108 protein-coding genes and 1 riboswitch (2 of these 109 running past the window's edge) are annotated in these 111651 nt (G+C 70.6%); of the genes, 35 read left to right on the top strand and 73 right to left on the bottom strand.

Annotated features, from left to right (window positions below; translation table 11 throughout):
• From AB0M70_RS25490 to AB0M70_RS25480, 3 genes are all read left to right on the top strand, one after another.
• Nucleotides 1-161: the 3' portion of a TetR/AcrR family transcriptional regulator gene (locus AB0M70_RS25490; RefSeq protein WP_365823070.1), read on the top strand. The gene continues 439 nt to the left of window position 1, outside the view; the window shows 161 of its 600 coding nt (coding positions 440-600); the start codon falls outside the window, past its left edge; its stop codon occupies nucleotides 159-161.
• A 173-nt stretch (nucleotides 162-334) separates the two neighbouring features.
• Nucleotides 335-1357 carry an endonuclease/exonuclease/phosphatase family protein gene (locus tag AB0M70_RS25485; protein ID WP_365823068.1) on the top strand — a complete coding sequence of 341 codons (1023 nt, stop codon included), beginning with the start codon at nucleotides 335-337 and terminating at the stop codon, nucleotides 1355-1357.
• A gap of 106 nt (nucleotides 1358-1463) precedes the next feature.
• Complete coding sequence (locus tag AB0M70_RS25480; protein ID WP_365823066.1) at nucleotides 1464-2711, top strand: MFS transporter; 1248 nt, start codon at nucleotides 1464-1466, stop codon at nucleotides 2709-2711.
• Nucleotides 2712-2823: 112 nt separating this feature from the next.
• On the opposite strand, the gene AB0M70_RS25475 is transcribed toward AB0M70_RS25480, so the two are convergent.
• The 3 genes from AB0M70_RS25475 to AB0M70_RS25465 form a co-directional block, all read right to left on the bottom strand.
• Nucleotides 2824-4581 carry an NAD+ synthase gene (locus AB0M70_RS25475; protein ID WP_365823064.1) on the bottom strand — a complete coding sequence of 586 codons (1758 nt, stop codon included), beginning with the start codon at nucleotides 4579-4581 and terminating at the stop codon, nucleotides 2824-2826.
• 170 nt (nucleotides 4582-4751) lie between these two features.
• Nucleotides 4752-6425, bottom strand: a complete 1674-nt coding sequence (locus tag AB0M70_RS25470) for a multicopper oxidase family protein (protein ID WP_365823062.1) — start codon at nucleotides 6423-6425, stop codon at nucleotides 4752-4754.
• A gap of 138 nt (nucleotides 6426-6563) precedes the next feature.
• The gene (locus tag AB0M70_RS25465; RefSeq protein ID WP_365823060.1) at nucleotides 6564-7094 is read right to left on the bottom strand and encodes a hypothetical protein; all 531 of its coding nucleotides are present in this window, start codon (nucleotides 7092-7094) and stop codon (nucleotides 6564-6566) included.
• Between the two features lie 178 nt (nucleotides 7095-7272).
• Between AB0M70_RS25465 and AB0M70_RS25460 the strand changes: the two genes are divergently transcribed.
• A complete protein-coding gene (locus AB0M70_RS25460; protein ID WP_365823197.1) occupies nucleotides 7273-7959 on the top strand; it encodes a DUF998 domain-containing protein in 687 nt (228 codons plus the stop codon).
• Nucleotides 7956-8759 (top strand): alpha/beta hydrolase, encoded by an 804-nt coding sequence (locus AB0M70_RS25455; RefSeq protein WP_365823058.1) that lies wholly within the window; start codon nucleotides 7956-7958, stop codon nucleotides 8757-8759. Before AB0M70_RS25460 ends, AB0M70_RS25455 begins: the two co-directional genes overlap by 4 nt.
• A gap of 1684 nt (nucleotides 8760-10443) precedes the next feature.
• On the opposite strand, the gene AB0M70_RS25450 is transcribed toward AB0M70_RS25455, so the two are convergent.
• The 4 genes from AB0M70_RS25450 to AB0M70_RS25435 all read right to left on the bottom strand — a co-directional run bounded on the left by AB0M70_RS25450 (nucleotide 10444) and on the right by AB0M70_RS25435 (nucleotide 15120).
• A complete protein-coding gene (locus tag AB0M70_RS25450; protein WP_365823056.1) occupies nucleotides 10444-11499 on the bottom strand; it encodes a LacI family DNA-binding transcriptional regulator in 1056 nt (351 codons plus the stop codon).
• A 147-nt stretch (nucleotides 11500-11646) separates the two neighbouring features.
• A complete protein-coding gene (locus tag AB0M70_RS25445) occupies nucleotides 11647-13284 on the bottom strand; it encodes an extracellular solute-binding protein (protein ID WP_365823054.1) in 1638 nt (545 codons plus the stop codon).
• Nucleotides 13285-13342: 58 nt separating this feature from the next.
• A complete protein-coding gene (locus AB0M70_RS25440; RefSeq protein WP_365823195.1) occupies nucleotides 13343-14206 on the bottom strand; it encodes a carbohydrate ABC transporter permease in 864 nt (287 codons plus the stop codon).
• A gap of 59 nt (nucleotides 14207-14265) precedes the next feature.
• Nucleotides 14266-15120: an ABC transporter permease subunit gene (locus tag AB0M70_RS25435; protein WP_135336256.1), complete on the bottom strand. Its 855-nt coding sequence runs from the start codon at nucleotides 15118-15120 to the stop codon at nucleotides 14266-14268.
• Between the two features lie 347 nt (nucleotides 15121-15467).
• Between AB0M70_RS25435 and AB0M70_RS25430 the strand changes: the two genes are divergently transcribed.
• Entirely contained in the window at nucleotides 15468-16439 is a 972-nt protein-coding gene (locus AB0M70_RS25430) for a hydroxyacid dehydrogenase (RefSeq protein WP_365823193.1), read from the top strand.
• 161 nt (nucleotides 16440-16600) lie between these two features.
• Here AB0M70_RS25430 and AB0M70_RS25425 read toward each other — a convergent pair whose 3' ends face one another.
• Nucleotides 16601-17224 carry a DUF305 domain-containing protein gene (locus AB0M70_RS25425; RefSeq protein WP_365823052.1) on the bottom strand — a complete coding sequence of 208 codons (624 nt, stop codon included), beginning with the start codon at nucleotides 17222-17224 and terminating at the stop codon, nucleotides 16601-16603.
• Entirely contained in the window at nucleotides 17221-17886 is a 666-nt protein-coding gene (locus AB0M70_RS25420; protein WP_365823050.1) for a DUF3105 domain-containing protein, read from the bottom strand. Before AB0M70_RS25420 ends, AB0M70_RS25425 begins: the two co-directional genes overlap by 4 nt.
• Before the next feature lie 306 nt (nucleotides 17887-18192).
• Between AB0M70_RS25420 and AB0M70_RS25415 the strand changes: the two genes are divergently transcribed.
• Both AB0M70_RS25415 and AB0M70_RS25410 read left to right on the top strand, forming a co-directional pair.
• The gene (locus AB0M70_RS25415; RefSeq protein ID WP_160504710.1) at nucleotides 18193-19554 is read left to right on the top strand and encodes a glutamine synthetase family protein; all 1362 of its coding nucleotides are present in this window, start codon (nucleotides 18193-18195) and stop codon (nucleotides 19552-19554) included.
• 701 nt (nucleotides 19555-20255) lie between these two features.
• Nucleotides 20256-20723 (top strand): hypothetical protein, encoded by a 468-nt coding sequence (locus AB0M70_RS25410; RefSeq protein WP_365823048.1) that lies wholly within the window; start codon nucleotides 20256-20258, stop codon nucleotides 20721-20723.
• Between the two features lie 65 nt (nucleotides 20724-20788).
• Here the strand turns inward: AB0M70_RS25410 and AB0M70_RS25405 are convergent, their stop codons facing one another.
• The 22 genes from AB0M70_RS25405 to AB0M70_RS25300 all read right to left on the bottom strand — a co-directional run bounded on the left by AB0M70_RS25405 (nucleotide 20789) and on the right by AB0M70_RS25300 (nucleotide 35057).
• Nucleotides 20789-22027, bottom strand: coding sequence for a site-specific integrase (locus tag AB0M70_RS25405; RefSeq protein ID WP_365823046.1), 1239 nt, complete (start codon nucleotides 22025-22027; stop codon nucleotides 20789-20791).
• A gap of 81 nt (nucleotides 22028-22108) precedes the next feature.
• The gene (locus AB0M70_RS25400; protein WP_365823044.1) at nucleotides 22109-22369 is read right to left on the bottom strand and encodes a helix-turn-helix domain-containing protein; all 261 of its coding nucleotides are present in this window, start codon (nucleotides 22367-22369) and stop codon (nucleotides 22109-22111) included.
• Between the two features lie 241 nt (nucleotides 22370-22610).
• Nucleotides 22611-24005 carry a phage/plasmid primase, P4 family gene (locus tag AB0M70_RS25395; protein WP_365823042.1) on the bottom strand — a complete coding sequence of 465 codons (1395 nt, stop codon included), beginning with the start codon at nucleotides 24003-24005 and terminating at the stop codon, nucleotides 22611-22613.
• 40 nt (nucleotides 24006-24045) lie between these two features.
• A complete protein-coding gene (locus AB0M70_RS25390; RefSeq protein WP_365823040.1) occupies nucleotides 24046-24960 on the bottom strand; it encodes a DNA primase in 915 nt (304 codons plus the stop codon).
• An 88-nt stretch (nucleotides 24961-25048) separates the two neighbouring features.
• Entirely contained in the window at nucleotides 25049-25540 is a 492-nt protein-coding gene (locus tag AB0M70_RS25385; protein WP_365823038.1) for a single-stranded DNA-binding protein, read from the bottom strand.
• A gap of 3 nt (nucleotides 25541-25543) precedes the next feature.
• The gene (locus AB0M70_RS25380; protein WP_365823036.1) at nucleotides 25544-25951 is read right to left on the bottom strand and encodes a hypothetical protein; all 408 of its coding nucleotides are present in this window, start codon (nucleotides 25949-25951) and stop codon (nucleotides 25544-25546) included.
• Between the two features lie 14 nt (nucleotides 25952-25965).
• On the bottom strand, nucleotides 25966-26166 hold the full coding sequence (locus AB0M70_RS25375) for a hypothetical protein (RefSeq protein WP_365823034.1): 201 nt from the start codon (nucleotides 26164-26166) through the stop codon (nucleotides 25966-25968).
• A complete protein-coding gene (locus AB0M70_RS25370) occupies nucleotides 26163-26510 on the bottom strand; it encodes a hypothetical protein (protein WP_365823031.1) in 348 nt (115 codons plus the stop codon). Before AB0M70_RS25370 ends, AB0M70_RS25375 begins: the two co-directional genes overlap by 4 nt.
• On the bottom strand, nucleotides 26507-26797 hold the full coding sequence (locus tag AB0M70_RS25365; protein ID WP_365823029.1) for a hypothetical protein: 291 nt from the start codon (nucleotides 26795-26797) through the stop codon (nucleotides 26507-26509). Before AB0M70_RS25365 ends, AB0M70_RS25370 begins: the two co-directional genes overlap by 4 nt.
• Nucleotides 26794-26997 carry a hypothetical protein gene (locus AB0M70_RS25360; RefSeq protein WP_365823027.1) on the bottom strand — a complete coding sequence of 68 codons (204 nt, stop codon included), beginning with the start codon at nucleotides 26995-26997 and terminating at the stop codon, nucleotides 26794-26796. The genes AB0M70_RS25365 and AB0M70_RS25360 overlap by 4 nt, the downstream gene beginning before the upstream one ends.
• 14 nt (nucleotides 26998-27011) lie before the next feature.
• Nucleotides 27012-27200 (bottom strand): hypothetical protein, encoded by a 189-nt coding sequence (locus AB0M70_RS25355; RefSeq protein WP_365823025.1) that lies wholly within the window; start codon nucleotides 27198-27200, stop codon nucleotides 27012-27014.
• On the bottom strand, nucleotides 27191-27328 hold the full coding sequence (locus AB0M70_RS25350; RefSeq protein ID WP_365823023.1) for a hypothetical protein: 138 nt from the start codon (nucleotides 27326-27328) through the stop codon (nucleotides 27191-27193). The genes AB0M70_RS25355 and AB0M70_RS25350 overlap by 10 nt, the downstream gene beginning before the upstream one ends.
• Nucleotides 27328-27579: a hypothetical protein gene (locus AB0M70_RS25345; RefSeq protein ID WP_365823021.1), complete on the bottom strand. Its 252-nt coding sequence runs from the start codon at nucleotides 27577-27579 to the stop codon at nucleotides 27328-27330. Before AB0M70_RS25345 ends, AB0M70_RS25350 begins: the two co-directional genes overlap by 1 nt.
• A 141-nt stretch (nucleotides 27580-27720) precedes the next feature.
• On the bottom strand, nucleotides 27721-29991 hold the full coding sequence (locus tag AB0M70_RS25340; protein ID WP_365823019.1) for a cell division protein FtsK: 2271 nt from the start codon (nucleotides 29989-29991) through the stop codon (nucleotides 27721-27723).
• A 154-nt stretch (nucleotides 29992-30145) separates the two neighbouring features.
• Nucleotides 30146-30481: a hypothetical protein gene (locus tag AB0M70_RS25335; protein WP_365823017.1), complete on the bottom strand. Its 336-nt coding sequence runs from the start codon at nucleotides 30479-30481 to the stop codon at nucleotides 30146-30148.
• Nucleotides 30478-31590: a DNA cytosine methyltransferase gene (locus tag AB0M70_RS25330; protein WP_365823015.1), complete on the bottom strand. Its 1113-nt coding sequence runs from the start codon at nucleotides 31588-31590 to the stop codon at nucleotides 30478-30480. The genes AB0M70_RS25335 and AB0M70_RS25330 overlap by 4 nt, the downstream gene beginning before the upstream one ends.
• On the bottom strand, nucleotides 31587-32564 hold the full coding sequence (locus AB0M70_RS25325) for a DUF2637 domain-containing protein (protein WP_365823013.1): 978 nt from the start codon (nucleotides 32562-32564) through the stop codon (nucleotides 31587-31589). The genes AB0M70_RS25330 and AB0M70_RS25325 overlap by 4 nt, the downstream gene beginning before the upstream one ends.
• Nucleotides 32561-33160: a hypothetical protein gene (locus tag AB0M70_RS25320; RefSeq protein WP_365823011.1), complete on the bottom strand. Its 600-nt coding sequence runs from the start codon at nucleotides 33158-33160 to the stop codon at nucleotides 32561-32563. The genes AB0M70_RS25325 and AB0M70_RS25320 overlap by 4 nt, the downstream gene beginning before the upstream one ends.
• Nucleotides 33157-33450 (bottom strand): hypothetical protein, encoded by a 294-nt coding sequence (locus AB0M70_RS25315; RefSeq protein ID WP_365823009.1) that lies wholly within the window; start codon nucleotides 33448-33450, stop codon nucleotides 33157-33159. The genes AB0M70_RS25320 and AB0M70_RS25315 overlap by 4 nt, the downstream gene beginning before the upstream one ends.
• Before the next feature lie 89 nt (nucleotides 33451-33539).
• Nucleotides 33540-33989, bottom strand: coding sequence for a transcriptional regulator (locus AB0M70_RS25310; RefSeq protein WP_365823007.1), 450 nt, complete (start codon nucleotides 33987-33989; stop codon nucleotides 33540-33542).
• A gap of 39 nt (nucleotides 33990-34028) precedes the next feature.
• A complete protein-coding gene (locus AB0M70_RS25305; protein ID WP_365823005.1) occupies nucleotides 34029-34802 on the bottom strand; it encodes a DUF4097 family beta strand repeat-containing protein in 774 nt (257 codons plus the stop codon).
• Nucleotides 34803-34889: 87 nt separating this feature from the next.
• Nucleotides 34890-35057 (bottom strand): pRL2-8, encoded by a 168-nt coding sequence (locus AB0M70_RS25300; protein ID WP_365823003.1) that lies wholly within the window; start codon nucleotides 35055-35057, stop codon nucleotides 34890-34892.
• Between the two features lie 551 nt (nucleotides 35058-35608).
• On the opposite strand from AB0M70_RS25300, the gene AB0M70_RS25295 reads away from it, so the two are divergent.
• Nucleotides 35609-36001: a winged helix-turn-helix domain-containing protein gene (locus AB0M70_RS25295; protein ID WP_365823001.1), complete on the top strand. Its 393-nt coding sequence runs from the start codon at nucleotides 35609-35611 to the stop codon at nucleotides 35999-36001.
• A gap of 216 nt (nucleotides 36002-36217) precedes the next feature.
• Here AB0M70_RS25295 and AB0M70_RS25290 read toward each other — a convergent pair whose 3' ends face one another.
• From AB0M70_RS25290 to AB0M70_RS25275, 4 genes are all read right to left on the bottom strand, one after another.
• A complete protein-coding gene (locus AB0M70_RS25290) occupies nucleotides 36218-36781 on the bottom strand; it encodes a flavoprotein (protein ID WP_365822999.1) in 564 nt (187 codons plus the stop codon).
• Complete coding sequence (locus AB0M70_RS25285; protein WP_365822997.1) at nucleotides 36778-38013, bottom strand: helix-turn-helix domain-containing protein; 1236 nt, start codon at nucleotides 38011-38013, stop codon at nucleotides 36778-36780. The genes AB0M70_RS25290 and AB0M70_RS25285 overlap by 4 nt, the downstream gene beginning before the upstream one ends.
• Before the next feature lie 215 nt (nucleotides 38014-38228).
• Entirely contained in the window at nucleotides 38229-38906 is a 678-nt protein-coding gene (locus AB0M70_RS25280) for a hypothetical protein (protein WP_365822995.1), read from the bottom strand.
• A complete protein-coding gene (locus tag AB0M70_RS25275; protein ID WP_365822993.1) occupies nucleotides 38903-39325 on the bottom strand; it encodes a RusA family crossover junction endodeoxyribonuclease in 423 nt (140 codons plus the stop codon). Before AB0M70_RS25275 ends, AB0M70_RS25280 begins: the two co-directional genes overlap by 4 nt.
• 295 nt (nucleotides 39326-39620) lie before the next feature.
• On the opposite strand from AB0M70_RS25275, the gene AB0M70_RS25270 reads away from it, so the two are divergent.
• On the top strand, nucleotides 39621-39722 hold the full coding sequence (locus AB0M70_RS25270; RefSeq protein WP_361045806.1) for a glutamine synthetase: 102 nt from the start codon (nucleotides 39621-39623) through the stop codon (nucleotides 39720-39722).
• 94 nt (nucleotides 39723-39816) lie between these two features.
• Here AB0M70_RS25270 and AB0M70_RS25265 read toward each other — a convergent pair whose 3' ends face one another.
• From AB0M70_RS25265 to AB0M70_RS25255, 3 genes are read right to left on the bottom strand one after another with little or no spacing between them, the layout of a single operon-like run.
• The gene (locus AB0M70_RS25265; protein WP_365822991.1) at nucleotides 39817-40251 is read right to left on the bottom strand and encodes a VOC family protein; all 435 of its coding nucleotides are present in this window, start codon (nucleotides 40249-40251) and stop codon (nucleotides 39817-39819) included.
• A gap of 54 nt (nucleotides 40252-40305) precedes the next feature.
• Entirely contained in the window at nucleotides 40306-40737 is a 432-nt protein-coding gene (locus AB0M70_RS25260; RefSeq protein ID WP_365822989.1) for a VOC family protein, read from the bottom strand.
• Nucleotides 40738-40756: 19 nt separating this feature from the next.
• Nucleotides 40757-41269 (bottom strand): pyridoxamine 5'-phosphate oxidase family protein, encoded by a 513-nt coding sequence (locus AB0M70_RS25255; protein ID WP_365822987.1) that lies wholly within the window; start codon nucleotides 41267-41269, stop codon nucleotides 40757-40759.
• A 118-nt stretch (nucleotides 41270-41387) separates the two neighbouring features.
• Here AB0M70_RS25255 and AB0M70_RS25250 point away from each other — a divergent pair, with 118 nt between their 5' ends.
• A complete protein-coding gene (locus tag AB0M70_RS25250) occupies nucleotides 41388-44399 on the top strand; it encodes a bifunctional [glutamine synthetase] adenylyltransferase/[glutamine synthetase]-adenylyl-L-tyrosine phosphorylase (RefSeq protein ID WP_365822985.1) in 3012 nt (1003 codons plus the stop codon).
• Nucleotides 44400-44408: 9 nt separating this feature from the next.
• Here the strand turns inward: AB0M70_RS25250 and AB0M70_RS25245 are convergent, their stop codons facing one another.
• The 3 genes from AB0M70_RS25245 to AB0M70_RS25235 form a co-directional block, all read right to left on the bottom strand.
• Nucleotides 44409-45302, bottom strand: a complete 894-nt coding sequence (locus AB0M70_RS25245; protein WP_365822983.1) for a phosphatase PAP2 family protein — start codon at nucleotides 45300-45302, stop codon at nucleotides 44409-44411.
• A 75-nt stretch (nucleotides 45303-45377) separates the two neighbouring features.
• Nucleotides 45378-46412, bottom strand: a complete 1035-nt coding sequence (locus tag AB0M70_RS25240) for a LacI family DNA-binding transcriptional regulator (protein ID WP_365822981.1) — start codon at nucleotides 46410-46412, stop codon at nucleotides 45378-45380.
• Nucleotides 46413-46437: 25 nt separating this feature from the next.
• Complete coding sequence (locus AB0M70_RS25235; RefSeq protein ID WP_365822979.1) at nucleotides 46438-48087, bottom strand: glycoside hydrolase family 13 protein; 1650 nt, start codon at nucleotides 48085-48087, stop codon at nucleotides 46438-46440.
• A gap of 428 nt (nucleotides 48088-48515) precedes the next feature.
• Between AB0M70_RS25235 and AB0M70_RS25230 the strand changes: the two genes are divergently transcribed.
• From AB0M70_RS25230 to AB0M70_RS25210, 5 genes are all read left to right on the top strand, one after another.
• Nucleotides 48516-50141 (top strand): fused response regulator/phosphatase, encoded by a 1626-nt coding sequence (locus AB0M70_RS25230; RefSeq protein WP_365822977.1) that lies wholly within the window; start codon nucleotides 48516-48518, stop codon nucleotides 50139-50141.
• Between the two features lie 50 nt (nucleotides 50142-50191).
• Complete coding sequence (locus AB0M70_RS25225) at nucleotides 50192-51118, top strand: metal-dependent hydrolase (protein WP_365822975.1); 927 nt, start codon at nucleotides 50192-50194, stop codon at nucleotides 51116-51118.
• Nucleotide 51119: 1 nt separating this feature from the next.
• A complete protein-coding gene (locus AB0M70_RS25220; RefSeq protein ID WP_365822973.1) occupies nucleotides 51120-52190 on the top strand; it encodes a PDR/VanB family oxidoreductase in 1071 nt (356 codons plus the stop codon).
• Between the two features lie 77 nt (nucleotides 52191-52267).
• A complete protein-coding gene (locus tag AB0M70_RS25215; protein WP_365822971.1) occupies nucleotides 52268-52972 on the top strand; it encodes a TetR/AcrR family transcriptional regulator in 705 nt (234 codons plus the stop codon).
• The gene (locus AB0M70_RS25210) at nucleotides 52969-53487 is read left to right on the top strand and encodes an N-acetyltransferase (RefSeq protein WP_365822969.1); all 519 of its coding nucleotides are present in this window, start codon (nucleotides 52969-52971) and stop codon (nucleotides 53485-53487) included. Before AB0M70_RS25215 ends, AB0M70_RS25210 begins: the two co-directional genes overlap by 4 nt.
• A 15-nt stretch (nucleotides 53488-53502) precedes the next feature.
• Here the strand turns inward: AB0M70_RS25210 and AB0M70_RS25205 are convergent, their stop codons facing one another.
• The 3 genes from AB0M70_RS25205 to AB0M70_RS25195 are packed head-to-tail and all read right to left on the bottom strand — an operon-like array spanning nucleotide 53503 to nucleotide 59082.
• On the bottom strand, nucleotides 53503-55410 hold the full coding sequence (locus tag AB0M70_RS25205; protein ID WP_365822967.1) for a hypothetical protein: 1908 nt from the start codon (nucleotides 55408-55410) through the stop codon (nucleotides 53503-53505).
• A gap of 30 nt (nucleotides 55411-55440) precedes the next feature.
• On the bottom strand, nucleotides 55441-55932 hold the full coding sequence (locus tag AB0M70_RS25200; RefSeq protein WP_365822965.1) for a tetratricopeptide repeat protein: 492 nt from the start codon (nucleotides 55930-55932) through the stop codon (nucleotides 55441-55443).
• A 24-nt stretch (nucleotides 55933-55956) separates the two neighbouring features.
• Entirely contained in the window at nucleotides 55957-59082 is a 3126-nt protein-coding gene (locus AB0M70_RS25195) for an alpha-N-acetylglucosaminidase (RefSeq protein WP_365822963.1), read from the bottom strand.
• 177 nt (nucleotides 59083-59259) lie between these two features.
• On the opposite strand from AB0M70_RS25195, the gene AB0M70_RS25190 reads away from it, so the two are divergent.
• Nucleotides 59260-59700 carry a hypothetical protein gene (locus tag AB0M70_RS25190; protein ID WP_365823191.1) on the top strand — a complete coding sequence of 147 codons (441 nt, stop codon included), beginning with the start codon at nucleotides 59260-59262 and terminating at the stop codon, nucleotides 59698-59700.
• Between the two features lie 71 nt (nucleotides 59701-59771).
• On the opposite strand, the gene AB0M70_RS25185 is transcribed toward AB0M70_RS25190, so the two are convergent.
• Genes AB0M70_RS25185 through AB0M70_RS25175 form a run of 3 tightly spaced genes read right to left on the bottom strand, consistent with a single transcriptional unit; the run spans nucleotide 59772 to nucleotide 63239 of the window.
• A complete protein-coding gene (locus tag AB0M70_RS25185) occupies nucleotides 59772-61277 on the bottom strand; it encodes a DUF1996 domain-containing protein (RefSeq protein WP_365822961.1) in 1506 nt (501 codons plus the stop codon).
• A gap of 55 nt (nucleotides 61278-61332) precedes the next feature.
• Nucleotides 61333-61983 carry a response regulator transcription factor gene (locus tag AB0M70_RS25180; protein ID WP_365822959.1) on the bottom strand — a complete coding sequence of 217 codons (651 nt, stop codon included), beginning with the start codon at nucleotides 61981-61983 and terminating at the stop codon, nucleotides 61333-61335.
• Nucleotides 61968-63239, bottom strand: a complete 1272-nt coding sequence (locus AB0M70_RS25175) for a sensor domain-containing protein (RefSeq protein WP_365822957.1) — start codon at nucleotides 63237-63239, stop codon at nucleotides 61968-61970. Before AB0M70_RS25175 ends, AB0M70_RS25180 begins: the two co-directional genes overlap by 16 nt.
• A 231-nt stretch (nucleotides 63240-63470) precedes the next feature.
• On the opposite strand from AB0M70_RS25175, the gene AB0M70_RS25170 reads away from it, so the two are divergent.
• Nucleotides 63471-65654, top strand: a complete 2184-nt coding sequence (locus AB0M70_RS25170) for an MMPL family transporter (RefSeq protein WP_365822955.1) — start codon at nucleotides 63471-63473, stop codon at nucleotides 65652-65654.
• A 127-nt stretch (nucleotides 65655-65781) separates the two neighbouring features.
• On the opposite strand, the gene AB0M70_RS25165 is transcribed toward AB0M70_RS25170, so the two are convergent.
• The 6 genes from AB0M70_RS25165 to AB0M70_RS25140 form a co-directional block, all read right to left on the bottom strand.
• Nucleotides 65782-66777, bottom strand: a complete 996-nt coding sequence (locus tag AB0M70_RS25165; RefSeq protein WP_365822953.1) for an NAD-dependent epimerase/dehydratase family protein — start codon at nucleotides 66775-66777, stop codon at nucleotides 65782-65784.
• Between the two features lie 84 nt (nucleotides 66778-66861).
• Complete coding sequence (locus tag AB0M70_RS25160) at nucleotides 66862-67458, bottom strand: winged helix-turn-helix domain-containing protein (protein ID WP_365822951.1); 597 nt, start codon at nucleotides 67456-67458, stop codon at nucleotides 66862-66864.
• Between the two features lie 88 nt (nucleotides 67459-67546).
• Nucleotides 67547-67669: a hypothetical protein gene (locus tag AB0M70_RS25155; RefSeq protein ID WP_365822949.1), complete on the bottom strand. Its 123-nt coding sequence runs from the start codon at nucleotides 67667-67669 to the stop codon at nucleotides 67547-67549.
• A 118-nt stretch (nucleotides 67670-67787) separates the two neighbouring features.
• The gene (gene glnII, locus AB0M70_RS25150) at nucleotides 67788-68807 is read right to left on the bottom strand and encodes a glutamine synthetase (protein ID WP_365822947.1); all 1020 of its coding nucleotides are present in this window, start codon (nucleotides 68805-68807) and stop codon (nucleotides 67788-67790) included.
• A gap of 167 nt (nucleotides 68808-68974) precedes the next feature.
• On the bottom strand, nucleotides 68975-69445 hold the full coding sequence (locus AB0M70_RS25145; RefSeq protein ID WP_365822945.1) for a hypothetical protein: 471 nt from the start codon (nucleotides 69443-69445) through the stop codon (nucleotides 68975-68977).
• Nucleotides 69446-69555: 110 nt separating this feature from the next.
• Complete coding sequence (locus AB0M70_RS25140) at nucleotides 69556-69924, bottom strand: arsenate reductase family protein (protein ID WP_365822943.1); 369 nt, start codon at nucleotides 69922-69924, stop codon at nucleotides 69556-69558.
• A gap of 142 nt (nucleotides 69925-70066) precedes the next feature.
• Here AB0M70_RS25140 and AB0M70_RS25135 point away from each other — a divergent pair, with 142 nt between their 5' ends.
• The 3 genes from AB0M70_RS25135 to AB0M70_RS25125 all read left to right on the top strand — a co-directional run bounded on the left by AB0M70_RS25135 (nucleotide 70067) and on the right by AB0M70_RS25125 (nucleotide 72883).
• On the top strand, nucleotides 70067-70372 hold the full coding sequence (locus AB0M70_RS25135; RefSeq protein ID WP_365822941.1) for a hypothetical protein: 306 nt from the start codon (nucleotides 70067-70069) through the stop codon (nucleotides 70370-70372).
• 72 nt (nucleotides 70373-70444) lie between these two features.
• A complete protein-coding gene (locus tag AB0M70_RS25130; RefSeq protein WP_365822939.1) occupies nucleotides 70445-71365 on the top strand; it encodes an alpha/beta fold hydrolase in 921 nt (306 codons plus the stop codon).
• Nucleotides 71366-71503: 138 nt separating this feature from the next.
• Nucleotides 71504-72883, top strand: coding sequence for a DUF2252 domain-containing protein (locus AB0M70_RS25125; RefSeq protein WP_365822937.1), 1380 nt, complete (start codon nucleotides 71504-71506; stop codon nucleotides 72881-72883).
• Here the strand turns inward: AB0M70_RS25125 and AB0M70_RS25120 are convergent.
• The gene (locus tag AB0M70_RS25120) at nucleotides 72880-74022 is read right to left on the bottom strand and encodes a haloacid dehalogenase-like hydrolase (RefSeq protein WP_365822935.1); all 1143 of its coding nucleotides are present in this window, start codon (nucleotides 74020-74022) and stop codon (nucleotides 72880-72882) included. The two genes, AB0M70_RS25125 and AB0M70_RS25120, sit on opposite strands and share 4 nt — an antisense overlap.
• 210 nt (nucleotides 74023-74232) lie before the next feature.
• Between AB0M70_RS25120 and AB0M70_RS25115 the strand changes: the two genes are divergently transcribed.
• From AB0M70_RS25115 to AB0M70_RS25095, 5 genes are all read left to right on the top strand, one after another.
• Nucleotides 74233-75099, top strand: a complete 867-nt coding sequence (locus AB0M70_RS25115) for a helix-turn-helix domain-containing protein (RefSeq protein ID WP_365822933.1) — start codon at nucleotides 74233-74235, stop codon at nucleotides 75097-75099.
• Nucleotides 75100-75104: 5 nt separating this feature from the next.
• Nucleotides 75105-75569, top strand: coding sequence for a VOC family protein (locus AB0M70_RS25110; protein WP_365822931.1), 465 nt, complete (start codon nucleotides 75105-75107; stop codon nucleotides 75567-75569).
• 7 nt (nucleotides 75570-75576) lie between these two features.
• Nucleotides 75577-75763: riboswitch (cobalamin riboswitch) on the top strand.
• Between the two features lie 140 nt (nucleotides 75764-75903).
• Nucleotides 75904-76908, top strand: coding sequence for an ABC transporter substrate-binding protein (locus AB0M70_RS25105; protein ID WP_365822929.1), 1005 nt, complete (start codon nucleotides 75904-75906; stop codon nucleotides 76906-76908).
• The gene (locus tag AB0M70_RS25100) at nucleotides 76905-77945 is read left to right on the top strand and encodes an iron chelate uptake ABC transporter family permease subunit (RefSeq protein ID WP_365822927.1); all 1041 of its coding nucleotides are present in this window, start codon (nucleotides 76905-76907) and stop codon (nucleotides 77943-77945) included. The genes AB0M70_RS25105 and AB0M70_RS25100 overlap by 4 nt, the downstream gene beginning before the upstream one ends.
• On the top strand, nucleotides 77942-78724 hold the full coding sequence (locus AB0M70_RS25095; RefSeq protein ID WP_365822925.1) for an ABC transporter ATP-binding protein: 783 nt from the start codon (nucleotides 77942-77944) through the stop codon (nucleotides 78722-78724). Before AB0M70_RS25100 ends, AB0M70_RS25095 begins: the two co-directional genes overlap by 4 nt.
• Before the next feature lie 17 nt (nucleotides 78725-78741).
• Here the strand turns inward: AB0M70_RS25095 and AB0M70_RS25090 are convergent, their stop codons facing one another.
• From AB0M70_RS25090 to glnA, 3 genes are all read right to left on the bottom strand, one after another.
• Nucleotides 78742-79899: a hypothetical protein gene (locus AB0M70_RS25090; RefSeq protein ID WP_365822923.1), complete on the bottom strand. Its 1158-nt coding sequence runs from the start codon at nucleotides 79897-79899 to the stop codon at nucleotides 78742-78744.
• 208 nt (nucleotides 79900-80107) lie between these two features.
• Nucleotides 80108-80875: an alpha/beta fold hydrolase gene (locus AB0M70_RS25085; protein WP_365822921.1), complete on the bottom strand. Its 768-nt coding sequence runs from the start codon at nucleotides 80873-80875 to the stop codon at nucleotides 80108-80110.
• 153 nt (nucleotides 80876-81028) lie between these two features.
• Nucleotides 81029-82438 carry a type I glutamate--ammonia ligase gene (gene glnA / locus AB0M70_RS25080; protein WP_365822919.1) on the bottom strand — a complete coding sequence of 470 codons (1410 nt, stop codon included), beginning with the start codon at nucleotides 82436-82438 and terminating at the stop codon, nucleotides 81029-81031.
• Nucleotides 82439-82656: 218 nt separating this feature from the next.
• On the opposite strand from glnA, the gene AB0M70_RS25075 reads away from it, so the two are divergent.
• The gene (locus AB0M70_RS25075) at nucleotides 82657-83124 is read left to right on the top strand and encodes an RDD family protein (protein ID WP_365822917.1); all 468 of its coding nucleotides are present in this window, start codon (nucleotides 82657-82659) and stop codon (nucleotides 83122-83124) included.
• Nucleotides 83125-83221: 97 nt separating this feature from the next.
• On the opposite strand, the gene AB0M70_RS25070 is transcribed toward AB0M70_RS25075, so the two are convergent.
• The 4 genes from AB0M70_RS25070 to lipB form a co-directional block, all read right to left on the bottom strand.
• A complete protein-coding gene (locus AB0M70_RS25070) occupies nucleotides 83222-83923 on the bottom strand; it encodes a DUF4191 domain-containing protein (protein WP_363208336.1) in 702 nt (233 codons plus the stop codon).
• A gap of 30 nt (nucleotides 83924-83953) precedes the next feature.
• Nucleotides 83954-84157: a hypothetical protein gene (locus tag AB0M70_RS25065; RefSeq protein WP_363208335.1), complete on the bottom strand. Its 204-nt coding sequence runs from the start codon at nucleotides 84155-84157 to the stop codon at nucleotides 83954-83956.
• 258 nt (nucleotides 84158-84415) lie between these two features.
• Nucleotides 84416-85381, bottom strand: a complete 966-nt coding sequence (locus tag AB0M70_RS25060) for a lipoyl synthase (RefSeq protein ID WP_365822915.1) — start codon at nucleotides 85379-85381, stop codon at nucleotides 84416-84418.
• Between the two features lie 136 nt (nucleotides 85382-85517).
• The gene (gene lipB / locus AB0M70_RS25055) at nucleotides 85518-86366 is read right to left on the bottom strand and encodes a lipoyl(octanoyl) transferase LipB (protein ID WP_365822913.1); all 849 of its coding nucleotides are present in this window, start codon (nucleotides 86364-86366) and stop codon (nucleotides 85518-85520) included.
• Nucleotides 86367-86586: 220 nt separating this feature from the next.
• Between lipB and AB0M70_RS25050 the strand changes: the two genes are divergently transcribed.
• Nucleotides 86587-88032 carry a regulator gene (locus tag AB0M70_RS25050; protein ID WP_365822911.1) on the top strand — a complete coding sequence of 482 codons (1446 nt, stop codon included), beginning with the start codon at nucleotides 86587-86589 and terminating at the stop codon, nucleotides 88030-88032.
• Between the two features lie 86 nt (nucleotides 88033-88118).
• Here AB0M70_RS25050 and AB0M70_RS25045 read toward each other — a convergent pair whose 3' ends face one another.
• The 3 genes from AB0M70_RS25045 to AB0M70_RS25035 all read right to left on the bottom strand — a co-directional run bounded on the left by AB0M70_RS25045 (nucleotide 88119) and on the right by AB0M70_RS25035 (nucleotide 92990).
• Complete coding sequence (locus AB0M70_RS25045; RefSeq protein ID WP_365822909.1) at nucleotides 88119-90263, bottom strand: family 20 glycosylhydrolase; 2145 nt, start codon at nucleotides 90261-90263, stop codon at nucleotides 88119-88121.
• A gap of 243 nt (nucleotides 90264-90506) precedes the next feature.
• A complete protein-coding gene (locus AB0M70_RS25040; RefSeq protein ID WP_365822907.1) occupies nucleotides 90507-91847 on the bottom strand; it encodes an NAD(P)/FAD-dependent oxidoreductase in 1341 nt (446 codons plus the stop codon).
• Nucleotides 91848-92054: 207 nt separating this feature from the next.
• A complete protein-coding gene (locus AB0M70_RS25035; RefSeq protein WP_365822905.1) occupies nucleotides 92055-92990 on the bottom strand; it encodes a TIGR01777 family oxidoreductase in 936 nt (311 codons plus the stop codon).
• 62 nt (nucleotides 92991-93052) lie between these two features.
• Here AB0M70_RS25035 and AB0M70_RS25030 point away from each other — a divergent pair, with 62 nt between their 5' ends.
• On the top strand, nucleotides 93053-93541 hold the full coding sequence (locus AB0M70_RS25030; RefSeq protein WP_365822903.1) for a GNAT family N-acetyltransferase: 489 nt from the start codon (nucleotides 93053-93055) through the stop codon (nucleotides 93539-93541).
• Nucleotides 93542-93635: 94 nt separating this feature from the next.
• The gene (locus AB0M70_RS25025) at nucleotides 93636-94781 is read left to right on the top strand and encodes a PP2C family protein-serine/threonine phosphatase (RefSeq protein ID WP_365822901.1); all 1146 of its coding nucleotides are present in this window, start codon (nucleotides 93636-93638) and stop codon (nucleotides 94779-94781) included.
• Here the strand turns inward: AB0M70_RS25025 and AB0M70_RS25020 are convergent.
• Entirely contained in the window at nucleotides 94778-95443 is a 666-nt protein-coding gene (locus tag AB0M70_RS25020) for a TetR family transcriptional regulator (RefSeq protein WP_365822899.1), read from the bottom strand. The two genes, AB0M70_RS25025 and AB0M70_RS25020, sit on opposite strands and share 4 nt — an antisense overlap.
• Before the next feature lie 159 nt (nucleotides 95444-95602).
• Here AB0M70_RS25020 and AB0M70_RS25015 point away from each other — a divergent pair, with 159 nt between their 5' ends.
• Together AB0M70_RS25015 and AB0M70_RS25010 are read left to right on the top strand one after the other, a co-directional pair.
• Nucleotides 95603-96388: an SDR family NAD(P)-dependent oxidoreductase gene (locus tag AB0M70_RS25015; RefSeq protein ID WP_365822897.1), complete on the top strand. Its 786-nt coding sequence runs from the start codon at nucleotides 95603-95605 to the stop codon at nucleotides 96386-96388.
• Between the two features lie 104 nt (nucleotides 96389-96492).
• The gene (locus tag AB0M70_RS25010) at nucleotides 96493-97359 is read left to right on the top strand and encodes a peptidoglycan recognition protein (protein WP_365822895.1); all 867 of its coding nucleotides are present in this window, start codon (nucleotides 96493-96495) and stop codon (nucleotides 97357-97359) included.
• Between the two features lie 41 nt (nucleotides 97360-97400).
• Here the strand turns inward: AB0M70_RS25010 and AB0M70_RS25005 are convergent, their stop codons facing one another.
• Entirely contained in the window at nucleotides 97401-97925 is a 525-nt protein-coding gene (locus AB0M70_RS25005) for a DUF4240 domain-containing protein (protein ID WP_365823189.1), read from the bottom strand.
• Between the two features lie 133 nt (nucleotides 97926-98058).
• On the opposite strand from AB0M70_RS25005, the gene AB0M70_RS25000 reads away from it, so the two are divergent.
• Entirely contained in the window at nucleotides 98059-99030 is a 972-nt protein-coding gene (locus AB0M70_RS25000; protein WP_365822893.1) for an SDR family oxidoreductase, read from the top strand.
• A 37-nt stretch (nucleotides 99031-99067) separates the two neighbouring features.
• Nucleotides 99068-100039, top strand: coding sequence for a YafY family protein (locus tag AB0M70_RS24995; RefSeq protein ID WP_365822891.1), 972 nt, complete (start codon nucleotides 99068-99070; stop codon nucleotides 100037-100039).
• A 65-nt stretch (nucleotides 100040-100104) separates the two neighbouring features.
• Here AB0M70_RS24995 and aceE read toward each other — a convergent pair whose 3' ends face one another.
• The 6 genes from aceE to AB0M70_RS24965 form a co-directional block, all read right to left on the bottom strand.
• On the bottom strand, nucleotides 100105-102801 hold the full coding sequence (gene aceE, locus AB0M70_RS24990; RefSeq protein ID WP_365822889.1) for a pyruvate dehydrogenase (acetyl-transferring), homodimeric type: 2697 nt from the start codon (nucleotides 102799-102801) through the stop codon (nucleotides 100105-100107).
• A 289-nt stretch (nucleotides 102802-103090) separates the two neighbouring features.
• Entirely contained in the window at nucleotides 103091-103714 is a 624-nt protein-coding gene (locus AB0M70_RS24985) for a GntR family transcriptional regulator (protein WP_365822887.1), read from the bottom strand.
• A 150-nt stretch (nucleotides 103715-103864) separates the two neighbouring features.
• Nucleotides 103865-105640 (bottom strand): 2-oxoglutarate dehydrogenase, E2 component, dihydrolipoamide succinyltransferase, encoded by a 1776-nt coding sequence (sucB, locus tag AB0M70_RS24980; RefSeq protein ID WP_365822885.1) that lies wholly within the window; start codon nucleotides 105638-105640, stop codon nucleotides 103865-103867.
• A gap of 61 nt (nucleotides 105641-105701) precedes the next feature.
• The gene (gene lpdA / locus AB0M70_RS24975; RefSeq protein ID WP_365822883.1) at nucleotides 105702-107090 is read right to left on the bottom strand and encodes a dihydrolipoyl dehydrogenase; all 1389 of its coding nucleotides are present in this window, start codon (nucleotides 107088-107090) and stop codon (nucleotides 105702-105704) included.
• 302 nt (nucleotides 107091-107392) lie between these two features.
• Complete coding sequence (locus AB0M70_RS24970; protein WP_365822881.1) at nucleotides 107393-108925, bottom strand: leucyl aminopeptidase; 1533 nt, start codon at nucleotides 108923-108925, stop codon at nucleotides 107393-107395.
• Between the two features lie 168 nt (nucleotides 108926-109093).
• A complete protein-coding gene (locus tag AB0M70_RS24965; protein WP_365822879.1) occupies nucleotides 109094-109876 on the bottom strand; it encodes an adenosylcobinamide-GDP ribazoletransferase in 783 nt (260 codons plus the stop codon).
• A 589-nt stretch (nucleotides 109877-110465) separates the two neighbouring features.
• Between AB0M70_RS24965 and AB0M70_RS24960 the strand changes: the two genes are divergently transcribed.
• Nucleotides 110466-111227, top strand: a complete 762-nt coding sequence (locus AB0M70_RS24960) for a hypothetical protein (RefSeq protein WP_365822877.1) — start codon at nucleotides 110466-110468, stop codon at nucleotides 111225-111227.
• Here AB0M70_RS24960 and AB0M70_RS24955 read toward each other — a convergent pair.
• Nucleotides 111170-111651: the 3' portion of a hypothetical protein gene (locus tag AB0M70_RS24955; RefSeq protein ID WP_365822875.1), read on the bottom strand. It continues 238 nt past the right edge of the window; 482 of the gene's 720 nt are visible here — the last part of the coding sequence; the start codon falls outside the window, past its right edge — the gene reads right to left on this strand; it ends in the stop codon at nucleotides 111170-111172. The two genes, AB0M70_RS24960 and AB0M70_RS24955, sit on opposite strands and share 58 nt — an antisense overlap.

Raw genomic sequence — 111651 nt, 5'->3', positions numbered from 1 at the left:
ACGGCGAACTGCCCGCCGACGTCGACATCGTCCTCGCCAACGATCTCTTCGTCGGCCCCATGCTCGTACGCACCGTCCTGCGTTCCGACGCGCCGCTGGAGGAGGACCTCGCCGAGCGGATCGTGGACACCGTGCTCGCGGGACTGCGGCCCACGGGGTGAATGTGCGCGTTTCGTCACAGCGGCCCGTTGTGCGGTGAGATGCGGAACCCGCCGCGCCGCGCCGCTCGTCCTCGTCCCGTACGGCCGTCACGGACGGCGGGGAGGACACCCGATCATCGCCTAGGGTTTCAGGGGCGAGGACGGTTGCACGGCACCAGTGAGGCGACGAGCGTATGGCGCAGGCGTATGTGACGGAGACAGGCAGCGGCGGCTCGGAACCCGGCCGCCAGGGGTCTCGGTTCCGGCGCCTGGCCGACGGCTGGCGCGGCGACCGGGGCATCTGGCGGCGCGGGCTCGTCACGGCCGGGATCGCGGTGCTGCTCGCCCTGGTGATGCTCTTCCACGCACAGATCCCGAACGGCGTCGGCAACCTCGGCAGCCTCATCGAGACGTTCCTGCCCTGGCTCGGCGTCCTGATCCCGGTGCTGCTCGTCGTCGGCTTCGTGCGCAGGTCCGCCACCGCGCTGATCGCGGTGCTGCTGCCCTCGGTCATCTGGGTCAGCTCCTTCGGCGGCCTGGTCAGCGACAAGTCCGGCGCCGGCGGCGATCTGACGGTCGCCACCCACAACGTGAACGCGGAGAACGCCGACCCCTCGGGCACCGCCCGTGACGTCGCCGCTTCCGGCGCCGACGTCGTGGCCTTGGAGGAGCTCACGGCGAACGCCGTCCCGACGTACGAGAAGGCGCTGGCCGGCACGTACAAGTACCACTCGGTGCAGGGCACGGTCGGCCTGTGGAGCAAGTACCCCCTGACCGGCACCAAGCCCGTCGACATCAAGCTGGGCTGGACGCGCGCCATGCGCACGACGGTCAACAGCCCCAAGGGCGAGGTCGCCGTCTACGTCGCCCACCTGCCGTCGGTGCGGGTCAAGCTGGACGCGGGCTTCACCGCCAACCAGCGTGACGACAGCGCGGACGCGCTCGGCGAGGCGATCGCCGACGAGCAGGTCTCCAAGGTCGTGCTGCTCGGCGACCTGAACGGCACGATGAACGACCGCGCCCTGAACGCGGTCACCTCCCAGATGCGCTCCACGCAGGGCGCGGCGGGTGACGGCTTCGGCTTCAGCTGGCCCGCGTCGTTCCCGATGGCGCGGATCGACCAGATCATGGTGAAGGGCGTCGAGCCGCTGTCGTCGTGGACGCTGCCGGAGACGGGCAGCGACCACCTGCCGATCGCGGCGCGGCTAGATCTCTAGCCTCACCTCTGCTCACCTTGCGGAATACTGAGCCCGAGCGACTTTGTTCCGTACGTAAACTTACGGAACACCCGTCCCCCTCATGCGCTCCCCCGGAAGGTTCTTCATGCCCCTGGCCCTGCTCGCCCTAGCCGTGGGCGCCTTCGGCATCGGCACGACCGAGTTCGTGATGATGGGCCTGCTGCCCAACGTCGCGGACGACCTGCACATATCCATCCCCACCGCAGGACACCTGGTCTCCGCGTACGCCCTCGGTGTCGTCATCGGCGCCCCGCTGCTCGCCGCGGTCACCGCGCGCATGCCGCGCCGCCGGGTCCTCATCGGCCTGATGGTGCTCTTCGTCACGGGCAACGCGCTCTCCGCCGCCGCCCCCGACTACCACTGGCTGATGGCCGCCCGCTTCCTCAGCGGCCTGCCGCACGGCGCGTTCTTCGGCGTCGGCGCGGTGGTCGCCACCGGCCTGGTGGCCCCCGAGCGCAAGGCGCGCTCCGTCTCGCTCATGTTCCTCGGCCTGACCGTCGCCAACATCGTGGGCGTACCCGTCGCCACGGCGATGGGCCAGCAGCTCGGCTGGCGCGCGACGTTCCTCGCGGTCAGCGCGATCGGCCTCGCCGCCATCGCCGCGCTCGCCCTCCTCGTCCCCGCCGACCACGGCCACGGCGAGAGCGGCGGGCTGCGCGGGGAGATCCGGGCGCTCGGCAGCGTTCCGGTGTGGCTCGCGCTCGGCACGACCGTGGCGGGCTTCGGGGCGCTGTTCTCCGCGTACAGCTACGTGACGCCGATGCTCACCGACGCCGCGGGCTACGCCGAATCCAGCGTTACGTTGCTCCTGGCGCTGTTCGGTGTCGGCGCTACGGCGGGCAACCTGCTCGGCGGCCGGCTCGCCGACCACTCCCTGCGGGGCACGCTCTTCGGCGGCCTCACGGCGCTCGTCGTGGTCCTCGCCCTGTTCCCCGTCCTGATGGGGACGGCGTGGAGCGCGGCGCTCGCGGTCACGCTGCTCGGCATGGCGGCGTTCACGACGGGCTCGCCCCTGCAGCTGATGGTGATGGAGAAGGCGTCGGCGGCCCCGTCCCTGGCCTCCTCCGCCAACCAGGCCGCGTTCAACCTCGCCAACGCGGGAGGTGCCTGGGTCGGCGGCCTCGCACTGGCCGCGGGCTTCGGCGTGACGTCACCGGCCGTGGTGGGCGCGGGCCTCGCGGTCCTCGGCCTCGCGGTGGCGGGCGTGGCGTACGTGGTGGACCTGCGGTCGCCCGGGTCTGTGCCTGTGCCTGGGTCTGCGTCTGTGCCGGCGGCGGGTGGTGAGCGGCTGGTGGCTTCGGGCGAGCCGCGGCGGGAGAGGGCCAGCCGCTAGGGCCGGTCCCTCAGTTCCCGGGTGACGGGCGGCGGGCGACCGGCGGGCGGGCGGCTGAACTGCCGCTTCGCGGCGGAATCTTCCCCGCTCGCCGCCCACCCGCCCGGCGCCGTCAGGCGGACTTCTCCCGCCAGCGATTGGTGATCGGAAGGCGGCGGTCCTTGCCGAAGCCCTTCGCGGAGATCTTCGTGCCCGGCGGGTACTGCCGCCGCTTGTACTCGGCGGTGTCCACCATCCGCAGCGTCTTCACGACCAGCTCCCGGTCATAACCGGCGGCGACGATCGTGTCCGCGCCCAGGTCCCGGTCGACGTACATCTCCAGGATCGCGTCGAGCACGGGGTAGTCCGGCAGCGAGTCCGTGTCCACCTGGTCGGGACGCAGCTCCGCGCTCGGCGGCTTGGTGATGGAGTTCTCCGGGATCGGTGGCGTCTGGCCACGGTCGAGCGCCGCGCGGTTGCGCCACTCGGCGAGCCGGAAGATCAGGGACTTGTAGACGTCCTTGATCGGCCCGTACGCCCCGACCGAGTCGCCGTAGAGCGTCGAATACCCCACCGCCAGCTCGGACTTGTTGCCCGGGGCGAGGACGATGTGGCCCTCCTGGTTGGAGAGGGCCATCAGCATCGTGCCGCGCAGCCGCGACTGGAGGTTCTCCTCGGCGAGTCCGGTGAGACCCAGCGACCCCATGTAGGCGTCGAACATCGGGGCGATCGGCACGGTGCGGAAGTTCAGCCCCGTACGGTGGGCCAGGTCCTCCGCGTCACTGATGGAGTGCTCCGACGAGTAGCGGGAGGGCATGGCGACGCCGTACACGTTCTGCGCGCCGAGCGCGTCGCAGGCGATCGCTGCGGTGAGGGCGGAGTCGATGCCTCCGGAGAGCCCGATCAGGACGCTGCTGAAACCGTTCTTCGCGGTGTACGCACGCAGCCCGACGACCAGCGCCGAGTACACCTCTTCCTCGTCGTCGAGCCGCTCGGCGTACCCACCCGTGAGTTCCGGCTCGTACGCGGGCAGGGGCTCCTGCGAGACGGTGACGTGCTCGATGCGCAGGCCGTCGTCGACGATGCCCGACGGCGGCTCGGGAGCGGCGGCCGGAAGATCGAGATCGAGGACGACACACCCCTCGGCGAACTGCGGGGCACGCGCGATGACTTCGCCGTCCCGGTCCACGACGACCGAGTCACCGTCGAAGACGATGTCGTCCTGGCCGCCGATCATGGCGAGGTAGGCGGTCGTGCAGCCGGCCTCCTGCGCACGCTTGCGCACGAGCTCAAGGCGTACGTCGTCCTTGTTCTGCTCGTACGGCGACGCGTTGATCGACAGCAGCAGCCCCGCGCCCGCGGTACGCGTGGCGGGGACACGGCCGCCGTCCTGCCAGAGGTCCTCGCAGATGGCGAGCGCGACGTCCACGCCGTGCACGCGCAGGATCGGCAGGGTCTCGCCCGGCACGAAGTAGCGGAACTCGTCGAAGACGCCGTAGTTCGGCAGGTGGTGCTTGGAGTACGTCAGGATGGCCTCGCCGCGGTGCAGTACGGCGGCGGCGTCACGCGGGGCGCCCGCCGGCTGGCCGTACTTCGGCTTGGCCTCCTCGGTGCGGTCGAGATACCCGACGACGACCGGCAGCTCGCCGTACCCCTCGTCGTTCAGCCGCGCGGCGAGCGCGCGCAACGCCTCCCGGGAGGCGTCGACGAAGGACGACCGCAGGGCGAGGTCCTCGACGGGATAGCCGGTCAGCGCCATCTCGGGGAACGCGACGAGGTGCGCTCCCTGCTCGGCGGAGTGCCGGGTCCAATGGACGATCGCCTCGACGTTCCCGGCGAGATCGCCGACGGTCGAGTCGATCTGATTCAGGGCGAGGCGTAGTTGAGGCACAAGGGCCAGTGTAATCGTCAGAGCGACGCGATGCCTTGCGGGGCGGGGTGGGGCGTCGATCGTCGGCTGGGGGAGTCGAGAGCGCGGAAGCCGGTGGTCGCCCGTCGGGAGAGCCGACGGCCGTCAGCCAGGGGAGCTGACGGCCGTCAGCCGGCGGGGGCTGAGGAGCGTCAGCTTCGGTAGCCGAGGACTGTCATCATTCCTGCCTCCGAGTGGTAGACGTTGTGGCAGTGGATCATCCACAGGCCCGGGTTGTCGGCCTCGAAGTCCACCGTCAGGGTGCCGTTCGGCAAGATGACCGCGGTGTCCTTGCGAGGGCCGTTCGGCGTGTTGGCCAGGGTGAACGTGTGGCCGTGCAGATGGATCGGGTGCCACATCGTCGTCGAGTTGGCGAAGACCAGGCGGACCCGTTCGCCCGCGCGGACCGGGTGGCGGCGGTCGGGGGAGTAGGGGGTCTTGTCGAAGGCCCAGTCGTACTTCGCCATTCCGCCGGTCAGCCGCAGCCTGATCGTGCGGTCCGGCTCGCGGGACGGGAGAGCCACCGAGCGTGCCGCCCGGAGCTTGTCCGCCGTCAGGAGGCGGCCCTTCAGTTCCTTGGGGCGTGTCGAGGGGGCAGGTGTCCGGCCGCCGCCCGTGCGCAGGACCGCGAGCGCCGCCGCCTTCTTGCCCTCGGCCGCCGCGGTCAGCGGGAAGACCCCGTCCTCGGCGGTGACCAGGACGTCATAGCGCTCGCCCATGCCGAGCAGCAGCGCGTCCGTCTTCGCGTGCTCCACCGGGAAGCCGTCCGTGTGCGTCACGGTCATCTCGTGGCCGCCGAGCGCCACCCGGAAGGCCGTGTCCCCGCCCGCGTTGATGATGCGCAGGCGGATGCGGTCGCCGGGGCGGGCCTTGAAGGAGGACGGGGCGTCCGGCGTACGGCCGTTGATCAAGTAGTGCGGGTAGGCGACGTCGCCCGCGTCGCCGCCCAGCAGGTCGCTCTTGGCGCCCATCATCATGCGGGGAGGCGGAGCCGGCGTAGAGGCGCCCGGCGAAGGGGCACTCGGCGAAGCGGCACTCGGCGTTGCGGCCGTGCGCAGCGCCATGCCGGACATGGCGTGGCCGCCGTGGTCCATGCCGCCCCCGCCGGAGCCGCCTTCCATGTCGTGGTCGCCCATGCCCTTGCTGAGCTCGGCGAGGACCGCGTCCGGGGTGGAGCCGTCCACCCCGTCGACCCAGTCGTCCAGGACGACGACCCACTCCCTGTCGTACCGCAACGGCTCCTTGGGGTCCTCGACGATCAGTGGTGCGTACAGACCGCGGTCCTGCTGGGTGCCCGAGTGGGGGTGGAACCAGTACGTTCCCGGGTGTGGCACCGCGAAGCGGTAGGTGAACTCCGCGCCGGGCTTGACGGCCTTCTGGGTCAGGCCCGGGACGCCGTCCATGTCGTTGCGCAGCGCCAGGCCGTGCCAGTGCAGGGATGTGGCCTCGGGGAGGTGGTTGGCGAGCGTGAGGGCGAGGGTGTCGCCCGCGGTGACGCGGACTTCCTTGCCGGGGAGCCGGTCGCCGTACGCCCAGGTCTTGACCGTGCGGCCGCCGAGGTCGAGCTTGGCCGCCGTCGCCGTCAGCTTCACCTCATGGACCGGGCCGCCGCCGGTCCGCTTCTTCTCCGCGGCGGCGACTTCCTTGCCCGCGGGGTCGACATAGCCCTCGGAGTAGCCCTCGGGCTCGGACCCGCCGCCGTGTCCGGCGTGGCCGGACCCGGACCCGGAGCCGGAGCAGGCAGTCAGGAGTCCCGAACCGGCGACGGCCGTCGCGGCGCCGAGCAGGGCGCGGCGCGAAGGGGTGCGCGGGAATTGAGTGCGCATGGCTGAGTACACCTCGTCGTGATGGTGGTGCGTGCAGATGGCCGCATCTGCTGCTTCTGATACACCGCTCGACGCCCGGAGGTTCCCATGCACGGACGCACCAGGACGCGGGCAGCGCGAAGCAGCCGGTGCGTCGGCCTAAATGCGCAGCACCGAGAGGTGGGAGAGGAGTATGCGGGGCGGCGGCGGATTGGGCCGCAGTCCGTCGAGCAGCCGGGCGAGCGGACGTGCGGGGACGGCGAAGCCGCCGGGCCGCAGCAGGCCCGCCTTGAGCAGCAGTACGAGGGTAAGTGCGGCAAGCACGGCGAGGCAGACGGACAGCGGGTCCATCCCGTCCACCCCGTCCACCCCGGCCATCCCGGCGGGGGCACCCACGGCTGTCGCCGCGCGCACGGGGCCGGTGACTTCGGCGCGACCCGGTGGCGCTGCGTCGCTCGCGCTCATTCCGTGCTGCGCGGCGGCTTGTTCGGGCCCGCTCGGGTGGTGACTTGGTGGCTGGCTCGGGTGGTTCGGAGAGTGGTCCGTCGCGGCGCTCGTGGAGTGGCCCGTCGTAGGGCTCGACGCGTGGGCTGTCGGGTGGCCCAGCGTATGCATCGTGACGATGCCGAAGAGCAGGGCGGCGAGCAGCAGGAGGTGCCTGCCGTTCCCTGGTCTCCTCGTGACCGCCATGGGCGGAACCTTACCCCCGCCGGGTATGGACGACATGCGGCCCCCCTGCTTGCCGCCGATCATGACGTCATGACGATTACGGACAAAGTGGGGCATGAAACGGTGTTCGTGGACGGCGGGTACGCGCGTGTCGTCACCCACTAGCGCCGTCCGCCGCCCCGCCGTACCGGCCACGCCGATGGAGTCCCGCCGCGCCCGCCCCCACGCTCGCGCCCTCACCGCCGCGGCCCTCCTGGCGCTCGGCGCGCTCGCCTACAGCACCTGGCTCCTCGAAGCGTTCCTCGGCACGGGACTGTCACCACTGACCTCGTACGTCAGTGAACTCGGGGCCCGGGACCAGCCGTACGGCATGCTCTTCCGCACGACCGACCTGACCGCCGGGCTGCTGGTCCTCGCGGGCGCGGTGGGCGCGCTGCTGTGGCTGCCGCGGCGGGGGAGCGGGGTCGTGGGGTGGGCGGGGCTCGCCCTGTTCGGGGCGGCCACCGCGGTCGACTCGCGGCTCCCGCTGAGCTGCGCGCCGACCGCCGACGCGCTCTGCGGGGCGAGGGAGCGGGCGGGGCTCGTGCCCGCGGCGCACTCGGCGCACGTGGTGAGCAGCAGTGTCGCGGTGACGGGGGCGCTGGTGGGGATGGTGGCGCTGACGTTCGCGGCGCGCAGGTACGGGCTCCTGCCCTCCCTCGCGGGCGGCTTCGGCCTCGTCCTCGTGGGCCTCGAACTCGCCGCCACCGTCTGGACCTTGGCCGCCATCGCCGCCTTCGACGCGGGGTACGGCACGTGGGCGCTGGGGGCGGGGCAGCGGCTTCAGGTGCTGCTGATCGCGGTCTGGCTGGGGTTCCTCGCGCGTGCGGTGGTGCGGCGCGGGTGAGTTTCGTACGGATCGGGGGAGTGCCGCATCACGTGCGGGTGGCGGGGAGCGGGCCGGTGTGTGTGCTGAGTGCGGGGCTCGGGCTCGCGTGGTTCGACTGGGACGCGGTGGTGGAGCGCCTCGCTCCGTGGCGGACCGTCGTCCGCTTCGACCGGCCGGGGGCGGGGCTGAGCGGCCACGCGCGCGTGGCGCCCACGCTGATGGGCGAGGCCGAGCGGATCGCGGGGGTCCTGGACGCGGTGGGCCTCGCCGGCCCGGCCACCGTGGTCGGACACTCCCTGGCGGGCTTCCACTGCGAGGCGTTCGCGCGCCTCTTCCCGGAGCGTACGGCGGGCCTGGTCCTCGTCGACTCCAGCGTCGAGGAACGGCCTCGGGTGCGGGTTCCCCGTGGGGTGCGGGTGGGGGCGGCGCGGGTGGGTGGGGCGGTACTTGCGGGGGTGGGGTTGCCGTGGGCGGTGGGGCCCGCGTTGCGGAGGGTGGCGGTGCGGGGGGATGGGCCCGTGAGGCGGGTCTACGGGGTGAGTCGGGTGTGGCGGGGGGCGTTGCTGGAGTACGCGACGTACGGTGACGCGGCGCTTGAACTCGCCGCGCTGCGGCGGGCTTTCCCCCTGCGGGGTGGGCTTCCGGTGACGGTTCTCGCTGCGTACGGGGGTGGGGGCGGGGTGGGGTGGCTCGCTCGGCAGCGGGGCCTTGCCGGCTTGCTCGGCGGGGCGTTCCGTGTGGCGGAGCCTTCGGGGCACTTGGTGATGCGGGATGTTCCGGGGGCGGTGGCAGGGGCGGTACTGGCCCCTGGGCCTTGACCCACCCCCAAACCGCCACCGCGCGCCGAACCCCCCTCCACCCACCCACCCGCTCACCCGGCAGCAACCGGTTCCCCCGTCCGGGGCGGGTCGCATTTAGGGCGCGCGCCGCCGGCGCCCCCGGTTCGCCGCTGCGCGGCTATTCCCCCGCCCACCCACCCGCTCACCCGGCAGCGACCGGTGCCCCCGCCCGGGGCGGGTCGCCCCTAGGCCGCGCACCGCCGGTGCCCCCGGTCCGCCGCTGCGCGGCTTTTCCCCCACCCACCCACCCGCTCACCCGGCAGCGGACGGTTCCCCGTCGGGGTGGCTGCGTCGTGGGCGCGCGCCCCGTCCCGGGCCTGGTTCGCCGCTGCGCGGCAAATCTCTCCCACCCACCCGGTTGCCCGGCAGCGGCGGGTCCCCCGTCCGGGGATTGGTTGTCTCTCGGGCGCGCCGTCTGTGGTCCCGGTTCGCCGGGGCGCGGCTCTCTCCGCCCACCCGATCACCGGCGGGCTTTCCCCGTCGGGGGTGGCTGCGTCCTGTGTGCGCGCCGTCCGTGGCCTGGTTCTGCGCGGCTGATCTTTCCCACCCACCTGCCCAATTGCCCGGCAGCGGACGGTTCCCTCGTCCGGGGATTGGTTGTCTCTTGGGCGCGCGCCGTCTGTGGTCCGGGTTCGCCGCTGCGCGGCGTGTCCCGCCTACCCGCTCACGCGGCAGCGGGCGGTTCCCCCGTCGGGGGGGCTGTGTCTTGGGCGCGCGCTCCGTCCGTGGCCTGGTTCACCGTTGCGCGGCAGATCTTTCCCACCCATCCGATTGCCCGGCAGTGGCGGGTCCCTCGTCCGGGGATTGGTTGTCTCTCGGGCGGGCGCCGTCTGTGGTCCGGGTTCGCCGCTGCGCGGCGTTTCCCGCCTACCCGCTCACGCGGCAGCGGGCGGTTCCCCCGTCGGGGGGCTGTGTCTTGGGCGCGCGCTCCGTCCGTGGCCTGGTTCGCCGCTGCGCGGCTGATCTTTCCCACCCACCTGCCCGGTTGCCCGGCAGTGGCGGGTCCTTCGTCCGGGGATTGGTTGTCTCTCGGGCGGGCGCCGTCTGTAGTTCTGGTTCGCCGTTGCGCGGCGTTTTCCCACCCCGCAGCGGAGATGTCCCATCTATCCCGGGGTGGCTGCTGCGTTGTGGATGTGCGTGCCTCGTCCATGGTCTCGGTTCGCCGTTGCGCGGCGGGGCTTTCATGCCCGCCCAGCTGAGCACCCGGCGGCGGGCGTCCCGCGTGCCGTTTCTGGCCTGGTGCGCCGTTGCGCGGCAATTTTTTCCCACCCACCCGATTTGCCGATTGCCCGGCAGCGGGCGTCTCCTCCGGGTTGTTCGCGTTGTGGGCGCGTGCCGTCTGTTGTCTTGGTTGGCCGCTGAGCTGCGCGTTTCACCGGCTCAGCCGGGTCACTCGCGGTGCCTTGGGTTTTTTCTCTTGGCGTCTTCATGCCGGGTGATCGGGTGGGTGGGTGGGAAAATATTGCCGCGGAGCGGGGGCTGACGTGCGCGCTGGGCAGCGCGCGGCACCCACCCCCCCCGACTCGACCCGGGGTAATCGGGCGGGTGGGCGGGAGGCACCCGCCGCGGAGCGGCGGTTCAGGACATACCCCGGGCAGCAGGCAGCAGGCAGCAGGCAACAAGCAGCAGCCGCAGCCCCCAGGAGGTCCCAGCCCCCGCCCCCCTACACCCCACCCCCCCAAACTCCCCGCACACTCTCCCGAATCACGATATGCGTCCCCAGCAGATGGCGTTCCTGGCCCGTTCGGGGGGAGCCCGACAGGGCCTGGCGGACTGCCGTGCGGCCCATTTCCTCCGCGGGGATGTGCACGGTCGTCAGGCCGGGAGTGATGTCCGCCGCCACCGGATCGTCGTTGTAGCCGACCACCGAGATGTCCTCCGGCACCCGCAGCCCATGCTCCCGCAGGGCGATCACCGTGGCCGCCGCCACCCTGTCGTCGCCCGCGAACACCGCCGTGAAGTCCGGCCGTCTGTCCGCCTTCTCGAGGAGGTCCTTGATCGCCTCGTACCCGTGGTTCTGACCGAAGCCGATGCCGTGCAGGATCGCCTCCTCGCGCGGCACCCCATGGTCCGCCAGCGCGCGCAGGTAGCCCGCGACGCGGTCCTCGCCCGTGGTGTGGCCGGGCTGGTAGCCGATCAGGGCTATCTTGCGGTGCCCTGCACCCAGCAGATGGCTCGTGATGGCGTACGCGCCCGCCTCGTTGTCGTACTCGACGACCAGCGCGGGAACATCCGGCGCCGGCGCCGGACGCCCGCACAGGACGAGGCGGGAGCCCGCCGCCGCGAGGGCCTCCGCGTACCGCGCCATCCGCTCGCGGTACTCGTCGTCCTCGATGACCCCGCCCACGAGCACCACCGCCTCCGCGGCCTGCTCGCGCATCATCTGCACCAGGGCCAGCTCGCGGGCCGGATCGCTGTTCGTCGATGAGATGAGGGTGAGCCGGCCCCGTTGGGCCGCCTCCATCTCCACGCCCTGCGCCACATGCGCGTAGAAGGAGCTCACCACGTCGAACATCAGCACCGCGATCGTCTTGCGCCCTGCGCCCGCCAACGCGCGCGCGTGCGCGTTGGCGACGTAGTCGAGGTCCTTGACGGCCCGCAGCACCTTCCCCCGAGACGCCGTCGACGTCGGGTAGTTGCCCGCGAGAACCCGCGAGACGGTCGCGACCGAGACGCCCGCCCGCGCCGCCACGTCACGGATGGTGACCCGCTCACCCACTGTGTCTCCTCAAGTCCTCAAGTAGCAGTGTCCGAGACGGGGTTGCCCGCGATGGCCGCCGTACCCGCCGTACCCGCGATACCTGCGTCGCCGCGTTGTCCCACCACAGCCCGTCCCGAACATCCATCATCCCGTCCCCGCGCCGGATCAGTGCGCGGCTTCGTACTCCTTCGCGAACTCCTCGCGTGCCTTCTCGCCGCCCTGGGTCTGCCACTTCTTGTAGACGGCGTCCCAGTCGGACAGCTTCTTGCGGCCCGAGACGATCGCCGTCACGCCGTCCTCGATGACCTGCTGCATGGAAGCGCCCTGCCGGTTGTACGTGTCCGACATCAGGCCCCAGTGGTCGTCGCGGACGAGGTGCGGCACGACCGCCTTCTCCCAGGTGTGCAGCCGCTTGGTCAGGTCGGCGAAACCGGGGAAGTACAGCGGCTGCGGCGCGTCCATGAGGTAGGCGAACGGGAGGTTCGTGCGGTTCTCGACCAGGCCGAGCGACGTGGGGATCGGGTCGCCCTTCTTGTCGTACTCGAAGTGCGTGCCCTCGACTCCGGAGTGCATCAGCTCGTACTCCTTGGAGCCGAACGGCGACGCCAGCCAGTCGAGCACCCGCAGCATCAGCTTGACGCGGTCCTTGGAGGCCTTCTTGATGACGGTGTAGCCGAAACAGCCGCGGTTCTGCTGGTAGACGGGCGTCGCGCCGTCCACCACGTACGGCACGGCGGCGTCCAGCGTGAACTCGTCCTTGATGCCCTGCGCGTTGGAGATGACCGCACCCCAGCCGTCCGTCATGGAGCGGACCGTGCCGTTGTAGAACTGCGTCTTCAGGTCGACCTGCGAGATCGAGGTGGCGTCGGAGTTGTACGAGCCCGCCTTGCGCATCTTCGACATGTACTCGAGCGCGGCCCTGAACTCGTCGGTCCCGTACATGTCGGTGACCTTGCCGTTCTTGATCTGCCACTGGTTCGGCGCCCCGTGCCACATCGCGTGGTAGAGGTAGCCGAAGAAGCCGACCGACGAGGCGCCGAGCGCGGACTTCTTGTTCCGCGACGCCTCGCGCGCCATCGCCTGGAAGTCGGTCGCCGCCATGCCCGGCTTGTAGCCCGCCTCGGCGAAGGCTTCCTTGTTGATGAACATCGCGCCCTGCACCTTGGCGCGCTCGATCGGGAGGCCGTAGATCCGACCGGACACGCGGCCCATGCCTTCCCACGCGTACGTGGGGATGTTGGCGAGGTTCGGGTAGTCCTTCACCGCGTCTCCGGAGAGGTGCTCCGAGAGGTCCGCGCACCGCGACTTCACGAACTGCGACTCGCGCGGCAGGACGTACCCGCCACCGAAGTTGATCATGTCGGGCAGGTCGTCGCCGGACATCAGGGTGGACATCTTGGAGCGGAAGTCCGCGTCCGGCACGACCGAGAACTCGACCTCCACGCCGAGGGCCTCGTTCATCGCCTGCCAGAACTTGTTCGATCCGACCGGCTTCGGCGGGGTGCCGTAGGTGATGGTCATGACCTTGATCTTCTGCTTGCCGTTGCCCGGCTTCTCGGCCGTCGCGGCGACCAGCTTCTGCGGGTACTGCGTGAAGCCGGGCTGCACGCCCTCGGCCGTGGGCGCGAGGTCGGGCGTCGGGCCCTTGGCGGGCGTGTACGTCGGCCAGGGCGCCGCCTTCTTGTCGGCGTTGCTGACCGAACCACCGCCGCCCGAGCCGGTCGAGCAGGCGGTGAGCAGGGAGGGAGCCGCGACCGCGGCCCCGCCGACGGCTATGGAGCGCAGCAGCGTACGGCGCGACATCGAAGAACTTGCGGAACCGGACACAGTGACGACCTTTCGAAGGTACGGGGAAGTTGGCTCAGCTCTTGATGGCGCCCGTGAGCACGCCCTTGGTGAAGTACTTCTGCAGGAAGGGGTAGACGATCAGGATCGGCACGGTGGCGATCACCAGGACGGCCATCTGCATCGTCTGCGGGGCCGAGACGTTCGAGGCGTCGCTCAGGCCGGTGTCCGCGATCTGCGATCCGCCCATGACGTACGTACGCAGGACCTGCTGGAGCGGCCAGTGGTCGGACTCCAGGTAGATCGAGGCATGGAACCAGGCGTTCCAGTAGCTCACCGCGTAGAAGAGGCCCACCACCGCGAGGGCCGCCTTGGAGAGCGGAAGGACGACCCGCCACAGGATCTGCCAGTCGTTCGCGCCGTCGAGCCGCGCCGCCTCGTACAGCTCCTCGGGCACGCCCTGGAAGAAGCCGCGCAGCACGACCAGGTTGAAGACGTTGATGAGGACGGGGACGATCAGGGCGCTGTAGCTCTCCAGCATCCCCATGCCCTTGACCAGCAGGAACGCAGGGATCATGCCGGGCGGGAAGAGGAAGGTGAAGAGAATGATCAGGAGGATCGGCTTGCCGCCGTACACCTTGGGGCGGCTCAGCGCGTACGCGAGGAACGTGGTGCACGCGAGCGAGGCGAGGGTGCCGATGATCGTGATGCCGGCGCTGACGCCGAGCGCCTTGGTGACGATGCCGCCCTCGAAGACCTGCTCGTAGGCGCGCAGGGTCGGGTGCGTGGGCCACAGGACCCAGCCGCCGTTGGCGATGACTTCGCGGTTCGAGGCGAACGACGTCGAGATGATCACGAGGAACGGCACGAAGACCATGACCAGGATGGTGACGATCGCCAGCGCCTTGGCCACCTGGGTGACCGGCTTCGGCTTCTCCATCCAGGAGGGGCGTACGGGACGCGGTGCGGGGGCGGAACGTATCGCCATGGATTTCGTGCTCACTTGTAGACCCCCTGCTCGCCGAGGCGATGGGCGACCTTGTTGGCCGCGAAGACGAGAATCGCGCCGACCACGCCCTTGAACAGGCCCGCCGCCGCGGCGTATCCGGTGTCGCCGCCGACGATGCCCTGCCAGAAGACGAAGGTGTCGAGCACCTCACCGGCCTCGGGCCCCACCGACTGCCGCTGCAGCAGCATCTGTTCGAAGCCGACGGAGAGGATGTCGCCGAGCCGCATGATCAGCAGCAGGATGACGACCGGCCGGATCGACGGCAGCGTCACATGCCAGAAGCGGCGCCAGGGGCCCGCCCCGTCGATGGCGGCGGCCTCGTACTGCTGCTCGTCCACCTGCATCAGCGCGGCGAGGAAGATGATCGTGCCCCAGCCGGCGTCTTTCCAGACGACCTGCGCGACGACGAGCGCGGGGTACGCGTCCGGGTTGCCGATGATGTCGACCGAGTGCAGACCCGCCTGTCCGAGCACGGAGTTGAGCAGGCCGGTGTCGGCGAGCACCTGCTGGAACAGGGCGACGACGATGACCCACGACAGGAAGTGCGGCAGATAGACCACCGACTGCACGAAGCGCCGCGTCAGGTCCGAGGTCAGGCTGTGCAGGAGCAGGGCGAGACCGAGCGGGACCGGGAAGAAGAAGACCAGCTGGAGCACCGCGAGGAAGAGCGTGTTCCAGGTCGCGTGCCAGAAGTCCGGGTCGCCGAACATCCGGTCGAAGTTCTCGAGGCCGACCCAGGGGCTGGCCCAGAGGCCGTCGAAGGGGACGTACTCCTTGAAGGCGACGGCGTTCCCGATGAACGCCCCGTAGTGGAACACCAGGAAGTACGCGACTCCCGGGGCCATGAGCAGCAGCAGGACTCGCGAGGAGCGAAACCGTTTCCAGCGCTCATCACGCTCTGGTTTGTTGCCATTTGGACGATTGATGCGCTTGCCGGGCGGCTTCACCGCCTCGGTTTCCGTCCGGTCCTTCGTCACCGCTGACACGGCAGCCCCTCCGTTGTCGGAACAAGGTGACCGGAATCTAAAGCGGTTACTAACCCCGGTCAACCCCCTTGACCCCGCGATCTCTTGACCACCGTCCCGACTTCGGCCTAGCCTCCAGGCGCTGTGGGGTAACCGGTTACTACGAGGGATGGTCACGCGTGGCAGACCAGGCAGAGTTGACGGGCCGACCGAACGCGGTGCTCGCGATGAGCGCGGACGTGGCGGAGCGGGTCTTCGCCCCCGACATCCGTGAACGACTGGACCGCAGCGTGGAGTTGGCGCCCGACCTGCTCACCGGATCACTCACGGAGGCCGGGGCGCTCGCCGCGCTGGCCGACGCGGAGATCCTGGTCACCGGCTGGAACTGTCCGCCCGTCACCGCCGAGGTCCTCGCCCACGCCCCTCGGCTCCGGGTCCTCGTGCACGCCGCCGGATCGGTGAAACCCGTGGTGACGGACGCGCTGTGGGACCGGGGCGTGGTGGTCTCGTCCGCGGCCGACGCGAACGCGGGGCCCGTCGTGGCCTACACCCTCGCCGCGATCACCTTCGCGGCGAAGGGCGCGCTGCCGACCGCGGCGGGGTACGCCGCCGGGTGGCCGCCCTTCACGGAACGGACCGGCGCCGACGCACGCACCATCGGCATCATCGGCGCCTCCCGCATCGGCCGCGGGGTCATCGCGGCGCTGCGTGCGTCCGACGCGGGGTGGCGCGTGCTGCTCAGCGATCCGTACGTCACGCGGGAGGAGGCGGCGGGCCTCGGCGTGGAGCTGGTCGACCTCTCAGAGCTGTGCCGGCGCAGCTCGATCGTCAGCGTCCACGCGCCCCAACTGCCCGAGACGCGGGGCATGATGAGCGAGGAGATGCTGAAGCTGATCCCCGACGGGGGAACGCTCATCAACACGGCGCGCGGCGCACTGATCGACACGGAGGCGCTGGCCAGGGAGTGCGGGGCGGGGCGCCTGGACGCTTTCCTCGACGTGACGGACCCGGAGCCGCTGCCGACGGGGCACCCTCTGCTGACGTTGCCGAATGTCCTGGTGACCCCGCATGTCGCGGGGGCGCAGGGGAGTGAGGTGCGGCGGCTCGGGGAGTTCGCGGTGGGGGAGGTGGAACGGTTCGTGCGGGGGGAAGCGTTGCGGGGGCGGTTGCTGCGGGAGGAGTTGCTGCGGGTGGCGTAGGGGCGGTTATTTTTCCCCCACCCCGCCCCTTCCCGAAAACCGTGCCTGCGCCCCGGACCTACCTGGGGCGGAGCGACCCGCGGCGGAGCCGCACATGTCACAGCCGGGAAGGGGCGGGGTCGGGGAAAATCACGGGTTCGCGCCCCGCCCCGCGTACGCACCTACGGCTTCGCGCCCCGTGCTTTCAGCAAGTCCCTCATCAGCTCGATCTCCGACTCCTGCGACTCCACCATTCCCCGTGCGAGCCGCACCTCCGCCCCCACCTCGCACCGGTCCACACACCCGTCGGCCATGTGGACCCCGCCCTTGTGATGCTTGATCATCAGCTGCAGGTAGCGGACCTCGGCGGCCCGCCCGTTCAGCTTGCCGAGCTTCTTCAGCTCCGTGTTCGTCGCCATCCCGGGCATCAGGGCGCCGTCCTCGCCCGGCGGCATGTCCCCCATCCCCATCCACTCCATCGGCGCCTTGTCGGGCACCTTCGGCAGCTCCCACAGGTCGAGCCAGCCGAGCAGCATGCCCCGCTGGTTCGCCTGGGTCTGGGCGATGTCGTACGCGAGGCGGCGGATCTCCTCGTCCTTCGTGCGGTCGCGCACGATGTACGACATCTCCACCGCCTGCTGGTGATGCGTGGCCATGTCCCGGGCGAAGCCCGCGTCGGCCGAGTCCGTCGAGGGCGAGGACGCGGCGGACGAGCCGTCCGACGACGCGACGGCGACCGTGATCCCGCCGCCGGCCACGGCCACCGCGGCGAGCGCCCCCACCACCCAACAGGTACGCCGCCTCACTGGCTCTTGCCACCCGTGCACGCGGCGCCCGGCTCAGGGGTCTGCTTGCCCTGGACGTACGTGGACAGGAAGGAGGCGACCTTCGGGTCGGACGCGCCGGTCACCGTGCGCTGGTGGCCCCAGGCCGACAGCATGATCGGATCCTTCTGGTCCTTGACCGGACTCATCAGCGTGTACGGCGTCTGCTTGACCTTCGCCTCGAGCTTCTTCAGGTCCGCGGCCTTCGCCTTGTCGTTGTACGTCACCCACACCGCGCCGTGCTCCAGGGAGTGCACGGCGTGGCGCTCCGGGAGCTCGTCCTTGTAGACGTCGCCGTTGCAGTTCATCCACACCTGGTCGTGATCGCCGCCCACCGGCGGGGTCATCGCGTAACTGACGTCCTTGGTGACGTGCGTACGGCCCAGCTTCTTGGCGTCCCAGACCTTCTCGCCGTCCGCGGTCGTTTTGAACGTCGGCGCGGACTTCCCGTCGGAGGCCACCGAGTCGGAATCATCGGCCTTCTGGAAGAGGACGACACCGCCCACGGCGAGCGCGGCGACCACCACCGCGCTCAGGGTGATCGTGATGACCCGGCCCCGGCGGTCGCGTGCGCGCTCTGCCCGGCGCATCTCCTCTATCCGGGTCTTGCGGGACGAGCTGCTCGTGTTCTTGGCGGAACCCATGATGTGTCCTTCGGCGATGCGGCGATACGACGGAAAGGGCGGGACGCGCGTTGCGGAACATGGTGGAGCGGTTCGCTGATCGTAATGGGCGATCCCGGCGGGCTGTAGGGGCAGTCCGAGCCGCCCGCTGTTACGGGCGCGCCCATCAGCAGGCACTATGGGCACAGGGCGGCACGTGGCCCGCAACGCGCCGGAAACGGTGTGGTGGGATGCTCATGTGCCCCGCGGTGTCCCCGGACGAGAGCACAGCGCGACAACAGCGCGGACGCAGGTGGTCTGACCAGCAAGGATGGGTGGAAGCGGAAGATGGACAAGCAGCAGGAATTCGTGCTCCGGACACTGGAGGAGCGCGACATCCGGTTCGTACGCCTGTGGTTCACGGATGTCCTCGGCTTCCTGAAATCGGTCGCGGTGGCCCCCGCCGAGCTGGAGCAGGCCTTCGACGAAGGCATCGGCTTCGACGGCTCGGCGATCGAGGGATTCGCCCGGGTGTACGAGTCGGACATGATCGCCAAGCCGGACCCGTCGACGTTCCAGGTCCTGCCCTGGCGCGCGGAGGCCCCCGGCACCGCCCGCATGTTCTGCGACATCCTCATGCCGGACGGCTCCCCGTCCTTCGCGGACCCGCGTTACGTCCTCAAGCGCGCCCTGGCCAAGACCTCAGACCTCGGGTTCACCTTCTACACCCACCCCGAGATCGAGTTCTTCCTCCTGAAGGACAAGCCGCTGGACGGCTCGCGGCCCACCCCCGCCGACAACTCCGGCTACTTCGACCACACCCCGCAGAACGTGGGCATGGACTTCCGCCGCCAGGCGATCACCATGCTGGAATCCATGGGCATCTCGGTCGAGTTCAGCCACCACGAGGGTGCCCCCGGCCAGCAGGAGATCGACCTCCGTTACGCGGACGCGCTCTCCACGGCCGACAACATCATGACGTTCCGCCTGGTCATGAAGCAGGTCGCGCTGGAGCAGGGGGTCAACGCGACCTTCATGCCGAAGCCCTTCTCCGAGCACCCGGGCTCGGGCATGCACACGCACCTCTCCCTCTTCGAGGGCGACCGCAACGCCTTCTACGAGTCCGGCTCCGAGTACCAGCTCTCCAAGGTCGGCCGCTCCTTCATCGCGGGACTCCTGAAGCACGCCGCGGAGATCTCGGCGGTCACCAACCAGTGGGTGAACTCCTACAAGCGCATCTGGGGCGGCTCGGAGCGCACGGCGGGCGCGGGCGGCGAGGCCCCCTCGTACATCTGCTGGGGCCACAACAACCGCAGCGCGCTCATCCGCGTCCCGATGTACAAGCCCGGCAAGACCGGCTCCGCGCGGGTGGAGGTCCGCTCGATCGACTCGGGCGCGAACCCGTACCTGACGTACGCGGTGCTGCTCGCCGCGGGCCTCAAGGGCATCGAGGAGGGCTACGAACTCCCGCCGGGCGCCGACGACGACGTCTGGGCCCTGAGCGACGCGGAACGCCGCGCGATGGGCATCGAACCGCTCCCGCAGAACCTGGGCGAGGCGATCGCCCTGATGGAACGCTCGGAGCTGGTCGCGGAGACCCTGGGCGAGCACGTATACGACTTCTTCCTGCGCAACAAGAAGCAGGAGTGGGAGGAGTACAGGTCGGAGGTCACGGCCTTCGAGCTGAGGAAGAACCTGCCGGTGCTGTAAGCGCAGGTCAGAGGGCTTCCTGTTCGTTTTCCCGAGAGGGTCCGCGGTCGTTGACTGTGGGCCCTCTCGGCTGTCTGCCTGCGGCTGGGCCGTCTGTGGGCCGTGGGCCACTGGATCGGGCTACCAAGACCGGCGTGGGGCCCGGCCTGAGGAGAGTCCGGTCCCCATCTCGGGGGCCTACGGAGGGGCCACGCCTAGAAGGGCCGTGCGCCACATCGGCAATGAGAACGAGCAACGCCGTGGCCCGGTCGCTAAGGCCGCACCGGCAGCGCAGTCTGGCTGGCTCGATCCCGCATACTGAAAATTCCTGCACATAAGGCTCAATGCCGCTGTAGCCTTGCGTCATGTCGTCTTGGGTCCCCCTTTCAGTTCGTCGCGGGATACGGCCGCCGACCGGAATGGTCGAAGGTGTTCCTGCTTATCTCTTTCCCGCTCTGGAGCATTGGGCTGAGGGAGTTTTCGGATATCGCGGTTCGTCCGAAACGGACACTAATCTGGTGCACAATGCAGCTCTCGCCATGCGTTTGCCGGTAGTGACGGGGAGAAGAGCCCAAGAGAAGATGCATGACCTTCTCCACCAGTGTAGGCAAGACGGGGACCTGTATTTGGATCTGCTCGACTACTTGCTCAGGTCTTCACAGCGGGGTATGGGGAGGTCGTTGTCCCTGGAGGAGTCTCTCGCGCTGGGAGGGTCCGCCTGGATGGCAACTAAGGAACAGGGTCTGCAACGACGTGTCGATCCGACGGCCCAAGAGAACTTCAGCAGTGCCAGCTCTCCTGCTGACCTCGCCAGTGAAGAGCTGAAGCAAGCGTGGGACCGCGCGTTTTCGCGTGATCCAGATGCTTCAGATGCCTGGGATCACGCAATCAAGGCCGTTGAGGCGGTCCTGATACCGGTTATTGTCCCAAAGCAGGAAAAATCCCAGTTGGGCCATGTTGTCGGCTCGTTGAAGAGCCAGGGAGAGCGTTGGCAGTTTGTTCTCCCTGGTGTTGGGATGGATAACTCGATCCAGCCCGTTCTTCAGATTCTCGGTATTCTCTGGCCGAACCCTGACAGGCATGCAAATGAGGGTCGGAGGAAACCTACCCTGGCGGAAGCCCAGGCGGCTGTGCACCTCGCGGTCACTGTCGTTCAGTGGACTAGAGCGGATGCAATTGAGTTGCGGTGACAGTGTTGCCCCGGAGTGAGAGCTGAAGTCGGAAGCACGAAAAGCTCTATCGCGGCAAGTGCGGCCTACATGACAGTTCGCGCCCCGTACATGCTGTCCACGGCCTTGCGAGACCGTCCGTCACTGCTCGGCATCAGGTGCGTGTAGACCCGGAGCGTGAAACCGGGGTCGGTGTGTCCCAGGTACGTACTCAGAGCCTTGATGTTCTCGCCCGCGTCCAGAAGCACCGATGCGTAGAAGTGCCTCAGAGCGTGCATGCCGTGCTCGCGGGCGGCCTGGTGGCGTTCGCCGGGCTTGGGTTCCGGGATGACGCCGGCGGCCACGAGGGCGGGCTTCCAGAAGCGGGTGTTGAAGTCGGTGCGCCTCACGGCGCCGACTCCGTCGGGGCGGACGAACAAGAGGCGTTTGGTGATTGGTTGGCCGTCAGTACGCATCCACGGCAGCGTGACGGCCACGGGCGGGTGAGCCTCCATGTGCTCCTTGAGCGCGTGGGCCACTGAGTCGGCGAGCGGCACGTCACGCTCCTTGTTGCGCTTCGGCAGCGCGAATACGAGCTTCCCGCCCGACACCTTCACCTGGTACCCGACGTGCAGCCATCCGGCATCGAATCCGATCTCGTCGACCGGAAGGCCGAGGATCTCGCCTTGCCGTAGGCCGCACCCGGCACCCAGGTCGACGGCCGCGCGGTACTGATCTGGCAGCGCGGCGCGGACGGAGAACACGCGCTCGGCAGACCACGGGATTACGCGCCGATTGTTCGGACCGGGCGCGGTAACGGTAGTTGCCTTGCACGGGTTTCGGTGCAGGTGGTCGTCCTCCACGGCCGCGGTGAAGACGCCCGACACGGATGCGAAGATGACGCGGCGATAGGAGGAAGCGGGTACCGCCCGCTCAAGCTCGGCCAGCCAGTCCCGGATGTGCTCGGGCTTGAACGAGGCGAGCGGCCGCGAGCCCAGATATGGGATGGCGTGCCGCCGGATCTGCACGGCGACGGGTTCCTTTGTGGTCGGGTCGGTCGTCAGCGAGTTGAGCCATTTCTCGGCGTACTGCCGGAAGGTGATCCGACCGGCTTTGGGATCGATGTACCGGCCGCCGTCCATATCAGCCTTGATCTTCGTCAGCCACTGCTCGGCGCGGCGCTTCTGTCCGTCCGGGAAGCTCTGGGACTTCTCGGTTCCGTCGGGGCCGACGTAGCGGGCTCGGTAGCGCATTCCGGCGCCGTGGCGGTCCGTCCTGGTGCGGACGGACTGTCCGTTGGAGTCGGTGTCGGTCTTGAACCAGCGGTCTTGGATATGGCCGGCCATGTGGTGGTGGTCCCTTCTGACGCACGCAGGGAGGGCCACGGCGTGGCCCTCCCTGCGGAGTTGAGTGGTCGCGTGCGGACGTCAGGCGACGTCGGCGTGCTGGCGCTCCGTGACGTAGGTGCGGACGTCGGCGGGGTCGTAGCGCACGTGCTTGCCGATGCGGAAGCCGGGCGGGCCGGTGCGCTTCTTGCGCCACTGGTAGACGGTTTCGAGGGGGACGCCGAACATGGCGGCGATGTCGGTCGGGGTCAGATACCGGTCGGGCAGACCACTGCGGAGCGTCGCTCGCGGGTCCGTCTGAGGGGCGGCTTCCGAGCCCTTGAGCATGCGTTGGCGAGACATTCCGTGGCTCCTGTGGGAAGCGTCGGGATTGGCGGGGAAGTTGGCGCCACATTCCTGTGGGTCGCGGACCATCGCGGACCACCCTGTTTGACCTGCGGTTTTGTGGGGGTGTTGTGCGGACCATCGCGGACCACCCATGGCGAGGTGGTCCGCGATGGTCCGCGATCGGGGTGTGGTGAACGTGCAGGTCAGCGGGGGTGGTCCGCGATGGTCCGCGACCCAGCAGATTGTGGGCGCAACTTCAGTCGGTGGCGCCCGGTGCGGGCCGCACGGTGATGCCGGTGTAGGTCCGTACGCGGTTCTCTCCGTCTCGGGGACGGGTGAGGCTGAGTTGGGGGATCGCGGACTGGAGGTTGCGGCCGAAGACCTGTTTGGTACCGGGGCGGACGCCGTTGTCTTCGGCCCATTCGCGCCAGATGGCCCACAGGTTGTCGACGGGGATCGTGCAGGCCGGTCCGGTGGTGCAGCGTTCGCGGATGAACGCTGAAGTGGGGGATGCGGTGTCCTGCATGGTGGTAACCGCCTCACGGCTGGCGGCCGGTTCGGCGATCCGCCCCGTGCGCTGTAGGCGGGCGAGCCCGTCCAGTGCCCAGTTGAGGATGCCGGGCATCTCGGCAACGAGGCGATCCAGGAGGGTGGTGTCTTCTCTGCCGAGCCAGGAGACCATGAAGTTGAGGACGATGAACCGGCGGGCGATGACACCGGAAGAGTCGCCGAAGTGCGGCAGTTCGTTGGACAGCATCATCAGCCGGGTGGGCAACTTGCCGGTCCACTGCTCGCGGTACTTGCGGTCGATGTCGATGGTGTCCTCGCCGGAGATGGTCAGCAGCCGTTCAACGACCTGGCTGCTGTCGTTGCCGGAGAGGCGGGCATCGGAGATGACCGCGAGCGGCTTTCCGATCAGGGTGGCCAGCCCGAAATTGGTGCCGAGTCCGGCGAGGGTGGGGCCGGCGAGGTTGTTCTTGCCGACCAGCTCTTTCATGACGCGGGCGATGGTGCCCTTCCCGGAGCGGGAGGGGCCGACCATGAGCAGAATCTTTTGCTGGTCGGTGCGCCCGGACAGGACGTAGCCGAACCACTCCTGTAGCGCAGTGATGGCGTCGGGAGCGTCGTGCCAGAGCTGTGCCAGGAACCGTTCCCATTCCGGCGCTGTGGCGTCCGGATCGTAGGAGAAGGGGACGGAGACGTGGTTGAAGAACCCGGGGGTATGCGGCAGAAGCTCGCGGTCGCGGATACGTAGCAGCCCGTTCACACAGGCCACGATCGGCCCCCATCCGGCGGTGTCGGCGCCGCCGCTGTTCAACCACGCGGGGGCGTCCACGTCGGAGGGCAGAAGCGCGATGGAGCCGAGCGCATCCAACAGATTGCTGATCTTCTGCTTCGTCGGGGCCCAGTCCCGCTCCTCCGTCTGGCCCTCCCTTCCCGGTACTGGGAAGACGGCGTGTTCCAGCCGCTCGTACATGGCCTTGCGGACCTGGGCTTCGTCGATCTCCCGCCAGTGGGTGCCGTTCCAGCGCATCCAGGAACCGCGCCAGCGGCGGCACACCATTGCTCCATCGTCGTTCTGCCAGGCGGGCAGGATGCGGCGGGCGACGGCCATGGGGTTGGAGGGCGCGGGCAGTTCCTCGGTGTTCATGCAAGGCCCCTCCCTTCCGTGGGGGTGCGTGGCAGAGGGTTCATGCGGCCGTGTGGGCAGTGAGGCCCAGGCCGTTGGCGACGGCACGGCGTGCGTAGGGTTCGGGCACGCCGACCGCAACAGCGGCGGCCACGATGTCCTCTCCGAGGGCGTCCAGGCCGCACGGGCCGGGGCATTGGCCGTGTTGCTTGGCGAGGAAGCGGGCGACCTGGAATGCCTGTGACCCGGCGCCGGATTCGGTGTGCGCAGTCACCAGGTCGAGGCCTCGTTCCAGGCCGGTCCGCACGTAGCGCTCGGTGTGGCGGCATCCGGTGGCCACCGACCGGTCCCAGGCGGCGCGAGCGCTGGGGGAAGAGGCCACCGCTCCCCGCGGCGGGGTGGCCTCTTGCCGTACGGCCAGGGCCCGCACGACGTCGGGCAGAGGTGCCATGCGGCCGGTGCCGGGGCCGAGCCAGCGGGCGTACGCCATGCGGGACTTGATGTCCACTCCGGGCCGTACCCCGTGTGCGGAGTGCATCGTGCCCACATAGATCCAATGCTGGCCGCGTGTCGTGGGCACGGTGCGGGTGGGCGGCAGATGGGCGTGGGCCCAGGTGATGGCGTCGGCGTGGTCGAGGTCGACGACGGTGAGGCGGACGCCGGCGGGGTGGTAGGCGACGGCGGTGGCCTGCCTCCATGCGGTTGCCCAGGCTGTTGAGGTGAGCGTGGATGGATCCGTGGTCGCGGCGGCCCATGCGTGGCAGGGGCGCGGGCAGGTGCAGGGCCCGGCCTGCTTCATGTTCGGTCGGCCGCCGCACGCGTTCTTGGCGCAGGACGGGCAGTTGCCGAAGGGGGCTTTGCCCACGCGCAACGGCAGCACGGGCACGCCCCTGGACGCGAGCGCCAGCGCGGTGGCCAGCGGCCCGGTCGGCTGCGGCCTGAGCCGGTCTCGCCGGGGCGGGGTGGAATGGGTCATGCTGGGGGTTCTCCTGCTCTCTTGGAGGGACGGGAGTACCGGGGCGGGGTGCAGGCTTTGGCGAGACGGCACCCCGCCCCGGGCGTATCTAGAACGGCGGCTCGTCGCCTGCGGACGCAGTGCCGGTTGAGGCGGGTGCACCCCATCCGCTGGGGGCGGGGGCGCCGGTGCTCCACGCGTCGGCGGCCGGGCCGGTGGCGGTGGTGCCGTTGCGCTGGGCGCGGGTGACCTTGGCGGTGGCGAAGCGCAGCGAGGGGCCGATCTCGTCGACCTCCAGGCCGAGCATCGAGCGGTTCTCGTTCTCGGAGGTCTGCCAGTTGTGCTGACGCAGGCGGCCGGTCACGATCACGCGGGCGCCCTTGGTGAGGCTGTCGCCGACGTGCTCGGCCAGGTCGCGCCAGGCAGTGCAGCGCAGGAACATCGCGGTCCCGTCGCGCCACTGGTTGCTGGTCTTGTCGTAGGTGCGCGGGGTGGAGGCGACGGTGAACTTCGCCATCGCCGCGCCGCTGGGGGTGAAGCGGATTTCGGGGTCGTCGGTGAGGTTGCCGACGACGGTGAGTGGGGTCTCTCCTGCGGACATGGGTTACTCGCCTTCCGTGACGTCGGCGTCGGTGTGCGTGATCGGGCCGCTATAGCCGAGCGGGCTCGTGGCGGTGTGGGCGTGTTCCAGGGCGGCGGCCAGCGCGTGCGCGTGGTCCTGTGATTCCTGTAGGGCAGCGCCCGCGGTGACGATGTGGTTCTCGGGGGTGCCGTAGTCGGCGCTGACGTATCCGCGCCCGTTGAGGACGGTGAGGGCACGCTCGATCTGTTCGAAGGCCTGCGGGAGGCGCTGGGAGAGCGCCTTGAGCGCGCCGATGGCGCGGTAGGCCTCGGGCGGATAGGCCAGGCCGCTGGGGTTCTCGCGGGTGGGGAAGGTCAGGTGGTTGAACTCCCGGATGGCCTCGGCGGCATCGCGCAGGAGGTCGACGGGGTCGACGTGCTTGTCGAGCATGGGAGTTGGCCTCCTCAAACGGCGGCGGGGACCGGGTCGGTGCGGATGACGGCGAAGGCATCGTGGATCGCGTCGTAGTGGATGTGGACGGGCGCGGGGTCTTCCGCACGGGCTTCGGCGGCGCGACGTGCGGCGCGCCGCGAAGCGCGGGGGTTTCCGGCGGGGAAGGCGTCCAGGCGCACCGGGTGGTGGCCGGTGCACTCGCGGCAGGTCACAGTGCGTCACCGTCCGATCGACCCGCCGCAGCGGTGGGGACCAGGCGGCGGGCGGCGGCATGGAGCTTGGCTTCCAGGACGGCGGGCGGTGCGGGAGTGAAGGAGTGCAGGGCGACGGTGGCGGCGATGATGACGTCGCACAGTTCGTCGGCCACGTCGCGGTAGGTGTGGGTGGTGCCCTTGCGGGGGTTCTGGCCGGTCGCGCCGATGTACGCGGCGGACGCTTCGCCAGCCTCTTCCGCGACCTTCAGTAGGCGCATGGTGATCTCGTGCGCGTCCGTGCCGTTGGCGGCATCCAGGCGCTCCACGATGCGGGCGGTGACGGGCCACAGGACTGCGCTCATGAGGCTTCCTCCTCGGGAAGGTTCGGGGTCGGGGTGTCGTGGGCGGTGTGGGTGCGGCGGTGCCGGTCAAGGTCGACGACGGCGGCCAGGGATCCGGCCGTCTCGCCGTGCTCGGGGGCGGGCTGCGGGTCGCCGGGCGGCCTGGGACCGCCCGCCGGGCTGGCCGCCAGGGCGGCGGCGAGCGCGGCGTCACGGCGGCGGGCAACGGCGTGGCCGGTGAGGGTCACCGCGCCGAACACGGCGCCCGGGGCGGCCAGTACGGCGAGGGCGATGAGTTCGGCGTTCATGTCGCCTGCTCTCCTTGTGCGGCGCGGACCAGGTCGGGCAGGGAGCTGCCGAGCGCGGCGAGGCGGTGCTCCATTGCCTGCCAGGACGCGGGGTCGATGCTCATCAGAGCGTGGGCGGCGGCGGGCAGGTCGCCGCGGGCGGCGGCGGTGAGGGCGTCGCGGATCTCGCCCGCGGCCATGAGGGAGATGGGATCGGGCACGGCGGGGCCTCCGATCACAGGTCGGGGATGGCACTGATGACGGCGCGGGTCAGTTCGCTGATGGGTCCGGCGGCGCCGGTGGAGGCGAGGAAGAACCCGAACATCACGGCGATGAACGCGGACCCGTAGCCGAGCGACTTGGAGCGCAGGAGGAAGAACAGGACCAGTCCGAAGAGCAGGACCAGGGAGACGGTCACGGCCATGGCGGACCTCCTTGCGGGAGTTGGGATGCGGGGGCGCTGCCGGGCGGCCGGTCATCGGTGCCGGGGCAGCTCGCTGCGGCGAGGCCGAGCAGGACGATGACGAGGGCGGCGCGCAGGCGGGCACGCATCAGCGGGTGCCTTCGCGGTGGGTGCGGGCGTAGAGGTTGTAGAGGTGGCGGCCCACCCGTATGCGCTTGCCGTAGCCCGTGCAGCGACGGCAGCGCTTGCCGCGCTTGACGCGGCCCTTGCGGTCGGTCTTGGTCGCGAAGCCCAAGCCGCGGCACTTGCGGCAGTCACCGAACGGCGAGGCCACACACACCGATACGTAACCGAGTGTGACGACGAGTAGGCAGGCGATAGCGAGCGCGATCGAGGGCATCAGAGGCCTCCACGGGCGGGTTTCAGGGGTTTGCGCAGGTGGGCCGCTATCGGCTAGCGGCCTGATCAGGTGCTATGCGGACCGCTAGCGGGGTCTCTAGCGCTAGAGGGTTGATCCCCTAGCGCTAGAGACCTCTGACGGTCAGCCCGCGTCCCGCTTTCGGTCACGCTCCGCAATCGCTTCGACGATGCGGGCCCGCTCGAAGCCGGTTCGGTTGACGGTCTTGCCCTTGATCCGGCGCGCCACCTGGCCGGTGCTCACGCCGTACGGCTTGAGTGCGGAGGTGAGCTGGCGGGCCTTGTCGGCGGACTCCTCCATCTCGCCCCACGCGCCGTACTTCTCCGGGCGCAGGTCGGCGAGCCGCTCCACGGTGACGTCGTTCCACGGCTTGGCCTCGCCGGCGGGGACGACGGCGAGGATGTCCTCCAGCAGCGTGTCGACCACGTCGCGGCGCTCCGGCTCCTGGCCCGCGGCGATGCCGCGCAGGGTGCCCGCCTCCATGCGTGCCTTGCGGGCCCGCTCGCAGATGACTTCGGCGGCCGGGTTGTCGATGTAGTAGCCGCGCACGATCTGCGGGTCATCAGCGGCGCCCACCAGGTAGCCGATGCCCTTGTCGGACTTGGTGAAGCTGGTGGCCCGGATGCCGTTCTTGTAGTTCGACGTCCCCAGGATCATGTCGTTCTCCAACTGGCCCATGACCCGCAGGCAGAACCGGGTGCCCACGTTCGCGCTGATCGCGGTGGGCAGCGAGTCCTTGTCCGGGCGCTGCGTCGCCAGCAGCAGAATCACCCCGAGCGCCCGACCGCGCTTGATGATGCCGGTGCACAACGTCCCGGCTTCCTTGCCGTACTTCTCGTGCGAGAACAGCTCCTGGCACTCGTCGATCGCGAGCACCAGCGGGTGCAGACCAAGCGAGCGGCTCGCGGCCAGCTCCGGAGTGACCTTGTTCTCCGGGCACTTGTCCTTGGGCAACGAGCTGATGACCTTCGCCCGCCGCTCCAAGTCCTTGTAGACGTAGCGGATCGAATCCAGCGCCGCCGCGGCGGTTTCGTCGTCCGCGCCCGATCCGTAGTCGGCGGCGACCCGCTTGAGCGGGTCCAGGTCGCCGGTGCCCTTCAACTCCCACACCAGCAGCTCGGCGCGCACGTCCAGCGCAGCGGCGAGCAGCGGCGTGCGCAGGGCAAATGTCTTGCCCATGCCGGGCATCGCGCCGATGAGGACGTTGTCGTACATCAGCGTCAGGTCGACGTTGCGTCCGCGCTGGTCAGTGCCGAACGGCGACGCCTTGAACAGCGACGCGCTGCCGGACTTGGCCAGCGGCCAGGCGGGCGGCTTGACCTTGTTCAAGGCCTTGTCGCCGACCCACAGCACCATCCGGCCCGCGTGCTCGTCGGGCACCGGCTCGGGCCACACACAGCCCAGCGGGCGCCGCAGACCAGAGGCCAGCTTCTCGCGCCGGTCCAAGATGTCCGGCACCGTCACGCCGTAGGGAAGGTCGACATCGGCGCGCCAGCCGGGGCCGTCGCGGGTGATCGGAGCGGGGAACTTGATGCCTTCCCCGCCCTTGCCCAGCGCCTTGTTGATCTCGGAGATGCCGAGCGCTCCCAGGGCCCGTTCGACGATCCCGGAGGTGAGCTTCTCGACTTCGGTGGTCACGACCGCGCGGCTGATGACGGGCTTGTCGGACGGAGCCCCAAGGAAGCCGAGTCCGGCGGTCAGCGCGGCGACGGCCAGGACGGTGAGCCAGGCCGGGGCGAGCACGTACAGGACCAGGGCGAGGATCGGGCCCAGGATGAGCCCGGCCGTCATCAGGGTCATGCGCAGCTTGACCCGCCGATCCCGCTGGCGCGAGAGGGTCATGTACTCCATGACGTTCTCGCGGCTGGCCGCCGCCCGCCGCAGCGGGTCGCCCTCGGCATCGGCAGCCCAGCGCAGGGTTCCGCCGATGAACTTCGCCGCTCCGGCAGGCGCCTGGCAGGCCAGGCGCAGGCTGTACCAGGGCAGACGCACGGCGTGGTAGGCAGCCGAGTGGCCCACGTAGCCGCCCAGCCATCCTGCGGCGTTGACGAACTCCGGCTTGGAGCGCGCCCACCCCGGGATCACGTCCTGACGCTTCGCGGCCCGGATCCTGTCCATCAGACCAGGACCAGCCGGGCCCGGGGTGTCGACCATCACGGCCGACCCGGGGCCCGACTCATCGTCGCCGGTGTCGCGCGGGGAGTCGGCCGACTCCGGCGGTGCCGAGTCGGGTGACCGGTCGGCGTCCGAATCGGGTACCGGGTCGGGCGATCCGGTACGCGCGGTACGGGCCGATGTCAGGTCGACCACCTTGCCGACCGAGTCGGCGTCGGGGCCATTCACCATCTCGGCTTCGAGCCGGTTGAACAGCTCGTTCTCGTCGGGGTGATTCACTGAGACTTCCTTCCAGGGATGGAGGGTGGCGGGGTCCGGCCGCTGCTTTGGTCGGTTGAGACCGGGCCCCGTCGATAAATCGTGGTCGCCTGGAAGGGGCGTGACTTTCACAGTTTGTGAAAGTCACGCCCCTTCACGTGGGCCGTCTGTGCTGCTACAGGTCGAACAGGCCGCACTGATCCGTAGACGTGGCCGGGAGTTGCCGCTTGGCCGCGCGGGCGGCGGCGGTGTGGCAGTCCGGGCACCAGGCCCGCAGTTCCGCGGGCGGAAGCCCGGCCGCGGTAACGGTGGACGCGAGCGGGTCGGCGGGGGCCGCGATGAGGCGGACCCGGCGGCCGTGCTTGCTGGTGTAGCCGTCGTGCTCGTGAGGGCAGCGGCCCTCGCCCTTGGCGTGCGGGTTGCCGCACGCACCCGCGCACTGGCAGCGGTGGCCGGCGGACTCCATGACGGTGTTGAAGACGGCGGCGCCGACGATGGGCTGTGACTTCATGCCGTCGCCTCCCGCCACGTGTCGGGCTCGGCCCGGTTGAGCAGGATGCGCAGCGCGGCCACGGCCTGCGGCGGGACGACCCCGTTGCCGAGTGCCTTGAGCTGCGCGGTGCGCGACAGCCCGGGGACGGCGGTGACGTGACCCTCGTTCAGGGCCATGAGCCATTCGACGAAGACCGGGTTCAGTCGTCCCAGATCGTCAGTTGGCCGGGGGGCGGGGCGGCCGATGACCTGCGCCCACCTTTCGACCGCCGCGGCGTACGGTCCCCAATCAACTCCGAGACCTGGTGCAGCGAGGGGCGCACCGCCGCTCCCGGGCTCGGTGACCGGTTGCTCGGCCACGTCGCCGTGGCCGGGGTCGGCAGGAGTTCGCACACTTCGGCGGCCAGGCTCTTGCCGTGCGTCCCGGCCTCCTGCGAGGGCGAGCGCTTCGTCTGCCGGTTCTCGTTCGCCGATGCCCGCGGGGTGGGCAGCAGCGAGACGACGTGGCGCAGGTTCATCCCGCCCTGTGCCGCATGCCCGGCCCCGGTGCTTTCCGAGGTCGACGGCGTCGGCAGCAGGGAGACGGCGGTGGGAAGCTGGCCGCTTTGCCCACCGCCGCGCCAGTCCCGGGCCGCCGGAGTCGGCAGGCCAGGCGAGGAAGATGAGCCGCTTGCGCTGGTGGGCGGCGCCGATGTCGCTCGCGCGTACACAGCACCAGTCCGCATCGAACCCGATGGAGGCAAGGTCGGCGAGGACGGTGTCGAATCCGAGAGAAAGGTGGCCTGCGACATTCTCAAAGACCGCGAGTCGGGGTCGTAGAACCCCAAGGGCGCGGGCGATGTACGGCCAGAGGTGCCGGTCATCCTTGGTGCCCTTCCGCTTGCCTGCCGTGCTGAACGGCTGGCACGGGTAGCCGCCGATGTAGATGTCGACGGGTTCGACGTCGTGCCAGTCGACGGCGGTGATGTCCCCGAGGTTGGGCACCTCGGGATGACGGTGGGCAAGGATGAGCGCGGCGCCGGGGTCGTTGTCCGCCACCCACGCCAGCCCCCCGCCGAACACGGCCTGGACGGCGTCATCCAGGCCCGCGTATCCGGTGCACACCGAACCGATCCGCAGGGCCCTCATGCGGCTACCTCCGTGTCCTCCACGGAGTGCAGGGTCCGGCCCTCGGCGCGCTCGGCGGTCAGCACGTCGCGGATCTGCCGCGCGGGCTTGGCTCCGCAGTGCAGCGCCTTGCGCAGCGCCTCGCCGTTGTCGACCTCCGCATCCGACCAGGTGGCCGTCAACTCCCGGGCTTCGAGCAGCAGTTCGTCCAAGCCTCGCCGGGCTGTCTTGCTGGCGCGGCGGCGGTTGGCCGACGGCTTTCGCCGCGGCTGCGGATCGGGCTTCTCGTCCATGCCCGGGTTCGGCTGCTCGTCCTGCGGGCCGCCCTCCGGGGCGGGGGTGAGTTCCCCGAGCCTGAGCAGCACGCGGGCGCGGCGTGGTGTCTTCGAACGCCACCGTCGCCCGTGCTCCTCGCGCAGGTCCGCGCGGGCCAACTGCCGTTCCCGCTCCCGGGCGAGCGCGTCGGCGTAGGAGGTGATCTCCCACAGCGTCATGCGCCGCCACAGCGCGAACGTGGTCAACGGCGCCAGCAGCCAGCGACTGAACCGGATCTTGTCCATCCGGCGGCCCGTCACCGCGCCGATACGCACGGCGTAGATGTGCGCGCCGATCTCGGAGAACACCACCCACAGCAGCGGCATCGTGCCGTGCGCGACCTTGGCCCACAGGCTGTCGCCCGCGGCGACGTTCAGCCCGCAGGTGATCAGCGTGAGCACCCAGGGCACGAACCGCACCCACCCGAGCGCCATATCCATACGGATCAGCAGCAGGTTGGCAACGGTGAACACCGGGATCGCCACGTCGATACCGACCGGCAGCATCCACGGCTCGGCAAACCCCCAGCGCAGCGCGGCGGCCGACACCGCGTCGAACGAAGCGATGAACCCGAGCGAGCCGACCCCGGCCGCCGCAGCGGCCCCGATCCCGGCAAGGCCCAACTCCGGGCGGGTCAGCGGCGGAACCGTCGCAGGCTCCGTACTCGCGATTGCGGTCATGCCGACTCCTCCCGGAATTGCGGGTTGGGCAGGCCGGTCAGGTCGGCGATCTCGTCACCGGTCAGCACCGTGTTCTCGTCCATGGCGTGGGCCACGGTGCGGATCTCGCCCCACAGGTGGCCGATCTTGCGGCGCGCCATCCCCTGCACCATCGCCCAGGACTTGCCGTGGGCCGGAACGTGGCCACGGCCGATCAGAAAGCCGTGCTGCGCGAGGATGTCGATGGCCTGCTCACGGTCGTGGAGAGCCGCGCAGGCAAGCGCCCGTTCCGGCGTCCACAGGCCGTAGGCCATCAGGTAAGTGACCTGGGCGATCGACCCGGCCGCAGCCTGCGCGGCGAAGCGCCACGCATGCACGTCGCGTGTCTCGAAGGCGGTGTTGCCGGTCACGCACCAACCGCCCTCTTCAGGCGTCCAGGCGATGACCTCGCTGGTCACCACCCGCATGCCATAGGCCAGGCTGAGCACGGCGTGACCGGCCTCATGGAAGGCCATGCCCAAGCGGGCCTGCTCGTAGGTGAGCGGCATCTTCAGCGTCGGCTTGGGGCGGCCAGTGTGGTCCGCGAGCAGTTCGGGCGCGGGGGCGGTGGAGTTCATGCCGCCACCGCCCTACGGGAGCGCTCGCGGCGGGCGGTCGGCCGCTTCAGCGGGACGACGTGGAACAGCTCCGGCGCGTAGGCCTCCACCGCCTGAGCGGCGATACGGATCGCGTCGTCGGGCATGTTCGGGTGGTCGGCGAGGATGTCGCGGGCCGCGTCCAGACGGGCCGCGCGCTCCGTCTCGCTCTCGCCGTCCTCCCCGAGCCACAGTTCGAGCGGGGTACCGAGGGCGAGTTCCACGAAATCGGTGTCACTGACGGCCTCATGGCCGCCGACATAGCTACGCATGATGACTCCTGAAATGGAGGGACGGGAGGGAGCCGGGGCGGGCGCAGGCTTTGGCGAGACGGCGCCCGCCCCTGGGAAGGACAGGGAGGTCAGACGGTGGCGATGACCAGCGCGGCGACGAACAACCACAGGTGGTGGAAGGACTGATCCAGCGCGTACGCGCCGGTACCGATGTGCGGGTTGTCGTCGCGGTCGGGGCGCGGCGTGCCGAGCCGGTAGAAGCCACCCAGGCCGAGCCGGTCGGCGAGCCGGGCGAGGGTGCTGCGGCGGTCGGCCCACCAGTGGGTGACGGCGTCGATGCCGAGTCCGATCACCAGGCCGGGCACGGTCACGGAGAGGTTCAGCAGCCAAAGGACCGGCAGTAACAGCGCGAGCTTGGTGGCGGTCAGGGTGGAGACGTGCCGGGCGCCGGCGAGGCGGCCGACCCAGCCGGGGCGGCCCTTGTGCGCGGACTGGCAGGAGGTCTGGACCCAGTGGTCGCCCACGCTGTGGGCGACGTACAGGGCGACGAACACGGCAGCGAAGACGGCGGCAGCCATCGGGCAACTCCTTGTCAGAAAGGGGAGGAACGAGGCTGGTCAGCCGTTGCGGACGCGGCCGGAGACGCTGTCGGCGGACACGCTCAGGTGGCGTGCACCGGCGACCCGGACGTCACCGGAGATGGTGCGGGCGCTCACGTGCCCAGACGCGGCGGCGGTGGCCTGCACGCGGATGTCGCCCGAAGTGGCCGCGATCTGGGCATGGCGCCCGTCGTAGAGGCCCACCTCGATGTCACCGGAGACCGACTGTGCGGTGATCCGATCAGTGATCCGGTTGACCCGGACGTCACCGGAGGTGCTGTTCACCGTGAGGTCGCGGACGTCGCAGGCGTCCAGGTCACCGGAGACGGAGCGGATCTCCATCCGGTCGATGTTGCCCCACACCACGGTGTCAGCCGACGTGGTGGACAGAGCGAAGGACGACCGGGCGGGCAGGTGCACCGTGGCCTCGATCGGGCTCACGGTCTGCATGCCGCTCGAACCGCCGGTGACGATGCGGCCGTTGATGATGGTCATGCCGGTCACCGAGCCGTACACAGTGCCCATGTGCTGTGTGACGCGGTTGCCGCGCGCACTCTGCACCATCACGTTGCCGGGCATTTCCGGAATCTCGATGCCGAGCGCCTGCCCGTTCTGCTCGGTGCGGGCCCGGGTGACCGCGTCGGCGGCGGGCCCCGTGCTGTCGTCGGTGTGCAGCACCAAACGAGCGGTGCTGAGGTCGTTACTGACCTTCACGTGCACGCGGCCGACCGGAAGGGACAGGCCCAGCACGATCGGGCCGGCGGACTGGGAAACGAAGGTGCGCTCGGTCATGGCGAATCTCCTGTTTCACGGGAAGGGCACGGGGCTGTCCCGGCTCTCCGCGGCCCCGGCACCAAGTCCGGGACCACAGACAGCCGGTCAGCGCCACCAGCTCTTCTTGGGCGTGACGCTGGGACAGCCGTTGACCATGTGACTCACACACTGCGGGCAGTCCTCGCGAGGGCCGAGACGGCGATGGATGCTCTTGTCGTAGGCGTGCTGCCAGCACTGCGGGCACTCGCCCGGGGGCGTGTCTCGGTTCGGCATCACGGGCTCCTTGCTGGGCTCGGGACGGTCCCGGCTCCCCTCAGCCCCGCCCGTACGGGGCGCTCCGGAGAGCGCCCGGACGGGCGGAGGAGGCAACCGGCCGCAGCGCTAGCCGCCGCGGTGCGGTGAAAGGCGACCGGTTGGCCGCGGCACCCTGCGGTGTCCGCGTGCTGAGGATGAAGCGGCGCCGCCGTGTCGGTCGGTCACGGCCGCGCCCATCGCTTTCGTCGGTTCACTGCCACTCCTTCAGTTCGCTGATCAGGGGATTCGCACTGCAAGGGGGACCGATGTCCCCACACTCCGGCCGTTGCTCGCGGTCACCGGGCCACCTCGCCAGTAGGGCCGAAGCCCCGTTCCCCTGGCCTTTAGCGGGATTGCAGCGTCCCCGCCCTCTGCGTTCGTGCAGGTCAAGCACTTACAACTCGCCGTTAGCGAAGCCCTTCCGGGTTTCGTGTTCCGGCCTGAGTTCAGATTGACCCAGGTCAATCTGACTGTCAAGAAGGTTCGCCGAAGGATCTGAGATTGACCTAGGTCCGGTTACCCTCGGGGGCATGGATTCGAGCCCCGAAGCGCCCAAGCAAACGGCCAAGGAGATCGCTGCTGACTACCGCGCGAAGATTGCGGACCCGGACAACGAGGACTACTCGCCGGGGAAGCGGCTGCCCGCCGCACGCCAGCTTGCCAAGAAGCTCGGCGTGCAGCTCATGACTGTGCAGAGCGCGTACAGCCAACTTCGAGATGAGGGCTTGGTTCTCACCCAGCAGGGGCGCGGGACGTTCGTACGCGACCCATCGGCGCCGCTCGGCACCGAGCCGGGCAGTAGCCCCGCCTTCACCGCCCTGGCCGGAGAGCTCAGTTCGATCCATGACGCTCTCCGACTTCTCGGTGAGCGTCTGGACCGGCTTGAGGAGATCGTGAGTAGCGAGACGCCACCTTCGCGGTGAGTACGTCGGCGCGCCTCAGCAGCCCTTCCGCCGTGGCGCGCGCCTCGCCCAAACTCGCTTTGAGCAGTGCGAGTTCAGCGGAAGTGAGGCCCGCTAGCTCGTTCTTTCGCTCGTTGATCCCTGGCATGCAAATGAGCATGAGACCGCGAACGACGGAGGACCCGGACAGAATGTCCGGGTCCTCTTTCCTTGCAGGTCAGGGGTGTTGACGGTTCGTCAGTGGAATACTTCGTCCACGGCATCCAGTACCGCAACCCATGGAAGTTCCCGCCCTGGCGGCGCGTCACGGGGCTCGTACAGCGGCCATACGTCCGGCCCGTAGACCAGCCGGACACCGGCTTCCCGCAGAGCTTCGATGTGGCGCTGCCACGCCGGGTGACGAGCGTGCGCGGCGTTAACGCGGGGGAAGACGACGACCGGCAAGCCGATAGTCCCGATGGCTTCGCCCACCTGTGTCAGAGCCTGGTTGTCCATGAGGCCGGTCGCGAGCTTCGCGACCATGTTGGCCGACGCTGGAGCCACGACGTAGCAGTCAACGGCCGGGTGCGGTCGGGCGTCGCCAGGGAGGCGCGGTTCGTCACGGACGGGTAGGCCGGTCAGCTTCTCCAACCGGTCGGCCTCGCCGTTCATCCGAAGCCAGATTCCCGCTGTCGGCGTCAGCGTCACGGCCGCCTGCCACCCACGTTCCATCGCGGGCTCGACCAGGCCGGTGCGGAGCGACTCCACCCCGCCGGCCGCTGAACCGACGACTCCCAGTACCCCGCGCTTGCTCGAACTCACTGCACCGCCCTGCACCGTTGGGCCATCACGAATACCTCGGACGAGCGCGATCCGCCGCTCACGGGCGACTGTTTGACCAGGTCCCGTAGCGTCTCGCGCACCCTGGGATTGTTGCGTACGAGCTGCGGTGCCGTGCGTTCGGCGGTACGCAGCTCAGAGAACGCCTCATCACCGTGTCCGGCGAGCGAGAGCGCGCGGCTGTAGTCGATGCGGTGCGAGACGCTGCGCTCCTGCGGCATGTGGTCGACGTCGATCCGTCCGTTCTCCACCACGTACGACACGTTGTCCAGGTCAAGCTCGATCGAAAGCCGGTGGAGGATCACGTTCGTGGGACCGAAGCCGGTTTGCCAGTAGTTCTCGTCTGAACCGAGATCGTCAGCGAGTTCCTCGGCCCGGTCTAGCAGGCGGGTCGCGGTCGGGCGGTCCTGGTGCCGAGCAGCCGCGACGGCGGCCCTTAGGTGGATCATCCCGAGCAAGCTCAACGCAGACGGATCGCTCTCCGCTACCTGGGAGGCCAACCACGTCGCCGTAGTGTTGCCCAGCTCCATCGCAGCTTCGTACCGACCGTTGGCGAGCAGCGCGTGCGTACCGGACCGAGCGGCTGAGGTGAGGACCAGGGGATCGTCGGACTCGTCCGCGGCACGCATCGCCCGCTCAGCGGCCAACCACGAGACGTCAGACTCTCCGACCTTCGCGAGCGTCGTGGCCGCGAGATGATGCGTGCGGGCAGAGACCGCCCAGCAGTCGCGGCGGTCCTCGCCCCGGCGCCCCGCACGGTCCTCTAGCTCCTGCGCCGTCTGGAGGAGCGCCGGAAGGGCCGCGATCACGCTGCCGAGCCGTCCGCCCTGGTAGTCGTTCCAAGCCTGCTCCACACGGACCGCCACCGGGGCAGGAGTAGGGAGCTGAACGTCTGCTTCGGGGCCGAAGAGTAGCCGCGAGAGCCGCCGAGGGCTCATGAGCGCGTCTCGTACGGCCGGTACGTCGTCCTGGTGCTTCTCGTCTTCGACCAGAAGGGTCTGGCCGAGCAGGTCGCCAAGCGGCACACGCAGGACGCGCGCCAGTTCCGCGAGCTTGTCGATTCGCGGCGGCTTCCTACGGCCGCTCTCTGCTTTCGCGAGCCAGTCAGTGCTGTGGCCGACCAGTCCGGCCAGCACCTCTTGCGTGTAGCCGCGACGCTTCCGGTAGAACGCGATTCGTTGGCCGATGCTGAGGTGATCTCCAAGGCCACGCATGGGGTGCTGCCTCCTGCTGCTGGTAGGGGCGTCCTTCACGTTACAGAGCCAGTCAGACGGCCGATAGGTGCTCTCGCCGTCTCGCTACGAGCTTGATGGACCCAAAGGGAAGAGACCCGGACAGATTGTCCGGGTCTCTTGCGTAAGCCAGGGGAAGTGATTCCTCTCAGTCTTCAATGGAAGTGCTGAAAGGCATCTTCAGTGGCGTGATGCAGTCACGTGAGGTGCCTACCTTCTAGCCGTCCGTTGGCGGACTCCTCGTACACGTCCTCTGTCAACTCTGCGATCCGATGAATAGTGGCAGCGTCGACTTGTTTCGCTACTGATAGGCCGTGAACAATCTCGTTCCTGATCCTATTGAGTTCTCGGATCTCACGGTAAGTGGCCTCCGATAGGAGTCCCTCGGAAACGAGTCGTTCTGCCATCTGTCGAACGCTCTGAGGGCGCCTGTTTTCCTCACCCTGGAAGTGTTGGGCCAGTGTCCATTCCAGCCCGGAGAAGGCGAGAACAAATGCCGCTCGAAGTACTTCTTGGTTTCCTGAGGACTCTCCAAATTTTGCGAGGTCTGTTACCGTACGCAATCGCCGATCAATTTCATCCTTCCGTGCGAGAATGTCAGGCTGTGCGAGAACAATAACTTCCACATCCCAGCCCTCAATTCCCCGGAGTCTCGCGCGGATGCTGTTGATTCGGTCGATCTTCATTTGAGAGTCAGCAGATTTCTGCTGAACGATCTCAAAGATGACACCGCCCCCTGGACCTACGGCGATGGCGTCGAATTCCTCTATGCCGCGCTTAGCGAACCCAGCAGGAAGAAGCCCCTCTCCGGATGCGCTCGTATACATGGTCCACCCTGGAGGGAGCCTCTCTGCGCGCTCCCGCAGCGCGTTCATCGTGGCATCTTGCCAATCCATGGCAATTCCTCCTGTGGCATAGCCAGATTTACGGAAACGTAAACGAACGGGTCGCCATCGAATAGGTATGGAAGGATGATTGATGGTGGATTTCTTAACCCGGACCCTAGGACGTCTCTTCTGGACGCGGAGACATCTTGAATCTGTGCGTCATCCATCATAATCTCGGGATACATCCCATCGATTATTCGTTTCAGGATGTTGTCGATGTCGACATCCGTTGGGCCCACGTGAAAGTATGTTACTGAAGCGGCCAAGTCGCCCAAGAGTGGAAATCCATCCTCAGGTAGGTTCTCGATGGCGCATGTTCGCACCTTCTCGACCCAGCGCTGCTTTTTCTTGGAATCCTTGGAATTTACCGATAGAGGGATACCGGGAACTACGAACTCCCATGCCATTCGATCGATGTCCCGTCCCTAGCTCTACGTCTGGCACCTCGGAGTCACCCTACGGGTGAATGCTGACCGAGGCGATAGCGCAACTGATGATCCCAGGGAGCCCTGCCGGGCTGGTGTGCAGCAGCCCCGGCGAGTGAGGGGGAGGGGCGGCCAAGCGCGGGTCGCTAGCGACAGGGAGTGGATACCTGGGCCGTCTGTGGGCCGTCGAAGGGCGGCCCACAGGGACCGGTGACGACCAACGTCGACCGTTAACTGCCTGCTCGTCAGGGGGCGACTGGGAACGACCCAGGCCGTCGTGAGGGTGCGCCAGTTCCTGCGCAACAAGAAGCAGGAGTGGGAGGAGTACAGGTCAGAGGTGACGGCCTTTGAGCTGCGGAAGAACCTGCCGGTGCTGTAGGGCGTCGCCCGAGAAGCCGCAGACGCGTTTGCGCAGTACTGGGCAAACGCGTCTGCGGCTCTTTCGTGGTTGCTCGCGCCGTTCCCCGCGCCCCTTACGGGGCAGCGACGATCGCCGCTCGCAGCGGCGTCTCCGCTCGTACCCGGTACTCCTGGATCGCCCAGCCATTGCCGTCCGGGTCCTTGAAGTACATGAACGTGCCGCCGTCCTGCGGCGCGTGGGCGACCGGTTCCGAGATGTCCAGGCCGCGTGCGGTCAGCTCGGCGTGCGCCGCCTTCGCGTCGGCGACGCACAGCTGGAGGCCCTGGTAGGAGCCGGGGGCCGGGGTCGGGCCGTCCATCGTGTCCCAGAGGGTGTCGGCGAGCGCGATGGAACAACCGGAACCCGGTGGGGTCAGCTGGACGATGCGCATGCCCGGCATGACCTCCTGGTCGATGTCCACGTGGAAGCCGAGCTTGTCGCGGTAGAACTCCTTGGCCCGGTCGACGTCACTGACGGGGAGCGGGATCACCTCGAGTGTGTATTCCATGGGCCGAGTACATCAGGGCCACGGGCCCCTGTCAGCGCTCCGCCACACCCCGTGTCACCGCTCTGAAAGCGGAGTTGGGGCCTCCTGCACGGACCAGCCGTTGCCGTCCGGATCCCGGAAGAAACAGAAGCCGTTCCAGGTGCCTCCCGTCCCCTCCGCCCAGCCTTCGGGACCCAGGTGCAGGACCGGCGTGACGTCCACGCCGCGCTCCGCGAGCTCGGCCCGCGCGGCCACGATGTCCGTGACGCACAGCTGCAGGCCGTGCAGCGAACCCGGTGTCATCTGCGAGGCCCCGGGAGCCGGCGGCATGCCGGTCGTCATGGCGAACGAGCAGCGTGAGCCGGGCGGGGTGAACTGCATGACGCGCACGCCCGGGGCGACCGTGCTGTCCAGGTCCGCCTTGAAGCCGCACTTGTGCTCGTAGAAGTCCTTGGCGCGGTCCATGTCGGTGACAGGGACGAGCACCACTTCGAGTGTCCAGTCCATCAGATGGCCCCCTCGTGGGTCATGTGAAGCTCCAGCGCGTCTGGCTGAACGGTTCGCCCTTGCCGAAGCCGAAAGCGGTACGGGGGGCCACCTCGAAGACGTACGCGTGGCCCGGCCCGTGGTGGAAGCAGCCGTCCCGCACCTCGTAGTGCCAGAAGCTGCCGTACTTGTCCTCCCAGGCCGTCGCGAGGCGCCGCAGCCGCTCCTCGTCGGTGATGCGGACCGCGGCCCCCTCGACGACCAGGTCGAAGCCCTTGTCCCAGAGGTTGACGCCCGTGGTCAGGACGGTCTCGGGGTTGGCCGCGAGGTTCCGTGCCTTGCGCTCCTCGGGACCCGTGCAGAAGTGCAGGGCGCCGTCCAGCCAGACCGTGGGCAGCGGGGTGACGTGCGGGCGCCCGTCAGGGCGTACGGTCGAGATCCAGAAGAGCTCGGCCGCCCTGAGCTGCCGCACGGCGTCGGACCACGGGGTCGCCGCGGCCCCGGCACTGCTGTACCGGGAATCCAGCTCCGTACGGGGTTCCTTGCTCGGCATGGTCCGCCTCCCTGACGCCGCCACCAATGCTTCCGTCCAAGTACGGACTCCGCACGCGGGCAGAACTCATCGGTCAGGCCGTAGGCTCGGGCCAGGATGATCGAACGGAGGCGCGGGGATGACGGTGCCGCAAGGGCGCAGGAGCAGTACGTTCACGCGGCTGCTGCGGCATGGCTTCACCGATCCGTCCGCGGCCGAGCGGCTGCTCGGCGCCCCCGAGCTGTCGGCGGTGCGGACCGACCCGGTGCTCCTGGACGCCCTGGGCGCCGCCGCCGACCCCGACCTGGCGCTCCTCGGCCTCGTACGCCTGGTCGAGGGCCAGCCCGACGACACCAGCCGCCAGGAGCTGCTCGACACCCTGGTCAGCGCCAAGCCGCTGCGTGACCGGCTGCTCGGCGTGCTCGGCGCCTCCGAGGCCCTCGCCGACCACCTGGCCCGCCACCCCAGCGACTGGCAGGCCCTGGTCACCTACGAACTGGCCGATTTGCATCCCGGCGTCGAGGAGTTCGAGCGCGGTCTCGCCGACGCCACCGACCCGGTGTCGCTGCGCGTGTCCTACCGCCGCTGCCTGCTCGCCATAGCGGCCCGTGACGTCTGCGGCACCACCGACCTGCCCGAGGCGGCCGCCGAGCTCGCGGACCTGGCGACGGCGACCCTGCGCGCCGCGCTCGCCATGGCCGAGCAGGCGGCCCCCGAGGACGCCGCGCTGTGCAGGCTCGCGGTCATCGCGATGGGCAAGTGCGGTGGCCACGAGCTGAATTACGTGTCGGACGTCGACGTCATCTTCGTCGGCGAGCCCGCGGAGGGCCCGGGTGGCGTGGAAGCCGCCGATGAGGCCAAGGCGCTGCAGGCCGCCACCCGGCTCGCCTCGCACATGATGCGGATCTGCTCGGAGACGACGGTCGAGGGCACCATCTGGCCGGTCGACGCCAACCTCCGCCCGGAGGGCCGCAACGGCCCCCTGGTGCGCACCCTCAGCAGCCACCTGGCCTACTACCAGCGCTGGGCCAAGACCTGGGAGTTCCAGGCGCTGCTCAAGGCCCGTCCGGTCGCCGGTGACCTGGCTCTCGGCGCGGAGTACGTCGAGAGCCTGGCGCCCCTGGTCTGGCACGCGGCCGAGCGCGACAACTTCGTGGCCGACGTGCAGAAGATGCGCCGCCGGGTCGTGGAGAACATCCCGGCGGGCGAGGTCGACCGTGAGCTCAAGCTGGGTCCCGGCGGGCTGCGGGACGTCGAATTCGCCGTACAGCTCCTGCAGTTGGTGCACGGCCGTGGTGACACCTCGATCCGCAGCGGCTCGACCCTGGTGGCCCTGGAGGCCCTCGCGGCCGGTGGCTACGTGGGGCGGGTGGACGCGGTCCAGCTCGACGACGCCTACCGCTTCCTGCGGTCCCTGGAGCACCGCATCCAGCTCTTCAAGCTGCGGCGCACCCATCTGATCCCGGAGGACGACGCGGACCTGCGGCGCATCGGCCGCTCCCTGGGCATGCGCACGGAGCCGATCACCGAGCTGAACCGCGCCTGGAAACGGCACACTTCGGTCGTGCGCCGCCTGCACGAGAAGCTGTTCTACCGCCCGCTCCTGGACGCCGTGGCCCAACTTGCCCCCGTAGAGACCAGGTTGAGCACGGAGGCCGCCCGCGAACGTCTCGTGGCCCTCGGCTACCACGACCCCGCGGCGGCCCTGCGCCACCTGGAGGCCCTGGCGTCGGGCGTCACCCGCAAGGCGGCCATCCAGCGGACCCTGCTCCCCGTCCTCCTCGGCTGGTTCGCGGACTCGGCGGACCCCGACGCGGGCCTCCTGAACTTCCGCAAGGTGTCGGACGCGCTCGGCAAGACCCCCTGGTATCTGCGGCTCCTGCGCGACGAGGGGGCGGCGGCCGAGAACCTGGCCCGCGTCCTGTCCGCGGGCCGCCTGGCCCCCGACCTGCTGATGCGCGCCCCCGAAGCGGTGGCCCTGCTCGGCGACCAGCGCGGCCTCGAACCGCGCGACCACGCCCACCTGGAGCAGGAGGTCCTGGCCGCGGTGGGCCGCGCGGACGGCGCCGAGCAGGCCGTGACGGCGGCGCGCGGCGTCCGGCGCCGCGAACTGTTCCGCACGACGGCGGCGGACATCATCGGTTCGTACGGCACGGAGGAGAGCCCCGTGGCGGCCGATCCCGGGGCCCTGCTCGACCGGGTGGGCGACGGGGTCTCCGACCTCACGGCGGCCACGATCGCGGGGACCTTGCGCGCGGTGGTCCGCGAGGGCTGGGGCGACACGCTGCCGGTGCGGTTCGCCGTGATGGGCATGGGCCGCTTCGGCGGCCACGAACTGGGCTACGGCTCGGACGCCGACGTCCTGTTCGTCCACGAGCCGCGCGAGGGCGTGGGGGACCACGAGGCGGCGAAGGCGGCCTCGCAGGTGGTCTCCGAGATGCGCAGGCTGCTCCAGCTCCCCAGCTCCGACCCGCCGTTGCTGATCGACGCGGATCTGCGCCCGGAGGGCAAGAGCGGCCCCCTGGTGCGGACCCTCGCCTCGTACGAGGCCTACTACCGCCGCTGGTCACTGGTCTGGGAGTCACAGGCGCTGCTGCGGGCCGAGCCGGTCGCGGGCGACGCCGATCTCAGCCGGGCCTTCATCGAGCTCATCGACCCGCTGCGCTATCCCGCGGAGGGCCTCGGCGACGACGCCGTACGCGAGATCCGCCGCCTGAAGGCCCGCATGGAGGCGGAGCGCATGCCGCGCGGCGCCGACCCCACCCTGCACACCAAGCTGGGCCGCGGCGGCCTCTCCGACGTCGAGTGGACCGTCCAGCTCATGCAGCTGACCCACGGTTGGGTCGAGCCGGGCCTGCGCACGACCCGCACCCGCCAGGCCCTCGCCGCTGCCTGCGCGGCCGAGCTGATCCCGACCGAGGAGGCGGCGATCCTGGACGAGGCATGGGTCCTGGCCGCCCGGGTGCGCAACGCGGTGATGCTGGTGCGCGGCCGGGCCGGGGACACGTTCCCCTCGGACGGGCGGGAACTGGCGGCGGTCGGCCGGTACCTGGGGTACGACCCCGGCCATGTGGGAGACATGCTCGACGACTACCGAAGGACCACCCGCCGGGCACGGGCCGTGATGGAGGAGAGGTTCTACGGGGCGTAGGAGGCCCGCTCAGGACTTGAAGCGGGCCTTGAGCCTGGCCGGCAGGAGCGGCGACCCGTCGTCGTCCCGCGGCGCCACCTCACGCGGCAGCCGGTGCGGCATCGCCCCGTACCACGCCCAGGCCACCGCGAGGCCGAAGGCCAGGCAGATCATGCCGCCCACCGCGTCCAGCCAGAAGTGGTTGGCGGTCGCCACGATCACGATCAGGGTCGCCGTGGGGTAGAGCAGGCCGAGGATCTTCGCCCAGGGCGCCGAGGCCAGGGCGAAGATCGTCAGGCCGCACCACAGGGACCAGCCGATGTGCATCGACGGCATCGCCGCGTACTGGTTCGACATGTGCTTGAGGTCGCCGGAGGCCATGGAACCCCAGGTCTGATGGACGAGCACCGTGTCGATGAAGTCCTGGCCGTTCATCAGGCGCGGGGGAGCCAGGGGATACAGGTAGTAACCGAGCAGGGCCACCGCCGTGGTCGCGAAGAGCACCGTGCGCGTGGCCGCGTAGCGTCCCGGATGACTGCGGAACAGCCAGACGAGGACACCGAGAGTGACCACGAAGTGCAGCGTCGCGTAGTAGTAGTTCATGCCGACGATGAGCCATGTCACCGAGTCCACCGCGTGGTTGACGCTCTGCTCCACGGCGATCCCGAGGTGCTGCTCCACCCGCCAGATCCAGTCGGCGTTGCTCAGGGCCTGTGACTTCTGTTCGGGCACCGCGTTGCGGACCAGGGAGTACGTCCAGTAACTGACCGCGATCAGCAGGATCTCGAACCAGAGCCGAGGGCGCCGGGGGGTGCGAAGACGGCGCAGGAAAGTCCGCCCCTTGCGGTCCTCCCGCTCGCCCGCGACGGGTGATGTGGTGGGCCGCTGCTGGCCTTCCAGTGTCGTCACAGTCATCTCACCCATAGGCACAGAGTCTGCCAGATACCGACCCTCCGACCGATCATCCCAAGGTCTGGTTCAGGCCGCATTCTCTACGCCCTACGGACGAGTGCGTCCCCGAGGGGCCGAGGCGGTTGAACCTCGAACGACCAGTTCCGGCATGAAGACGAATTCGCTGTGCGGGGCGGGAGTGCCGCCGATCTCCTCCAGGAGCGTACGCACGGCTGCCTGCCCCATCGAGGGGACGGGCTTGCGCACCGTGGTCAGGGGCGGATCGGTGAACGCGATCAGCGGGGAGTCGTCGAATCCCACCACCGAGATGTCGTCCGGGACCTCGAATCCGCGCTGCCGTGCCGTCCGTATCGCCCCCAGGGCCATCATGTCGCTCGCGCACACCACGGCCGTACAGCCGCGGTCGAGGAGGGCGGACGCCGCGGCCTGTCCGCCTTCCAGCGTGTACAGCGAGTGTTGGACCAGCTCCGTCTCGATCTCCTCGGGGGTCAGTGCCAGCTGGTCCTGCACCGTCCGTACGAAGCCCTCGATCTTGCGCTGTACCGGCACGAACCGCTTGGGGCCGAGGGCCAGTCCGATGCGTGTATGACCCAAGGAGACGAGGTGGGTGACCGCGAGGCGCATCGCCGCCCGGTCGTCCGGCGAGATGAAGGGTGCCTGCACCTTGGGGGAGAAGCCGTCCACGAGCACGAACGGGACGCCCTGCGCGCGCAGCTGCTCGTAGCGCTGTATGTCGGCGGAGGTGTCCGCGTGCAGGCCCGAGACGAAGATGATGCCGGAGACACCGCGGTCCACGAGCATCTCCGTCAGCTCGTCCTCCGTGGAACCGCCGGGCGTCTGGGTGGCGAGGACCGGCGTGAAGCCCTGCCGGGTCAGGGCCTGCCCGATGACCTGGGCGAGCGCGGGGAATATCGGGTTCTCCAGCTCCGGCGTGATCAGCCCGATCAGACCCGCGCTGCGTTGGCGAAGCCGCACCGGACGTTCGTAGCCGAGCACGTCGAGTGCGGCAAGCACTGACTGACGGGTGGCCCCGGCGACGCCGGGCTTGCCGTTGAGCACCCGGCTGACCGTCGCCTCGCTGACCCCCGCCTGCGCTGCGATGTCGGCCAGTCGCGCGGTCACAGGATTGGACTGTACCGGTCACATCTCAGGCTGCCCACCAGACCGTTGAATCCGCGGGCAGGATCGTCACGTCGGCGCCGGGGGCCGCGTCCGTGCTCGACAGGAGCAGGGTGCCGGGGGTGGGGACGGTGACGGGAGCGGCCGTGAGGTTCACCGTGCAGACCACCGCACCGCGCGACGACGTACGGCGGAAGGACAGGACACCCTCGGGGGATTCGAGCCACTCCACGTCGCGGCCCGCGCCGAGCGCCGGGTGCTCGCGGCGCACGGCGAGCGCACGGCGGTAGAACTCCAGGGTCGAGGCGGGGTCGCCCTCCTGTGCCTCGACCGAGAGGTCCTTCCAGCTCGCGGGCTGCGGCAGCCAGCTCGGGCCGCCCTCGACGGGACCGAAGCCGAACGGCGCGCGCTCCCCGGACCAGGGCAGCGGCACCCGGCAGCCGTCCCGCGTCCCGTCCTGCCCCGTGCTGCGGAAGAACGCCGGGTCCTGGCGCACCTCGTCCGGCAGTTCGGTCACCTCGGGCAGACCGAGCTCCTCGCCCTGGTAGATGTACGCCGAGCCGGGCAGGGCCAGCATCAGGAGCGTGGCGGCCCTCGCCCGGCGCAGGCCCCGTGCCGCGTCGCCGTCCGCGAAGCGGGTGGAGTGGCGTACGACGTCGTGGTTGGACAGCACCCAGGTGGCGGGCGCCCCCACGGCGTTCATCGCGACGAGGGAGCGGTCGATGACGGAGCGCAGCGCGTCCGCGTCCCAACCGGTCGTCAGATACTCGAAGTTGAACGCCTGGTGCAGCTCACCCGGGCGCAGATACCGCGCGCTGCGCTCCACCGTCGGCGTCCACGCCTCGGCGACGGCGATCCGGTCGCCCGCGTACGCGTCGAGGATCCGCCGCCAGTCGCGGTAGATCTCGTGCACGCCGTCCTGGTCGAAGTAGGGGACGGCCTGCTTGCCGAGGAGCCGCACCTGCTGCTCGTGGCCGATGTCGGGCAGGCCCGCGGCCTTGACCAGGCCGTGCGCCACGTCGATGCGGAAACCGTCGATGCCGAGGTCGAGCCAGTAGCGCAGGATGGAGCGGAACTCGTCGCGCACCGCCGGATGGTCCCAGTTGAAGTCGGGCTGCTCGGGCGCGAAGAGGTGGAGGTACCACTCGCCGTCCGCGACCCGCGTCCAGGCGGGTCCGCCGAACACGGACTCCCAGTCGTTGGGCGGCAGTTGACCCTCGTCGCCCTTCCCGGGCCGGAAGTGGAAACGCTCGCGCAGCGAGGACGCCGGGCCCTCGCGCAGCGCCTGCCTGAACCACTCTTGCCGGTCCGAGCAGTGGTTGGGCACCAGGTCGACGATCACCCGCAGTCCGAGCGCGTGCGCCTCCCGCACGAGGTCGTCGGCGTCCGGCAGGGCGCCGAACATGGGGTCCACCGCGCGGTAGTCGGCCACGTCGTACCCCGCGTCGGCCTGTGGCGACGCGTAGAAGGGGGAGAGCCAGACGGCGTCCACGCCGAGCCGGTGCAGGTGGGGGAGGCGGGCCGTGACGCCCGGCAGGTCGCCCATGCCGTCGCCGTTCCCGTCGGCGAAGCTGCGCGGATACACCTGGTAGATGACGGCATCGCGCCACCACTCGTGGCGCGCGGAGCCGTCGGCCGAGGCGTCTGCGGGAAGGGCGGCGGTGACGTGCTGGGTCATGAAGTCCTCGGGTGTACGGGGGCGGGCGGCGCTTTGTTGAACGCCGTGCGGAAGGCGAAGGTCACGAGGAAGTCCTCCTCACCCATGGTGCGCTGTCCGGGCGGCACGCGGATCGTCCCGTCGGGGAGGCGCAGGGCCGCTACCGCGAACTGCTGAGGGCGCGTGCGACCGGCCTTGCCATCGGCCTCCGCACGACGCGGGACGCACGGTGGACGCCGGCACGCCTTCCCGCAGGCAGAAGCCAGAAAGTCTACTGTCAGGCAAGCCGCGCGTGCGGCCGGATCGTCCACCTCCACCGGTCCGGGTCGTACTGCGGCCGTCTGCTCCCGGCGTGCCCGGCGGCGCGCTAACTTGATGAGGCAGGCACGAGTCGGCCTGCGCCGTTTTGCGCCGAGGGGCTGTCCCGCGTGAGCGTCAAGGGCAAGGCAGTGAACACAGTCAGCACGGTCCTGGTGGTCGACGACGCACCCGCCAGCAGGTACGCGCTGAGTGCTGTCCTGCGCCGGGACGGCCACCGCGTCCTGCTCGCCGCGAGCGCGAGCGAGGCGCTGATCGAGCTCGACGTGCGGTTGCGGGCCGGGGACCTGCCGGACGTCGCGCTCGTCGACGTCGGCCTGCCCGACATGAGCGGCTACGAACTGTGCCGCCGCATCAAGCAGTTGCCGCCCATCGCGAGCCTGCCCGTCGTCCACTTCTCGGCGGCGTCCCGCCCGCCGGCCGACCGGTGCCGGGGGCTCGACGCGGGCGGCGAGTCCTATCTGACGGTGCCGGCCGAACCCGAGGAGATCCAGGCGGTCGTACGGGCCGCCGCGCGCGGTGCCCGCTCCCGCAGCGACGCCCATCTGAGGGCCGGGCGCCTGACCTTGCTCGCCGGGGCGATCCTGGCCGTGCAGTCCGCCCGCTGCCTGGGCGAGCTGGCGGACGCGGCGGCCACGGGCACGGAGCGGCTGACCGAAAGCCCCGCCACGGTCTTCGTGCTCGGCGAGGGCGGTGACGTCCACCGGGGGCTCTCCCGGCGCAGAGCCGCCGCCCCGCTGCCGGACCCCGGGGCGCACGAGGCGGTGGCACGGCTGATGCGGCGCGTCATGTCGGGGCGTACGGGCGTGCGCCACACGGTCGTGCCGGCTCCGCTGTGGCCGGCGGGCTTCTTCCGCTCGGTGGGGGGCGTCGGGCAGTGGGGCGACGGGGTGCCGGAGGAGGCCTCCCTCGTCCTGGCCCGGCTGAGCGAGGGGCGCACGCTGGTGTGCCTCGCGACGCCCTCGTACCGGGAAGGTCTCTCCGACGAGACGAAGCACCTGGTCGAACGGCTCGCCCACGCCACCGCGCTGGCCGCGGAACCCCTGGTGATGTACGAGGAGGAGCGCCACGTCGCGCTGACCCTCCAGCGCAGCTTCCTGCCGTCGAAGCTGCCGGAGCTGCCCGGCACGGATGTCGTCGTCCGCTATGAACCCGCCTCGCGCCAGGCGGAGATCGGCGGTGATTTCTACGCGGCGCTTCCGACGCCCGGCGGCGTCCTGACCGGCATCGGTGACGTCGTCGGACACTCGCTCGAAGCGGCCACCGTGATGGTCGAGATCCGGCACGCGCTGCGCGCCTACTGCGTCGAGGACCCCGACCCCGGGGCGCTCGCCGGACGCCTCGACCGGATGCTGCAGCACTACCACCCGGGCGTGACGGCCACCATGTGCCTGAGCCTGATCGAACCGGCCACCGGACGCGTCCGGATCGCCAACGCGGGGCACATCCCGCCGCTCGTGGTGCGAGACGAGGGCACGGCCGGGTACGTCGACGTGCGGGGGCCGCTGCTGGGCCTCGGCCTCGGCCGGCCGAAGACGACCGAGCTGGTCCTGCGACGGTCCGAGCGCCTGCTGATGGTCACCGACGGGCTCATCGAGACGCGGGGCATGGATCTCGCGGTGTCGATGGAGCAGTTGCGGATCGCGGCGGCGGGCGCGCCGCGGGGCGTCGCCGACCTCTGCGACACGCTCCTGGCGTGCTTCGGCCACGAACGCGAGGACGACATCGCCCTCCTCGCGCTGCGCAGGACGAATTAACCGCCGCAAGGATCTGTACCCGCGTGCCTACCCGTCAGTACATTGACGCCATGTCTAATACGCAGAGCCGGGAGCCGAAGCCTGTCGCGTCCGAGCACATACCGCTCAAGGCACGCAAGGTCTCCTTCTCCTGGGAGGACACCCCGCTGCACTGGGTGCCGGGCGACCCCTTCGCCACGCACACGATCAACGTCCTGCACCTGCTGCTCCCCGCGGGCGAACGCTGGTTCGTCCACGTCTACAAGCAGGTCCTGCCGTACATCCGGGACGACCGGCTCCGCGAGGACGTGATCGGCTTCATCGGCCAGGAGGCCATGCACGCGCAGGCCCACGACGAGGTCCTGCCGCACCTCAAGGAGCAGGGCCTTGACCCCACGCCCTACACCGCCCAGGTCGACTGGCTCTTCGAGAAGATGCTCGGCGACCGCACGCTGCCGCCCGGCAAGGCCCGCAAGTGGTGGCTGATGGAGCGCGTCGCGATGATCGCCGCCATCGAGCACTACACCGCCTTCCTCGGCAACTGGGTCCTGAACGCGGACGAGCTGGACCGCAGGGGCGCCGACCCGACCATGCTGGACCTGCTGCGCTGGCACGGCGCCGAAGAGGTCGAGCACCGCTCCGTCGCCTTCGAACTCTTCATGCACGTCGACGGCAGCTACCGCCGCCGCGCCCGCACCTGGGCCACCGCCTTCACCGCCCTGGTCTTCCTCTGGCAGCGCGGCGCGCGCTTCTTCATGGAGAACGACCCGACCCTCGTCGGCGGCAAGGCCTCGTTCAAGGACTTCTACCGGGGCGGCAAGCAGGGCACGCTGCCCACGACCCCGGACATGATCCGCTCCATCCCCCGCTATCTGAGCCGCGCCTACCACCCCTCCCACGAGGGCAGCACCGCCCAGGCCGTCGCCTATCTCGCCTCGTCCCCGGCGGCCACCGCCGCCGAAGCCGCGACGGAGTCGCTGCCGAAGGGAGCACGCTGACATGCCCCGCATCCGCACCGTGCTGCTCGTCACGGGCGCCGCCCTGCTCGCCAAGCGCGCCATGCGGCGCCGCATCGACGCCTCCCCGCTGTGGCCGCTGCCCGCCCTGGAGGAGCCGGTCTCGGGCCGCCCGCGCTCCCGCGCGCTGCGCCTGATCGTCACCCGGCACGAGAAGGTCGCCGACGGCGTCGTCCAACTGCGCCTGGAAGGCGACCACTTGCCCGCCTGGCAGCCGGGCGCCCACCTGGACCTGGTCCTGCCATCGGGCCTCGTCCGGCAGTACTCGCTGTGCGGGGACCCGGAGGACACCTCCTCGTACACCGTCGCCACCCGCCTCATCGACGCGGAGCGGGGCGGCCGCGGTGGTTCGCGCGAGGTGCACGAGCAGCTCCGGGAGGGCACGGAGGTCGAGGTGCGCGGCCCGCGCAACCGCTTCCCGCTCGCCGACGCCGAGGCGTACGTCTTCGTCGCGGGCGGCATCGGCATCACCCCGATCCTGCCCATGCTGCGGGAGGTCGAGGCCGCGGGCCGTGCGTGGCGGCTGCTGTACGGGGGCCGCTCCCGGGCCTCGATGCCGTTCCTCGAAGACGTGGCGAAACTGGCCGGCGCCACGCCGGACCGGGTCACGATCGTCGCGGAGGACGAGGGCGGCCGCCCGGATCTCGCCGCCTTCCTCGCGGACCTGCCGCCCGCCACCGCGGTGCATGTGTGCGGCCCCGAGGGCCTGATGGAGGCGGTGGCCGCGACGCTGCCGGACGGCGCCGAGCTGCACCTGGAGCGTTTCGCGCCGCACACCTCCGCGGAGGGCAACGGCACCTTCGAGGTGGAACTGCGCCGCAGCGGGCGGACCCTCACCGTGGCCCCGGACACCACGGTCCTGACCGCGGTGCGCGCCGAGCTGCCCAACACCGCGTACTCCTGCGAGCAGGGCTTCTGCGGAACCTGCCAACAGCGCGTCCTGGAAGGGGAGATCGACCACCGGGACGAACTGCTCACGGACGCCGAGCGCGCCGACTCGATGCTGATCTGCGTGTCGAGGGCGGGCGGCGACCGCATCGTGCTCGACATGTGAGACGAGACGCGCGAGATGTGAACGCTTCGCGTGGACCGACCCCTTGGACGGCTGGATCTGCTCGGTAAGGTGTTCGTATGACTACCGGGGTGCGCCGCAGAATGGGCGTCGAGGAGCGGCGGCAGCAGTTGATCGGGGTCGCGCTCGACCTGTTCAGCCACCGCTCGCCCGACGACGTGTCCATCGACGAGATAGCGGCGGCCGCGGGCATCTCGCGACCGCTGGTCTACCACTACTTCCCGGGCAAACTGAGCCTGTACGAAGCGGCGTTGCAACGGGCGGCGGACGATCTCGCCGACCGCTTCGTGGAGCCCAGGGAAGGCCCGCTGGGCGCGCGCCTGCTGCGGGTGATGGGCCGCTTCCTGGACTTCGTGGACGGCCACGGCCCCGGCTTCTCGGCGCTGATGCGCGGCGGTCCCGCCGTCGGGTCGTCCACCACCAACGCGCTCATCGACTCGGTGCGGCAGGCGGCGTACGTCCAGATCCTCGCGCACCTGGGTGTCACGGACCCGCCCGCCAGGCTGGAACTGGTGATCCGCTCCTGGATCTCGCTCGCCGAGTCCACGGCGCTCATCTGGCTCGACGGACGCCGTATCCCGCGCGCCGAGCTGGAGCTGCAACTGGTGCACGACTTCGCCGCGCTCGCCGCCGTGAGCGCCGCGTACGACGAGGAGATGGCCGCGATCATGCGCCGCCTCCTCGCCGAGGAACCGCCGGACGGACCGTTCGCCGCACTGATCACCCGGCTGATCGGCCTCGTCCCGCAGGAGCAGGGCAGTTGACCCACCGCCTGGCCGACGAGAACGACATCCCCACCCTCGTCGCCCTCTATGACGGCGCCGCGCACTGGATGCGGGCCCGGGGGATCGACCAGTGGAAGCCGGGCGAGAAGGGCGCGGAGCACTTCCGCGGGCGCATCGCGTCGGACGAGGTCTGGCTCGCGTACGACGGTGAGATGGTCACCGGGGCCTACGAGGTGTGGTGGGCGGACGAGCCCGCCTGGGGCGAACAGCCGCCCGTCGCGGGCTACGTGCACCGCCTGATGACACGGCGCGGCGCCCCGGCGGGCACGGGCCGCGCGATGCTGGCCCGCGCGGAACGGCGGATAGCCGAGGCCGGCCGCGACCGCTGCCGCCTGGACTGCGTGTCGTCCAACCCGCGGCTGCGGGAGTACTACGAGGCGGCGGGCTACGCGGTCGTGGGGGAGCTGCCGGGAAAGGTGGCGGCGGACGGGAGCACGTACGGCGTGCTGCTCCTGGAAAAGGAGCTGCGGGGCCCGGTCCCGTCCGACGCCTGAGACATCAACGCGGCGTCATCGCAGCGTCGACACCTTCGAGCCGTCCGCGAGCCGTCCGGTGAGCCCGGCGCGGGCGCCCCGCTTCACGGGCGCGGCCACGGTGTTGCCGGGGGTCCGGGACCCGCCGGAAGCCTGGACCGAGACGACGTTCCTGCTGCCCGCCCCCAGCAGATACCAGTTCCCGCCGCGCGACTTCCAGCGCACTCCCGCGAGCACCGAAGGCTGCCGCGCCCCGCACGCCGCGGAGTCCTCCGCCTTCGCCGCGACCGCGGCGGTGCCGCCCGCCTGGAACTGCGCGAGGGCCCGGCCTCCGTCGCCCCGCCAGGTGTCGGCGCGGGTGCAGAGCCAGGCCGCGGCGCCGTTCGCCTCGGGCAGTGCCTGGCGCGCGTACTGCCAGGAGTTGACGGAGCGCACGCCGTTCGAGCGCGCGTCGGCGAGGGAGCAGGCGGTCGTCGACCAGTTCGCGGCCGTGGCCTCGCGCGGGGCCTGCGGGCGGCCCGCGGTGAGATGGGCGGGGACGAGCTCGCCGAGGTCGGAGGAGAGTCGATTCACCCCGGCGTCGTCCCGCAGCTGCAGGGCGTTCCAGGAGGTGCACGCGCGGGCCTGCGCCGGACTGGCGAACGGCTCCGTGACACCCTCGCCGTCCCGCTTCAGGGTATCGGCGTTCCGCTGCGGCTTCAGCAGGTCGCGTACGGCGACACCGCTCACCCAAGGCGCGGTCAGATAGCGGACGTTGCCGTCGACGCGGCTCACCACCAGGGCTCCGGCCTCGGCGCTCGTCGCGCCGTCCACGCGGGCGAAGTCGAGCGCTGCCCCGCTGGTGCCGTCCTTGGGCTCGGCGTACCGCACGATGCGCAGTCCGTCGTAGAGGAGGACGACCCGGGCCGCGTCGACCTCACCGGCGAAGAGCAGCTGGGCGGGGCCGGCGGGTGCACCGGCGGCCGTGCCGGGCGTGGCGGAGACCTGCACCGATTCTCCGGGGCGCGCCCAGACGGCCAGGGCGCGCCGCAGCAGGGCGTCGTCGTCGACGAGCGCGCCCCTGGCGGGCCACACGGAGAAGTCCGCGCGCGCGGACTTCTGCCACGCACCGGCCGCGATCTTCGTCACCTGCTCCGGGTCCAGGGCGGCCTGCCCCGCCGGATTCTGCGCGTACGCGGGCGCGGCGGCCCCGTCGGGGCCCCATCCGTCGCCCGGGAGCCCGAGCAGCGCCCCGCAGACCAGGGCGGCGGCCAGCGCGACCCCCGCGGCCTTCATGTGCTGCCTGCGGCGCATCAGGTCGGTGGGCCGCGCCTGCAGCGAGCAGGGGTCGAACTCGGGTGACCTGAGCAGTTCGTACGCCGCGTCCACGCCGTCGGCCTGGGCGAGCGCTCCGGCCGGGTCGTCGACTCCGGCGGCGGCGAGCACCTTGCGTACGTCGGCGTCGGGGAGGCGCTCCAGGCCGCGCAGCACGTACGCGGCACGGGCGGGGCCCGAGAGCGCGGAGAGCCGCTGGTCCAGGGCGAGTTCGTCGGCGCCGCCCGACCTCGGGAAGAGCCGCAGGCCCCAGACCTGCGGCAGCAGCGGCGGCAGCTGGGAGCGCTTGGGCCAGGCCTTGCGCCGCAGCGGAAGCCCCGCGTCGAGCGCGGTGGCGACGATCCGCAGCCGCACGTACGCGTACCCGGGGTCGCCGCCCCGGCCGTCCCCCGAGCGCTGTTCCGGGATGACCTCGCCGTCGGCCGGCCTGCGGCTGCGGGGCAGCGCGCGCTGGGTGAGGGCGTGGGCGGTCAGGACCCGCCGGTTGCGCCCGAGGCTGGGCGGCAGGACCAAGTAGGCGAGCCGCACCAGACGCGGGTAGTGCTCGACGAGGGCGGCCTCGGCCTGCTCGACATCCACGACGCCGGAGAGATCCTGGGGCGGGGAGGGGGACTTCACATTCGACGACACGTTCAGCAAAACGAGCGAATCGTCGGATGGTCACCTCTCCGTGAGCATTCGAGCATAGTTGCCCATTGACCGCTGGTAGCGCGGGAGGTGGGGCGCGAGGGCGCCCAGCACCAGCGCCAGACCCTCGCGTTCACGCCCGAGACTGGCCAGGCAGAGGGCGAGGGTGGCGCGCACGGCGTCGTCCAACTCGTCGCTGGGCGCGTCGAGTTCGGCTTCCAGCAGTGCGACGCCTTCCTCGGCCTGCCCGATGTTTCGCAGGGAGCTGCTGAGTTGGATGACGGTGCGGCGTCGCCGGTAGCCGTCGAGGCCCTTCGCCAGGGCTTCCCGGTACAAGGGGACGGCGCGGTCCGAGTGGCCGGTGGAGTCGAAGGCGCAGGCCCTTTCGAAGGGGGCGACGGGGCTTCCTTCCGGCAGCTCCTCGACCAAGGCGTCGATGATCTTCCGGAACTCCTCCCCCCGGTCGTCGTACTGCTCCACCGAGGCCCACGCCTCCGCCACCCGCTGCTCCCACGCGATATCCATGGCCACAGCTTTGCACGGGGTGCCTCAGTCGACCCGCCACTGGCTGAACTCCACCGTCCCCCGCGCCCCGTCACCCCCGTTGGTCGCGCTCATGAACAGCCCCACGTCCTGCGCCGCCGCGGCCCCCGGCGCCGGCACGCTCGCCACCACCTGCCACGTGGACCCGCCGTCCGTCGAGCACGAGCCCGTCACCGTGTCGCCCGCCCGCGCCAGGCGCAGCAGCACCGGCGCCTTGATGCCTGTGATGCGCTTGTACGTGTCCAGCGTTCCGTCGCCGTTCGTGTCGTACGACAGGACCACCCCGTTCGACGGCGTGACCGCGAGGTCGACGAAGCCCCGGGACCCCGCGACCCCCATCTCGTTGCGTGTGATCAGGCCCGCCCTGGCCCAGGGCCCCGTCACCGCCTGGGCGTCGACCCTGACCGTCACCGAGACGCCGCCGCGCAGCGCGCCCTCCCGGTACAGCGTGCCGAACTCCGTCGTGCCCTTCCACAGGTCCGCGCCCCCGCCGTTGATCGCGTACCGGCCGTCGAGCTCGCCGAAGACCGCGGCGTTGTTGGTGTACTTCTTCAAGCCCGCCCCCACCGGGCCCGCCTCGAACAGCACACCCTCGTGGACCGCCTCCACCCGCCGCTCGCCCGCGGGGCCGTACCGCACGGCGATCTCGTACGGGAGCGGGCGCAGCGGCCGGTCGAGCGGGGTCCCCGGCGCGCTCACCCGCCACGCCACCTTGCCCGTGCCCGCGGGAGCGACCCGGGGCAGCGACACCGGGCCGGAGGGCTCCGCGTCGACCCCCGTCAGCCGGAAGTCGACACGGCCGGTGGCCCGCAGGCCGTTGACGTTGCGGAAGACCGCCTCGACCCGTGCGTGCCCGCCGGGCGGCAGCGACGGCGGATCGGCGACGACCTCCAGGGAACCCTGGTAGGGCGCCCGCGCCAGCACGTCCCGTACCCGAGAGGCGGTCCGGTACGGGTCGCCGGTGCCCCGCAGGGGATAGTCCTTGCGCTCCCGGGTCCACGGCTCCTCCACCGCGAACCAGTCCACCGCCCGCGGTTCGCGCCCCGCGGCAAGGGCGTCGGCCAGCTCGTCGAGCCACTTCTGCCAGCGGGGCACGTAGAAGTCGGCCATGAGCCCGGACCATTCGCGGTTGCCGTACTCGTGCAGCCTTCCGCCGTCGGACGTGGCCCGGTCGCCCCACACCGTGATCAGCACCTTCGCGGTCCGTTCGAACTCCGCCCGCTCCTCACCGTTCGTGCCCATGCGCCGCGCCGACTCGACCCAAGGGCCGAGCAGGAACGCCGAGTTGGTGGCCGTCAGCTCGTCCGAGAGCCGCATCAGCCGCAGCCACAGCGTCGACAGCGCCCGGAAGGTGTCCGCGTCCTTGCGCCGGTACGCGGACCGCAGCTGAGGCAGCAGCTGGCGGCTCCGGTGGGCGAGCGCCTGCCGGGCCACGTCCACCAGGTCGTACCGGTAGGCGGCGCTGCCCCGCAGCCCGCCACGGACCCCGAGCAGCCCGGCGAACGCCGCGTCGAAGCGGCCCGGGTCGTAGGTCAGCGCACGCGGCGCGTACTCGGCGGCGCGGTTCGCCGCCAGGTCGGGGCGGGCCGCGAACAGCGAGTCGTGCGGGTCGCTGCGCTCGACGGCGGTGTGCCGGTAGGCGGTGTCGTGCAGGGCCCGCCACGCGCGCCGGGCGTCGGAGTCGTGGCCGCCGTAGCGGAAGCCCGCGTAACCGTCGAACCAGGACTTCAGGTCGAGCTTCTCCTTGGACCAGGCCAGTTCGGAGAAGAGCTCGAAGGCGGCCGGGTCCCGGTCCGTCGCCTCCGGCATGAACGCCGTGCCCACCAGCGCGCTGCCGCCCTTGTCCCGCCACGCGAAGAACTTCTCGTTCCAGATGTGGGCGCGGGCCCCGATCGTGGTGCGTCCCCCGAAGTTCGGGATGGTCCCGAACGCGTACGGAGTGCCGCCCCAGTCCTTCTCGCGGTCGGTGACGCTCGTGAACCGGTCGGAGACGCCGTCCACGATCAGCATGCGGCGCCGGTCGATCGCGTCGAGCAGCTCGGGCAGCGGGTTGGCCTCCCAGCCGAGGATCACCCAGGTCGCGCCGGGGCGGGCCTTGCGCAGGGCCGCCTCCACGCCGCGTGCCGCGTCCGGCACGGGGACGTCGCCCGGGGTGCCGCCCTCGTGGAGGAGGTCCATCTTGAAGTTGTCGGCGGCCCCGAAGAGCTGCTCCTGGTGCCGGTAGAAGGACGCGGCGACCTTCGCGAAGGACGAGGTGCGGGGGTCGAGCCAGTCCGGTCTCTTGAACCCGTGCCAGATCCCCTGGGGTATGACCCGCGCGTCCCCGCCGTTGCGCGCGACGAACCCGTCGGGAACGTGCCCGTAGTAGCCGGGGAGGACAGGCGCCATGCCCAGCGAGCGCAGTCGGTCCACGATCCTGCGGCCCAGGGCGGCCCGGTCCGCGATGACGGCGGGGGACAGCGGGCCCCCGTACCCGGACAGGTTCTGCAGCAGCCACCACGCCTGGTGCGACGGCGCGGGCAGCCACGCGCGCGCCTCCGCGTCGCTGTAGCCGAAGTCCTGGAGAACCCGGTGGTAGACGGCCTCCGCCCCCGCGATCACCAGGACCTCGTTGCAGCCGTGCAGGGCGAGGACGTCGATCATCCGCTCCCAGTACGCCCAGTCGGCGTAGGGCGCGGTGTACCCGTCGTTCGTGTCGTTCAGGGCGAACCGGTGCGCGAGCCCGCTCGACCGCTCCATGGGGCGGGCCGGCGCGGGAAGCTTGCGTGGCAGGTCCAACTGGGCGCCGTTCCAGGCGACATGGGCCCCGCAGACGTACTTCAGATACCAGTGGACCCCGGTGAGCAGCACGGCGGGCGTCGTACCGGACACATCGATGCGCCCCGTCGTGCCCGAAACGCGGAAACGGTCCGTGCCGCCCTGCGCGGGGACGAGTCTGAGACGGAACTGTTCCGCGTGATGCGGCAGGAGTCTGTTGAGTGCTGAGCGCGCGGAATCCGTATCGAGGGCGACAGCGGGGTCCCGGACGGGCCCCTCGGCGGCGTGGGACGGAACGGCCACCCCGCCGACGGCGGCACCGAGGCCGATGGCCCCGGCGGTGCCGAGCACGGAACGTCGGGACGGATCGGTCATGTGTACCCCCTGGGTCGAATGGTGCGGCGCACGGTATCCGTGCGGCGTCCAGCGCTCAACGGTGCATACGGACATGGCGAGTTCGGCTCGCCTGAAGGGACGGGTGGGGCGATGAAGGCAGCGCGAAAGACGCCTGCGGGCGCGAGTGGGGGCATGCGGGGGCGCATGCGGTCGGGCATGGCGGTGGGGATCGGTGCGGGACTGCTGACGGTGCTCGTGGCGTGCGGCTCTGACGGCGACGACGCGCCACCGGACACGGCGAGCGGCAGCCTGGAGCAGCTTGCGGCCAAGGCGCACTGCGAGCCCGACATCCAGACGGACGCGGCCGAACTGCGGCAGGCCACCTGTGACAAAGGTGCCCGCCGCTACGTCCTAGTAACCTTTACAAATGCCCGTGGCCAGGCCGAATGGTTCGACGAGGCGACCGATTACGGCGGTACGTACCTCGTCGGCAAGAAGTGGATCGCGGTCGGCGACGAGAAGGTGGTCATGCGGCTGCGCGGCCGGCTCGGTGGGACCGTGGAGAAGTCCTCGCACCACTCGGGGAGTAGCGGTGGTGGGGATCACGAGGACAAAGGCCCGGGGCACTCGGGCCACTCCGGTCACCACACGGGCTGACCGCGCAGCGGTATGGGGGCCGGCCGGCGGTACTGAGCCGAGAGGCTCGGCTCAGTACCGCTCGACGCGGGTCACTTGCAGCGCTGACCGCTGTTGATGCACTTGGCCATGCGCTTCATCAGCCTCTCGTCGAAGACGTTGATGAAGTCACCGTGATCGGTGATCGGCTTGTGCAGCTGCTCGGGGAACGAGTCGACGGCGAATCCCGGTCCCGGCGGCACGTCGTACACGATGCGCTGCACCAGCTGCGGGATGGCCTTGAAGCCCTGCGGGCACGCGCCGGTCTGCTCGTCGGCGAAGGCCACGTGCGTACGGTGGTTGGCGCTGTCGGTGTTCTGGCCGTCCCAGCAGCTCTGGAAGTTGAACGTCCGGACGACCTGGCTGCCCTCGGGGCAGATCGGGTACTTGTCCTTGAGCTGCCGGTCCTCGAACCCGGTGCAGCTCCAGGACGCGTTGGCGTTCGCGTCCCCGTTGGTCAGCGACTTGGCGTCACCGGTGATGATGCGCAGGAAGCGCGGCATCGCGACGACCTTGCCCGTCGGGTTTCCGGCGAACTTCAGCGTGACCGAGCTCGGGGTCTGGATCTCGCCGACGTTCTGGTCCTTGCCGCCGCCGTCCGCGTCGGCGTCGTTCTCGTCCTGCCCGTTCTGCAGCCTCAGGACCGGCCAGTAATAGGTGGACTTGTCCCCCTGGTTGCGGCAGGTGGTGTCGCCGTTCGCGAGATCGTCGTCACCGGAGAAAGCGTCCGTGGCCTGATTGCCGACGTAATCGTGCATGTGGTGGGCGCCATTGCTGACGCCGGGCGCCGCGATGACATTGTCCGGATTGAACTTGCCGTTCTCGTTCGTCCCGCATTTCGTGGTGAAGGTGCCGCGTGACGCGCCGCGTCGCTTGTCGGGGCGGTTGACATTGGGCTGTACGGAATTGATGTCGACGAAGTCGGAGGCCTCGGGGCCGTTGCCGTTCTGGCCGGGCGGCTGCTCCTGGTCGCCGCCGTCACCGGGGGGCTGCTCCTGCCCGTCGTCACCGCCGTCCTGCGGGGGCTGCTCCTGGCCGTCGCCTCCGTCCTGCGGCGGCTGCTGCTGCCCCGCCGAGTCGTCCGCCCGCATGGTGCACGGCGCCATGCCGTCGATCCCCTGCGGCGGCTGCCCGCCCGCCTGGTCGATCGAGGACCCGATGCCTTCGATGGTCGGCCGCCGCTGCTCCTCGAGGGGCTCGAGCACGGCCTTGGCCTGCTCGGTGTTCTGCGCGTCGGCGAACTTCTCGTAGGCGGCGGTGATCTGGGTGTCCAGCTCCGCGAGCCGCCGGTCCACGTCCTCGCGGGCCCCGTCCGGCACGTCGACGAGCTGGGTGCCCACGTCCGGGCAGTTGATGGTCGCCATCCCGACCCCCGGACCGCCGCCCTGCTCGCCGGACCGGGTGGAGGCGGACGGCGAACCATTGCTCTCGCCGGCGTTCGCGTAGACATTCACCGCGACCATTCCGCCGCCGCCCAGGATGAGCGCAGCCGAGGCGGCGATCGCGCGCCCGGCGAGTTTTGATCGTTTGCGTGATGTGCGTCGTGGAGTGCGTCCCATGGGACTACGTACGCAACAGGAGTCGGCCCCGTTCAATCAGGCGCGGAATTTCCGCTCAGCGCCCTTGATCCAGATAGGCGAGCACGGCGAGAACCCGCCGGTTGTCGTCGTCCGACACCGAAAGGTCCAGTTTCCCGAAGATGTTGGACGTGTGCTTGGCGATCGCCCGCTCCGTCACCACGAGCTCCGCCGCGATCGCCGCGTTCGACCGCCCCTGCGCCATGAGTTCGAGCACCTCGCGCTCGCGCGGCGTCAGCTTGCCGAGCGGCTGGTCCGCCGACCGGCGCGACAGGAGCTGCTGGATCACCTGCGGGTCCATCGCGGTGCCGCCCGACGCGACCCGGCGTACGGCGTCGATGAACTGGTCGGCGTCGAAGACCCGGTCCTTCAGGAGATAGCCGACCCCGCCGTTCCCGTCGGCGAGCAGCTCGCGCGCGTACAGCTGCTCCACGTGCTGCGAGAGCACGAGCACGGGAAGCCCCGGCCGTGCCTTCCGCGCGGCGAGCGCGCACTGCAGTCCCTCGTCCGTGTGGGACGGCGGAAGCCGGACGTCGACGACGGCGACGTCCGGCTCCAACTCGGCCAGGGCCTTGGTGAGTTCGGGCCCGGTCTCGACCGCGGCGGCGATCTCGAAGTCGAATGCCTCCAGCATCCGCACCAGGCCGTCACGCAGCAGGAAGAGATCTTCGGCTAGGACAACTCGCAAGGGATCTCCATGGTCACCATGGTCGGGCCGCCCGCGGGACTGCTGACGGCAAGTACGCCGTCGAATGTACCGAGTCGGCGTTCGATCCCGCTCAGCCCGGACCCCGCCCCGATGGACGCGCCGCCCTTGCCGTTGTCGGTGACCGCGACGCGCAGCATGCCCTGCGCGTGGTGGACGTCCACCCAGATGCGGTCCGCCCCCGAGTGCTTGATGGCGTTGGTCAGCGCCTCGCTCACCGCGAAGTACGCCGCCGACTCCACCGGCTCGTCGGCGCGGCCGGACAGCTCCACGTCCACCTCCGTCCGCACCGGAAGCCGCAGCGCGAGGGCCTTCACCGCGTCACCGAGGCCACGCTCGGCGAGCACCGGCGGATGGATGCCGCGGACCAGGTCACGCAGCTCGGTCAGCGCCTCGCCGGAGTTCTGCCGGGCCTTGGCGATCATTTCCTTGGCCTTCGCCGGGTCCTTCTCGATCATCGCCTCGATGGTGCCGAGGTCCATGCCCATCGCGACCAGACGGGCCTGCGCCCCGTCGTGCAGGTCCCGCTCGATGCGGCGCAGTTCGGCGGCGGAGGTGTCCACGGCGTCGTGCCGGGTCTCGGTCAACCGGTCGACGCGCTGGGCCAGTTCACGCTCCCGCATGGAGGTGGTGGGGGCGAGCAGCGCCCGCGTCAGGACGAAGTGGCCGCGCACGATGGAGGTGTTGGCGAAGACGCCGGTGATGCCGAGCGCGGTGCCGAGCAGGGCCGCCATGGTGGCGTCGCCCTGCGAGGTGACGTGGATGAAGCCGTACCACTCGCCGCCGCCCGCCTCGTAGATCGGCTTCCAGACGCCGAGAGCCAGGACGTAGCCGTACAGCATGTAGAGAAGGAGCGCGGGCGCGAAGATCGCCGTGACGCAGCCCGCGGTCATGTCGACGAGGAGCCACTGCAGGTCACGCCAGGTCGCCGGGTCCTTCAGAAGCAGCGAGGTGCGCTCCACCTGCCCGGTCACACCCCCGCGCAGGTCGGCGGGGAAGGGACGGTAGGGCGACGGAATGCGCACGTCCGACCATGCGCCTGCCTGGGCGCGGCGCAGGTCCGCCCACTTGCGTACGAGTGCCAGGATCACCGGCGTCGTGAAGACGCCGATGCCCAGCAGGATGAAGGCGATCGAGAGGACCGACAGCACGAAGAGAGTGATCGAACCGGCGAGCGTGACGACCGCCAGATAGAGCCCACGGGCTCCCGCGATCACGGATTCACGGACCCTCGTCATTTTTTGATCCCCATCTCTTCCAGTGGCATGAACACATTCTCGCCGCTGGGTCAGGCACCGGTCATGGGGTCCGGCACCCGAGCCGGGGGTGTACCTGACGACACCCCCTGACCTGGCCCTGTGCTTCGAACAGTGGGGGCTTCGGCGGCTGGGTGGGCGGGCCCCGGATTTCTAGCGTTGTCCTCGTCAACCACCGGCTTATCCACTGCTTACTTATGGGGGCGAAACGCCATGAGGCCAAACCTCGCGGCACGACTCGGGGTGTGGAGCGCGCACCACCGCAAGACGGCCATCCTCGGCTGGCTGCTCTTCGTCGTGCTCGCCACGACCATAGGCGGGGCCTCGGGCATGGTCACCGCATCCGACGACGAGATGGGCGTCGGCGAATCGGGCCGCGCCGCGACGATCCTCAACGACGCGGGCGTCGAGGAGCCCGCCGGCGAGCTCGTCATGGTCAGTTCGAAGACGGCGGACGGCTGGCGGGACGCGGCGAGCGACCTCTCCAAGGCGCTGACCGCGACCGGCGAGACACGCGGCATGCAGGCGCCGCTGCCCTCCGATGACGGCAAGGACGCGCTGCTCCGCTTCGAGATCAAGGGCGCCTCCGACGACGCGACCGACCGCGTCCAGCCCGTGCTCGACGCGGTGCAGAAGGCCAAGGACGACGGGGCCCGAAGCGGCGTCTCCGTCTACCAGTTCGGCGACGCCAGCTCCGAGAAGCAGCTCAGCGACCTGCTCGCGGACGACCTCACCCGGGCCGAGTTCACCGCGGTGCCGCTGGCCCTCGGCATCCTCCTGGTCGCCTTCGGCGCGGTGGTCGCCGCGCTGCTCCCGGTCGGGCTCGCGCTGACCGCGTGCGTGGCGGCCTTCGGCCTGCTCTCGCTCGCCAGCCACCAGTTGCACCTGTTCGAGACGACGTACTCGGTGATGTTCCTGATGGGGCTCGCCGTCGGCGTCGACTACTGCCTGTTCTACCTGCGGCGCGAGCGGGACGAGCGGGCGGCGGGACATGACGCTCAGACCGCGCTGCGGATCGCGGCGGCCACCAGCGGGCGGGCCGTGCTCGTCTCGGGCCTGACGGTGATGGTCGCGATGGCGGGCATGTTCCTCTCCGGACTTCTGCTCTTCAAGGGCTTCGCGGTCGCCACGATCCTGGTGGTGTGCGTGGCGATGCTGGGCTCGGTGACGGTGCTTCCCGCGCTGCTCTCCGCGCTCGGCGACCGGATCAACGCGGGGCGCATCCCCTTCCTGAACCGCAAGGGCAAGAAGGGTGCGCACGCCGGCGGCGCCATCGCGGGCAAGCTGCTGCGGCCGGTCCTGGCCAAGCCGAAGTTCTTCGCCGTCGGCTCGGCCGTCCTGCTGCTCGCGCTCGCGGCTCCCGCGCTCGGCATGAAGACCGAACAGCTGGGCCTGGAGAAGCAGTTCGGCTCGGACGCACCGCTCTCGGTCTCCTTCCGGGAGATCACCCAGGAGTCCCCGGGCGGCCCCGCACCGGCCCGGGTGGTCGTCAAGGCGGACGACATCGGGGCGAAGGAGACGCGGGACGCGCTGGCCGCGGTGGTGCGGGACGCGGGCAAGGGCGCCGAACTCACCGTCCACAAGAGCGCGGGCGTGGCCGAGATCGACGTACCGCTGCCCGGTGACGGCAGTGACGCGAAGTCCAAGGAGGCGCTCGGCGAGCTGCGGGACGACGTGGTCCCCGCGGCCTTCGACGGCCTGGACGCGCAGGCGTACGTCGGCGGCGACCTCGCCGAGTCCGAGGACTTCAGCGACCAGCTCAGCAAGGGCATCGTGCCGGTGTTCGCCTTCATCGCGGCGGTGACGTTCCTGCTGATGCTCTTCAGCTTCCGCTCGGTGGTGATCGCGGTGACGTCCATCGGCCTCAACCTGCTCTCGGTCGGCGCCGCGTACGGCGTGATGACCGCGGTCTTCCAGCACGGCTGGGGCGCGGAGCTGATCGGCTCGGAGCAGGTGGGCGCGATCGAGAACTGGATGCCGCTGTTCGTCCTCGTGGTCCTCTTCGGCCTGTCGATGGACTACCACGTGTTCGTGGTCTCGCGGATCAGTGAGGCGCGGGAACGGGGCCTGGACAACCGCGCGGCGATCCGCGAGGGCATCACGCGGACCGCGGGCGCGGTGACGGGGGCGGCCGTGATCATGGTGGCGGTCTTCGCGGTCTTCGGCACCCTGTCCATGCAGGACATGCAGCAGATGGGCGTCGGCCTCGGCGTGGCGGTCCTGCTGGACGCGACGGTCGTGCGGATGGTGCTGCTTCCGTCCCTGATGACGCTCCTCGGCGAGCGGAACTGGCGTACGCCGCGGTACCTGTCGTGGCTGCCGAGGATCTCGCACGGCGAGACGCCTGTGGCACCTGAGCAGCGTGGACCCCAGCCGGTTCCGTCGGCCAGGGTGTAGGTGCTCCGCCGGGAAGTGCCGTGATGCAGCTGTGGGCCGGCGGGGGCTTGTCGCGCAGTTCCCCGCGCCCCTGAAGGGGCGGTGGCCCGACCGGATTCGCCGGTCGGGCCACCGCCCCGTTTTCTTGCTACAGCCCCAGCGCCTTCGCCTCCACCTCGGGGTCGACGCCCTTGGCCCCGCGGTCGGGGCGCTGCGGGGCCACACCGCCCAGGGACGTGAGCCAGGCCCAGGTGTCCGCGACCGTCTCCGCCACGGGCCGCGCGCGCAGTCCCGCGGCCGCCGCCTTCTCCGTCGACGTGCGGTGCATGGTGTCGTGCAGTTCACCCGGCGGGAGCCACACCGGGAGCTGCGACCACGGCTCGATGCCGTGCTCGGCGATCACCGCGGGGTCCGTCCAGCGCAGCTCCACGTCGGCCGCGCCCGCCACGGCCACGCACGCCTCGAGGAACTCCTCCATGGTGGTGTGCGCCATGGGGGAGATGACGTTGTACGGGCCGTGGAGCCCCGCGAAGGCGGCATCCAGGACCCACTCCGCGAGGTCCCGCACGTCGATGTACTGCAGGTCCAACTCCCGTGGCCCCGGCGCCAGTACGGGCCCGCCCCGCGCGACCCGGTTCAGCCACCACGGCAGCCGCCCGACGTTCTCGTACGGACCGAGGATCAGTCCGGCGCGGGCGAGCACCGTGCGCTCGGCCCCGAACTCCGCGACGGCGGCGAGCTCGCCGCCCCGCTTGTCCTCCGCGTACGCCACCGAATCCGCGTCGGGATCCCCCTCGACCAGCGGGTAGCTCTCGTCCGAACCCGCCACCCCCGGATACCGGTACACGGACGCGCTCGACACATACACATAGCGCCCGGCCCGCCCCGCGAGCAGCCGCGCCGTGTCCCGCACGGCACGCGGCGCCCCCGACCAGGTGTCGACGACGATGTCCCACTCCCCGTCGAAGCCGGCGAGCGCGTCGAGGCCGCCCTCCGCCGTACGGTCACCGAACAGCGACACCGCGCCCGTGGGCGCCTCGTGCTGCCCCCGGTGGAAGACCGTCACCTCCCAGCCACGCGCCAGCGCCGCCTCGACGACGCCCCGTCCCACGAACTGCGTACCGCCCAGCATCAGAAGTCTCATGCCGCAGACTCTGCACGCTCCCGGCCGTCGGGGGAACCGGGTTCTGCTGGCGGCAGAGCCCGGCCCGCCCCGGGAAACCGGAGGTCAGCGGGATGCCGGCGGTGCGTACTTGTAGCCGACCCGCCGCACCGTCTGGATCGTCCTGCGGTGCTCGGCCCCCAGCTTGCGCCGCAGCCGCGCGATGTGGACGTCCACGGTGCGCCCGTCGCCCACATGCCCGTAGCCCCACACCGTGGTGACCAACTGGTCGCGCGTGTGCACCCGGTGGGGGTGGGCCACGAGGTGCGCGAGCAGCTCGAACTCCAGGTACGTGAGGTCGAGCGGGCGGTCGTCGACCCGCGCCGCACGCTGCACGGCGTCGATCCACACGGGACCACCGGACGGCTGCCGGGGCTCGGGTGCGGCGGTGGCCGCTGCGGTGGCTGCGGCCACCGGCTCCTGCCCGGCCGGTACGAGGACCAGGTAGCCGATCATCGGCGGCTGGCCCGGCAGCGTGGGCAGCGTGTGCTGGGGCGCGGGCAGCCAGGTCGCGCCCGGCGGCAGGAAGTCGGTGATCTGCGCCACCTCGTCCGGGGCGACGGCTCGCAGCCGCCCACGGCCGGGGCCGGCCTGCGGCGGGGCGGTCGCCGTGAGGGCGGCGGTCGAAGCGGTGGAGGCCGGGAAGGAACGGGAGTTCGCCATGGAAGTCAGCTCTTTCGCGCGAAGGAGTCGTCAGTCGTCGAGGACGTACGTACGTCGTGCGCGTCAGGCGAAGGCCGGGTGAACGGCTTTAGCGGGCCTGCGCGTTCATCGCGCGGCAACACACCCGGTCGAAGTCGTGGTGCTGACGGGAAGGCCAGAACGGCTCCAGGTCGTGATCACGACCCGTCGCGTTGTTCCCGTGGCTGCCCATGCCCCCATTGAAGCAGATGGGAGGGGCCCCGGTCGCTCCCTCTCGCACGCTGCCATGCCGAAGGGGGTGCCCGCCGGCCTGGCGGGCACCCCCTCCGGGGACGTGGCGATGCACGCGATCAGACCTGGCCGGCCTTCTCCAGGGCGGTGCAGCACGTGTCGACGATCAGGCGCGTCACGACGTACGGGTCGACGTTCGCGTTCGGGCGGCGGTCCTCGATGTAGCCCTTCTGCTCCACCTCGACCTGCCACGGGATGCGGACCGACGCGCCGCGGTCCGAGACGCCGTAGCTGTACTCGTTCCACGGGGCGGTCTCGTGCAGGCCGGTGAGGCGGTCGTCGATGCCCGCGCCGTAGTTCTTGACGTGGTCCATCGGCTTGGAGCCCTCACCGAGGGACTCGGCGGCGGTGATGATGGCGTCGTAGCCCTCGCGCATCGCCTTCGTCGAGAAGTTGGTGTGCGCGCCGGCGCCGTTCCAGTCGCCCTTCACCGGCTTCGGGTCGAGCGTGGCCGACACCTTGAAGTCCTCGGCGGTGCGGTAGAGCAGCCAACGGGCGATCCACAGCTGGTCGGAGACCTCGAGCGGCGCGAGCGGCCCGACCTGGAACTCCCACTGGCCCGGCATGACCTCGGCGTTGATGCCGGAGATCCCGAGGCCCGCCTTGAGGCAGTTCTCCAGGTGCGCCTCGACGATGTCACGGCCGAAGATCTCGTCGGCGCCGACACCGCAGTAGTAGCCGCCCTGCGCGGCGGGGAAGCCGCCGACGGGGAAGCCGAGCGGGCGGTCGCCCTCGAAGAAGGTGTACTCCTGCTCGATGCCGAAGATGGGCTCCTGCGAGCCGAACCGCTCCGCGATCTCGGCGAGAGCGGCACGGGTGTTGGACTCGTGCGGCGTCATGTCCGTGTTGAGGACCTCGCACAGGACGAGTACGTCGTCGCCGCCACGGATCGGGTCCGGGCAGGTGAAGACGGGCTTGAGCACGCGGTCGGAGGCGTGACCCTTGGCCTGGTTCGTGCTGGATCCGTCGAAGCCCCAGTTCGGGAGCTCGGCGCCGTCCGTCATGATCTTCGTCTTGGAACGGAGCTTGGCGGTCGGCTCGGTGCCGTCGATCCAGATGTACTCAGCCTTGAAGGTCACGGGGCCCATCCTCTAAAAGCTCGGTACGGCGCAGAACGTGCGGGTGCTGCGGTGCCGTGGTGATGCCGCGCAGCCTGTCAACGCGCGATTTCCCGTCCATTGCTCGCATGTGAACCCCGTGTTACCTGCGGGCGATGTGGCCCACTTCACGCGCCGCGCCACCCGCGTCACTTGATGACGGCGTTGGCGGCCGCGATCAGCAGCCCGATCGCCGCGTCGGCCATGCCGAGCAGCACGGCCGAGCGGCGCCGGTAGCCCGAGCGGAGCGCGGCGAAGGTGCCCCAGCCGAACAGGAGCGCCGCGTTCAGGAGGAGCGCGGAGCAGGTGACGGGCGGCTCGGACCAGCCGAAGGTTCCGGCGAGGACGAGCAGCGCCACGGTGGGCCAGCAGGCCACGATGACCGGCCACTCGTCCATGAGCTCCCGGATGAGCTGGCGCCACCGGTGCAGGCCCGACCCGGGCCGGTGCGTGGACATGTGGTGCGCGTAGCCGTGCGCGAGGGCGGCCGTGCCCGCGGTGACCATGATCCAGGCCGCGTCGTAGAAGGGGGTGTAGGCCTGCTGCTCCGAGTGCAGGGCCGCGACGAGCGCGCTCGCGAGGATGGTCCCGTAGACACCTCCGGACGTCAGCTTCCGCACGGTTGCACTCCTTTCGGGGAGTGCCCAACCGTATGGGGGTGTATGTAACGTTTTGCCGGAGATGACACATCGGTCGGCCGTCATCTGAGGCCCGCGGGAAACCGTCGCGCCTACCGGGACAACGCGTCCCGTACCGCCTCCTCCGTGCGCCCCACCACCGCGGTGCCGTCGTCGGCGGTGATGATGGGCCGCTGGATGAGCTTGGGGTGCTCGGCGAGCGCCGTGATCCAGCGGTCGCGGCCCGAGTCGTCGCGCGGCCAGGCCTCGCGGTCCTTCAGGTTCAGCTCCTTGGCGGCGTCCTCCTGGGTGCGGGTGATGGCCCACGGCTCCAGACCGAGCCGCTCCAGGACGGCGCGGATCTCGTCCTCGGTGGGGACGTCGTCCAGGTAACGGCGGACGGTGTAGTCGGCGCCCTCGGCGTCGAGCAGGGTGAGCGCGCTGCGGCACTTCGAGCAAGCGGGATTGATCCAGATCTCCATGCCCCACACGCTACCCGCGCCCCACCCGCCACACGGCCCCAAAGGCCGTCTGGCCAGCGGCGATTGTCAGTGCCCGGCAGTAGAATTGAAGCAATGTTCGAGGGTTCCCGACGGGGGTCCTGATCGCGACAGGAGGATGCCTGTGCCCGCTGCCGCACTCACATCTAAGTCGAAGCGCAACGCTTCCCGGCCCGTGTTCATCGACCCGACGTACGCACCACTGGAGAAGCGACCGCTCCCGGCCGGACGGCCGCGCGAGTGGTACATCACGCACAACCGGCGCCTGAAGGCCATGCGCCTCGCGATAGCGCTGCTCGACTCCGGCGTCTATCTGGCGAACCAAGCGAACAACACCAGGATCCGGAGCATGGCTCAGGACGTGGGAATCCACCCGCCGTCGGACATCACCTGCCACATGGTGCGCGCCCTGATGCGGTACAGCCGCTGAACCGACGCGCGCGTGAGCGTACGGGCGGGGGCCCGAGGGTCGCCGCCCGTGGGCGTGGTCCATGCTGTCCGCATGACTCAGCCGGAATCCGCCCCCGCCCAGCAGGAGCCCGCGGACGAGCTGCCGCTGCTCGTCACCGCCCAACTCCCGGACGGGGCACGGTTTCCCGTCCGCGGCCTGCGCGGGAGCGAGGCATCGCCCCGCCCCGCGCCGGCCGTCCTGATCCTCCCCGCCATGGGCACCCCCGCCCGCTACTACCGCGCGTTCGCACGCCAGTTGAACGCCGAGGGGCTCACCGCCCTGACCGTGGACATGCGGGGCCAGGGGGAGAGCACCCCGCGCGTGACGGACGCGGACGCCCTCGACCACGGGTACGGCACGATCGTGGAGCAGGACCTCGTCGCGGTCCTCGAAGCGATACGCGCCGAACTGGGCCCGGAGCCACCGTTGTACCTCCTCGGTCACAGCATGGGCGGGCAACTGGGCCTGGTGCACGCCGCGTTGGGGATCGGGCCCGGCGTCGACGGAGTCGCCCTCGTCGCCTCGGGCTCCGTCTGGTTCCGGGCGTACGGCCCCCTGCGCGGACCCCTGCTGCTCATCGGCGAACTCTTCACCGCGGCCACCTCGACGCTGCTCGGCCGGTGGCCCGGGACCCGGCTCGGCTTCGGCGGCAACCAGCCCAAGGGCGTCATGCGCGACTGGGCACGTCAGGGACGTACGGGCCGTTACTCGTCCCCCGGCTCCCCGCACGACTACGAGGCGGCCCTGCGCACCCTCACGCTGCCCGTCCTCGCGGTCTCCGTCGAGGGCGACACCTGGGCCCCCGTGGCCGCCCTCGACCACCTCGTCGGCAAGGTGCCCGCGGCCCGCGTCACCCGCCTGCGGTACTCCGTCGCCGAGGCCGGCGCCCGCCTCGACCACTTCGTGTGGACGCGGGCCGGAGAAGCGCTGGCCAAGAGGGTGGCGGCATGGGCGGTGGCGGGCGGAAGCTGAGGTCCCGACACAACCGGCACACCCCGGGCGCGGTCACCCGTTCGGCGTACCCGGCATGCGTACGCGCCGGAGGCGGCATTGGCTGCTCCTGAGGGGAGGCTGTTGCCGGGTGCCGCCGACGGAGAGGGGCGTGGGGCGATGACCACTCCGCAAGAGCGTGCCCGCCAGGGCAAGGCCGCCCGCAAGCGTGCCTCCCGCTCCTCGCACGGGGCGTGGATACCCTCCGCCGACCGCGCCGACCCGGTGGCCGTCCTGGAGCGGCAGGGCGCGGACCGCGTCCAGGACCTGCTGCCCATCCGGTACGCGCGCATGGCGGCCTCCCCGTTCTCCTTCCTGCGGGGCGCCGCCGCCGTCATGGCCGGGGACCTCGCCGTCCAGTGGGACACCGGCCTGACGGTCCAGCTCTGCGGCGACGCCCACCTGTCGAACTTCGGCCTGTTCGCCTCGCCGGAGCGTGCCCTGCTCTTCGACCTGAACGACTTCGACGAGACCTGCCCCGGCCCTTTCGAGTGGGACGTCAAACGCCTGGCCGCGAGCATCGCCGTGGCATCCCGCGACAACGGCCACCCGCGGGGCGCGGCCCGCGCGGCCTGCCTCGCGGCGGTGGCGGCGTACCGCACCTCCATGAGACGTCTTGCCGGACTCGGCGAACTCGCGGTCTGGTACGAACGGACCGACGCCCACGACCTGTTGCCGCTCATCCGCTCCGCCGGACACCGCAAGCGCGCGGCGAGCGCCATGGACCGCGCCCGCCGCCGCACGAACCTGCAGGCGCTCGGCAAGCTGACCGAGAAGGTCGAAGGAGCCCCCGGCGTCCGCCGCATCATCCACGACCCGCCGCTCATCGAACCCGTGAGTGCCGCGGACCTCGCCGCGCTCCGCAAGATCTTCGGCGACTACCGCTCCACGCTCTCCGAGGAGCGCCGACTCCTCCTGGACCGCTACCACTTCGTGGACGCCGCACGGAAAGTCGTCGGCGTGGGCAGCGTCGGCACTCGCTGCTATCTCGTGCTCCTCGCCGGGCGCGACGCCGGGGACCCGCTCTTCCTCCAGATCAAGGAGGCGGTCCGCTCGGTCGTCGAGGAACACCTCCCGGCGGGCCCGTACGTCCACCCCGGCCACCGGGTGGTCGCCGGCCAGCGCCTCCTCCAGGCGGCCGGCGACATCTTCCTCGGCTGGATGACGGGCCCCCAGGGCCGTGCCTTCTACTGGCGCCAGTTGCGCGACATGAAGGGCTCCGCGGACGTCGAGTCCATGTCCCCCGCGGAACTGCGCTCCTACGCCCGCCTCTGCGGCACGGCCCTGGCCCGCGCCCACGCCCGCTCCGGCGACCGCATCGCCATCGCCGCCTACCTGGGCGGCGCCGACACCTTCGACCGGGCGGTAGCGGACTTCGCGCTGCTCTACACCGCGCAGAACGCCCGGGACCACGCGGCGCTGACCGAGGCGATCTCCTCGGGCCTGGTCGCCGCCGCGGGCCGGGAAGGCGGAGAAGCAGAAACAGCCTCAGGCGCCTAGCGGATCTCGTCCGGGACCACCGTCAGCCACCGCTTGTCCGCGGTGACCTTCTGACCGAGCTCCCGCTGCCGGTCGGCGTTCTTCCGCTTCATCCCGTCCAGCTCCTTCATGTACGCGTCCTTGCGGTTGACCCACACCCGGGCCCCGCCGTGCTCCACGTCCGCCGAGTGGAACAGCATCGGGCCGTCGCTCTTGGGGGTGTCGCCCGCCACCAGGACGGGCTTCTTCCACTCGTCGATGTACGTGTTGATGGCCGCGGGCTTGCCCTGGTACCAGGTCATCGGCGCCCACAGGTTCGGCGTCAGCTCATGCCCCGCGAGCTTTTTCTGGTCGAAGCGGCCCTCCGCGATCTCCTTGCGGGAGCTGGTGACCTCGCCGGTCTTGCGGTTCTTGAGCTGCAGGCCGACGCCGATGACGTTCTCCGGCTTCACGTCGTAGCCGTACTTCGGGTCGGAGAGGACCATGCGCACCAGGTCCTCGCTGGCCGCGCTGACGACGTAGACCTCGATGCCGTGCTTGCGCAGCGACTTGTGGAGCTCCTGCATGCCGGTGAAGAACTGCGGCGGCTTCACCTCGGTCTTCGTCAGCTTCCCGTCCTCGTAGTACTCGGCGGAGATCGGCTCGTCGCGGGCGAGGAGTTCGTCGACGTACCCCTTGAGCTCCTTCAGCGTGAAGCCGGAGAAGATCTGCGCGACCCACGGGTAGCAGACCTGGTCGTCGACCTCGCAGAGCCGGTTGTAGTAGCTGTAGAGGCTCTCCTTGTGCTTCGCCGTGTCCTTGAAGGGGATGATCTTCAGCGACGGGTCCATCGACTTGCGCGTCAGCACCCCCTTCATCTCAAGGAAGGGCAGGAGGGACTCCTCCAGGTCGTTGCGGTACGTCGTGTTGTCCGCGTCGAAGACCGCGTACGCGCCCTTGTCCTCGTTCTTCGCGATGACCTTGCCGAGCTTCTTCGCGACCGGCTTCGGCCAGTGCTTCAGCTCGGACGTCGCGGCCTTCGCCGCCCGCGCCGTCTTCGCGGAGGCGTCCGCGGCCGTCGCGTCCTTGCTCGGCCAGAGCGCCGTACCCGCGAGAACGGCCGCGGTGAGCGCGCCCGTCGTGCCGATGACGGCCAGCTTGCCCTTTGCCTTTGATGCCATGGTTCGGTGCCCCCTGAGAGCGGTCTGCGCCCCGTCCGGAGCGGCGGGTCATCGTATGGGGTCACACCGAGGATTCCCATGATCGACATCACCGGACGGAACGGGCATGGGACCTCCGTGCGCGGGTAGGGGAGACGAACGCCCTGCACGCAGACGCGCGCCGCGCTTTCGGGCCTGCTCCGGAGCGGCTTCCCTCGCATACTGGAAGACATGGAGAGCGTCTCCCGGGAGTTCGTGCGGGCCGCCCCGCGGCTCGACGGCATGGTGGTGTCCGCCGTCGGCTACCGCACCCGGGGCGAGCGGCCGGGCGTTCACCGCGGCCTGCCGTCCCCGTACCTGACGCTGATCTTCTCGCTGGACGGCCTCGTCGTCACCGGCGCCACCCCCGAGCAGGCCGGCACCTGGGGCGCCGTCCGCACGGACATCGTCATCGGCGGCCTCCACCAGACCCCGGCGTACGTCGTACGGCCCGAGCACGAAGCGGGCATCCAGCTCGCCGTGCACCCGCTGGCCGCCCGCGCCCTGTTCGGCGTACCGGCGGCGGAACTCGCCGGTGAGCTGGTGACGCCCGGCGCGGAGGTGATGGGGCGGCGCGCCGCCGAGCTGCGGGAGCTGCTGTGCGAACAGGGCGGCTGGCAGGAGCGGTTCGCCTCCCTGTCCGCCTACTTGCGGCAGCGCGCGGCCGACGCCACCTCCGCGGGCTCCGTACGGCCCGAGGTCGGCGAGGCCTGGGCCTGGCTGGCCCGGCACCAGGGCGTGGGCACCCTGCGCGGGCTCTCCCGGCACGTCGCGCTCAGCGAGCGCCGCCTCACCACCCTCTTCCGCGCCGAGACGGGCCTGAGCCCCAAGCAGGCAGGGCGCCTGATGCGCTTCCAGCGCGCACGCAACGCCGTCGTACGCCCCGTCGCGGCGGGCGCGGCCCCCGACCTGGCCCGCGTCGCCGCGGAGTGCGGTTACTACGACCACTCCCACCTGGTGCGCGACTTCCGCCAGTACACCGGCGCGAGCCCCAGCGCCTGGCTGGCCGAAGAGTGCCGGAATATCCAAGCCGGGAGCCATGGCGGGGGCGAAGAGTAGGCCCCATGAACACCACCGAGAAGCAGAACCAGCAGCCCCGGTCCGCCTCCGCCCCCGACGCCGAGGGGCGTGCCCCCGCCGTCTGGCCGACCCTCCAGGCGCACGACGCCCCCGCACTGATCGACTTCCTGGTCGGCACGGTCGGCTTCCTGCGCACCGCCGTCTACGAGGACGGCGACCGCGTGGCCCACGCCGAGCTCGACTGGCCCGAGGGCGGCGCGATCATGCTCGGCTCGTACGACGAGAAGTCCCAGGGCTGGTGCCTGAAGCCCGGCACCTTCGGCGCGTACGTCGTCACCGACCACGTGGACGACCTCTACCGGCGGCTCAGCACCGCGGGCGTCGAGATCATCCGCGAGATCGAGGACCAGCCGTACGGCAGCCGGGAGTTCGCCATCGCCGACCCCGAGGGCAACAAATGGTCCTTCGGCACCTACCGCGGCGCACCGAGGCCCCAGCAGCCGTCCTGACCTCGCGTGATAGCTTGCGCACGCCAGTCAACCCACACCAGGGCCAGGGAATCCGGTGCGAATCCGGAACTGACGCGCAGCGGTGAGGGGGAACGGGCGGGGCCACGGCCACTGGGCGTCCATGGACGCCTGGGAAGGCGCCCCGCCCGGCCGATCCCCGAGTCCGAAGACCTGCTGGCACCTTCGTCCGCGTACCGGGCGGCGGAGGTGACGAAGCAGGCCAGGCTCCGCGTATGAGCCGTGAGACTCAAGGGATCTCGTGTCCTCCATTGCCCGTCGTGTACGTACGTCTGTCGTCCGTCGTGTACGTACGTCTGTTCTTCTCGCCACGGCCTTGGCCGTCACCCTGACCTCGTGCGGAGGCGGCTCCACGACCTCCTCCGCCACGGACGACAAGGCCGCCGGCTACCCGTTGACCCTCACCTCCTGCGGCAAGAAGGCGGAGATCAAGGCGCCGCCGCAGCGGGCGGTCTCCCTCGACCAGGGCTCCACGGAGATCCTGCTCTCCCTCGGCCTCGCGGACCGCATGGTCGGCACCGGGACGTGGACGGACCCGGTGCTCAAGGGCCTGGAGAAGGACAACGCCAAGGTCGACCGGCTCGCCGACAGCTACCCCTCCTTCGAGAAGGTCCTCGCCAAGGAACCGGACTTCGTCACCGCCTCCTTCGTGGCGACGGTCAGCAAGGGCGGCGTCGCCGACCGCGCCAAGTTCGCCGAGCTCGGCGTACCCGCCTATGTCTCGCCCTCCGACTGCGCGGGCAAGGACAACAGCGGCGACGGCGACGGCAGCCGCGTCAAGACGCTCACCATGGACACCGTCTACGGCGAAGTGCGGGACCTGGCCAAGGCGTTCGGGGTCGAGAAGCGCGGCGAACGGCTGATCGCGCAGCTCAAGGGCAGGGTGGCGAAGGCCGCGAAGCCCATCAAGAACGCTGATGCCGCCTCCGACACGTCGCTCCTCTACTGGTTCGCCAACTCCGACGCGCCCTACATCGCAGGCTGCTGCGGGGCGCCGGGCATCATCACCCGCGAACTCGGCGTGAAGAACGTCTTCGACGACACCCGCGACGAGTGGCCCCAGATCAACTGGGAGACGGTGGCCGACCGCGACCCGGACGTCCTGGTCATCGGCGACCTCACGCGCAAGTCGCAGACGGCCGAGAGCGCGAAGAAGAAGATCGAGTTCCTGGAGTCCAACCCGGTCACCAAGAACCTGACCGCCGTGAAGAAGAAGCGGTACGTACTCCTGAGCGGCCAGGCCATGAACCCGACGATCCGCACGGTGGACGGCATCGAGCAAGTCGCCGCCGCCTTGCGCGAGTTCGGCCTCGACAAGTGAGGACGGCCGCCGCGGGCGGCATACGTTCCGCCCTGCTCTGGACGGCGGGCCTCGCCGCCCTCGCCCTCTCCGTGGCGGTGGCCGTCACCATCGGCCCCGCGGACATCTCCGTACCCGACGTGTGGTCGGCGGTCGCGGCGCACCTCGGCTGGGGGGAGGCGAAGCTGACGCCCATCCGGGACGGCATCGTCTGGAACCTGCGCATGCCGCGCACGCTCCTCGCGGCGGTCTGCGGCGCGGGCCTCGCGGTCTGCGGAACCGTCCTCCAGTCCCTCCTGCGCAATCCGCTCGCCGACCCCTTCGTGCTCGGTGTCTCCTCGGGGGCGTCCACGGGCGCGGTCGCGATCGTCGTCCTGGGGGTCGGCGGGGGAGCGGTGTCGGTCTCGGCGGGCGCCTTCGTCGGGGCCGTCGTCTCCTTCGCGCTCGTGCTGCTGCTCAGCCACAGCCTGGGCGGAAGCGCCGACAGGGTGGTGCTCTCCGGGGTCGCGGCCATGCAGCTCTTCTCGTCGCTCACCTCGTTCGTGATCCTGACATCGGGCGACGCGGAGACGACGCGGAGTGTCCTGTTCTGGCTGCTCGGCTCGTTGAGCGGGGTGGGCTGGACGGACGTCACGCTGTGCGCGGCGGTGCTCTTCGCGGCCCTCGCCGTCTGCCTGACGCAGGCCCGCACCCTGGACGCGTTCGCGTTCGGCCAGGACGCGGCGGCGACACTGGGCGTCCACGTGGCCCGCACCCGCCTCCTGCTGCTCTCCGTCACGGCCCTGCTCACGGCGGCACTGGTCAGCAGTGCGGGCGCCATCGGCTTCGTGGGCCTGGTCCTGCCGCACGCTGCCCGCGCGCTGGTCGGTGCCGGGCACGCACGCCTGCTCCCGGTCACGGCGCTCGCGGGCGCGGTGTTCCTGGTGTGGGTGGACACGCTGGCGCGCACGGTCCTCGACCCCCAGGAGGTTCCGGTGGGGGTGGTGACGTCGCTGATCGGTGTCCCGGCGTTCGTCCTGGTCCTTTACCGCACGAGGAAGACGGGCAGGACAACATGACCGCGCACACCGGACCCGGCCTGCGGGCGGACAGGATCACCAGAACGACCGCGGGCCACCTCATCATCGACGGAGTGACCCTGGCCCCGCCCCCCGGAGCCACGGTCGGTCTGCTCGGCCCGAACGGCTCGGGCAAGTCCACTCTCCTGCGCATCCTGGCGGGCGTACTGGCCCCGACGTCAGGGGTGGTCACGCTGGACGGCGCACCACTCCGGGACGTGGGCCGCCGCACGGTGGCGCGCAGGGTGGCGGTGGTGGACCAGGACGCCACGACGCAGGTCGAGCTGTCCGTGGAGGAAGTCGTACGCCTGGGCCGCATCCCGCACCGCAGGGCGTGGTCCGCTCCGACAGCCCGGGACGACGAGGCGGTACGGGAGGCCCTGGCGCGCACGGGCCTGTCCGACCGCGCGGCCCAGTCCTGGCACACGCTCTCCGGCGGCGAACGCCAACGGGTCCAGATAGCAAGGGCGTTGGCCCAGACCCCCAGGGAACTCCTCCTGGACGAACCCACGAACCACCTGGACATCCACCACCAACTGGACCTCCTGGCCCTGGTCTCGGACCTCCCCCTGACCAGCGTGATCGCCCTCCACGACCTCAACCTGGCGGCCATGTTCTGCGACCACGTACTGGTCCTCCACGAGGGCGCGGCCCACGCGTCGGGCACACCATCCGAAGTGATCACGGAAGAACTGATCGCAAAGGTGTACGGGGTACGAGCAAAGGTCACGCACCCCCCAACGGAAACCCACCCGACGATCCGCTTCCTACACCCCTGAGCCCTAAGCCGCTGGTGTCAGCGCCCCCGGACGACCTGCTCGGCCCGCAACCGGAGCTTGGCGTCGGCATCCTTCAGCAAAGCCTTGGCTGCTTGCAGTTGACCGGCACCGCCCTGCGCGCAGAGCAGTCGGAAGGCGGCGACGCGGGTGGGCCGGGGCAGTTCCGGATCGATGCGTGCCATCAACCACTCGGTGGGCAGCTGCCGGGCGGAGGGCAGCAGCGTCGCGCAGGCCTCGCGGGCGACGGCGGGTGCGGGGTCGTCCAGGAGCGGTCGCAACCGCTCGGTGACCGCGACGTCGAGCACCCGCAGCCCGGCCACGGCACGCGCCCGTACCGCCGGCTCCGGGTGCCCGAGCAGCGGCAGCAGCAACTCGGCGTCCTCACGCGCACCGCACTCGCCGAGGCCGACGGCCGCACCGGGCGGCAGAGCCGGGTCACCGGGCTCCGCACACCACTCCCGGTAGAGCGGCAACGCATCGACCCCGGCCTGCTTCAGCACGTAACGGGCGCAGGCCCGCACGAGCGCCGAACGATCGACGAGATACGACCGGGCCTCCAGCGCCCGCCCGACGCGCCGCAGAGCGGTGACCCCTGCGGACCGGACACGGGGGCTGCGCGCCGCGAGCAACGGCGAGACGACACACTCGTACGCACGCTCATCCCCCTCCCGCACACCCGCGAGCGCGGCGTCGGCGCAGAGGTTCTGGACGACGACATCGCTGTCGTGAGCGGCAGTACGGGCCAGCTCCGCCGTCGACAGGGCCTGCTCGTCGACAGCGATGCGATGAGCGAAGCGGCGTACCGCAGGGTCCACGTGGCCGAGCATCGGCACCAGACGGGCGCGGCCCGCCGCCCCGCTCAGGACCTCCCGCAACAGCCCCACACCGAAGACCCCGCGCTCCCGGCGCCCCACCCGCAACACCACGGGCACGAGCGCGGCCAACTCCCCGGCACCGAGCCGGGGCAGCGCCTCACGCACCATGCCGCGCGCCTTCTCCCGTACGGGCGCGGCCCAGTCGGCGCAGCGAATGACGACCAGCGGCAGGAGCACCGGATACGCCCCGGCCCGCCGCAACGCGGCCTCGCGCACGCGGCCGTCGTAGGCGCACAGATCGAGCGCGGTCCGACTCTCGCCGGGCTCCAACTCGTCCCAGCGCGTATACAGTCCGCGCACGTCGACATCGAACGTGATCCAGGCGGAAGGCTCCGAAACATCCAGCACGTCCCGCAAGGGAGTCCCACGGACAACCCGCAGAAGCTCGCTGTCCCTACCCCCGTCGACCCAGCTCATCGCCACCGCCTCCCCGCCCCGACCACCGAGACGGCGATCGTAGGGTGCGGCACCCGCGGCGGTCGCCCGAATTACGCGGGCCCTGGCTGCCCTAGGGCCGTGGCTCGTCGAGGTACTGGTCGGCCCAGGCGCTGATGATGTGAGCGGCCCGTTGCGCCTGTCCTCGCGCGGTCAGCAGATGGTCCGCGCCTTCGAGCGAGATGAAGCTGCGCGGGTGCCGTGCCTCCTGGAAGATCTCCGCGGCGTTGGAGATGTCGACGGTGGAGTCGGTGGGCGAATGCGCCACGAGGAGCGGAACGTCCACCTCGCTGATCCGGTCGCGCAAATGAGCCTGGCGCACATTCTCGACGAAGGCGCGCTTGAGGACCAGCGTCCTCCCGCCGACGAACCACTCGTGCGCGCCGTCACTGAGGACGCGATCCAGCACGGAGTCGTACTGCCGCTCGACATGACTGGGGTCGACGGGCGCCGCGATCGTGGCCAGCGCGCGCAGGCCGGGGATGTCGCACGCGGCCGCGATGGCGGCGGCGCCGCCCCACGAGTGCCCCACCAGCAAGTCCACGGGAGTCCCTCGCTCCGCCATGAAAGCCGCGGCACGGACGGTGTCCTGCACCTTTACCGTGAAGGAACCGTCCCCCCAGTCGCCCTCGGAGTCCCCGATCCCGAGATTGTCGAAGCGCAGCGTGCCGATCCCCTCGCGCGCCAGCTGCTTGCTGACGCGCGAGGCGGCCGGCGATTCCTTGCCCAGGGTGAATCCATGCGCGACGAGCCCCCAGCCCCGGACCTCGCCCTCCGGCAGATCGATCACCCCGGCCAGTGCGGGGCCGACGACGCTCGGGAATGTCACTTTTTCGCTCATGTGGGGCGCTCACCTAGGCAGGGGCTGGGTTTGGGGCTGGGGCTGGGGCTGGGCAGATCGTGGGGGGAGAGAACAGCGGGCCGCCTCCCCGTTCTGGGAGACGGCCCATCGTCCATGCTGCTGCGGCGCCGGGCTCACCCGGCACCGGCCGTTCTAGATGTCGAAATACAGCTCGAACTCGTGCGGGTGCGGCCGCAGCTGGATCGGGGCGATCTCGTTCGTCCGCTTGTAGTCGATCCACGTCTCGATCAGGTCGGACGTGAAGACGCCGCCCGCCTGCAGGTACTCGTTGTCCGCCTCGAGGGCGTCGAGGACCGCGGGGAGGGAGGTCGGGACCTGGGCGACGCCCGCGTGCTCCTCGGGGGCGAGCTCGTAGAGGTCCTTGTCGATCGGCTCCGGCGGCTCGATCTTGTTCTTGACGCCGTCGAGGCCGGCCATCAGGAGCGCCGAGAACGCCAGGTACGGGTTCGAGGACGGGTCCGGCGCGCGGAACTCGACACGCTTGGCCTTCGGGTTCGAGCCCGTGATCGGGATACGCATGGCCGCGGAGCGGTTGCGCTGCGAGTACACCATGTTGACCGGCGCCTCGAAGCCCGGGACCAGGCGGTGGTACGAGTTCACCGTCGGGTTCGTGAAGGCGAGCAGCGACGGGGCGTGCTTGAGGATGCCGCCGATGTAGTAGCGGGCGGTGTCCGAGAGACCGGCGTAGCCCTGCTCGTCGTAGAACAGCGGGTCGCCGTTGGCCCACAGCGACTGGTGGACGTGCATGCCCGAGCCGTTGTCACCGAAGATCGGCTTCGGCATGAAGGTCGCGGTCTTCTGGTTGCGCCAGGCGACGTTCTTCACGATGTACTTGAAGAGCATCAGGTCGTCGGCCGCGGCGAGCAGCGTGTTGAACTTGTAGTTGATCTCCGCCTGGCCGGCGGTGCCGACCTCGTGGTGCTGGCGCTCGACCTGGAGGCCGTTCTTGTCCAGCTCCAGGGAGATCTCCGCGCGGAGATCCGCGAAGTGGTCGACCGGCGGGGCGGGGAAGTAGCCGCCCTTGTAGCGGACCTTGTAGCCACGGTTGTTCTCGACCGCACCGGTGTTCCAGGCGCCGGCCTCGGAGTCGATGTGGTAGAAGCTCTCGTTCGCCGACGTCTGGAAGCGGACGTTGTCGAAGACGTAGAACTCCGCCTCGGGACCGAAGTACGCGGTGTCCGCGATGCCGGTCGACGCGAGGTAGGCCTCGGCCTTCTTGGCGATGTTGCGCGGGTCACGGCTGTACTGCTCGCCCGTGATCGGGTCGTGGATGAAGAAGTTGATGTTGACGGTCTTGTCGCGGCGGAAGGGGTCGACCCGGGCGGTCGACAGGTCCGCGCGCAGCGCCATGTCGGACTCGTGGATGGCCTGGAAGCCGCGGATCGACGACCCGTCGAACGCCAGCTCCTCGTTCGGGTCGAACGCCGCTGCCGGGATCGTGAAGTGCTGCATCACTCCGGGCAGGTCGCAGAACCGGACATCTACGAACTTCACGTCCTCGTCCGCGATGAACTTCTTTGCGTCGTCGGCGTTCTGGAACATCCAACTCCTCCTACTCCCGACCCCCAGGCGGGGACGGGGTTGCAGCTCGTTGTGCGGCCAGTGCGGTGGCACACGCTGGGACCCGACCATAGGGACGGGGGATTTCTCAAGCATGACCCATTTGTTTCGCGGAAGTTAACCGAGGCGGGTTCGCGCCAGGTGTCATTCGCCCTACCCCGCCCGTCCTCGTACGAAATCGGGCGCAGTACCGTGGACGGGTGGACAACAGGCAAGCAATCGGATCGTGGCTCTCCGGCCCTCGTGCGGCGGCAGAGGACGCGGGGGTCGACTTCGGGTACCGGGGCGAGCAGCTCGGCCTGCCGGAGGAGGGGCCGGGATCGATCGCGCGGCCCGGACGGCGCATGGGCGCCATCGTCGTCGACTGGGCCCTGTGCATGCTCATCGCATACGGCCTGTTCGCTCGCGGTGACCAGCAGGCGATGGGCAACTGGGCCCTCGGCATCTTCTTCGTCATGACCGTCCTGACGGTCGGCACGGTCGGCTGCACCCCCGGCAAGGCGCTCTTCCGGCTGCGGGTCATCGCCGAGGGGGGCGGCAGGCTCGGCTTCGTCCGCGTCCTCATCCGCAGCGTGCTGCTCTGCGTCGCCGTCCCGGCCCTGATCTGGGACCGCGACGGCCGAGGCCTCCACGACCGCCTCGGACGCGCCGTCCAGGTACGCATCTGAGCCCGCCCGAACGCGCAGACGGCGAAGGCCCCGGAACCGATCGGTTCCGGGGCCTTCGCCGTACGTAGAGACAGGAGAGGTGGAAAGAGGCGGGCGACTACCGCATCTTCGGGCCACCGCGGGGCATGCGCGCACCCTTGGGCATCGGCCCCTTCGGGAGCGGCATGTTGCTCATCAGGTCGCCCATCGCGCGCAGCCGGTCGTTCGTCGCCGTGACCTGCGGGCCCTGAAGGACGCGGGGCAGCTTCAGAAGCGTCGTACGCAGCTTCTTCAGCGGGACCTGGCCCTCGCCGGTGCCGACGATCACGTCGTGGACCGGGACGTCCGAGACGACACGCGCCATCCGCTTCTTCTCGGCGGCCAGCAGGCTCTTCACCCGGTTCGGGTTGCCCTCGGCGACGAGCACGATGCCCGCCTTGCCGACCGTGCGGTGCACGACGTCCTGGCTGCGGTTCATCGCCACCGCCGGGGTCGTCGTCCAGCCGCGGCCGATCTTGTCGAGCACCGCGGCCGCCGCACCGGGCTGGCCCTCCATCTGCCCGAAGGCGGCACGCTCGGCCCTGCGCCCGAAGACGATCGCCATCGCGAGGAAGGCGAGCACAAAGCCGAGAATGCCGAGATAGATCGGGTGACCGATCAAGAAGCCGATTCCGAGGAAGACACCAAAGGTGACGATTCCCACAGCCGCGATGATGAGACCGATCCGCGGATCGGCCCTGCGGGTCATCTTGTAGGTCTGAGCGATCTGCTTGAGTCGCCCGGGGTTCGCGGCGTCCGCCGCGGTTTCCTTCCTCGCCATGTCGTGAAGTCTACGTGCCCCTGGAGGTGACTACGACGTGCGGGTTGTCATCGCCTCTTCGAGCACACGCAGCGCCTCGGCCCGGTCCTTGGCGCGGCGCCGGTCGTCGAGCACGGACGTCCAGGCGTTGCGGCGAGCGGTGCGCTGACCGCTGCTCATGAGAATCGACTCGACGGCACGCAGCGCGTCGGTGACGGACGGGATGGCGGTGGCGCGTACGGGCGCGGCCTGCATGGTGGGGCCCTCCTGGGCGGCTATGGGTAGGGCTGTACGTGGGGTGATTCCAGGGTCACTGATTGGTGTTACCAGGGCGTGACCGACCGGTCAAACCCGGATGAAGCCTTGACGCGGAACCGCAAAACACTGACGCGGCCTCTACGGTCCCCCTCACCTGCGGGGACCGTAGAGGCCGCGTCATCTCGGCCACTACTCGCCAGTAGTCACTTGTGCGCCGATTCACACAGTCGCCCGCTGCCCGGGGCGGCGCAGGGATCACACCGCCTGCGAGGCCACGTACGCCCCACGCTTCTCGATCGCCATCTGGTAGAGACGGCCCGCGCGGTACGAGGAGCGGACCAGCGGTCCCGACATGACGCCGGAGAAGCCGATCTCCTCGGCCTCCTCCTTCAGCTCCACGAACTCCTGCGGCTTGGCCCAGCGCTCCACGGGGTGGTGGCGCGGCGTCGGGCGCAGGTACTGCGTGATCGTGATGAGCTCGCAGCCCGCTTCGTGCAGCGCGTGCAGCGCCTCGCTGATCTCCGCGCGCTCCTCGCCCATGCCCAGGATGAGGTTCGACTTGGTGACCAGGCCGGCCTCACGGGCGCGGGTGATGACCTCGAGCGAGCGCTCGAAGCGGAAGCCGGGGCGGATCCGCTTGAAGATGCGCGGCACCGTCTCCACGTTGTGCCCGAGGACCTCGGGGCGCGAGGAGAAGACCTCGGCCAGCTGGTCGGGGTCGGCATTGAAGTCGGGGATGAGCAGCTCGACCTTGGTCTTGCCCTCGGCCCGCTCGGCCGTCATCGCGTGGATCTGGCGCACGGTCTCCGCGTACAGCCAGGCGCCGCCGTCGTCCAGGTCGTCGCGGGCGACGCCGGTGATCGTGGCGTAGTTCAGGTCCATCGTGACGACGGACTCACCGACGCGGCGCGGCTCGTCGCGGTCGAGGGCCTGCGGCTTGCCCGTGTCGATCTGGCAGAAGTCGCAGCGCCGGGTGCACTGGTCGCCGCCGATGAGGAAGGTGGCCTCGCGGTCTTCCCAGCACTCGTAGATGTTGGGACAGCCCGCCTCCTGGCAGACCGTGTGCAGGCCCTCGCTCTTCACGAGGTTCTGCATCTTGGTGTACTCGGGGCCCATTTTCGCCCGGGTCTTGATCCACTCGGGCTTGCGCTCGATCGGGGTCTGGGCGTTCCGGACCTCGAGGCGCAGCATCTTGCGTCCGTCCGGTGCGACTGCGGACACATCGGCTCCCTGTAGCTTCGATTCTTCGGCGCACACCAGGGTACGCCCGTGATGTCATTGGGCTGACGTCCGGCCAACCTCCGGCCGACGGGGTGCATTCCCCGAAGCTCCCGGCAGGCCCGGCCGTACCGGGTTTCTAGGCGGTCGCCTTCTCGGTTTCCGGGCTCTCAACCGTCTGCCCGGCGGTCTGCTCGGCGGTCCTCTCCACGGTCCGCGGCTTGAGCTCCGCGTTCTCGAGGATGTCCCGCAGGTGCTTCTCGGCGACGGGCAGGATCTCGGCGATCGTGACCTCGCGGCCCAGCTCGTACGAGAGGGACGTCACGCCGGCGTCGCGGATGCCGCACGGGATGATCTTGTCGAACCAGGTGTTGTCCGGGTTCACGTTCAGCGCGAAGCCGTGCATCGTCACGCCCTTGGCGACGCGGATGCCGATGGCCGCGATCTTGCGGTCCTCGCGGCGCTGGCCCGCGTTGGAAGGGGCGTACTCCGGACCGTTGAACCGGGCGTCGAACTCGTCGTCCTGCGTCCGGGGGTCGAGGTCAAGGGTCAGACCGCCCAGCGCCGGACGCTCGTGCACGGGGTCACCGAGGACCCACACGCCGCTGCGGCCCTCCACGCGGGACGTCTCCAGGCCGAATTCCGCACACGTACGGATAAGCGCCTCTTCCAGACGGCGCACATGTGCTACGACGTCCACCGGGCGCGGCAGCTTCTGGATCGGGTAGCCCACGAGCTGTCCGGGGCCGTGCCAGGTGATCTTGCCGCCGCGGTCCACGTCGATGACGGGGGTGCCGTCCAGCGGGCGCTCGCTGTCCTGCGTGCGGCGGCCCGCGGTGTAGACCGGCAGGTGCTCGAGCAGCAGACACGTGTCGGGCAGTTCGTCGGCGAAGCGGGCGGCGTGCACGCGGCGCTGCTCGTCCCAGGCCTCTTGGTACTCGACCGAATCCGGGCCGAAGCCCATCCGGACGAACCGAAACTCACTCACGGCAAGTGCCTCCCTAGAACCTGCACCGTGCACATATCGCGCCCCCAGCCACTGTACGGGCAGCGGATTCTCGTCAGTCGTCCGGTCAATCCTCACACGATCGGATGAATGCGGGTCGAAGGCCGCGATGAGGGCAGTGGGGGCCGCTACATTCACGCCGTTCACAGAGCCATAAGGGCTGCTCAAGGCAACGCCCGAAAGGCAGGAGACCGCACAGCTGATGACGGAACGACCTCCGCAGCGCACCCCCAACCGCCAGCTAGCCGCGCTCATCTCAGAAGCCGGGTTCTCCAATGCGGGGCTCGCGCGCCGCGTCGATCAGCTGGGCCTCGAGCACGGTCTCGACCTGCGGTACGACAAGACCTCGGTGACCCGCTGGCTGCGCGGGCAGCAGCCGCGCGGCACCACCCCCGCCCTGATCGCCGAGGTCTTCACCCGGCGGTTAGGCCGCCGCCTCTCCGCGCAGGATCTGGGTCTCGACGCCTGCGCGCCGGTGTACGCCGGGCTTGAGTTCGCGGCGAGCCCCGAGGAGGCGATCGACATCGTCGGCGGCCTCTGGCGCAAGGACTCCGGAAGCCATGCCGAACTGCGGAAGATCGCGTTCACCCCGGCGGGCCTCGTCGTCCCCAGCCGGGACTGGCTGATCGGCCGCGCCGACGACCGGGTGAGCCGCGGCGACTACGCGCCGAGCGCCGCCCGCGTCCCCACCCAGGGCCGGCCCGCCATACCGCGCCAGCGCAAGGAACCCGAGCGGGGCGCCGGGGCCAGGGTGACCAGCGGCGACATCTCGGCCCTGCGCTCCGTCGGCGAGCTCTTCCGGGCGCTCGACCACGCGTACGGCGGCGGGCACGCCCGGCAGGCGCTCGTGCGCTATCTGGAGCACGAGGCCGAGCCCATGCTGCGCGGCACGTACGGCGAACAGGCCGGGCGGCGGCTCTTCGCGGCCGCCGCCGACCTCACCCGCCTCGCGGGCTGGACCTCGTACGACATCGCGGCGCACGGCCTGGCCCAGCGCTACTACGTCCAGGCGCTGCGGCTCTCGCAGGCGGCGGGCGACCGCGCCTACGGCTCGTACGTCCTGGTCACCATGAGCCGCCAGGCCGTCTACCTGGGGCACGGCAGAGAGGCCGTACAGCTGGCCCGGGTGGCCCAGCAGGGCGTCGGGTCATCGGCGCCGCCCGTCGTACAGGCCCTGCTGCACGCGGTCGAGGCGCGGGGGCACGGGGTGCTCGGCGAGGTGCGGGCGTGCACGGCGTCGATGGTGCGGGCCGAGCGCGCACTGGAGACGTCGCGGCCGGGCGACGAGGTCCCCTACTGGGCGCGGTTCTTCGACGAGGCGCAGCTCGCGGACGAGTTCGGGCACTGTCACCGGGACCTCCAGCAGTACCGCGTGGCCGCCCAGCACGCGGAGCGCTCGCTCCAGCTGCGCGCCCCCGGGTACGCCCGCAGCCGCCTGTTCTGCCGGGTCGTGCTCGCTTCCTCGCGGCTGGCCCTCGGTGAGCTGGAGCAGGCCTGCCAGCTGGGCGCGGAGGCGGCCCAGGCGGCGGGCGAGATGCGGTCGGTGCGTGCCGTCGAGTACGTACGCGACTTCGAGCGGCGGCTCGAGCCGTACCGCGACGCCGCGGCGGTGCGGGGGTATCGCGACCGGGTGTCGGCGCTGGGCTGACATCCGAGGGTGGTGTGTAAGGGGCGGGCCTGCGCAGGCCCGCCCCTTACCCATGTGCGGGATGTGCACCTGTGCGGAACCGGGGCTCAGCGCAGGCGTGCGACCTCCTTGGGGGACAACGCCTCATCCCACGTGATGAGTTCGTCGAGGTCGCCGCGCAGACTCGCCTTCTCCGTGCCGATGGACCGCAGCGGCAAGGGGATCGACGCGTCGACGGACCCGACCCGCTTGCCGTCGGCGTACAGGGTGGTGTGTCCCGGCGTCGTCACCCACGTCAGCCGCGTCCAGCGGTCGAGCGGCAGCGTGTGGTCGAAGCTGAAGTCGGCCGCTCCGTAGCGCGTGAAGCCGACCTTTCCGGTGCCGTGCTGCATCAGCTTCAGCGCGCCCGCCTTGGAGCTGAGAAGGACCTGGTCCCCGGTCCTGGCCGTCGGGCGGACCTGCACCGACACGGTCCACGGCTCGGCGACGTCGAGACCGCCGAAGCCCACGCCGTCCCGGTCGGAGTCGAAGCGCCAGGCCTGGCCGCGCACGCCCCGCACCGGGGTGGGGTTGTTGATGATGTACGAGGTGCCGGGGAGGGAGCCCGCCACGTCCTGGGCGAGGATCGTGTTGCCGGGGCTGCCCGCGTACGTCCAGCCTCTGGGGTAAGTGGCGTCGTCGAACGTCCAGTGGTGGCTCGGCCGGCCCTCCACCCTTGGTGGCACCGGGGCGGGCGTCGTGTCCGGGGGGTCGCCGATGCGGGCGGCTCGGGCCCGGAAGTCGGCGAGTGTGTCCGGCGTCGCGGACTTGTTCCAGGTGCGGTCGGCGAGGATCGCGCGGGCGCCCGCCATGCTCTGCTCGAAGTAGCCGTCGTCGGCCCAGAAGTTGTAGTCGGCCCAGTTGGTGACGCCGGAGCCGAGCATGTCGGGGTCGGTGTTCGGCGCCCAGCTGTCGTACATCCAGGGCTCGTCCGGATACAGGTGGTGGTAGTTGTTCGGGGTGTCGTAGAACGGGCCGATGGCGATCTCGTCGTGGCCGGGGATCGCGGGCTCGGCGTCCGTGCCCTCCCAGGTGAGGAAGACGACCGGGGCGTGCACCTGCTGCCGGGGCGCGTCGAGGTGCTCGGAGCCGTTGTATACGGCCGTGCGCTTGCCGTGCGAGGTGACGACGTCGTCAAGGGTGTTGATGTAGCGGTTCAGGAGGTCGCCGAGCGTGTCCACGTCCGGGCTCTCGGCCAGGTGACTCTGCACGCGCGGGCACTGGGCGAGCTGCCCGGGGACCTCCTCGGCGCCGATCGAGAACAGCGGCGCGTCGAACCAGCCCGCGAACTCGTCCACGATCTCCTTGGACTTCGCGATGGCCTTGTCGCTGGTCATGTCGATGATCCAGTCGGGCGTGAGGTGCGCGTGCGTGTGCGCGCCGGTGCACGCGCCGGGCCCGGACCCGAAGCCGATGCCGAAGGCGTCGCTGATCACGGTGGCGTGGCCGGGGAGTTCGAGGCCGGGCATCAACTGGACGTGGTGGCGGGCCGCGAAGCTCTTCAGGTGTTCGATGTCGGCGCGGCTGTAGCTGTGGTCGGGGTCGGCGAGGCCCGGGAACTTCGGGCTGTAGAGGCGGAATCCCTCGGACTCGGAGAGGTGCAGGAAGAGGGTGTTGAGCTTCTGGTCGCCCATCCTGCGGATCAGGTTCTCCAGGTAGGAGATCTTCCAGTACTTGCGTCCCGCGTCGAGGTGGACCATGCGCACGGCCTGCGCGGGGCGGTCGGTGGAGCGGGCGCGGGGGACGGCGCGGTGATCGTCGGCCGTGGAGCGCAGGAGTTGGAGGAGCGTGCGGGTGCCGTAGTAGAGGCCGTGCGTGGACGCGGCTTCGATGCGGATCGGGCCCGCGCTGTCGAAGCCGTAGCCCTCGGCTCCGAGGCCGCCCTTGGTGGTGAGGTTGAGCGTGATGTCGCCCGCGGCCGGTCGGCCCGTGTGGGCGATCCGGGGCGTGAGGCCGGTGACCTGCTTGATCTCCGTACGGAGCTGGTCGGCGAGCTTGCGTACGGACTGGCGTGCGGGGCCCGGGAATTCGGCGCGGCCCGAGGGGAGCGCCGTGGTGGATGCGGCGCGCGGGTCGATCAGGATGCGGGTGCGTTCGGTGAGCTTCGTACGGCCGTCGAGCGCGGTCCAGTCGGTGGGGCGGGGGACGACGGAGGGTACGCCGGTCCCTTCGGGCCGTGCGTTTTCTGCGCTGGCTGCTGTGGCGGTCGGCAACGATAGACCTCCCATGAATAGGCCGAGGATGAGTGATATCACCGGGATGGTGCGACGCACGTGAGTCCTCCCGCGGCTTGGCGATCCGGTGGGACCGTAGCCGTGGGGTACCGGTGTGGCAAGGGAAGTTGCAGGGGTGGGTGAGGTTCGGTGAGGAGCATTGGGAGGGGCGTATGAGAAAGGGGGAAGCCCCCGCGTGGGGGCGCGAGGGCTTCCAAGGGTGACCCAGAGGTCGGATGGCTGTCAGGCCGCCATCGGTAGGTGCCCCGCGCCCTGGGCGGGGTCCACGCCGAGGTCCACGAGTGCGGCCCGCGCCGCGCGGCGGCCCGAGTACAGGGCGCCCTGCACCGTGCTGGTGTCACGGTGATCGCCGCACACGTAGAGCCCCGAGAGCAGTCGCACCGGGCGGCGCAGATCGTGCGGCGGCGGCATCGCGGGCACCGCCTCGCGGGTGTGATGGACGGCAAGGGATTCCCAGCGGGCCGTCGACGTGCCGTACAGCTCGGCGAGATGGGCCAGGACGGCGCGCTCGTCCGGCGGCGGGCCGAGGACCGTCGACGAGACGAGCGTCCTGCCCGCGGGCGCGCGCGAGGGGTCGACGTGGCTGACGACGGCCGTGTGCGCGACGGGGCCGGAGCGGTCTGCGTCGAGCAGCAGCGCGGGTTCGGCGAGCGGCGGCTCGGGCGCCGCGTGGTGCAGCACCGTCACCTGGTGGAAGGACGGCACGCGCAGGCCGGGCAGCAGGGCGGCCGCCGCTCGGGCATCGGTGGCCAACAGGACCGCGCGGCAGCGCACCTCACCGTGTTCGGCGGTGGTGACGGAAGTCGTGGAGACGCCCGTGACGCGTACGCCGGTGCGGACCGTCCCCGACGGCAGTGCGGCCGCCAGGAGCTCGGGCAGCACTTCGGCGCCGCCCTCGGGGAGGCACAGGCGGCCGCGCGCGAAGGAGTGCAGGGCGAGGTCGGCGCAGCGGCTCGACGTCGTCAGGTCCGGGTCGCAGAGCAGCGCCGAGAGCAGCGGGCGCAGGAAGCCGGTGACGGTGCGCGCGGGCAGGCCACGGGCGAAGAGGGCCTGCGAGGCGGGGAGTTCGGGGCGGGCGAGCAGACGTTTCGGGTCCGTCGCCGCGAGCCTGGCCAGTGCGGCGCCGAGCCTGGCCTGGTCGAGCGCGCCGCCGAGAGGGGCGGCGCGGGGCGTGGTCCGTGCGGTGCGCGGACCCCTGGGGGCGCTTGCGAGGGCGCGTGCGGCGGTGAGTGCGCCCCTTGCGCGCCGGGGGCTCGTGGGCTCGACGGCGCGGTGGTGCCGGCCGTCGCTGTGGACCAGGACGCCGGGCACGAAGGGCCGCAGCACGAGGGCGTCGAGCCCCGGCGTGTGACGCAACTCGGGGTAGGACGTGGTGAGCAACTGCCCGATCCTGTCGAGCCGGAACCCGTCGACCTTCTCCGTCGACATGCGCCCGCCGACGTAAGGGGCGGCTTCCAGGACGACGGTCGTTACACCAGCACTGGTCAGCTGATGGGCGGCCGCCAGGCCGGCGACCCCGGCTCCCACGATGACGACATCCGCATGGTGCGCAGGCTCTGGCACGTGCCCCTCCCCGAGGTTGCGCGGCTGCTGGGGACGTCATGCCCTCAACAGGGCTTCGGAATCACCGAGTTCCGCATGAGGGTAGGAGCACGAACGGCCGGGGGCAGTCGCGCATCGACCGGGCACGGTCGCACGCCGGGCGCGCGGCGTGCAGCGCGGCGGGAGCGCGACGGCCGGGGGGAACAACCTGCAGTGGGGGCAGGCCCTTTACCGCAGCGCCGCGCGGAGGGTCTCCTCGATGCCCGGGAACGCGAACGAGAAGCCCGACTCCAGGAGCCGGGTCGGCAGCACCCGCTGGCTGCCGAGCACGTCACCTGCCATCTCGCCGAGCACGACGCGCAGCGCGGGCGCGGGCGCCGCGAAGAGCGTGGGCCGGCGCAGCACCCGGCCCATCGCGGCCGTCACCTCGCGGTTGGTCAGCGGGTCGGGCGCCGTCAGATTGACCGGGCCCGCGAGCGACTCCGTGTCGAGCAGGTGGCGCAGCGCGGCCACCGCGTCGTGCAGCGAGATGTAGCTCCAGTACTGCCTGCCGTCGCCGAGCCGCCCGCCGAGCCCCGCCTTGAACAGCGGGAACATGCGCTGCCAGGCCCCGCCCTCGCGCGCCACCACCAGTCCGTTGCGCGCGAAGACCGTGCGGATGCCCGCCGTGTGCGCCGCGGCGGCCGCGCCCTCCCACTCCACGCACAGGGACGGCAGGAAGCCCTCTCCGGAGGGGGCACTCTCGTCGACCGCACGCTGACCGGTGTCTCCGTAGTAGCCGATCGCACTCGCGCACAGGAACACCCGGGGCGGCTCGTCGAGGGAGGCCGCCGCCTCGGCGAGCGTCGTGGTGCCGAGCACCCTGCTGTCGCGGAGCTCCTGCTTGTAGGCGTCCGTCCAGCGGCGGTCACCGATCCCGGCTCCCGCCAGGTTGACCACCGCGTCGCAGCCCGCGAGCTCCGCCGTGTCGACGTACCCCTTCTTGGGGTCCCAGCGCACCTCCTGCTGCGTACGAGGCGCCCGGCGCACCAGTCGCACCACTTCGTGGCCGTCGTCGGCGAGGGCGCGTGTCAGCGCCGTTCCGATGAGGCCGGACGCACCGGCCACGGCGATACGTGACCGCCGCGAGGACGGGGCTGACTGCTCGGGATCGGTGGGTGCCATGAAGCCATCCTGCCCCGGAAACCCACGCGGAGGCGTCATGCGGCCGTCGTACAGTGACGCCCATGCAGGACATGCTCATACGTACCGCTCTGCCGGACGACGAAGAAGCCCTCGGCCGCATCGACCGCGACACCTGGTCCACCCTGCACGCGGTACAGCCTGCCCCGCAGCTTCCGTACCCGCCGTTCTTCAGCGAACGCTTCGGGCCGCACGACCACCTGGTCGCCGAGCTGAACGGCGTGGTCGTCGGCTACATACGGCTCGGATATCCCACCTCCGTCCTGGCCAACGCCCACGTGCGGCAGATCCTGGGCTTCGCCGTCGCGGACGAGGCGCGCGGCAAGGGAGTGGGCCGCCGTCTGGTCAGGGCCGCGGTGGAGGAGGCCCGCCGGCAGGGCGCGCGGCGCATCACGCTGCGGGTGCTCGGCCACAACATTCCGGCCCGGACGCTCTACGCCTCCGAGGGCTTCGTGATCGAGGGGGTGCTGCCGGGTGAGTTCTTCCTCGACGGCGTGTACGTGGACGACGTGCTGATGGGGCGCGTGCTCTGACACTCCCGGGAGCTGCCACCCGACGGACCGGCCCGGCGTGCGGCGGGCACGCGCGCGTAGGAGCGTGGAATGGCCGACCGGAAGGAGCGAACCGATGTTCAGGGTCGCTGCTGCCAGTCGGCGGGACCGGGACGAGCCCGGCTGGCTGCGCGGTGCGCCGCCGCCCACCTGGGTGCGCTGGCCTCCGCCCGTGCTCCTGGTCGTGACCTGCGTCATCCAGCTCTCCACTCCGGAGACGGTCGATCTCAGCTTCCTGCTCGCCGCCGTGCCCCCGCTGGCCGCGCTGTCGTACGGCGCCTCCGTGACGGCCCTCTTCGGCGGCACCGTGGTGCTGCTGCTCTACCTGCCGGGCTTCGGGCTCGGCCGCCCCGGGGACAGCGATGTGCTGACGGTCGCCTTCGTGGCGCTGCTGAGCATCGTGTTCGCCTGGGTGCGCAGCCGCCGTGACACCCAGCTCGTCACCGTCCGCACCGTCGCGGAGGCCGCCCAGTTCGCCGTCCTGCCGCCGCTGCCGGAACGCGTGGGGCCGGTGCGCTGCGCGGGCCTGTACCGCGCGGCCCAGGGCGGGACGCTGGTCGGCGGTGATCTCTTCGACGTGCGCAAGGGGCCCAGTGGCGTACGGGCGCTGGTGGGCGATGTGCAGGGACACGGTCTCGCGGCCGTCGGCACGGTCGCCGCGCTGCTCGGCGCCTTCCGGGAGGCGGTGCTCGACCAGCCCGACCTGGAGGGGGTCGCCGCCCGGCTCGACCGGCGGCTCGTGGTCGACTCCGAGGAGGCCGAGCACGCCGAACTCTTCGCCACCGCCGTGCTCCTCGAATTCCGGGGCGACGCGGCCGAGCTGCGGGTCGTCTCCTGCGGTCACCCGCCGCCGCTGCTGCTGCGGGGCGGGTCCGTCCAGGAGCTCGCCGTGGCTCCGGGCGCTCCGCTGGGCCTGGGGATCGCGGGAGTCGCCCCGCCCGAAGAGGTGACCGTGGGCCTGCGGCCCGGCGACCGGCTGCTCGTGGTGACCGACGGGGTGACCGAGGCGCGGGACGGGTCCGGCGCCTTCTATCCGCTGACCGAACGCCTTCCGGGGCTCTGCGCCGACCTGGGGGACGACCCGGCGGCGATGACGTCCGCGGTCTGGAAGGACCTGGTCCGGTTCTCCGGCGGGGTCGGGGACGACGTGGCCCTGCTGGCGTTCTCGTTGGACCTGGGGCCGGACGGGCGGCCGAGCCCGCGGGTGGTCCCGGAGCCTTAGCGGGGGGCCAGGAGCCGCAGTCCGCCCGTCAGTTCGCGCAGGCAGCGCACCGCGAGGACGGCGGGGGAGCCGGGCCCCACGGCCGGTGCGTCCCCCGCGGCCCAGGTCTCCAGGGCCAGGCGGATGGCGTCGGTGGCGGCCGCGGCGGCCAGGCGTACGTCCAGTTCGTCGGCGTCGTCCCCGGCCAGCCGGGCGAGCACGGGCACGAGCTGCTCCTCGGACTCCTGGTTCACGCGGTACCAGACGGCGCGCAGGGCCGGGTCGTCCTGCGCCGCGCGCAGCAGGCCGCGGGTCCACTCCAGGGCCTCGGCCGCGTGGTCGTCCGCCGCGGTCAGCGCGTCCGCGATCGACTGCTCCAGGGCCGTCGGCACCCCGGAGGCCGGGTCGAGGGCCGCCAGGTGGGCCCGCCACTCGGCGGCGCCGCCCGCGAGGAGCGGGGCGACCGCGTCCTGCTTGTTGCGGAAGTACCGGTAGAAGGTGCGCAGCGCCACGCCCGCCCGGCCCGCGATCTCCTCGGCCGTGGTGCCGTCCGGGCCGCGCTCGGCGAAGAGCTCGGCCGCGGCGCGGGCGATGTCGAGCTGCGTGGCCGCCTTGCGGCGCTCGGTCAGCGACGGCTGGGCCGACGCCGGGGGCTGCGATGACTGCGACGGGTGGATGCTCACCCCCGCAGCCTACGCGCGATCCTCACCCTGATACATGAATTGTCGCCATGGCAAAACGTGCCATGAAGGCGTACATTGAAATCAAGAAGCCAGATCGGGAAGGCCGGAGCCATGGAAGGACCCAGGACCCGGGAGCCCGGAGTTGATCGGAGACATCTCATGAACCGGTACGCAGACCGTCGCGCACTCATCACCGGCGGTGGCTCGGGCATCGGGCAGGCATCCGTCCTGCGCATCCTCGAGGAGGGCGGCAGGGTCGTGGCCGCCGACGTCAGCGAGGCGGGCCTGAAGGACACCGCCGAGAAGGCGGGCGCGGCGGCCGACCGCCTCACCACGCTCGTGGTCGACATCGCGGACGAGACCTCGGTGCGCGAAGGCGTCGCCGCCGCGGTCACCGCGCTCGGCGGCCTGGACGTCCTGGTGAACGCGGCGGGCGTGCTCCGCTCCTCGCACACGCACGAGACCAGCCTGGATGCCTTCGAGCACGTCATCCGGATCAACCTGGTGGGCACGTTCCTGGTGATCCGCGAGGCGATCCCGGCGCTGCTGGCGGGCGAGGACGCCGCCGTCGTCAACTTCAGCTCCACCTCGGCGGTGTTCGCCCACCCGTACATGGCGGCGTACGCGGCGAGCAAGGGCGGCATCCAGTCCATGACGCACGCGCTGGCCAGTGAGTTCGGCAAGCGGGGCATCCGCTTCAATTCCGTCCAGCCCGGCTCCATATCCAGCGGCATGACCGACGGCAGCGGTGCCAGCAGGCAGAGCGTGGGCCCCGGTCTGCCCGAGGACGCCGACATGAGCCTGTTCGTGAAGCTCACCCCGGCCATCGGTCAGGGCTTCGCGGGGCCGGAATCGGTGGCATCGGTCGTGGCGCTGCTCGGCTCGCGGGACGGCAAGTTCATCACCGGCACAGAGGTCCGGGTGGACGGCGGCACCCACTTCTGAGCTTCCCGTGAGTCCCCTCCGGGCTCCTCCTGAGCCCTTCTCCCGTTCACCCGATTGGCCGAGCGCGGATCGCGGGAGCAGGGGGCGGGCCGGACAGTCGGAGCATGCGTGTCTTCCGTGGGTCGTCCGCGGCGCGCGTGCCGGTGGCGGTGCGTGCGGTGCTCGGCTGTGTGCCCGGAGCAGCGGCCGTGGCGCTTCTGCTGCTGTGCGCGTGGTTCGTGGGGCCGGGGGTGTCAGGGGCGTCGGTGCGGGCGGGTGACGGTGCGGTGGCGCTCGCCGGGCTCGGGGAGCGGGCCGGCGTGACCGGGCGGCACTCGGTGATGCCGGCGGCCGCGGCTCCGGTGCGGCGGGAGGCGGACCATCCCGCGGCGCGGCCACGCGTGGTGCCGCGCTCCGAATGGCTGGCCGACGGGGCGGGCGAGACGCCGCCCGCCCGGTACGCCGGCCGGGTCCAGGCGGTGTTCATCCACCACACGGACACCCCGAACAGCTACGACTGCGCCGACGCCGCGCGCACCATCCGTTATCTGCACACCGGTCAGACCGAGGGGAGACAGTGGGACGACATCGGCTACAACTTCCTCGTCGACCGGTGCGGGACCGTCTACGAAGGGCGTGCGGGCGGCATCGAGAGGGCCGTCGTGGGGGCGCACACGCAGGGCTACAACAAGGGGTCGGTCGGGATCGCGGCGATCGGGACGTTCACGGAGGGGACGCCTGTCCCCCAGGCCATGACCGACGCCATGGCCGGGCTGATCGCGTGGAAACTCGGTCTCTCGGGTGTGGACCCGCGCTCCACGGTGCGGCTGGTCTCCACGAACAGCCTCAGCAGGTATCCGGCGGGGGCGGTCGAGGCGTTCAAGGCGGTCTCCGGGCACCGCGACGGCTACACCACCTCCTGCCCGGGCGCCGCACTGACGGCCGCGCTCCCCGCGATCAGGGAGAAGGCCGCACAGCTGCAGGGCCGGTAGGAGGCCAGGGCGCTCAGGAGCAGTCCGGCGCTGGTTTCGGTTCAGTCGGTCTCGGCGAAGCGTTCCCACAGCCTCGGGTAGCGCTCGGCCATCGCCGCCTCGTTCTCGAAGTCGAGCGGCGTCCCCTGCGGCTCCGTGGGGGCGGCGGCGATGCCGAGATCGGGGGTGACCACGCCGGTGAGCTGCTCGTAGGCCTCGTCCGCCGCGTAGCCCAGCTCCTCGCCGTCGCCGTCGATGTCCTCGTCGAAGTCGTCGAGGAGATCCGCCAGCGAGTCCGGGTCGTGCAGGGCTCCCTCGAAGACCTCGCGCCCCTGACCGATCAACCAGCAGCGGAAGTAGTCGAAGGCGTCGTCGCTCGCACCACCGAGGAGGACCCAGGAAGCGCCCCACAGATCCCAGCGGTAGGCACGGTTGTAGCGCGCCTCGAAGTGACGGGCGAAGTCGAGCACCATGTCCGGCTCGAGTTCGAGGAGTTTCTCGGTGAGCAGATCGGCGTGGTCCTCGGGGTCGCCCTCGGCGGCCACGCGGGTGCGGTCCACGATCTCCCAGAACTCCGTCTCGTCCATCACGGGACAAGCATCGGTCCTGAGGGGTGGGTACGCACGCGGAGTGCGGCGGATGCGACTGTCTCGTTATGCGTGCACATGCCCATGGAAAACCCGACAGCAGGTGTCGGCATTGGGTGGCAGCCTCGACATCATGGAGAGCGAAGAGATGGACACCACGCACGCACCCGCGCACCCCCTGACCGGAAAGGTCGCCCTCGTCGCCGGCGCCACCCGCGGCGCGGGCCGGGCCATGGCCGTGGAGCTCGGCCGCGCGGGGGCCACCGTGTACGCGACGGGCCGTACGACCCGGGCACACACCAGCGAGGTCGGACGCACCAAGGAGACCATCGAGGAGACCGCGGAGCTGATCACCGCGGCGGGCCGGGAGGCAGGCGGACCGGGCACCGGCATCGCCGTGCCCACCGATCACGTGGAGCCCGAGCAGGTCGAGGCCCTGGTCGACCGGATCGACCGTGAGCAGGGCCGCCTGGACATCCTGGTCAACGACATCTGGGGCGGCGACGTCCACGTCGAGTGGGACAAGAAGATGTGGGAGCACGACCTCGCCAAGGGGCTGCGGCTGATGCGCCTCGGCATCGAGACCCACATCGTCACCAGCCGGTACGCGCTGCCGCTGCTCATCAAGAACCCCGGCGGCCTGGTCGTCGAGGTCACCGACGGCACCGAGGAGTACAACGGCCCCAACTACCGCAAGCCCTTCTACTACGACCTCGCCAAGTCGGCCCCGCTGCGGATGACGAAGGGCCTGGCAGAGGAGCTCGAGGAGTACGGCTGCACGGCGCTCTGCCTGTCCCCGGGCTGGCTGCGCTCCGAGTTCATGCTCGACACGGCCTTCGGCGTGACCGAGGAGAACTGGCAGGACGGCTGCGCGCAGAACCCGCACTTCGCGATCTCCGAGACCCCGACGTTCGTGGGCCGGGCCCTGGTCGCGCTGGCGTCCGACCCCGCAGTGGCCCGCTGGAACGGGAAGTCCCTCTCCAGCGGCGGTCTCGCCAAGGAGTACGGCTTCACGGACATCGACGGCTCGGCGCCGGATGCCTGGCGCTACATCGCGGAGGTCGAGCAGAAGGGCAAGCCCGCGGACGTCACCGGCTACCGCTAGCCGCCTCCCGCCCACCGGCTGACGGCATCATGGGGGCATGCGCGCTGCACGCCTCATCAAGATGGTGCTTCTGCTCCAGGCCCGCCCCTCCATGACCGCCGCCGAGCTCGCGGGTGAGCTCGAAGTGTCCGAGCGGACCATCACGCGGGACGCCCAGGCCCTCTCGGAGGCGGGCGTTCCGGTCTACGCGGACCGGGGGCGGTCCGGCGGCTACCGCCTCATCGGCGGTTACCGCACCCGCCTCACCGGCCTCGGGCGCAGCGAGGCGGAGGCCCTGTTCCTCTCCGGGGTGCCGGGCGCGCTGCGCGAGATGGGCCTGGAGGACGCGGCGTCGGCGGCCCGCCTGAAGGTGTCGGCGGCGCTGATGCCCTCGCTGCGGGACGCCTCGCAGAACGCGTCGCAGCGGTTCCACCTGGACGCGCCGGGCTGGTTCAAGGAGACACCCGCGCCCGAACTGCTGCCCGCCCTCGCGGACGCGGTGTGGGACGACCGGCGCGTCACCGCCCGCTACCGGCGCCAGGACACCGAAGTGGAAAGGGAGTTGGAGCCCTACGGCCTCGTGCTCAAGGCCGGGGTCTGGTACCTGTGCGCGCGGGTGCCCGACACGGGCTCGTTCCGCGTCTACCGCATCGACCGGTTCACCGCGATCGCCGCCGACGAGGACCGCTTCGTACGCGACGAGGAGTTCGACCTGCCGGGCTTCTGGGAGGAACGGGCCGCGCAGTTCGCGCGGGCGATCCTGCACTCCGAGGTGGTGCTGCGGCTCTCCGAGGCGGGCCTGCGCCAACTCCCGTACGCCACCGACTCCGCGTCCACCCAGGAAGCACTGGAGACCGCCGGCGCCCCCGACGCGGAGGGCTGGGTGACGCTGACCCTCCCCGTGGAGAACGAGACGGTGGCGTACACACAGCTCATGTCCCTGGGCCCGGAGGTGGAGGTCCTGGAGCCGACGACGCTGAGGGAGCGTTTCGCGAGGGCGGCTCAACAGATGGCACTTCGCTACCAGTAACGGGAACGGGCCCCTGCCGAAGAGACAGGGACCCGCACCCGCATCAAGCCGAAAGCCACAGACGGCTACAGACCGTACTTGGCCCGCGCTTCCTTCACCGCCGAAGCCGGCACCTCGCCCCGACGCGCAAGCTGCGCCAGCGACGCCACGACGATCGACTCCGCGTCGATGCCGAAGTGGCGGCGAGCCGCGTCACGCGTGTCGGAGAGGCCGAAGCCGTCCGCACCCAGGGACGAGTAGTCCTGCTCGACCCACTGCGCGATCTGGTCGGGAACCTGCCGCATGTAGTCGGAGACGGCAAGCACGGGACCCTCCGCACCTTCGAGCGCGCTGCGCACGTACGGCGTCCGCTCCTCGCCCCGCAGGATCGCCTCGTCCGCCTCAAGGGCGTCGCGGCGCAGCTCGGTCCAGGAGGTCGCGGACCACACGTCGGCGGCCACACCCCACTCCTCGGCGAGCATCTTCTGTGCGGCGAGGGTCCAGTGGATGGCCGTACCCGAACCGATCAGCTGGATGCGCGAGGCGTTGGCCGCGGGGGAGTGCCCCGCCGTCTCGGCCGTGTTGAAGCGGTACAGACCCTTGACGATGCCCTCGTCGACACCCGCGGGCTTCGCGGGCTGCGGCATCGGCTCGTTGTAGACGGTGAGGTAGTAGAAGACGTTCTGGTCCTCACCGGGGGCCGCGTCGCCGTACATCCGGCGCAGACCGTCCTTGACGATCGCCGCGACCTCGTAGGCGAAAGCCGGGTCGTACGACATGGCGGCAGGGTTCGTCGCGGCGATCACCGGCGAGTGACCGTCCGCGTGCTGCAGACCCTCACCCGTCAGCGTCGTACGCCCTGCGGTGGCGCCGACGAGGAAGCCGCGGCCGAGCTGGTCGCCGAGCTGCCACATCTGGTCGGCCGTGCGCTGCCAGCCGAACATCGAGTAGAAGATGTAGAACGGGATCATGGCTTCGCCGTGCGTCGCGTACGACGTCGACGCGGCGATGAAGTCCGCCATCGATCCGGCCTCGGTGATCCCCTCGTTGAGGATCTGGCCGTCCTTCGCCTCGCGGTAGTACATGAGCTGGTCGCGGTCGACCGGCTCGTACGTCTGGCCCTTGGGCGAGTAGATGCCGAGCGACGGGAACAGCGACTCCATGCCGAAGGTGCGCGCCTCGTCGGGGACGATCGGCACCCAGCGCTTGCCGGTCTCCTTGTCGCGGATCAGGTCCTTGACGAGGCGTACGAAGGCCATGGTCGTCGCGATCGACTGCGAGCCGGAGCCCTTGTCGAACGAGGCGAACGCCTTGTCGGCCGGAGCGGGCAGCGGGGAGAGGGGCTGCGTGCGGCGGGCCGGGGCCGGACCGCCGAGGGCGGCACGGCGCTCCTGGAGGTAGCGGACCTCGGGCGATTCGGCGCCCGGGTGGCCGTAGGGCACCACGCCGTCGACGAACTGGCTGTCCGAGATCGGCAGCTCGAGGAGGTCGCGCATGTCCTTGAACTCGTCCACCGTGAGCTTCTTCATCTGGTGGTTGGCGTTCTTGGACTCGAAGCCCTTGCCCAGCGTGAAGCCCTTGACCGTCTGCGCGAGGATCACGGTCGGCGCACCCTTGTGGGTGAGCGCCGCGCGGTAGGCCGCGTAGACCTTGCGGGCCTCGTGGCCGCCGCGCGAGAGGTGGAAGCACTCGCTGATCTTGTCGTCGCTCAGCAGCTTGCCGAGCTCGACGAGCGCGGGCTCGGAGCCGAAGAAGTGCTCGCGGATGTAGGCGGCGTCGCGCGTCGCGTACGTCTGGAACTGCGCGTCCGGCACCTCGCGCAGGCGGCGGACCAGGGCGCCGTTGGTGTCGAGCTGGAACAGCTCGTCCCAGGCGTTGCCCCACAGGACCTTGATGACGTTCCAGCCGGCACCGCGGAACTGGGCCTCCAGCTCCTGGACCACACGGAAGTTGGCGCGGACCGGGCCGTCGAGGCGCTGCAGGTTGCAGTTGATGACGTACGTGAGGTTGTCGAGACCCTCACGGGCGGCGAGCGCGAGGGCCGCCGTCGACTCGGGCTCGTCCATCTCGCCGTCACCGAGGAACGCCCACACGTGCGAGGGGGAGACGTCCTTGATGTTGCGGTTGGTCAGGTAGCGGTTGAAGCGCGCCTGGTAGATCGCCGACAGCGGGCCGAGGCCCATGGAGACGGTCGGGAACTCCCACAGCCAGGGCAGCCGCCGCGGGTGCGGGTAGGACGGCAGGCCGTTGCCGCCCGCCTCCTGGCGGAAGTTGTCGAGGTGCGCCTCGTTCAGGCGGCCGTCGAGGAAGGCGCGGGCGTAGATGCCGGGCGATGCGTGGCCCTGGATGTAGAGCTGGTCGCCGGAGCCGTCCCCCTCCTTGCCCTTGAAGAAGTGGTTGAAGCCCGTCTCGTACAGCCAGGCGGCGGAGGCGAAGGTGGCGATGTGGCCGCCGACGCCGTGTTTGCTGCCCCGGGTCACCATCGCGGCCGCGTTCCAGCGGTTCCACGCGGCGATGCGCTGCTCCATCGCCTCGTCACCCTCGATCGCCGGCTCGGCGGAGGTGGGGATGGTGTTGACGTAGTCGGTCTCGAGGAGCTTGGGCAGCGCCAGGCCCGCGCCCTCGGCGCGCTCCAGCGTGCGGCGCATCAGGTATGCGGCACGGTGCGGCCCGGCCGCCTGGGTAACGGCGTCCAGGGAGGCCTGCCATTCGGCGGTCTCCTCGGGGTCGCGGTCCGGGAGCTGGTCGAGCTCGCTCGGCTGGATTGCGGAGGGGTCGGTCATGTCGCCGCCTTCCTGAGTCGGAGGGGGTCCCCTGTTTCGGTAAGGGGTGGGGGTGCCCTAGGTCTTTGGCAGGACAGGGCTAGGACTCGGGTGAGAGCCCGTCGGAGACTGTAACTCCGTGATCGATGATCGATCAAAGGGTTGAAGGCGAAAACTCCTTCATATTGAGAAAGTAGGCATCCGGTGCCATTAATGCGGGCACGCGGTGCCTTCGAATGCAAGGATCACCGCAGGTGAGAGCACGTATGAGCGCCCCGGTCACGGATGAGCGCGAGCCCGTGCGCGAAGGTCAGGGACGCGGCGCGCAGCCCAGCACGTGGGCCTTCACCAGCTCGGCGATCGCGGGATCCCGCTGCCGGAAGGCCGTGACGAGGGCCTCGTGCTCCTCCGCGTACGACTGCTGCACCGTCCCGAGCCACCGGATCGAAAGGGCGGTGAAGACCTCGATGCCCAGGCCCTCCCAGGTGTGAAGGAGGACGGAGTTGTTCGCCGCCCGCACCAACTCCCGGTGGAAACCGACCGTGTGCCGCACCTGCGAGGTGCCGTCGGCGGCCCGGTCCGCCTCGTACAGCGCGGCTACGTGGGGTTCGAGGGCCGAGCAGTCCTCGGCCAGGCTCTGGGCCGCCAGTTCGGCGGCGATGGCCTCGAGGCCCGCGCGGACGGGGTAGCTCTCCTCCAGGTCCGCCGCGGTCAAGTTCCGTACGCGTACGCCCTTGTTGGGCGCCGACTCGATGAGCCGCAGCGTTTCCAGCTCCCGCAGCGCCTCGCGTACGGGGGTCTGCGAGACCTCCAGCTCGACGGCGATCCGCCGCTCCACGATCCGCTCGCCCGGCTGCCAGCGCCCGCTGACGATCCCCTCCACGATGTGCTCGCGGATCTGTTCGCGCAGCGAGTGAACGACGGGCGCGGTCATGTGGGCTCCTCCGGCGGGGGCAGCGCCCCAGGGCGTGGTGACCCCTAGACAATACGGCGACGCCCCCGCTCGGAAACCTCCGAACGGGGGCGTACGTGCTGATGAGACGAGTCTTACAGCCCTGGCTCCGTAGAACTACGGACTGGAGGACTACAGGCCGAGCTCGACCTCGAACTCGCCGGCCTCGAGGATCGCCTTGACCGTGGTCAGGTAGCGGGCGGCGTCCGCGCCGTCCACCAGACGGTGGTCGTAGGAGAGCGAGAGGTACGTCATGTCCCGCACCGCGATGGTCTCGCCGAGGTCCGGGTGGTTGATGACGACCGGACGCTTGACCGTGGCACCGATGCCGAGGATGGCGGCCTGGTTCGGCGGCACGATGACCGTGTCGAACAGGGCACCGCGCGAACCGGTGTTGGAGACCGTGAAGGTGGCGCCGGACATGTCGTCCGGGGTGAGGCCACCGCCGCGGGCCTTGCCGGCGAGCTCGGCGGTCTTCTTGGAGATACCGGCGATGTTCAGGTCGCCCGCACCCTTGATGACCGGCGTCATCAGACCCTTCTCGGCGTCAACGGCGATGCCGATGTTCTCCGAGTCGAAGTACGTGATGGTGCCCTCGTCGTCGTTGATCCGGGCGTTGACGACCGGGTGGGCCTTCAGCGCCTGGGCAGCGGCCTTGACGAAGAACGGCATCGGGGAGAGCTTGACGCCCTCACGGGCCGCGAACGCGTCCTTCGCCTTGGCGCGCAGCTTCATCAGCTTCGTGATGTCGACCTCGACGACCGAGGTCAGCTGGGCCTGCGAGTGCAGCGCCTTCATCATGTTGTCGCCGATGACCTTGCGCATGCGGGTCATCTTGACCGTCTGACCGCGCAGCGGGGACGCCTCGAGGGCCGGGGCCTTCGAGGCGGCCGGGGCGGCGGCGGCCGGAGCCGGCGCCGACTTCTTGGCCTCGGCGGCCGCGATGACGTCCTGCTTGCGGATGCGGCCACCGACGCCGGTGCCCTTGACGTCCGACAGGCTCACGCCGTGCTCACCCGCGAGCTTGCGGACCAGCGGCGTGACGTACGCGCCCTCGTCGGCCGGGGAGGCCGGAGCGGCGGGGGCAGCCGGAGCGGCCGCGGCGGGCTGAGCGGGCGCCGGAGCCGGAGCCGCGGGCTGCGCCGGGGCGGCGGGCTGCGCGGGGGCGGCAGGCTGAGCGGGGGCCGGGGCGGGAGCCGGGGCGGCCTCCTGCTTCGGGGCCTCCTGCTTGGGGGCCTCCTGCTGCGCGGGGGCGGCCGGGGCCTCCTCCTTGGCCGGAGCGGGCGCGGCACCGGGAGCACCGATGACGGCGAGCTTGGCGCCGACCTCAGCGGTCTCGTCCTCGCCCACGACGATCTCGAGCAGCACGCCCGCGGCCGGGGAGGGGATCTCGGTGTCGACCTTGTCCGTGGAGACCTCGAGCAGGGGCTCGTCCTCCGCGACCTCCTCGCCGACCTCCTTCAGCCAACGGGTGACGGTGCCCTCGGTGACCGACTCGCCCAGCGCGGGCAGCGTGACGTCGGTGCCGGAGGCGCCACCGGCCGGGGCTGCCGGAGCGGCAGGGGCCTCGGCGGCGGGCGCCGGAGCCGCGGGAGCCTCGGCGGCGGGGGCCGGGGCCTCCTCCTGCGCGGGCTCGGCGGCCGGGGCGGACTCGGCCGCGGGGGCGCCGGAGCCGTCGTCGATGACGGCAAGCTCGGCGCCGACCTCGACGGTCTCGTCCTCGGCGACCTTGATGGAGGCCAGGATGCCCGCGGCAGGGGAGGGAATCTCGGTGTCGACCTTGTCGGTCGAGACCTCGAGCAACGGCTCGTCGGCCTCGACGCGCTCGCCCTCGGCCTTCAGCCAACGGGTGACAGTGCCCTCGGTGACGCTCTCGCCGAGCGCCGGAAGGGATACGGAAACCGCCATGGTTTCGGTTGCTCCTTACGAAATTGCGGAAGTCTGGTCGTCGCGCCCGTGTGACTGAAGATCAGTCGTGGGAGTGGAGAGGCTTGCCCGCGAGGGCCAGGTGAGCCTCGCCCATGGCCTCGTTCTGCGTCGGGTGGGCGTGGATGAGCTGGGCGACCTCGGCCGGCAGCGCTTCCCAGTTGTAGATCAGCTGGGCTTCGCCGACCTGCTCGCCCATGCGGTCGCCGACCATGTGGACGCCGACCACGGCACCGTCCTTGACCTGGACGAGCTTGATCTCGCCCGCGGTCTTGAGGATCTTGCTCTTGCCGTTGCCCGCCAGGCTGTACTTGAGGGCGACGACCTTGTCCGCGCCGTAGATCTCCTTGGCCTTGGCCTCGGTGATGCCCACGGAGGCGACCTCGGGGTGGCAGTACGTCACCTTCGGCACGCCGTCGTAGTCGATCGGGACGGTCTTGAGACCGGCCAGGCGCTCCGCCACCAGGATGCCCTCGGCGAAGCCGACGTGCGCGAGCTGGAGGGTCGGCACCAGGTCGCCCACGGCCGAGATCGTCGGGACGTTGGTCTGCATGTACTCGTCGACCAGGACGTACCCGCGGTCCATCGCGACGCCCTGCTCCTCGTAGCCGAGGCCCTGCGAGACGGGGCCACGGCCGATGGCGACGAGCAGCACCTCGGCGTCGAAGGTCTTGCCGTCGGCGAGGGTCACGCGGACGCCGTCCTGCGTGTACTCGGCCTTCTCGAAGAAGGTGCCGAGGTTGAACTTGATGCCGCGCTTGCGGAACGCGCGCTCAAGAAGCTTCGAGGAGTTCTCGTCCTCGACCGGCACGAGGTGCTTGAGGCCCTCGACGACGGTCACCTCGGAACCGAAGGACTTCCACGCCGAGGCGAACTCGACGCCGATGACGCCGCCGCCCAGGATGATCGCGGACTTCGGCACGCGGTCCAGGGTCAGGGCGTGGTCCGAGGAGATGATGCGGTTGCCGTCGATCTCCAGGCCCGGCAGCGACTTCGGCACGGAGCCGGTCGCGAGCAGCACGTGGCGGCCCTGGACACGCTGTCCGTTCACGTCCACGGAGGTGGGCGACGAGAGCTTGCCCTCGCCCTCGATGTACGTCACCTTGCGCGAGGCGATGAGTCCCTGCAGGCCCTTGTAGAGGCCCGAGATCACGTCGTCCTTGTACTTGTGGACGGCCGCCATGTCGATGCCCTCGAAGGTGGCCTTCACACCGAACTGCTCGGCTTCGCGAGCCTGGTCGGCGATCTCACCGGCGTGCAGCAGCGCCTTCGTCGGGATGCAGCCGTTGTGCAGGCAGGTGCCGCCGACCTTGCCCTTCTCGATCAGGGCGACGTCCAGGCCCAGCTGCGACGCGCGCAGTGCCGCGGCGTAACCGCCGCTACCGCCGCCGAGGATCACTAGGTCGAAAACGGTGCTGGCGTCGTTCGCCACGTCACGTCCTCCATGCATGTGCGCCGTACGCCGGACCCCTTTTCGCGGGGGACGACCGGTCGGTCGGCTGGTATCGGCCGCTCTTGTTTCGGCCCTGTGGTGGGGGCCCTGTCCTGCCGAGAACCCATCTTCGCACTTGTCGGCGGGAGGTGGGACGGCGGGCCGGGCTGTGAGACGTCTGATTCGCCACGTCGGGGCGTTACCCAGGCGTATGAACGTACGGATTTCGTCGAGGGCGAAATCGGGCAGGGCCCGGACATCCAGATGTCCGGGCCCTGCCGCGCGTACGACAGATCAGCTGGTCAGCCCAGGTCGCCCGCGGCCGTGCGCTCCGCGAGACGGACCAGGGTGCGGACCGCGGTGCCGGTGCCGCCCTTGGGCGTGTAGCCGAACGGGCCGCCCTCGTTGAAGGCCGGGCCCGCGATGTCCAGGTGCGCCCAGGTGATGCCCTCGCCGATGAACTCCTGCAGGAAGAGACCGGCCACCAGACCGCCGCCCATGCGCTCGCCCATGTTGGCGATGTCGGCGGTGGGGGAGTCCATGCCCTTGCGCAGGTGGTCGGGGAGCGGCATCGGCCAGGAGGGCTCGCCCGCCTCCTCGGAGGCGTCGTGGATCGCGGCGCGGAACGCGTCGTCGTTGGCCATGATGCCGAAGGTGCGGCTGCCGAGCGCCATCATCATCGCGCCGGTCAGCGTGGCCACGTCGACGATCGCGTCGGGCTTGTCCTCGGAGGCCTTGGCGAGCGCGTCGGCCAGGACCAGACGGCCCTCGGCGTCGGTGTTCAGGACCTCGACGGTCTTGCCGCTGTACATCCGCAGGACGTCGCCGGGGCGGGTCGCGGAGCCGGACGGCATGTTCTCGGCGAGCGCCAGCCAGCCGGTGACGTTCACCTCGAGGCCCAGGCGCGCGGCGGTGACGACGGCGGCGAAGACGGCGGCGGCACCGGCCATGTCGCACTTCATGGTCTCGTTGTGACCGGCGGGCTTCAGCGAGATGCCGCCCGAGTCGTACGTGATGCCCTTGCCGACGAAGGCGAGGTGCTTCTTCGCCTTGGACGACGTGTACGAGAGCTTCACCAGACGCGGCGGGGCGTCCGAGCCGACTCCGACGCCGAGGATGCCGCCGAAGCCGCCCTTGGTGAGCGCCTTCTCGTCCAGGACCTGGATCTTGATGCCGTGCTCCTTGGCGGCCGCGGTGGCGACCGCGGCGAAGGCCTCGGGGTTCAGGTCGTTCGGCGGGGTGTTCACGAGGTCGCGGGCGCGGTTGAGCTCCTCGGCCAGGGCCGTGGCGCGCTCGACGGCGGCCTTGTAGGCCTTGTCGCGGGGCTTGCCGCCCAGCAGGGCGATCTCGGCGAGCGGACCCTTTACGTCCTTGCCGTTCTTGCCCTTTGCGGAACCGTTTTCCTTGTACGCGTCGAAGGCGTACGCGCCGAGCAGCGCGCCCTCGGCGATCGCGCCGGTGTCCTCGGCGTCCTCGGAGGGCAGCGCGAACGCGGCCTTCTTCGAGCCGGACAGGGCACGCGCTGCGGTACCGGCGGCGCGGCGCAGGGCATCGGTGCCGTACGTCTCGTCCTTCTCCGGCACCGTGCCGAGGCCGACCGCGACGACGACCGGGGCCTTGAAGCCGGACGGCGCGGGCAGCTTGGTCACCTCGCCCTCGGCGCCCGAGGCGCCGAGGGTCTCCAGGACGGAGGCGAGCTTGCCGTCGTACGCCTTGTCCACGGCCTCGGCGCCCGGTGCGACGACCGGACCCTTGGCGCCCTTCGCGACGCCGACGACGATCGCGTCGGCACGCTGGCCGGACGCGGCGGCAGTGCTGAGAGTCAGAGCAGTCACGGTGGTGAATTCTCGCTTCCGTTGAGTTCCTTGGCCGATGGGGTGGGTCGACCCGCCCGGCGCCAGCCTAGAACGGGCCGGAAAGGCGCCGGACATGAGCCTACGCGCGTCGCGCCCATTCGATCGTGTCGGCGCAGATTCATCCGTTCGTGTCGGCGCTTTTATGTTTCAGCCGAGGGCGAGGACGACCAGGGCCGTCGTGGCCGCGGTCTCGGCGAGAGCGCCGAAGACGTCGCCGGTGATGCCACCGAAGCGGCGGACGCAGTGGCGCAGGAGGAGTTCGGCGGCGCAGACGGCGAGGAGGACGGCCGCGGCGTACTGCACCGCCTCCTGTGCCCCGAAGGGCACGGCGGCGATGGCGGCGAGGGTGGTGACGAGTGCCGCCGTGAGCAGGGCCGCGCCTTGCGGAACCGTTCCCGCCACTGCTGCCCCGAGCCCTTCCGGGCGGGCCGGCGGGACGCCCTTGCGGGCGGCCAGGGTGAGGGCGAGGCGGGCCGCGGTGGCCGAGACGATCGCGGCGAGTGCGCCCCGGGTCCAGGAGGCCTCGTAGAGCTGGGAGAGGACGGCCACTTGGGCGAGCAGGACGAAGAGCAGCGTGATGACGCCGAAGGGGCCGACGTCGGACTGCTTCATGATCCGGAGCGCGTCATCGGCGGGCTTGGCGCTGCCGAGTCCGTCGGCGGTGTCGGCGAGGCCGTCCAGGTGGAGGCCGCGGGTGAGGGTCGCCGGTACGGCGGCGGTGGCTACGGCTGCCGGCAGCGGCCCCGCCCCGAGGGCCATGAGCGCGGCGCCGAGCGCGGCCGCGCAGCCTCCGACGACGAGCCCGGTCAGCGGGGCGCAGAGCATGCCGCCGCGGGCGGCGTCGCGATCCCACCGGGTGACGTGGACCGGAAGCGCGGTGAGGGTGCCGAAGGCGAAGCGGAGGCTGTCGGCGGGGGTGGTTCGGGGCATCGCGGAAGAGTACCGGGGGCTGTGGCCTGCCTTGACCTGGCTCCCCGCGACCGCCTCTGGCCGAACGGCCTCTCCCGCCCACCCGCCCGTTGCCCCGCATCCGCCTCTGGCCACACGGCCTCTCCCGCCCACCCGCCCGTTGCCCCGCATCCGCCTCTGGCCGAACGGCCTCTCCCGCCCACCCGCCCGTTGCCCCGCATCCGCTCCTGGCCGAACGGGCTTTCCCGCCCACCCGCCCGTTGCCCCGCATCCGCCTCTGGCCGCACGGCCTTTCCCGCCCACCCGCCCGTTGCCCCGCATCCGCCTCTGGGTGAACCGGCTCTCCCGCCCCTCCGCCTGTCGCCCCGGGGCAATCGGGTGGGTGGGCGGGAAAGATTCGCCGCGAAGCGGCGACGCAGGAAAGCAGCTACGCACGCGCAGCGGTGCAGAGAAGCGGCGACGCAGGGGACCAGCGATGCTCAGCGGCGCGGGTAAGCGGCGGCGCAAGGGGAGTACCGATGCTCAGCGGCGCGGGGAAGCGCCGGGATGGGGGAGCCCCGCGCGCCCGCAGCGAAATGCGGGGAACAGGCCCCCGGCCGAGGATGGGCCCATGGCGGATTGGTGGGCGAGGAACATCACGGAGCCCGGGAAGCTGCCGTTGCTTCTGGCGTTGCTTTCCTTTGTGGGCTGTTTCCTCGTCACGCGAACCATCACGCGCCTCATCCGCGCCGGCAAGGGCCCCTTCCGGAACATCAGCTCGGGAGACGTCCACATCCATCACGTCGTACCGGGCATCTTCCTCATGCTCGTCGGCGGTTTCTGGGCGGTCGCCGCGGGCCGGCACAGCCTCGCCTCGATGTTCGCGGCGGTCATCTTCGGCATCGGCGCCGGCCTCGTACTCGACGAGTTCGCCCTGATCCTCTACCTGGACGACGTCTACTGGAGCGAACAGGGCCGCAAGAGCGTCGAGGTCGTGATGCTCACCGCGGCCCTGGTGGTCCTCATCCTCACCGGCTTCACGCCGTTCGGCGTGAACGACCTGACACCCGAGGAACGCGGCAACCGCGCGGGCTTCGCCCTGAACATCGCCGTCAACTGCTGCTTCGCCCTGATCGCCCTGGCCAAGGGCAAGCTGCGGACCGCCCTCATCGGCATGGTGATCCCGCTGGTCGCCCTGGTGGGCGCGATCCGCCTCGCCCGCCCGGGATCCGCGTGGGCCAGGCGCTTCTACCGCAACCGGCCCCGCGCCCGCGCCCGGTCGGGCCTGCGCGCCTTCCACCACGACCGCCGCTGGGCAGGACCGCGCCGCAGGATTCAGGACGTGATCGGCGGCAGGCCCGACCCGGAACTGCCCCGCCCGCCGCGCCGCTGACGCACCTCCGAGCAGCCGCACAGCACCAGCACGGCCGCGATCGCCGCCAGATGCTCCCGGCCCGCGAGGTTGTTCTTGACGATCACCTCCACGACCATCGCCGCGATGACGAGCCCGGCCGTGCACCAGGCCCGGTAGCGCCAGCACACGTACACCGCGAGGCCGACCACGGCGGCGGACGGCCCGGTGTCGACGACCTGTGCGTCGGACGCGGGGAGCCCCAGCGGGTGGTCCGGCCCCAGAGCGATGCCCACGCGCGCGTAGAGCGTGCCCGCGAGGGTGGCCGCGTAGCCGACGACGAGCGTGCGCCACCAGCCGACGCAGATCTCCGCGATGCCGAACACCAGCAGGATCTGCGCGAGCGCACCCCAGACGGGCAGGTCGAGCGCGGGCACGAAGAGCGAGAGCGGCGTACGAAGGAGGG

It is taken from the genome of Streptomyces sp. NPDC051214 (assembly GCF_040682375.1).
Classification (GTDB): Bacteria; Actinomycetota; Actinomycetes; order Streptomycetales; family Streptomycetaceae; genus Streptomyces.
This window is presented reverse-complemented; position numbering and strand designations above follow the sequence as displayed.

Coding starts and splice junctions, on each gene's coding strand:
- AB0M70_RS25485 (WP_365823068.1), top strand. CDS start 335: ATGGCGCAGGCGTATGTGACGGAGACAGGCAGCGGCGGCTCGGAACCC.
- AB0M70_RS25480 (WP_365823066.1), top strand. CDS start 1,464: ATGCCCCTGGCCCTGCTCGCCCTAGCCGTGGGCGCCTTCGGCATCGGC.
- AB0M70_RS25470 (WP_365823062.1), bottom strand. CDS start 6,425: ATGCGCACTCAATTCCCGCGCACCCCTTCGCGCCGCGCCCTGCTCGGC.
- AB0M70_RS25465 (WP_365823060.1), bottom strand. CDS start 7,094: ATGGCGGTCACGAGGAGACCAGGGAACGGCAGGCACCTCCTGCTGCTC.
- AB0M70_RS25460 (WP_365823197.1), top strand. CDS start 7,273: ATGGAGTCCCGCCGCGCCCGCCCCCACGCTCGCGCCCTCACCGCCGCG.
- AB0M70_RS25445 (WP_365823054.1), bottom strand. CDS start 13,284: ATGTCGCGCCGTACGCTGCTGCGCTCCATAGCCGTCGGCGGGGCCGCG.
- AB0M70_RS25440 (WP_365823195.1), bottom strand. CDS start 14,206: ATGGAGAAGCCGAAGCCGGTCACCCAGGTGGCCAAGGCGCTGGCGATC.
- AB0M70_RS25435 (WP_135336256.1), bottom strand. CDS start 15,120: ATGGCCCCGGGAGTCGCGTACTTCCTGGTGTTCCACTACGGGGCGTTC.
- AB0M70_RS25430 (WP_365823193.1), top strand. CDS start 15,468: ATGAGCGCGGACGTGGCGGAGCGGGTCTTCGCCCCCGACATCCGTGAA.
- AB0M70_RS25420 (WP_365823050.1), bottom strand. CDS start 17,886: ATGGGTTCCGCCAAGAACACGAGCAGCTCGTCCCGCAAGACCCGGATA.
- AB0M70_RS25415 (WP_160504710.1), top strand. CDS start 18,193: ATGGACAAGCAGCAGGAATTCGTGCTCCGGACACTGGAGGAGCGCGAC.
- AB0M70_RS25410 (WP_365823048.1), top strand. CDS start 20,256: ATGGCAACTAAGGAACAGGGTCTGCAACGACGTGTCGATCCGACGGCC.
- AB0M70_RS25405 (WP_365823046.1), bottom strand. CDS start 22,027: ATGGCCGGCCATATCCAAGACCGCTGGTTCAAGACCGACACCGACTCC.
- AB0M70_RS25400 (WP_365823044.1), bottom strand. CDS start 22,369: ATGTCTCGCCAACGCATGCTCAAGGGCTCGGAAGCCGCCCCTCAGACG.
- AB0M70_RS25395 (WP_365823042.1), bottom strand. CDS start 24,005: ATGAACACCGAGGAACTGCCCGCGCCCTCCAACCCCATGGCCGTCGCC.
- AB0M70_RS25390 (WP_365823040.1), bottom strand. CDS start 24,960: ATGACCCATTCCACCCCGCCCCGGCGAGACCGGCTCAGGCCGCAGCCG.
- AB0M70_RS25385 (WP_365823038.1), bottom strand. CDS start 25,540: ATGTCCGCAGGAGAGACCCCACTCACCGTCGTCGGCAACCTCACCGAC.
- AB0M70_RS25380 (WP_365823036.1), bottom strand. CDS start 25,951: ATGCTCGACAAGCACGTCGACCCCGTCGACCTCCTGCGCGATGCCGCC.
- AB0M70_RS25370 (WP_365823031.1), bottom strand. CDS start 26,510: ATGAGCGCAGTCCTGTGGCCCGTCACCGCCCGCATCGTGGAGCGCCTG.
- AB0M70_RS25365 (WP_365823029.1), bottom strand. CDS start 26,797: ATGAACGCCGAACTCATCGCCCTCGCCGTACTGGCCGCCCCGGGCGCC.
- AB0M70_RS25355 (WP_365823025.1), bottom strand. CDS start 27,200: ATGGCCGTGACCGTCTCCCTGGTCCTGCTCTTCGGACTGGTCCTGTTC.
- AB0M70_RS25350 (WP_365823023.1), bottom strand. CDS start 27,328: ATGCGTGCCCGCCTGCGCGCCGCCCTCGTCATCGTCCTGCTCGGCCTC.
- AB0M70_RS25345 (WP_365823021.1), bottom strand. CDS start 27,579: ATGCCCTCGATCGCGCTCGCTATCGCCTGCCTACTCGTCGTCACACTC.
- AB0M70_RS25335 (WP_365823017.1), bottom strand. CDS start 30,481: ATGAAGTCACAGCCCATCGTCGGCGCCGCCGTCTTCAACACCGTCATG.
- AB0M70_RS25330 (WP_365823015.1), bottom strand. CDS start 31,590: ATGAGGGCCCTGCGGATCGGTTCGGTGTGCACCGGATACGCGGGCCTG.
- AB0M70_RS25325 (WP_365823013.1), bottom strand. CDS start 32,564: ATGACCGCAATCGCGAGTACGGAGCCTGCGACGGTTCCGCCGCTGACC.
- AB0M70_RS25320 (WP_365823011.1), bottom strand. CDS start 33,160: ATGAACTCCACCGCCCCCGCGCCCGAACTGCTCGCGGACCACACTGGC.
- AB0M70_RS25315 (WP_365823009.1), bottom strand. CDS start 33,450: ATGCGTAGCTATGTCGGCGGCCATGAGGCCGTCAGTGACACCGATTTC.
- AB0M70_RS25310 (WP_365823007.1), bottom strand. CDS start 33,989: ATGGCTGCCGCCGTCTTCGCTGCCGTGTTCGTCGCCCTGTACGTCGCC.
- AB0M70_RS25305 (WP_365823005.1), bottom strand. CDS start 34,802: ATGACCGAGCGCACCTTCGTTTCCCAGTCCGCCGGCCCGATCGTGCTG.
- AB0M70_RS25300 (WP_365823003.1), bottom strand. CDS start 35,057: ATGCCGAACCGAGACACGCCCCCGGGCGAGTGCCCGCAGTGCTGGCAG.
- AB0M70_RS25295 (WP_365823001.1), top strand. CDS start 35,609: ATGGATTCGAGCCCCGAAGCGCCCAAGCAAACGGCCAAGGAGATCGCT.
- AB0M70_RS25285 (WP_365822997.1), bottom strand. CDS start 38,013: ATGCGTGGCCTTGGAGATCACCTCAGCATCGGCCAACGAATCGCGTTC.
- AB0M70_RS25280 (WP_365822995.1), bottom strand. CDS start 38,906: ATGAACGCGCTGCGGGAGCGCGCAGAGAGGCTCCCTCCAGGGTGGACC.
- AB0M70_RS25275 (WP_365822993.1), bottom strand. CDS start 39,325: ATGGCATGGGAGTTCGTAGTTCCCGGTATCCCTCTATCGGTAAATTCC.
- AB0M70_RS25265 (WP_365822991.1), bottom strand. CDS start 40,251: ATGGAATACACACTCGAGGTGATCCCGCTCCCCGTCAGTGACGTCGAC.
- AB0M70_RS25260 (WP_365822989.1), bottom strand. CDS start 40,737: ATGGACTGGACACTCGAAGTGGTGCTCGTCCCTGTCACCGACATGGAC.
- AB0M70_RS25255 (WP_365822987.1), bottom strand. CDS start 41,269: ATGCCGAGCAAGGAACCCCGTACGGAGCTGGATTCCCGGTACAGCAGT.
- AB0M70_RS25250 (WP_365822985.1), top strand. CDS start 41,388: ATGACGGTGCCGCAAGGGCGCAGGAGCAGTACGTTCACGCGGCTGCTG.
- AB0M70_RS25245 (WP_365822983.1), bottom strand. CDS start 45,302: ATGGGTGAGATGACTGTGACGACACTGGAAGGCCAGCAGCGGCCCACC.
- AB0M70_RS25235 (WP_365822979.1), bottom strand. CDS start 48,087: ATGACCCAGCACGTCACCGCCGCCCTTCCCGCAGACGCCTCGGCCGAC.
- AB0M70_RS25225 (WP_365822975.1), top strand. CDS start 50,192: ATGTCTAATACGCAGAGCCGGGAGCCGAAGCCTGTCGCGTCCGAGCAC.
- AB0M70_RS25220 (WP_365822973.1), top strand. CDS start 51,120: ATGCCCCGCATCCGCACCGTGCTGCTCGTCACGGGCGCCGCCCTGCTC.
- AB0M70_RS25215 (WP_365822971.1), top strand. CDS start 52,268: ATGACTACCGGGGTGCGCCGCAGAATGGGCGTCGAGGAGCGGCGGCAG.
- AB0M70_RS25200 (WP_365822965.1), bottom strand. CDS start 55,932: ATGGATATCGCGTGGGAGCAGCGGGTGGCGGAGGCGTGGGCCTCGGTG.
- AB0M70_RS25195 (WP_365822963.1), bottom strand. CDS start 59,082: ATGACCGATCCGTCCCGACGTTCCGTGCTCGGCACCGCCGGGGCCATC.
- AB0M70_RS25190 (WP_365823191.1), top strand. CDS start 59,260: ATGGCGGTGGGGATCGGTGCGGGACTGCTGACGGTGCTCGTGGCGTGC.
- AB0M70_RS25185 (WP_365822961.1), bottom strand. CDS start 61,277: ATGGGACGCACTCCACGACGCACATCACGCAAACGATCAAAACTCGCC.
- AB0M70_RS25175 (WP_365822957.1), bottom strand. CDS start 63,239: ATGACGAGGGTCCGTGAATCCGTGATCGCGGGAGCCCGTGGGCTCTAT.
- AB0M70_RS25170 (WP_365822955.1), top strand. CDS start 63,471: ATGAGGCCAAACCTCGCGGCACGACTCGGGGTGTGGAGCGCGCACCAC.
- AB0M70_RS25165 (WP_365822953.1), bottom strand. CDS start 66,777: ATGAGACTTCTGATGCTGGGCGGTACGCAGTTCGTGGGACGGGGCGTC.
- AB0M70_RS25160 (WP_365822951.1), bottom strand. CDS start 67,458: ATGGCGAACTCCCGTTCCTTCCCGGCCTCCACCGCTTCGACCGCCGCC.
- AB0M70_RS25155 (WP_365822949.1), bottom strand. CDS start 67,669: ATGGGCAGCCACGGGAACAACGCGACGGGTCGTGATCACGACCTGGAG.
- AB0M70_RS25140 (WP_365822943.1), bottom strand. CDS start 69,924: ATGGAGATCTGGATCAATCCCGCTTGCTCGAAGTGCCGCAGCGCGCTC.
- AB0M70_RS25130 (WP_365822939.1), top strand. CDS start 70,445: ATGACTCAGCCGGAATCCGCCCCCGCCCAGCAGGAGCCCGCGGACGAG.
- AB0M70_RS25125 (WP_365822937.1), top strand. CDS start 71,504: ATGACCACTCCGCAAGAGCGTGCCCGCCAGGGCAAGGCCGCCCGCAAG.
- AB0M70_RS25120 (WP_365822935.1), bottom strand. CDS start 74,022: ATGGCATCAAAGGCAAAGGGCAAGCTGGCCGTCATCGGCACGACGGGC.
- AB0M70_RS25115 (WP_365822933.1), top strand. CDS start 74,233: ATGGAGAGCGTCTCCCGGGAGTTCGTGCGGGCCGCCCCGCGGCTCGAC.
- AB0M70_RS25110 (WP_365822931.1), top strand. CDS start 75,105: ATGAACACCACCGAGAAGCAGAACCAGCAGCCCCGGTCCGCCTCCGCC.
- AB0M70_RS25095 (WP_365822925.1), top strand. CDS start 77,942: ATGACCGCGCACACCGGACCCGGCCTGCGGGCGGACAGGATCACCAGA.
- AB0M70_RS25085 (WP_365822921.1), bottom strand. CDS start 80,875: ATGAGCGAAAAAGTGACATTCCCGAGCGTCGTCGGCCCCGCACTGGCC.
- glnA (WP_365822919.1), bottom strand. CDS start 82,438: ATGTTCCAGAACGCCGACGACGCAAAGAAGTTCATCGCGGACGAGGAC.
- AB0M70_RS25070 (WP_363208336.1), bottom strand. CDS start 83,923: ATGGCGAGGAAGGAAACCGCGGCGGACGCCGCGAACCCCGGGCGACTC.
- AB0M70_RS25065 (WP_363208335.1), bottom strand. CDS start 84,157: ATGCAGGCCGCGCCCGTACGCGCCACCGCCATCCCGTCCGTCACCGAC.
- AB0M70_RS25050 (WP_365822911.1), top strand. CDS start 86,587: ATGACGGAACGACCTCCGCAGCGCACCCCCAACCGCCAGCTAGCCGCG.
- AB0M70_RS25035 (WP_365822905.1), bottom strand. CDS start 92,990: ATGGCACCCACCGATCCCGAGCAGTCAGCCCCGTCCTCGCGGCGGTCA.
- AB0M70_RS25030 (WP_365822903.1), top strand. CDS start 93,053: ATGCAGGACATGCTCATACGTACCGCTCTGCCGGACGACGAAGAAGCC.
- AB0M70_RS25025 (WP_365822901.1), top strand. CDS start 93,636: ATGTTCAGGGTCGCTGCTGCCAGTCGGCGGGACCGGGACGAGCCCGGC.
- AB0M70_RS25015 (WP_365822897.1), top strand. CDS start 95,603: ATGAACCGGTACGCAGACCGTCGCGCACTCATCACCGGCGGTGGCTCG.
- AB0M70_RS25010 (WP_365822895.1), top strand. CDS start 96,493: ATGCGTGTCTTCCGTGGGTCGTCCGCGGCGCGCGTGCCGGTGGCGGTG.
- AB0M70_RS25005 (WP_365823189.1), bottom strand. CDS start 97,925: ATGGACGAGACGGAGTTCTGGGAGATCGTGGACCGCACCCGCGTGGCC.
- AB0M70_RS25000 (WP_365822893.1), top strand. CDS start 98,059: ATGGAGAGCGAAGAGATGGACACCACGCACGCACCCGCGCACCCCCTG.
- AB0M70_RS24995 (WP_365822891.1), top strand. CDS start 99,068: ATGCGCGCTGCACGCCTCATCAAGATGGTGCTTCTGCTCCAGGCCCGC.
- aceE (WP_365822889.1), bottom strand. CDS start 102,801: ATGACCGACCCCTCCGCAATCCAGCCGAGCGAGCTCGACCAGCTCCCG.
- AB0M70_RS24985 (WP_365822887.1), bottom strand. CDS start 103,714: ATGACCGCGCCCGTCGTTCACTCGCTGCGCGAACAGATCCGCGAGCAC.
- sucB (WP_365822885.1), bottom strand. CDS start 105,640: ATGGCGGTTTCCGTATCCCTTCCGGCGCTCGGCGAGAGCGTCACCGAG.
- AB0M70_RS24965 (WP_365822879.1), bottom strand. CDS start 109,876: ATGCCCCGAACCACCCCCGCCGACAGCCTCCGCTTCGCCTTCGGCACC.
- AB0M70_RS24960 (WP_365822877.1), top strand. CDS start 110,466: ATGGCGGATTGGTGGGCGAGGAACATCACGGAGCCCGGGAAGCTGCCG.